General features: G+C 57.5%; 89 protein-coding genes (1 of these 89 only partly in view). 59 read left to right on the top strand and 30 right to left on the bottom strand.

Features of this window, described 5'->3' with window-relative positions; translation table 11 throughout:
• Both G6041_RS20215 and G6041_RS20210 read left to right on the top strand, forming a co-directional pair.
• Window positions 1–548, top strand: a 548-nt coding sequence (locus tag G6041_RS20215; RefSeq protein ID WP_166501291.1) for an HAD-IC family P-type ATPase, incomplete at its 5' end; no start/stop codon positions are given.
• A 40-nt stretch (window positions 549–588) separates the two neighbouring features.
• Window positions 589–786: a DUF2933 domain-containing protein gene (locus G6041_RS20210; RefSeq protein WP_000843494.1), complete on the top strand. Its 198-nt coding sequence runs from the start codon at window positions 589–591 to the stop codon at window positions 784–786.
• Between the two features lie 33 nt (window positions 787–819).
• Here G6041_RS20210 and G6041_RS20205 read toward each other — a convergent pair whose 3' ends face one another.
• Window positions 820–1,557 (bottom strand): peptidoglycan DD-metalloendopeptidase family protein, encoded by a 738-nt coding sequence (locus G6041_RS20205; protein WP_041460665.1) that lies wholly within the window; start codon window positions 1,555–1,557, stop codon window positions 820–822.
• 288 nt (window positions 1,558–1,845) lie between these two features.
• A complete protein-coding gene (locus tag G6041_RS20200) occupies window positions 1,846–2,295 on the bottom strand; it encodes a copper resistance protein (RefSeq protein WP_001023257.1) in 450 nt (149 codons plus the stop codon).
• A 234-nt stretch (window positions 2,296–2,529) separates the two neighbouring features.
• Between G6041_RS20200 and pcoA the strand changes: the two genes are divergently transcribed.
• The 7 genes from pcoA to pcoE all read left to right on the top strand — a co-directional run bounded on the left by pcoA (window position 2,530) and on the right by pcoE (window position 9,381).
• Window positions 2,530–4,347, top strand: a complete 1,818-nt coding sequence (gene pcoA, locus G6041_RS20195) for a multicopper oxidase PcoA (RefSeq protein WP_000925240.1) — start codon at window positions 2,530–2,532, stop codon at window positions 4,345–4,347.
• 5 nt (window positions 4,348–4,352) lie between these two features.
• A complete protein-coding gene (gene pcoB, locus G6041_RS20190) occupies window positions 4,353–5,243 on the top strand; it encodes a copper resistance outer membrane transporter PcoB (protein WP_001378118.1) in 891 nt (296 codons plus the stop codon).
• Window positions 5,244–5,282: 39 nt separating this feature from the next.
• On the top strand, window positions 5,283–5,663 hold the full coding sequence (gene pcoC / locus G6041_RS20185) for a copper resistance system metallochaperone PcoC (RefSeq protein ID WP_000025662.1): 381 nt from the start codon (window positions 5,283–5,285) through the stop codon (window positions 5,661–5,663).
• A gap of 55 nt (window positions 5,664–5,718) precedes the next feature.
• Window positions 5,719–6,597 (top strand): copper resistance inner membrane protein PcoD, encoded by an 879-nt coding sequence (gene pcoD, locus G6041_RS20180; RefSeq protein WP_306460292.1) that lies wholly within the window; start codon window positions 5,719–5,721, stop codon window positions 6,595–6,597.
• Between the two features lie 54 nt (window positions 6,598–6,651).
• Window positions 6,652–7,332, top strand: coding sequence for a copper response regulator transcription factor PcoR (gene pcoR / locus G6041_RS20175; protein ID WP_001188930.1), 681 nt, complete (start codon window positions 6,652–6,654; stop codon window positions 7,330–7,332).
• On the top strand, window positions 7,329–8,729 hold the full coding sequence (gene pcoS, locus G6041_RS20170; protein ID WP_001211180.1) for a copper resistance membrane spanning protein PcoS: 1,401 nt from the start codon (window positions 7,329–7,331) through the stop codon (window positions 8,727–8,729). Before pcoR ends, pcoS begins: the two co-directional genes overlap by 4 nt.
• A 217-nt stretch (window positions 8,730–8,946) precedes the next feature.
• Entirely contained in the window at window positions 8,947–9,381 is a 435-nt protein-coding gene (pcoE, locus tag G6041_RS20165; RefSeq protein WP_000723069.1) for a copper resistance system metallochaperone PcoE, read from the top strand.
• A 469-nt stretch (window positions 9,382–9,850) separates the two neighbouring features.
• On the opposite strand, the gene G6041_RS20160 is transcribed toward pcoE, so the two are convergent.
• Entirely contained in the window at window positions 9,851–11,266 is a 1,416-nt protein-coding gene (locus G6041_RS20160; RefSeq protein ID WP_012126340.1) for a glutamine synthetase family protein, read from the bottom strand.
• A gap of 294 nt (window positions 11,267–11,560) precedes the next feature.
• Between G6041_RS20160 and G6041_RS20155 the strand changes: the two genes are divergently transcribed.
• Window positions 11,561–12,073: an NlpC/P60 family protein gene (locus G6041_RS20155; RefSeq protein WP_012126341.1), complete on the top strand. Its 513-nt coding sequence runs from the start codon at window positions 11,561–11,563 to the stop codon at window positions 12,071–12,073.
• A gap of 4 nt (window positions 12,074–12,077) precedes the next feature.
• Here G6041_RS20155 and G6041_RS20150 read toward each other — a convergent pair whose 3' ends face one another.
• Entirely contained in the window at window positions 12,078–13,142 is a 1,065-nt protein-coding gene (locus G6041_RS20150) for an AI-2E family transporter (RefSeq protein WP_014727870.1), read from the bottom strand.
• 147 nt (window positions 13,143–13,289) lie between these two features.
• Here G6041_RS20150 and G6041_RS20145 point away from each other — a divergent pair, with 147 nt between their 5' ends.
• Window positions 13,290–14,480, top strand: a complete 1,191-nt coding sequence (locus G6041_RS20145; RefSeq protein ID WP_012126342.1) for an MFS transporter — start codon at window positions 13,290–13,292, stop codon at window positions 14,478–14,480.
• A 38-nt stretch (window positions 14,481–14,518) separates the two neighbouring features.
• Here G6041_RS20145 and G6041_RS20140 read toward each other — a convergent pair whose 3' ends face one another.
• On the bottom strand, window positions 14,519–15,076 hold the full coding sequence (locus G6041_RS20140; protein ID WP_004386825.1) for a DcrB family lipoprotein: 558 nt from the start codon (window positions 15,074–15,076) through the stop codon (window positions 14,519–14,521).
• 73 nt (window positions 15,077–15,149) lie between these two features.
• Window positions 15,150–15,803, bottom strand: a complete 654-nt coding sequence (locus tag G6041_RS20135; RefSeq protein ID WP_166491681.1) for a 7-cyano-7-deazaguanine/7-aminomethyl-7-deazaguanine transporter — start codon at window positions 15,801–15,803, stop codon at window positions 15,150–15,152.
• A 205-nt stretch (window positions 15,804–16,008) separates the two neighbouring features.
• Here G6041_RS20135 and tusA point away from each other — a divergent pair, with 205 nt between their 5' ends.
• The 4 genes from tusA to G6041_RS20115 all read left to right on the top strand — a co-directional run bounded on the left by tusA (window position 16,009) and on the right by G6041_RS20115 (window position 19,281).
• Window positions 16,009–16,254 carry a sulfurtransferase TusA gene (tusA, locus tag G6041_RS20130; RefSeq protein WP_004386827.1) on the top strand — a complete coding sequence of 82 codons (246 nt, stop codon included), beginning with the start codon at window positions 16,009–16,011 and terminating at the stop codon, window positions 16,252–16,254.
• Window positions 16,255–16,441: 187 nt separating this feature from the next.
• A complete protein-coding gene (locus tag G6041_RS20125; protein ID WP_007871738.1) occupies window positions 16,442–17,425 on the top strand; it encodes a TRAP transporter substrate-binding protein in 984 nt (327 codons plus the stop codon).
• A gap of 48 nt (window positions 17,426–17,473) precedes the next feature.
• A complete protein-coding gene (locus G6041_RS20120) occupies window positions 17,474–17,983 on the top strand; it encodes a TRAP transporter small permease (RefSeq protein WP_007899938.1) in 510 nt (169 codons plus the stop codon).
• An 11-nt stretch (window positions 17,984–17,994) separates the two neighbouring features.
• Window positions 17,995–19,281 carry a TRAP transporter large permease gene (locus G6041_RS20115; RefSeq protein ID WP_012126345.1) on the top strand — a complete coding sequence of 429 codons (1,287 nt, stop codon included), beginning with the start codon at window positions 17,995–17,997 and terminating at the stop codon, window positions 19,279–19,281.
• Between the two features lie 266 nt (window positions 19,282–19,547).
• On the opposite strand, the gene zntA is transcribed toward G6041_RS20115, so the two are convergent.
• Together zntA and G6041_RS20105 are read right to left on the bottom strand one after the other, a co-directional pair.
• Window positions 19,548–21,764, bottom strand: coding sequence for a Zn(II)/Cd(II)/Pb(II) translocating P-type ATPase ZntA (gene zntA, locus G6041_RS20110; protein WP_041460666.1), 2,217 nt, complete (start codon window positions 21,762–21,764; stop codon window positions 19,548–19,550).
• A gap of 107 nt (window positions 21,765–21,871) precedes the next feature.
• On the bottom strand, window positions 21,872–22,498 hold the full coding sequence (locus G6041_RS20105) for a lysoplasmalogenase (protein ID WP_004384836.1): 627 nt from the start codon (window positions 22,496–22,498) through the stop codon (window positions 21,872–21,874).
• A 140-nt stretch (window positions 22,499–22,638) separates the two neighbouring features.
• On the opposite strand from G6041_RS20105, the gene G6041_RS20100 reads away from it, so the two are divergent.
• The gene (locus tag G6041_RS20100; RefSeq protein WP_007871728.1) at window positions 22,639–23,004 is read left to right on the top strand and encodes a DUF2500 domain-containing protein; all 366 of its coding nucleotides are present in this window, start codon (window positions 22,639–22,641) and stop codon (window positions 23,002–23,004) included.
• Between the two features lie 299 nt (window positions 23,005–23,303).
• Here G6041_RS20100 and G6041_RS20095 read toward each other — a convergent pair whose 3' ends face one another.
• Entirely contained in the window at window positions 23,304–23,573 is a 270-nt protein-coding gene (locus G6041_RS20095; RefSeq protein ID WP_007871727.1) for a DUF1145 family protein, read from the bottom strand.
• The gene (rsmD, locus tag G6041_RS20090) at window positions 23,563–24,159 is read right to left on the bottom strand and encodes a 16S rRNA (guanine(966)-N(2))-methyltransferase (RefSeq protein WP_007899901.1); all 597 of its coding nucleotides are present in this window, start codon (window positions 24,157–24,159) and stop codon (window positions 23,563–23,565) included. The genes G6041_RS20095 and rsmD overlap by 11 nt, the downstream gene beginning before the upstream one ends.
• A gap of 189 nt (window positions 24,160–24,348) precedes the next feature.
• On the opposite strand from rsmD, the gene ftsY reads away from it, so the two are divergent.
• From ftsY to rpoH, 4 genes are all read left to right on the top strand, one after another.
• Complete coding sequence (gene ftsY / locus G6041_RS20085) at window positions 24,349–25,902, top strand: signal recognition particle-docking protein FtsY (RefSeq protein WP_012126348.1); 1,554 nt, start codon at window positions 24,349–24,351, stop codon at window positions 25,900–25,902.
• Window positions 25,903–25,904: 2 nt separating this feature from the next.
• On the top strand, window positions 25,905–26,573 hold the full coding sequence (ftsE, locus tag G6041_RS20080) for a cell division ATP-binding protein FtsE (RefSeq protein WP_004384842.1): 669 nt from the start codon (window positions 25,905–25,907) through the stop codon (window positions 26,571–26,573).
• Window positions 26,566–27,621: a permease-like cell division protein FtsX gene (gene ftsX / locus G6041_RS20075; RefSeq protein ID WP_004384843.1), complete on the top strand. Its 1,056-nt coding sequence runs from the start codon at window positions 26,566–26,568 to the stop codon at window positions 27,619–27,621. Before ftsE ends, ftsX begins: the two co-directional genes overlap by 8 nt.
• 261 nt (window positions 27,622–27,882) lie before the next feature.
• A complete protein-coding gene (gene rpoH, locus G6041_RS20070) occupies window positions 27,883–28,740 on the top strand; it encodes an RNA polymerase sigma factor RpoH (RefSeq protein ID WP_004384844.1) in 858 nt (285 codons plus the stop codon).
• A 48-nt stretch (window positions 28,741–28,788) separates the two neighbouring features.
• On the opposite strand, the gene pdxR is transcribed toward rpoH, so the two are convergent.
• The gene (pdxR, locus tag G6041_RS20065; RefSeq protein ID WP_071818040.1) at window positions 28,789–30,282 is read right to left on the bottom strand and encodes a MocR-like pyridoxine biosynthesis transcription factor PdxR; all 1,494 of its coding nucleotides are present in this window, start codon (window positions 30,280–30,282) and stop codon (window positions 28,789–28,791) included.
• 118 nt (window positions 30,283–30,400) lie between these two features.
• Between pdxR and G6041_RS20060 the strand changes: the two genes are divergently transcribed.
• From G6041_RS20060 to livJ, 3 genes are all read left to right on the top strand, one after another.
• Entirely contained in the window at window positions 30,401–31,666 is a 1,266-nt protein-coding gene (locus G6041_RS20060) for a 4-aminobutyrate--2-oxoglutarate transaminase (protein WP_015387162.1), read from the top strand.
• 433 nt (window positions 31,667–32,099) lie between these two features.
• Window positions 32,100–33,341, top strand: a complete 1,242-nt coding sequence (locus G6041_RS20055) for an aromatic amino acid transport family protein (RefSeq protein WP_012126351.1) — start codon at window positions 32,100–32,102, stop codon at window positions 33,339–33,341.
• A 250-nt stretch (window positions 33,342–33,591) separates the two neighbouring features.
• Complete coding sequence (gene livJ, locus G6041_RS20050; protein ID WP_004384848.1) at window positions 33,592–34,695, top strand: branched chain amino acid ABC transporter substrate-binding protein LivJ; 1,104 nt, start codon at window positions 33,592–33,594, stop codon at window positions 34,693–34,695.
• 279 nt (window positions 34,696–34,974) lie between these two features.
• On the opposite strand, the gene panM is transcribed toward livJ, so the two are convergent.
• Entirely contained in the window at window positions 34,975–35,367 is a 393-nt protein-coding gene (panM, locus tag G6041_RS20045; RefSeq protein WP_004384849.1) for an aspartate 1-decarboxylase autocleavage activator PanM, read from the bottom strand.
• 422 nt (window positions 35,368–35,789) lie between these two features.
• Between panM and G6041_RS20040 the strand changes: the two genes are divergently transcribed.
• The 12 genes from G6041_RS20040 to ugpQ all read left to right on the top strand — a co-directional run bounded on the left by G6041_RS20040 (window position 35,790) and on the right by ugpQ (window position 45,705).
• A complete protein-coding gene (locus tag G6041_RS20040) occupies window positions 35,790–36,059 on the top strand; it encodes a hypothetical protein (RefSeq protein ID WP_012126353.1) in 270 nt (89 codons plus the stop codon).
• Window positions 36,060–36,126: 67 nt separating this feature from the next.
• A complete protein-coding gene (gene livH, locus G6041_RS20035; protein ID WP_004384851.1) occupies window positions 36,127–37,053 on the top strand; it encodes a high-affinity branched-chain amino acid ABC transporter permease LivH in 927 nt (308 codons plus the stop codon).
• The gene (locus G6041_RS20030; protein WP_004384852.1) at window positions 37,050–38,330 is read left to right on the top strand and encodes a high-affinity branched-chain amino acid ABC transporter permease LivM; all 1,281 of its coding nucleotides are present in this window, start codon (window positions 37,050–37,052) and stop codon (window positions 38,328–38,330) included. The genes livH and G6041_RS20030 overlap by 4 nt, the downstream gene beginning before the upstream one ends.
• Window positions 38,327–39,094: a high-affinity branched-chain amino acid ABC transporter ATP-binding protein LivG gene (gene livG / locus G6041_RS20025; protein ID WP_007778908.1), complete on the top strand. Its 768-nt coding sequence runs from the start codon at window positions 38,327–38,329 to the stop codon at window positions 39,092–39,094. Before G6041_RS20030 ends, livG begins: the two co-directional genes overlap by 4 nt.
• 1 nt (window position 39,095) lies before the next feature.
• Complete coding sequence (livF, locus tag G6041_RS20020) at window positions 39,096–39,809, top strand: high-affinity branched-chain amino acid ABC transporter ATP-binding protein LivF (protein WP_012126354.1); 714 nt, start codon at window positions 39,096–39,098, stop codon at window positions 39,807–39,809.
• A gap of 138 nt (window positions 39,810–39,947) precedes the next feature.
• Window positions 39,948–40,169, top strand: coding sequence for a type II toxin-antitoxin system Phd/YefM family antitoxin (locus G6041_RS20015; protein WP_012126355.1), 222 nt, complete (start codon window positions 39,948–39,950; stop codon window positions 40,167–40,169).
• The gene (locus G6041_RS20010) at window positions 40,169–40,537 is read left to right on the top strand and encodes a type II toxin-antitoxin system death-on-curing family toxin (protein ID WP_012126356.1); all 369 of its coding nucleotides are present in this window, start codon (window positions 40,169–40,171) and stop codon (window positions 40,535–40,537) included. Before G6041_RS20015 ends, G6041_RS20010 begins: the two co-directional genes overlap by 1 nt.
• Before the next feature lie 170 nt (window positions 40,538–40,707).
• Window positions 40,708–42,027, top strand: a complete 1,320-nt coding sequence (gene ugpB, locus G6041_RS20005) for a sn-glycerol-3-phosphate ABC transporter substrate-binding protein UgpB (RefSeq protein ID WP_041460667.1) — start codon at window positions 40,708–40,710, stop codon at window positions 42,025–42,027.
• Window positions 42,028–42,163: 136 nt separating this feature from the next.
• Window positions 42,164–43,051: a sn-glycerol-3-phosphate ABC transporter permease UgpA gene (gene ugpA, locus G6041_RS20000; RefSeq protein WP_041460668.1), complete on the top strand. Its 888-nt coding sequence runs from the start codon at window positions 42,164–42,166 to the stop codon at window positions 43,049–43,051.
• Window positions 43,048–43,893 carry a sn-glycerol-3-phosphate ABC transporter permease UgpE gene (gene ugpE, locus G6041_RS19995; RefSeq protein WP_012126359.1) on the top strand — a complete coding sequence of 282 codons (846 nt, stop codon included), beginning with the start codon at window positions 43,048–43,050 and terminating at the stop codon, window positions 43,891–43,893. Before ugpA ends, ugpE begins: the two co-directional genes overlap by 4 nt.
• 1 nt (window position 43,894) lies before the next feature.
• On the top strand, window positions 43,895–44,968 hold the full coding sequence (locus tag G6041_RS19990; RefSeq protein WP_012126360.1) for a sn-glycerol-3-phosphate import ATP-binding protein UgpC: 1,074 nt from the start codon (window positions 43,895–43,897) through the stop codon (window positions 44,966–44,968).
• Entirely contained in the window at window positions 44,965–45,705 is a 741-nt protein-coding gene (ugpQ, locus tag G6041_RS19985) for a glycerophosphodiester phosphodiesterase (protein ID WP_012126361.1), read from the top strand. Before G6041_RS19990 ends, ugpQ begins: the two co-directional genes overlap by 4 nt.
• Here ugpQ and G6041_RS19980 read toward each other — a convergent pair.
• Window positions 45,702–46,169: a DUF2756 family protein gene (locus G6041_RS19980; RefSeq protein WP_012126362.1), complete on the bottom strand. Its 468-nt coding sequence runs from the start codon at window positions 46,167–46,169 to the stop codon at window positions 45,702–45,704. The two genes, ugpQ and G6041_RS19980, sit on opposite strands and share 4 nt — an antisense overlap.
• A gap of 125 nt (window positions 46,170–46,294) precedes the next feature.
• On the opposite strand from G6041_RS19980, the gene ggt reads away from it, so the two are divergent.
• Window positions 46,295–48,061: a gamma-glutamyltransferase gene (gene ggt, locus G6041_RS19975; RefSeq protein ID WP_012126363.1), complete on the top strand. Its 1,767-nt coding sequence runs from the start codon at window positions 46,295–46,297 to the stop codon at window positions 48,059–48,061.
• Between the two features lie 238 nt (window positions 48,062–48,299).
• Here ggt and yhhY read toward each other — a convergent pair whose 3' ends face one another.
• Window positions 48,300–48,797 (bottom strand): N-acetyltransferase, encoded by a 498-nt coding sequence (gene yhhY, locus G6041_RS19970; RefSeq protein ID WP_012126364.1) that lies wholly within the window; start codon window positions 48,795–48,797, stop codon window positions 48,300–48,302.
• A 309-nt stretch (window positions 48,798–49,106) separates the two neighbouring features.
• Between yhhY and G6041_RS19965 the strand changes: the two genes are divergently transcribed.
• The 5 genes from G6041_RS19965 to gntU all read left to right on the top strand — a co-directional run bounded on the left by G6041_RS19965 (window position 49,107) and on the right by gntU (window position 54,077).
• Window positions 49,107–50,147, top strand: coding sequence for an oxidoreductase (locus G6041_RS19965; protein WP_012126365.1), 1,041 nt, complete (start codon window positions 49,107–49,109; stop codon window positions 50,145–50,147).
• A gap of 121 nt (window positions 50,148–50,268) precedes the next feature.
• On the top strand, window positions 50,269–50,964 hold the full coding sequence (locus G6041_RS19960) for a pirin family protein (protein ID WP_004388011.1): 696 nt from the start codon (window positions 50,269–50,271) through the stop codon (window positions 50,962–50,964).
• Window positions 50,965–51,068: 104 nt separating this feature from the next.
• Window positions 51,069–52,064, top strand: coding sequence for a gluconate operon transcriptional repressor GntR (gene gntR / locus G6041_RS19955; protein ID WP_007765042.1), 996 nt, complete (start codon window positions 51,069–51,071; stop codon window positions 52,062–52,064).
• Between the two features lie 141 nt (window positions 52,065–52,205).
• Window positions 52,206–52,733, top strand: coding sequence for a gluconokinase (gntK, locus tag G6041_RS19950; protein WP_004388013.1), 528 nt, complete (start codon window positions 52,206–52,208; stop codon window positions 52,731–52,733).
• 3 nt (window positions 52,734–52,736) lie between these two features.
• Window positions 52,737–54,077: a gluconate transporter gene (gntU, locus tag G6041_RS19945; RefSeq protein ID WP_041460669.1), complete on the top strand. Its 1,341-nt coding sequence runs from the start codon at window positions 52,737–52,739 to the stop codon at window positions 54,075–54,077.
• Between the two features lie 38 nt (window positions 54,078–54,115).
• Here the strand turns inward: gntU and G6041_RS19940 are convergent, their stop codons facing one another.
• The 3 genes from G6041_RS19940 to G6041_RS19930 are packed head-to-tail and all read right to left on the bottom strand — an operon-like array spanning window position 54,116 to window position 55,770.
• Entirely contained in the window at window positions 54,116–54,865 is a 750-nt protein-coding gene (locus G6041_RS19940) for a Fic/DOC family protein (protein WP_007852738.1), read from the bottom strand.
• On the bottom strand, window positions 54,862–55,125 hold the full coding sequence (locus tag G6041_RS19935; RefSeq protein ID WP_029464281.1) for a hypothetical protein: 264 nt from the start codon (window positions 55,123–55,125) through the stop codon (window positions 54,862–54,864). Before G6041_RS19935 ends, G6041_RS19940 begins: the two co-directional genes overlap by 4 nt.
• Window positions 55,126–55,176: 51 nt before the next feature.
• Entirely contained in the window at window positions 55,177–55,770 is a 594-nt protein-coding gene (locus G6041_RS19930) for a YhgN family NAAT transporter (RefSeq protein ID WP_004388017.1), read from the bottom strand.
• Between the two features lie 168 nt (window positions 55,771–55,938).
• Between G6041_RS19930 and asd the strand changes: the two genes are divergently transcribed.
• The 7 genes from asd (at window position 55,939) to G6041_RS19895 (ending at window position 67,296) form a co-directional block, all read left to right on the top strand.
• Window positions 55,939–57,045, top strand: a complete 1,107-nt coding sequence (gene asd / locus G6041_RS19925) for an aspartate-semialdehyde dehydrogenase (RefSeq protein WP_012126368.1) — start codon at window positions 55,939–55,941, stop codon at window positions 57,043–57,045.
• A gap of 267 nt (window positions 57,046–57,312) precedes the next feature.
• Complete coding sequence (gene glgB / locus G6041_RS19920; protein ID WP_004388018.1) at window positions 57,313–59,508, top strand: 1,4-alpha-glucan branching enzyme; 2,196 nt, start codon at window positions 57,313–57,315, stop codon at window positions 59,506–59,508.
• A complete protein-coding gene (gene glgX, locus G6041_RS19915) occupies window positions 59,495–61,477 on the top strand; it encodes a glycogen debranching protein GlgX (RefSeq protein ID WP_012126370.1) in 1,983 nt (660 codons plus the stop codon). The genes glgB and glgX overlap by 14 nt, the downstream gene beginning before the upstream one ends.
• 13 nt (window positions 61,478–61,490) lie before the next feature.
• Window positions 61,491–62,774 (top strand): glucose-1-phosphate adenylyltransferase, encoded by a 1,284-nt coding sequence (gene glgC, locus G6041_RS19910; RefSeq protein WP_054628535.1) that lies wholly within the window; start codon window positions 61,491–61,493, stop codon window positions 62,772–62,774.
• A 98-nt stretch (window positions 62,775–62,872) separates the two neighbouring features.
• Window positions 62,873–64,306 (top strand): glycogen synthase GlgA, encoded by a 1,434-nt coding sequence (gene glgA, locus G6041_RS19905; RefSeq protein ID WP_004388021.1) that lies wholly within the window; start codon window positions 62,873–62,875, stop codon window positions 64,304–64,306.
• Between the two features lie 12 nt (window positions 64,307–64,318).
• Window positions 64,319–66,766 (top strand): glycogen phosphorylase, encoded by a 2,448-nt coding sequence (gene glgP / locus G6041_RS19900; RefSeq protein ID WP_012126372.1) that lies wholly within the window; start codon window positions 64,319–64,321, stop codon window positions 66,764–66,766.
• A gap of 68 nt (window positions 66,767–66,834) precedes the next feature.
• The gene (locus tag G6041_RS19895) at window positions 66,835–67,296 is read left to right on the top strand and encodes a hypothetical protein (RefSeq protein WP_012126373.1); all 462 of its coding nucleotides are present in this window, start codon (window positions 66,835–66,837) and stop codon (window positions 67,294–67,296) included.
• Here G6041_RS19895 and G6041_RS19890 read toward each other — a convergent pair.
• Together G6041_RS19890 and glpD are read right to left on the bottom strand one after the other, a co-directional pair.
• The gene (locus tag G6041_RS19890) at window positions 67,287–68,846 is read right to left on the bottom strand and encodes a sensor domain-containing diguanylate cyclase (protein WP_041460670.1); all 1,560 of its coding nucleotides are present in this window, start codon (window positions 68,844–68,846) and stop codon (window positions 67,287–67,289) included. The two genes, G6041_RS19895 and G6041_RS19890, sit on opposite strands and share 10 nt — an antisense overlap.
• 147 nt (window positions 68,847–68,993) lie before the next feature.
• On the bottom strand, window positions 68,994–70,511 hold the full coding sequence (gene glpD / locus G6041_RS19885; RefSeq protein WP_004388025.1) for a glycerol-3-phosphate dehydrogenase: 1,518 nt from the start codon (window positions 70,509–70,511) through the stop codon (window positions 68,994–68,996).
• A 221-nt stretch (window positions 70,512–70,732) separates the two neighbouring features.
• Here glpD and glpE point away from each other — a divergent pair, with 221 nt between their 5' ends.
• From glpE to G6041_RS19870, 3 genes are all read left to right on the top strand, one after another.
• Entirely contained in the window at window positions 70,733–71,062 is a 330-nt protein-coding gene (gene glpE, locus G6041_RS19880; protein ID WP_004388026.1) for a thiosulfate sulfurtransferase GlpE, read from the top strand.
• 75 nt (window positions 71,063–71,137) lie between these two features.
• A complete protein-coding gene (gene glpG / locus G6041_RS19875) occupies window positions 71,138–71,968 on the top strand; it encodes a rhomboid family intramembrane serine protease GlpG (RefSeq protein ID WP_007899829.1) in 831 nt (276 codons plus the stop codon).
• 25 nt (window positions 71,969–71,993) lie between these two features.
• Complete coding sequence (locus tag G6041_RS19870; RefSeq protein ID WP_004388028.1) at window positions 71,994–72,752, top strand: DeoR/GlpR family transcriptional regulator; 759 nt, start codon at window positions 71,994–71,996, stop codon at window positions 72,750–72,752.
• A 204-nt stretch (window positions 72,753–72,956) separates the two neighbouring features.
• On the opposite strand, the gene malT is transcribed toward G6041_RS19870, so the two are convergent.
• Window positions 72,957–75,662: an HTH-type transcriptional regulator MalT gene (gene malT, locus G6041_RS19865; RefSeq protein ID WP_012126376.1), complete on the bottom strand. Its 2,706-nt coding sequence runs from the start codon at window positions 75,660–75,662 to the stop codon at window positions 72,957–72,959.
• A 598-nt stretch (window positions 75,663–76,260) separates the two neighbouring features.
• On the opposite strand from malT, the gene malP reads away from it, so the two are divergent.
• The 3 genes from malP to cspE all read left to right on the top strand — a co-directional run bounded on the left by malP (window position 76,261) and on the right by cspE (window position 81,265).
• Window positions 76,261–78,663: a maltodextrin phosphorylase gene (gene malP, locus G6041_RS19860; protein ID WP_012126377.1), complete on the top strand. Its 2,403-nt coding sequence runs from the start codon at window positions 76,261–76,263 to the stop codon at window positions 78,661–78,663.
• An 11-nt stretch (window positions 78,664–78,674) separates the two neighbouring features.
• Entirely contained in the window at window positions 78,675–80,783 is a 2,109-nt protein-coding gene (gene malQ, locus G6041_RS19855; protein ID WP_012126378.1) for a 4-alpha-glucanotransferase, read from the top strand.
• 269 nt (window positions 80,784–81,052) lie between these two features.
• Window positions 81,053–81,265 (top strand): transcription antiterminator/RNA stability regulator CspE, encoded by a 213-nt coding sequence (cspE, locus tag G6041_RS19850; RefSeq protein WP_004386389.1) that lies wholly within the window; start codon window positions 81,053–81,055, stop codon window positions 81,263–81,265.
• A gap of 158 nt (window positions 81,266–81,423) precedes the next feature.
• Here the strand turns inward: cspE and nfuA are convergent, their stop codons facing one another.
• Window positions 81,424–81,999, bottom strand: a complete 576-nt coding sequence (nfuA, locus tag G6041_RS19845; protein WP_004386390.1) for a Fe-S biogenesis protein NfuA — start codon at window positions 81,997–81,999, stop codon at window positions 81,424–81,426.
• Between the two features lie 58 nt (window positions 82,000–82,057).
• Window positions 82,058–82,735: a DNA utilization protein GntX gene (gene gntX, locus G6041_RS19840; RefSeq protein WP_029464283.1), complete on the bottom strand. Its 678-nt coding sequence runs from the start codon at window positions 82,733–82,735 to the stop codon at window positions 82,058–82,060.
• Window positions 82,736–82,774: 39 nt separating this feature from the next.
• Here gntX and bioH point away from each other — a divergent pair, with 39 nt between their 5' ends.
• Both bioH and G6041_RS19830 read left to right on the top strand, forming a co-directional pair.
• Window positions 82,775–83,554 carry a pimeloyl-ACP methyl ester esterase BioH gene (gene bioH, locus G6041_RS19835; protein WP_012126379.1) on the top strand — a complete coding sequence of 260 codons (780 nt, stop codon included), beginning with the start codon at window positions 82,775–82,777 and terminating at the stop codon, window positions 83,552–83,554.
• 81 nt (window positions 83,555–83,635) lie between these two features.
• Entirely contained in the window at window positions 83,636–83,905 is a 270-nt protein-coding gene (locus tag G6041_RS19830) for a YdgH/BhsA/McbA-like domain containing protein (protein WP_004386392.1), read from the top strand.
• A gap of 45 nt (window positions 83,906–83,950) precedes the next feature.
• On the opposite strand, the gene feoC is transcribed toward G6041_RS19830, so the two are convergent.
• From feoC to greB, 5 genes are all read right to left on the bottom strand, one after another.
• Window positions 83,951–84,187, bottom strand: coding sequence for a [Fe-S]-dependent transcriptional repressor FeoC (feoC, locus tag G6041_RS19825; RefSeq protein ID WP_012126380.1), 237 nt, complete (start codon window positions 84,185–84,187; stop codon window positions 83,951–83,953).
• Window positions 84,187–86,502: a Fe(2+) transporter permease subunit FeoB gene (gene feoB, locus G6041_RS19820; protein WP_012126381.1), complete on the bottom strand. Its 2,316-nt coding sequence runs from the start codon at window positions 86,500–86,502 to the stop codon at window positions 84,187–84,189. Before feoB ends, feoC begins: the two co-directional genes overlap by 1 nt.
• 26 nt (window positions 86,503–86,528) lie before the next feature.
• On the bottom strand, window positions 86,529–86,753 hold the full coding sequence (gene feoA / locus G6041_RS19815; RefSeq protein ID WP_004386395.1) for a ferrous iron transporter A: 225 nt from the start codon (window positions 86,751–86,753) through the stop codon (window positions 86,529–86,531).
• 669 nt (window positions 86,754–87,422) lie between these two features.
• Window positions 87,423–89,750, bottom strand: coding sequence for a Tex family protein (locus G6041_RS19810; RefSeq protein WP_012126383.1), 2,328 nt, complete (start codon window positions 89,748–89,750; stop codon window positions 87,423–87,425).
• A gap of 113 nt (window positions 89,751–89,863) precedes the next feature.
• Window positions 89,864–90,337, bottom strand: coding sequence for a transcription elongation factor GreB (greB, locus tag G6041_RS19805; RefSeq protein WP_004385524.1), 474 nt, complete (start codon window positions 90,335–90,337; stop codon window positions 89,864–89,866).
• Between the two features lie 341 nt (window positions 90,338–90,678).
• Here greB and ompR point away from each other — a divergent pair, with 341 nt between their 5' ends.
• Together ompR and envZ are read left to right on the top strand one after the other, a co-directional pair.
• Complete coding sequence (ompR, locus tag G6041_RS19800; protein WP_004385525.1) at window positions 90,679–91,398, top strand: osmolarity response regulator transcription factor OmpR; 720 nt, start codon at window positions 90,679–90,681, stop codon at window positions 91,396–91,398.
• Window positions 91,395–92,741, top strand: a complete 1,347-nt coding sequence (envZ, locus tag G6041_RS19795) for a two-component system sensor histidine kinase EnvZ (RefSeq protein WP_004385526.1) — start codon at window positions 91,395–91,397, stop codon at window positions 92,739–92,741. Before ompR ends, envZ begins: the two co-directional genes overlap by 4 nt.
• A 60-nt stretch (window positions 92,742–92,801) precedes the next feature.
• On the opposite strand, the gene pckA is transcribed toward envZ, so the two are convergent.
• A complete protein-coding gene (pckA, locus tag G6041_RS19790; protein ID WP_012126385.1) occupies window positions 92,802–94,421 on the bottom strand; it encodes a phosphoenolpyruvate carboxykinase (ATP) in 1,620 nt (539 codons plus the stop codon).
• Window positions 94,422–94,849: 428 nt separating this feature from the next.
• Between pckA and G6041_RS19785 the strand changes: the two genes are divergently transcribed.
• The gene (locus G6041_RS19785; RefSeq protein ID WP_041460671.1) at window positions 94,850–96,538 is read left to right on the top strand and encodes a DUF4153 domain-containing protein; all 1,689 of its coding nucleotides are present in this window, start codon (window positions 94,850–94,852) and stop codon (window positions 96,536–96,538) included.
• A 48-nt stretch (window positions 96,539–96,586) separates the two neighbouring features.
• Here G6041_RS19785 and hslO read toward each other — a convergent pair whose 3' ends face one another.
• The gene (gene hslO, locus G6041_RS19780; RefSeq protein ID WP_007778775.1) at window positions 96,587–97,465 is read right to left on the bottom strand and encodes an Hsp33 family molecular chaperone HslO; all 879 of its coding nucleotides are present in this window, start codon (window positions 97,463–97,465) and stop codon (window positions 96,587–96,589) included.
• A gap of 23 nt (window positions 97,466–97,488) precedes the next feature.
• Window positions 97,489–97,686, bottom strand: the 3' end of a protein-coding gene (gene hslR, locus G6041_RS19775) for a ribosome-associated heat shock protein Hsp15 (RefSeq protein WP_004385531.1). It continues 204 nt past the right edge of the window; 198 of the gene's 402 nt are visible here — the last part of the coding sequence; the start codon falls outside the window, past its right edge — the gene reads right to left on this strand; it ends in the stop codon at window positions 97,489–97,491.

Genomic DNA, 97,686 nt, shown 5'->3' with positions numbered 1-97,686 from the left:
CAACCACGCCGGATGCGCTTAAAGCTTTGCGTCAGGCGGGGATCCGCATCGTTATGCTCACCGGGGATAACCAGCTTACTGCTGAAGCAGTCGCACGGAAACTGGGAATAGATGAGGTTGAAGCCGGAATTCTGCCGGATGGCAAAAAAGCAGTGATAACCCGACTGAAAGAGTCTGGCCATGTGGTTGCGATGGCCGGAGACGGTGTGAATGATGCCCCGGCGCTGGCAGCGGCTGACGTGGGTATAGCCATGGGAACGGGTACAGATGTGGCAATTGAAAGTGCCGGAGTCACCCTTCTCAAAGGCGACTTGATGATACTGAACAGGGCCCGTCATCTGTCAGAGATCACCATGAAAAATATCCGTCAGAATCTGTTTTTTGCATTTATCTACAACGCACTTGGCGTGCCTGTGGCTGCAGGTCTGCTTTATCCTGTGTATGGAATACTGCTGTCGCCAGTTATTGCGGCGGCGGCCATGGCTCTTTCCTCCGTCAGCGTCATTGTGAATGCGTTGCGTCTGAAAAGTGTCAGGCTCGGGAAATAACACTGAGTGAAGGGTCAGTTACGAACAGAAGGAGTCCAGTATGAAAAGTACCACCTATGCGCTTATTGCTGTCGCCGCGATCGCGGCATTTGCCCTCCTGCGCGAACACTGGTCACATGTGGCAGGTTACTGGCCATATCTGTTATTGCTGGTCTGCCCGCTAATGCATCTTTTCCACGGCCACGGAGGGCATGGAGATCATCAACATCACGGAAGTGAAAACGATAAAAAAAATTAATCCGGCAGACGGGGCCGCGTCGCGGTCCCGTTATCAGTCCAGGTATCGTTCGTAGTCTCTGGCATGCGCAAAGGCATGCTGTTCGAGTTTGTTATCAGCGGGTGCCGCTGCCCGGAACGCCAGAGAGTTAACAGGGTTGTTATTGATGACCAGCTCGTAATGCAGATGAGGACCGGATGAACGTCCGCTGTTACCGGATAACGCAATAGCACCTCCCCGTGTAACCCTGGCCCCTTTAGTAACGAGTATTTTATTGAGGTGGAGATAGCGAGTTTTAACACCGGCTTTTCCCGTTACTTCAACAAAATATCCCATGGTACTGTTGTATTCGGCCCGGGTGATTTTTCCGTCGATGACGCTGACTATTTTCGTGTTCATGGGCATGGAATAATCAATGCCATTATGGGGACTCACTTTTCCCGATACCGGGTTAAGTCTTGCAGGATTGAAAGGCGAACTGAGTCTTGCTGTGGCCGGTAACGGATAATCGAGACTGCCTTTCCCGGAAGTATCGGAAAGGTTATAGAACTTTTTATCTGATATACGATACGCCGTGTAATTAAATGAACCGGACGTAAATTTATAGGCCACGACACGTGATTTTCCCGCTTTCTTTTGCAGTACGAGTTTTAATGATTCATTTTTTTCCAAATGCCGCAGATTAAACCGGGAAGGCAAGGAGCGCTGAAGAGTAGCGATCTCGTTCGATTCCAGCCCCGAGCGGGTGGCTGAAAGGTAGGCATTTTCTTTTACGACATCGGTAGAATACATTTACTGGAATTCGCCGTTAGCATGAACACTGCGGCGTATGCTAGGGGTTTTCAGGAGGCGTGTCATCTGTCAGTTAATCGGGAGCACCGTTGATGGTCGTCATTTTTGTAACATATCTTGTTTCCCGTTTGCTCCTGAAGCTCTGGGAACTGTATGACCAGCCCGACGGTGATGATTAACGGGACTGAAACAGGTTACGGCAGAGCAATATGGGGCTCATGTCCTGCTACGTAACCCGTCAGTAAAGCCCTGCTGCGCACCTGACGCTAAGCACTAACCCGCCTGCAGTTACCTGGTCGAATACAGCCCGCGAAGCTTTCTTGCCTGCGTCTGATGTGCTTCCGCACCGGCATTATTGACCTGCTCATGCACGAGAGCGGCTTTTTCTCCGGCATTCAGTTCGTTAAAAGAAGAAGACGAGGTCTTTGAATTTGCATCACTGCCGGACAGCATTTTTTTATGTTCCTCAATCATTTTCTGATGCGCATAGGACGCGCTGTTGTTCATAAATGAATGAGCAACAATGGCCCTTTCATGTTCATTCATTTCAGAGAATGAGGGTGTGTTGTTTTTATTAACCCTGTCCGGTAAGTTTTCATGCGTCGAGGAATTCACATGACTGACGGCTGAGGCATTATTAACAAATCGATGTGCTTCATGGGCAATATCACTGGACTGAGCAAAAGCTGCCCCACAAAATAAAGCTGTAAACGCAGTGGTCGTGATTAATATATTCATGTGTAATTACCTTCTGAGGTACATAAAAGATGTCCTTATGATCATATATAAAAATAATCAACCTGTGGGGAAGATGACGTAAATGTAATACAGCTATGTACATTACACGATTGTAATGAATTTGTTTCTTAAGGTGTGCTAGATTCATTTCATTGTAAGTGGATGAACCAGTAATTTAATTTAAATCGGTTCTCGAATTCTGTCAGTAACCATACTTTAAATAAGGGAATGCGCATGCTGTTGAAAACGTCTCGACGAACTTTCCTGAAGGGGTTAACCCTCTCTGGCGTAGCCGGAAGTCTTGGCGTATGGAGTTTCAATGCGCGTTCCAGTCTGAGCCTGCCAGTTGCCGCATCCCTGCAGGGTACTCAGTTTGACCTGACCATTGGTGAAACGGCCGTCAATATCACGGGCAGTGAGCGTCAGGCCAAAACAATCAATGGAGGCCTGCCGGGGCCCGTTCTTCGCTGGAAAGAAGGTGACACCATTACCCTGAAGGTCAAAAACCGTCTTAATGAACAGACGTCCATTCACTGGCACGGCATTATTCTTCCGGCCAATATGGATGGTGTTCCGGGGCTGAGTTTTATGGGCATAGAGCCTGATGATACCTACGTTTACACCTTTAAGGTTAAGCAGAACGGGACTTACTGGTACCACAGCCATTCCGGTCTGCAGGAACAGGAGGGGGTATACGGTGCCATTATCATCGATGCCGGGGAGCCAGAACCGTTTACTTACGATCGTGAGCATGTGGTCATGTTGTCTGACTGGACCGATGAAAATCCTCACAGCCTGCTGAAAAAATTAAAAAAACAGTCGGATTACTACAATTTCAATAAACCAACCGTTGGCTCTTTTTTCCGCGACGTGAATACCAGGGGGCTGTCAGCCACCATTGCCGATCGGAAAATGTGGGCTGAAATGAAAATGAATCCGACTGACCTCGCGGATGTCAGTGGCTACACCTACACCTATCTCATGAACGGGCAGGCCCCGCTGAAAAACTGGACCGGACTGTTCCGTCCCGGTGAAAAGATACGCTTACGGTTTATCAACGGCTCGGCAATGACCTATTTCGATATCCGTATCCCCGGGCTGAAAATGACGGTCGTGGCTGCAGATGGCCAGTATGTAAACCCGGTTACCGTTGACGAATTCAGGATTGCCGTTGCCGAAACCTATGATGTCATTGTGGAGCCTCAGGGTGAGGCCTATACCATCTTCGCACAATCCATGGACAGGACCGGTTACGCTCGAGGGACACTGGCCACGAGAGAGGGGTTAAGTGCTGCCGTTCCCCCCCTCGATCCCCGTCCTCTGTTGACCATGGAAGATATGGGTATGGGGGGAATGGGACATGATATGGCAGGAATGGACCACAGCCAGATGGGAGGCATGGATAACAGCGGAGAGATGATGTCTATGGACGGTGCTGACCTTCCGGATAGCGGGACATCCTCCGCGCCCATGGATCACAGCAGCATGGCCGGTATGGATCATTCCCGGATGGCCGGAATGCCGGGTATGCAAAGTCATCCTGCGTCAGAAACGGATAACCCACTGGTTGATATGCAGGCGATGAGCGTCTCTCCGAAATTAAATGATCCGGGTATTGGTCTTCGAAATAACGGAAGAAAGGTTCTCACGTACGCGGATTTGAAAAGCCGCTTTGAGGATCCTGACGGACGTGAACCTGGCCGTACCATAGAACTGCATTTAACCGGCCACATGGAAAAGTTTGCCTGGTCATTTAACGGAATCAAGTTTTCAGATGCCGCACCGGTGCTGCTGAAATACGGTGAGCGGCTCAGGATCACGCTGATCAACGATACCATGATGACTCACCCCATTCACCTGCATGGTATGTGGAGCGATCTGGAAGATGAAAACGGTAATTTCATGGTTCGTAAACACACAATAGATGTTCCCCCTGGTACAAAACGCAGTTACAGAGTGACAGCAGATGCGCTTGGCCGCTGGGCGTATCACTGCCATTTGCTCTATCACATGGAAATGGGAATGTTTCGTGAAGTCCGGGTGGAGGAATGATGCGAATGAAGAGAAATTTGAAGGCCATACCTGTTCTGGTCGCCGGTTTGTTTACCTCACAGCTTTCTATTGCGGCGGGCTCCGTCTCTGCAGATCCCCACGCCGGGCACGACATGTCTGCCATGCAGATGCCAGCAGATGAGAATTTCACTGAGATGACGTCAATGGAGCCCATTGTAACTGAGAGCAGAACGCCAATTCCGCCTGTTACCGATGCCGACCGGAAGGCTGCATTCGGCAATTTACAGGGGCATGCGATTCACGACAGTGCGATTAATTATCTGGTTCTGCTGGATCAACTGGAATGGCAACGGTCGGATAACACCAACAATTTCAGCTGGAGTGTTAACAGCTGGATTGGAGGCGACACAGATCGGATTTGGCTAAAGAGTGAAGGTGAACGAAGCAATGGGGAAACGGAGGCGGCTGAAGCGCAGTTACTCTGGGGACATGCGGTTGGCCCATGGTGGGATTTGGTTGCGGGTGTCAGGCAGGATTTCAGACCTGCTTCTGCCCGGACCTGGGCTGCTGTCGGTTTTCAGGGGCTGGCACTCTATAATTTTGAGTCTGAAATTACGGGTTTTGTCAGTAATGGCGGAAAAGCAGCCCTTCGTCTGGGAGGAGAATACGACGTTTTACTGACTAACCGGCTCATACTCCAGCCATCCTATGAGGTGAATTTCTACAGTCAGGATGATGAATCGCGGGGTCGCGGCAGGGGACTGACTGACACAGAGCTGGGGCTCCGGCTGCGCTATGAAATACGCCGTGAGTTTGCACCCTATATAGGCGTTTCCTGGAATCAACTTTACGGGAAAACATCCGATATGGCGAAAAGAGAAGGTGAGAAAGACCATCAGGTAGTATTCCTGGCGGGAGCCAGAATCTGGTTTTAACGCACTGATATAAAACACTCAACTAAACAGGTAAATAAAATGTCGATTTTAAATAAAGCCATTCTTACAGGTGGCCTCGTTATGGGCGTTGCTTTCTCTGCTATGGCCCATCCGGAATTAAAAAGCTCTGTGCCACAGGCTGATTCAGCCGTAGCGGCCCCGGAAAAGATTCAGCTTAATTTCTCGGAAAATCTGACCGTGAAATTCTCAGGTGCAAAATTAACGATGACGGGTATGAAAGGCATGTCATCACATTCTCCGATGCCGGTCGCGGCAAAAGTGGCGCCAGGCGCTGACCCTAAATCGATGGTCATTATTCCGCGAGAGCCTTTACCCGCTGGCACTTATCGTGTTGACTGGCGCGCGGTTTCTTCAGATACGCACCCTATTACCGGTAATTACACCTTTACAGTGAAGTAATATTATGAACGACCTGATTATGATTGTTATTCGTTTTCTTCTTTATCTGGATTTGATGGTAATATTTGGATTGCCATTTTTTCAGATATATGGAATAAGCGGTGTCAGACATGAAACCTATAACCTGACTAATTTCAGGTCGTTTATAACTTTTGCTGTTGTTACAGGCATCATTCTTACTGGCATTAATATGCTCCTGGTATCTAATGCCATGAGTGGAGTAACTGACCTCAGAGAATTATCCATCCATGTTATCGAGATGGTGATAGAAGAAACTGATGTGGGTATTAGCTGGATTGTCAGGCTCTGTGCCCTGTTTACCACACTCGGTGCTTTGTTCCTTTACACTAATAAGAGAGTATTGTCCTGCCTGCTGATGACGATGAGTGGGGGCGTGGCGCTGGCTACACTTGCCTGGGGAGGACACGCCGTTATGCATGACGGTCTGCATTACTATCTCCATTTACTGAGCGATCTGACCCATCTCGGCGCTGCAGGTGCCTGGACAGGTGCTCTGGTTGCATTTGCTATCCTGCTGATGCGCAGAAACGAGCATAATGCACAGAGCGTCATTGTGATATCTGACTCCCTGGCAAAATTTGCCACGGCAGGAACGGTGATTGTTGTAGCCCTGATCCTGAGTGCGCTGGTCAACTATCTGTATATTGCTGAGGGTAACTTAACTCCCTTATTCAACAGTTCCTGGGGGAGGATATTGCTTGCCAAGACGGCTCTGTTTGTTCTGATGCTTCTTCTGGCTGCAGCAAACCGGTTTCACCTGGGTCGCCGGCTTGAAGTTATGGTCAGGGAAGGGAATTATGATCGCAGCGTTGCCCTGATGCGAAACAGCATCCTGACAGAATTCGTTGTTGCGATTATCATTCTGGGCGCCGTAGCGTGGCTCGGAATGCTTGCTCCGTCTCAGGTCAGCTAGGGGACAGCCAAAGCTCATGCGTGAGATTTTTACTTTCATATCAGCGAGTTGACCATGCAGCGTATTTTAATCGTTGAAGACGAACAAAAAACAGGTCGTTACCTGCAGCAGGGACTGGTTGAGGAAGGCTATCAGGCCGATCTCTTTAATAATGGCCGCGATGGTCTCGGGGCCGCGTCGAAGGGACAGTATGATTTGATAATACTGGACGTGATGCTGCCTTTCCTCGACGGGTGGCAAATCATCAGCGCACTGAGGGAGTCCGGGCACGAAGAACCGGTCCTGTTTTTAACCGCAAAGGACAACGTGCGGGACAAAGTGAAAGGACTGGAGCTTGGCGCAGATGACTACCTGATTAAGCCCTTTGATTTTACGGAGCTGGTTGCACGTGTAAGAACCCTACTGCGCCGGGCACGCTCGCAGGCCGCAACAGTCTGCACCATCGCCGATATGACCGTTGATATGGTGCGCCGGACCGTGATCCGTTCGGGGAAGAAGATCCATCTCACCGGTAAAGAATACGTTCTGCTTGAGTTGCTGCTGCAACGCACCGGAGAAGTGTTACCCAGGAGTCTTATCTCGTCCCTGGTCTGGAACATGAATTTTGACAGTGATACGAATGTGATTGATGTCGCCGTGAGACGTCTGAGAAGTAAAATTGATGATGACTTTGAGCCAAAACTGATCCATACCGTTCGCGGTGCCGGATATGTCCTGGAGATCAGAGAAGAGTGAGGTTCAAAATTTCCCTGACCACACGCCTGAGCCTGATTTTTTCTGCGGTGATGCTTACGGTATGGTGGTTATCAAGTTTTATCCTGATTAGCACCCTTAATGGCTATTTCGATAATCAGGACCGCGATTTTCTGACAGGTAAACTTCAGCTCACCGAAGAGTTTCTTAAAACAGAGACGTTCAGGAACAAAACGGATATTAAGTCATTATCAGAAAAAATAAACGATGCGATGGTGGGGCACAATGGCTTATTCATTTCTATAAAAAACATGGAAAATGAAAAAATTGTTGAACTCTATGCCAAAAATTCTGTTGTTCCAGCGGTCCTGCTTAATAAGTCGGGTGATATTCTCGACTATATGATCCAGACGGAAGAAAATAACACCGTGTACCGCAGTATCTCGCGGCGGGTTGCCGTGACGCCGGAACAGGGTAAAAGCAAACATGTCATCATTACGGTTGCCACGGATACTGGGTATCACACCCTGTTTATGGACAAACTCAGTACCTGGCTGTTCTGGTTCAATATCGGTCTGGTCTTTATTTCTGTTTTTCTGGGCTGGCTGACCACACGTATTGGTCTGAAACCGCTACGGGAAATGACCAGTCTGGCTTCCTCCATGACCGTACACAGCCTGGATCAGCGTCTAAATCCCGATCTGGCTCCGCCGGAAATCTCTGAGACCATGCAGGAGTTCAATAATATGTTTGATCGCCTGGAGGGGGCATTCCGGAAACTGTCAGATTTCTCGTCTGACATCGCGCATGAGCTGCGCACACCAGTCAGTAATCTGATGATGCAGACGCAGTTTGCACTGGCTAAGGAAAGGGATGTTTCGCATTACCGCGAAATTTTATTCGCTAACCTGGAAGAACTGAAAAGGTTGTCACGAATGACCAGTGACATGCTTTTTCTGGCACGTTCAGAGCATGGTCTGCTGCGGCTGGATAAACATGATGTGGATCTGGCAGCCGAACTGAATGAATTACGTGAGTTGTTCGAGCCCCTGGCAGACGAAACAGGAAAGACAATCACGGTTGAAGGAGAGGGCGTTGTTGCCGGAGACAGCGATATGCTCCGACGTGCTTTCAGTAACCTGCTTTCCAATGCAATCAAGTATTCTCCCGATAACACCTGTACAGCGATACACCTTGAGCGTGACAGTGACTGTGTGAACGTGATGATTACGAATACGATGTCCGGCCAGGTTCCCGCTAATCTGGAACGTTTGTTTGACCGGTTCTATCGCGCAGACTCATCAAGGTTCTACAACACGGAAGGCGCGGGGCTGGGATTATCAATTACAAGGTCGATCATTCATGCTCACGGCGGCGAGCTGTCAGCAGAACAGCAGGGGCGTGAAATTGTGTTCAAAGTGCGCCTGTTAATGGATTAATCCCGTTGTTCAGGAGAAACCTGGAAGGTGACAAAATTGTCATCATTCAGTCACGCGATAAACAGAGGCGGTTTTTTATAATTATTCATAAATCAGGAGCAGCGTGATAACACAATCACCTGGTTCCTGGAGTGATGATTAACCCGCCCTGAGATCAACTGCTTTCTCTGTTATAAGCCATTGATTGTTTGGGTATGTAAACACCGGAGACCCAACCATGAAAAAGATTCTCGTATCATTTGTTGCCATTATGGCTGCCGCTTCATCTGCCATGGCTGCAGAGACAATGAACATGCATGACCAGGTAAATAATGCACAGGCACCTGCCCACCAGATGCAGTCATCTGCTGAAAAAAGTGCAATTCAGGGAGACAGCATGACAATGATGGATATGAGCAGTCACGATCAGGCCGCAATGTCCCATGACATGATGCAAAACAGCAATTCTGCTGCCCACCAGGACATGGCTGAAATGCATAAAAAAATGATGAAAGCTAAACCCGGAGCTACCAACGAAACAGCAAAGTCATTTTCTGAAATGAGCGAGCATGAGAAGGCCGCAGCTGTACATGAGAAGGCGAATAATGGTCAGTCTTCCGTTGTTCACCAGCAGCAGGCTGATAAGCATCGCAGTCAGATCACCCAGAATTAACCCGCAGCTCCACTTGTTAGACCCTCATTTGACGCCGAAGTCACTGGCTTACGCTCCCGTCCGGGAGCGTTTTTTTTCCCATATATCAAACTTTAACTCTGAAGAGGTGGAAGTATCTGACCAACACTGTCACGTAACGCCAGATAACTACAAAAACACCTTTTTCCTCCTGTAAATTGCAGTTCCTGCAAGAACATCAAGGCATAATGTTGGAACAGCGTGTGATACACACTTAGCATCATGTTTTGTATGTGTTTTTTTAAAACTTTACAACTTTAAAGTCTTTTTCAGGTTAAAGGATACAACTTTAATGTCTCTACACAGCTGAATAACGCCTCAGCAGAGAGTCCGGGGCGTGAAAACCCCGGATGTCGCGCAGGGCTTGCGCCTGCGCATCGGCACCGTGCGGTACGCCGCGGGGGCTGAATATCATGACGAAGCGAGACAGGATTCGCCTCTTTTCACGTGACTAGTGGGGATGGGCGCGTTTTTCCGCGTCGGTGACTTCACTTTCAAACCGGGCCAGCTCCTGGCGTTTACAGGCAAGCCAGGCGTCGCTGAACGGCGCGCCCAGTTGTTCCTGTAACCACTTCGCCTCCTGAAAACGCGCCAGCGCGTCCGGCCAGAAGAGCGGCAGGGCGGGCAGCTCCGCGCTTGCGCCTGGTTCGGGCAGCGTTAACGGACGATCAAGGCCATAGAGAATGCCTGCGAGCGCCGCTGCCGCCACGAGATACGGGTTGGCGTCGGCGCTCGCGAGCCGGTATTCGATGCGCTGACGCGCGGGATCCGCGCAGGGCAGGCGCAGTGCCGCCGAGCGATCGTTGTAACCCCACGATGAAAACAGCGGTTCGTTCAGGCTCTTTCGCAGCCGCCGGAAGGCGTTGGCGCCAGGCGTGACCAGCGCGACGCTTGCGGGCATCAGCGCCAGCAGGCCGCTCAGACTGCGGCGCATCATCACGTTCGGGTTTCCCGCGTCACTGGCGAACAGATTATTGCCCTGCGCGTCGTTCAGGCTGATATGAATGTGCAGGCCGCTGCCGGCCAGTGCTGCTCGCGGTTTGGCCATAAAGCTTGCCCGGTAGCCCTGTTTTTCCGCCACCTGATGCACCAGCCGTCGCGCCGCCAGCACCCGATCGCACATCTCCACCACGCGCGGGGTGTGCGGAAAATTGAGTTCGAACTGGCCCGCTTGCGCTTCCGCCACGATACCGCAAAGCGGTAATCCCTGACGCCGCGCCTCGGTTTCCATCGCCTCCAGCAGCGCGCTGTCGCGCTCTGGCATGTCAATATCAAAGCAGCGTGATGACGGCGGCGCGCCGTCTACGGCCTGCAAATAAAACTCCACTTCCGGGGCTATTACCGGGTAGAGGCCGCGCGCGTGAAACTGCGCCAGAAGGCGCTCCAGCACAACGCGCGGCTCCAGCGCGCAGCCTGCGCCGTCCGGCTCCTGCATGGCGAGCAGCAACTGGGCGTGATGCGCTGGATCGCTTGCACAAGGGCGCAGCGTGCCGCTGACCGGCAGGCAGAGCCTGTCCGGCTCGCGCTGCGCGAGGGCGCTTTCAACAACGTGCCCTTCCATATCCATGGCGTAGACCGACAGCGGAAAATAGCAGCCCTGGGCGAGCGAGCGCAGGCTCTCAGCGCTGATGCGCTTGCCGCGCCGACAGCCGTTCAGATCGTGCAGATAAATATCGACATGGCGGGTATGCGGATATTCCCGCAGGTAAGCATCGGCTTCCTGGCGAAAGGACATAAGTGCGCCCTGCGACGTGCCCGCCAGCATCCAGGTATTCAGCAATGTAGAAAACATAATCGGTTCCTGACCAGAAGGCGCTGCGGTCGGGCTCGGGGTTTTAAACCAGGGAGTGAGTGCAAAGGAGAACATAGGTCACGCTTCTTGTGGGCCGCTCGGGCGATGGTCAAAGGCTAGCGCTTTACGGCTGTCGCCGGCGTAAAAATCCCGTAAAAAGAAAGGGCTGGCGTATAAAAATGGCGTTTATTCGGTGTGGGATGAAGGGGTTATGACGGTCAATGAAAGAGGAGTAACAAACGAATGTAGTGAGAGTCGATAGTCTGTTTTATCGCCAGTCGTTAACGTTGCGGCCTGTCAGAGGAAGCACATACGGAGCGCACTTCCTGACCGGGTAAGGAGTCACAACACGAGACGGTAACGATCGCGATGCGTTTTTTATTAATGATACTTTTTTATTGTACCTCACTGCTTGCAGCCCCGGCGTTCAGCGCCGTACTGCCTGCGTCCTGGCATTATCACGATGATGATAATGACTATTCCTGGCACCTCACAGAGACGGCACCGCCGCACCCGCTGCTTAAACGCGCGTTGTTAAATCGCTATATCAGCTGGAAAGGCACCCGCTATCACTTTGGCGGTACGACGCGCCACGGCGTTGATTGCTCAGCGCTGATGCAGCATCTTTTTGCCGAATCGGTGAGCGTGTCGCTGCCGCGCACCACCTTGCAGCAACTTAAAAAGGGCACAGCGGTAAGAAAAACGGCGCTGCAACCGGGCGATCTGGTGTTTTTCAGCACCGGCCCGCAACAGCGCCATGTGGGAGTGTATATCGGCGATAATCAGTTTATTCACGCCTCGAAAGAGAAAGGCGTGACCATCTCCAGCCTCACTAACGAATACTGGCGCGCGCGTTATCTCGCCGCGCGCCGCGTAGTGTAATGGCCTACCCCGGCAGCCGGGTTTTCGGACGGCCCGGGCCAAGCAGCACGGCGAGCTTACTGCCGCCGTGCGTGGTTTCCATCCAGATCTTACAGACGCTGGTGAGCGGCACCGACAACAGCATGCCGACCGGCCCAAGTAACCACCCCCAGAACAGCAGCGAGAGGAACACCACCATCGTGGACATCCCGAGGCGGTGGCCCATCATACGTGGCTCGACGATATTGCCCAGAATCATATGCACCAGCGAGAACAGCACCCCCACCATCACCACTTCATACACGCCATTAAACAGCAGTGCCTGGATCATGGGCGGGATTGCCGAGAGCACCGCGCCGATATTGGGAATGTAGTTGAGCAGAAATCCGAGCACGCCCCACATCAGCGCGAACTGGATATCGAGCAGCGTCAGGCCGAGCCAGATGATCACGCCGGTCCACAGGCTGATGAGCGTTTTCAGCGCCAGATAGTGGCTGACGCCTTTTAACGCGCGGTGCAGCCCGGCGATATGCAGTTGGGGATTTGAGAGCGCAAAGCGCAGCTTATAAGGCACGTGTCGCACTTCGAACAGCATAAAAACGACTGTCATCACCAGCAGCACGACGCTTGCCATCGCGCCGGAAAGCTGCGTCATCAGCGTCGTGGCGAAGGTCATCATTTTGTCGGAATCCATGCGTTGCAGCATACGCTCCGGCGAAAGATGCAGGTGCATAAACGGCACCATTTCCTGAAGATGCAGCAGTTTTCGCGTCAGTTCCTTATTATATTTTGGCATTAACGCGACAAATTCATTAAACGACGCCGCCAGCACGCCCAGCAGCAGCGTCAGGCCTATCAGCATCACAAACACGACGATAGTAATCGCGACAGGGCGGCGAAAACCGCGGCGCATAAACCAGGTCACCAGCGGGTTGAGCACAATCGCCAGAAACAGCGCCAGCAGAAGCGGAACAATCATATCCGCGGCGGCGTGAATACCGGCCAGAATAATCACCAGCGCCGCCAGCTTTTGCAGCATATGCAGGCCGACTTTATCTTGTTGGGGTTGGGGTCGTTGTGGACCAATCATAACCAATTCCTTTGATGAGGGCTTTCTTAGTGTAGTGTGCAATGGGCATTGCGCCGCAGGGAGGAAGTCTGAAACGCGGGCGTTTCCGTTGAAGGAAATTTCAGGTTTATACTGACGCTACCGCTGTTGCCAAAAAAGTGAAATGTCATGCCGGATGTAAGCGCCGAACCCGCATTAAGCGGCTTACGGCTGAACCTGAAAATCGTCTCCATCGTTATCTTCAATTTCGCTACCTTTCTGACCATCGGCCTGCCGCTCGCGGTACTGCCGGGCTATGTTCATGATGTGATGGGGTTTAGCCCGTTCTGGGCGGGGCTGGTTATCAGCCTTCAGTATATCGCCACGCTGATAAGCCGTCCTCATGCGGGGCGCTATGCCGATCTCTGGGGGCCGAAAACCGTGGTGATCGTCGGGATGTCCGGCTGTCTGCTGAGCGGCGCGAGCTATTTTCTGGCGTGGTGGGGGGCCGGCGCGCCGCTGGTGTCGCTGGCGCTGCTGTGTCTCGGGCGCGTAGTGCTGGGCTTTGGGCAAAGCTGTGCGGGAACCGGCTCGACGCTCTGGGGCGTCGGCGTGGTCGGCTCGACGCACATCGGTAAAGTGATCTCCTGGAACGGCGTGGTCACCTACGGCGCGATGGCCGTGGGCGCGCCGCTCGGTGCGCTGCTGTACCGCCAGGGCGGCCTGCCGCTGGTGGCGGGCGTCATTATGGGCGTTGCGCTGCTTGGCATTGTGTTAGCGCTGCCGCGCCCGGCCGTGAAGGCGAGCAAGGGAAAACCGCTGCCGTTTCGCGCGGTGCTCGGCAAGGTCTGGCCGTTCGGCATGGCGCTGGCGCTCACCACTTCCGGCTTTGGGGTGATCGCCACGTTTATTACGCTGTTCTATCAGGCGAAAGGCTGGGACGGCGCGGCGTTCGCTCTGACGCTCTTCAGCGGCGCGTTTGTCGGCACACGCTTGTTATTCCCTAACGCGATTAACCGGCTGGGCGGGATTAACGTGACGCTTATCTGCGGCGTGGTGGAAACGGTCGGGTTGCTGATGGTTGGGCTGGCGGTGGAGCCGTGGATGGCGAAAGCGGGGACGTTTCTTGCAGGCGCAGGGTTCTCGCTGGTTTTCCCGGCGCTTGGCGTCGTGGCGGTGAAAGCGGTGCCCCAGAGCAATCAGGGCGCGGCGCTCGCCACTTATACGCTGTTTATGGATCTGTCTCTTGGGATAACCGGCCCGGCGGCGGGCGTGCTGATGGCCTGGGCGGGCGTACCGGCGATTTATCTGGCGGCGGCGGGGCTGGTGCTGCTCGCCATTCTCTTAAGCGTACAGCTAAAAAAACGGCCCGCCCCGTAAAGGGCAGGCCGCGTTTTAAGCGTCATTTTTACTGCGGATTACTTCACCACGATGGTGTTGATGATGTTCTCTGCGGTGCTCTGCGCCTGCTGCTGGTTATCGGCAGGCAGCGTGATTTGCAGGGTCAGCAGTTTGTCATCGACATTGCCCAGCACCACGGAGGAGTAAGCGGTCTGGCCTTTGGCAGAGATGACGGTGTCGAGCTGCTGCATCTTCTGGCCTTTGATTTCAATCGCTTTATTGGTCACGACCTGCAGTTGCGGGTCGCGGGCGCGCTGCTGATCTTCCAGACGCTTCGCCAGCACTTCCAGCGATTCCTGGCTTTTCTCGCCGACGATAACGATCACGGCTTTCTGGCCGGTCTGGTCAGAGTAGACGTGCATATTGTTCGCCTGGGTGCCTACTTTACCGCTCTGATCGGTCATATCCGACGGCAGGGAGAAGCTGAGTTTACCGTCCAGCAGGCTGACCGGCTGGCCGGAAGCTTCGCTCTGTGAGGCACCGGCGCTGGCCGGCGCGTTGCTGTCTTTGTTATCGCAGGCGGCAAGCCCCATCACCAGCAGGCCAATACCGACATATTTCACCAGATTGCGCATTCACTTATTCCTTTACAAGAGACGGTCAACACGACCCATCCCTGCATCTTAACACAAGAAATTCCGTGAACCTTTAACCGCGCTGCAGCACGTGGAAATCGGATTTATCCGCCAGCTTTTTCAACAGCACGCCATACATCGGCAGGAAGAACACCAGGCTGATAAGCACCTTGAAGGTGTAGTCCACCAGCGCGATTTCCATCCAGTGTTCGGCCATGAACGGGTCCGGGCTGCGCCAGAAGGCGATAAAGAAGAACGACAGCGTATCGCTGACGTTGCCGAGCAGCAGCGACGCGCCCGGCGCCAGCCACCAGTGCGGGCTTTGGCGCAGGCGGTTAAACACATGCACGTCGAGGATCTGCCCGAGCGCATAGGCCATAAAGCTGGCGGTCGCGATGCGCGCGACGAACAGATTGAAGTGCGACAGCGCGTCAAACCCCTGCCAGCTCCCCATATAAAACAGCGAGGAGATCACGTAGGAGACCAGCAGCGCAGGCACCATCACGGCGAAAATAATGCGACGAGCCAGCGGCGCGCCAAAAATGCGCACGGTCAGATCGGTGGCAAGGAAAATAAACGGAAAGCTAAACGCGCCCCAGGTGGTATGAAAACCAAAAATGGAGACGGGCAGCTGCACCAGATAGTTGCTGGAGGTGATCACCAGCAAATGAAACAACGAAAGCCAGACGAGCGCGTTGCGGCGCTGGCCAGGAGTAAAGGGCGTCATATTGTGACCTTTTTGTTAGTTGGGGTGAGGGAACCCAGTTCATCTTCATGCTAAGGCAGACGCAGCGCGTTTGCGCAAAAGCCGCCGCATAATACTGCTTTGTCTCGCCAATGCAATGGTTAATTTTAACGCAATCGTTCACATGAGTTGCGTCACAAAAAACGGGGGGTAAACTAGGGCGGTTTTTGACAACGCCGAGAGAAGCATGACCGATCTGTTCGCCAACCCTGACCACACCCTGGACGCCCTCGGGCTGCGCTGCCCTGAGCCGGTGATGATGGTGCGTAAAACCGTGCGTAATATGCAGCCCGGCGAAACGCTGCTGATTGTTGCCGATGATCCGGCGACGACGCGCGATATTCCTGGATTCTGCCGCTTTATGGAGCACGAGCTGGTGGCCTCGCAAACCGAAACGCTGCCGTATCGTTATCTGCTGCGTAAAAATCAATAATCCCTGCCGTAAGCCGCGCGCATGCGGCTTTCTGAACTCACGTCACATTCTTTTTAAACCCTTGTTTCAAAGTTGTTGCTTTTGTGAGGCGCTTCACCCTGCCTTTACAGGACGTCGTCTAGTTTATAACCGACAAATCAAAACACCGTTTTATAACTAGCCTGTCCTTATCCTCTGGAGCGACCCGATGAAAAAGCGATTTATCCCGGCGCTGGCCGGTCTTTGCCTCTCCACCGCGTCACTGCTGTTTGCGCCCGCTCTCCATGCGCAAGTGATTAAAGCGGCCGATGTTCACCCGCAGGGCTACCCGAACGTCGTCGCCGTGCAAAACATGGGTGAAAAGTTAAAACAACAAACCAACGGCGAGCTGGAAATTAAAACCTTTCCGGGCGGCGTGCTGGGCGATGAAAAGCAGATGATAGAGCAGGCGCAGATGGGTGCTATTGACATGATCCGCGTTTCAATGGCACCGGTTGCCGCGATTTTGCCGGAGATCGAAGTGTTTACGCTGCCGTATGTGTTTCGTGACGAAGACCATATGCACAAAGTCATCGATGGCGATATCGGCAAGCAAATCGGTGACAAACTCACCAGTAACCCGAAATCGCGGCTGGTCTTTTTAGGCTGGATGGACTCCGGCACCCGCAACTTAATCACCAAAAATCCGGTCGTGAAGCCGGACGATCTCAAGGGCATGAAAATTCGCGTACAGGGTAGCCCGGTCGCTATCGGCACGCTGAAAGCGATGGGCGCGAACGCCGTGGCGATGGGCGTGAGTGAAGTTTACAGCGGCCTGCAAACCGGCGTTATCGACGGCGCGGAAAATAACCCGCCGACCTATATCGCGCATAACTACCTGCCGGTCGCGAAGCACTACACCCTGAGCGGCCACTTCATCATCCCCGAAATGCTGCTCTACTCGAAAGTGAAATGGGACAAGCTCAAGCCCGAGCAGCAACAGAAAATCCTGACGCTCGCCCGCGAGGCGCAAATGGAACAGCGTGAGCTGTGGAATGCCTATAACAAACAGGCGCTCGACAAAATGAAAGCGGGCGGCGTGCAGTTCCACGACATCGATAAAGCGTTTTTCGTTAACGCGACCGCGCCGGTGCGCGACCAGTATGGCGCGAAGCATCAGGATCTGATGAAAGCCATCGCCGACGTCAAATAATGTCTAACGCCGGGCTGGCCCCGGCACCTCATCCGCTGCGGAGTGTTTATGTCCCGATTCTTTCTGGTCTGGATGGATCGCCTGTATCTGCTCGCCATGATGGTGGCCGGGTTCGCGCTGTTGATTATGACGGTCGTGATCCCGATAGGGATTTTCTCGCGTTACGTGCTCAACCGGGGTGAGTCCTGGCCTGAGCCCGTCGCCATTATCTGTATGGTGACGTTTACCTTTATCGGCGCGGCGGTGGGCTACCGCGCAGGCTCGCATATTGCGGTGAACATGCTGACCGATCGCCTGCCGCCGTTTGCGCAGCGGGTCTGCGCGCGCGTGGTCGATCTGCTGATGCTCATCATCTCCGTGGTGATGTTTTACTACAGCGCCCTGTTGTGTATGGAGCTGTGGGAACAGCCCGTCGCGGAATTTCCGGTGCTTACATCAGGAGAAAGTTATCTGCCGCTGCCCATCGGCTCGGCGGTGATGATTCTGTTCGTCATCGAGCGGCTGCTGTGGGGCTCTCAGGAGAACCGCCCGGTCGTGCTCATTGGCAACCATAGCTAGCGGGGAACGTTATGGACGCATTTATCTTACTGGCCACGCTGGCGGTGCTGCTGGCGCTCGGGATGCCGGTCGCTTTCGCGGTGGGCCTGAGCGCCATCGTGGGCGCGCTCTGGATAGATCTGCCGCTGGAGGCGCTGATGATCCAGATAACCAGCGGCGTTAACAAATTCACGCTGCTGGCGATCCCGTTTTTTATCCTGGCGGGCGCGATTATGGCCGAAGGCGGCATCGCCCGACGGCTGGTGAACTTCGCCTATCTGTTTGTGGGGTTTATCCGCGGCGGGCTGTCGCTGGTAAATATTGTCGCCTCGACGTTTTTCGGCGCGATTTCCGGCTCGTCGGTGGCGGATACCGCATCTATCGGCAGCGTGATGATCCCGGAGATGGAAAAGAAAGGCTACCCGCGCGAATACGCCGCGGCGGTCACGGCGAGTGGCTCGGTGCAGGCGATTCTTATTCCGCCCAGCCATAATTCGGTTATCTATTCGCTGGCGGCGGGCGGCACCGTGTCTATCGCGACGCTGTTTATCGCGGGCGTATTACCGGGGTTGCTGCTGGGGCTGAGCCTGATGGTGCTCTGCATCGCCTTCGCCCGGCGGCGCGGCTACCCGAAAGGCGAGCGGATCCCGCTCAGGCAGGCGCTGAAAATTTTCATTGATGCGCTGTGGGGGCTGATGACGGTCGTGATTATCCTGGGCGGCATTCTGACCGGCGTGTTTACCGCGACGGAATCGGCGGCGGTGGCGTGCCTGTGGGCGTTTTTCGTGACGATGTTTATCTATCGCGATTACCAATGGAGCGAACTACCGAAGCTGATGTTCCGCACCGTGAAAACGGTGACGATCGTGATGATCTTAATCGGCTTTGCGGCAGCGTTCGGCGCGGTGATGACGTATATGCAATTGCCGATGCGCATTACAGAATTCTTCACGACGCTGTCGGATAACAAATATGTCATCCTGATGTACCTCAACATTATGCTGTTGTTGATTGGCACGCTGATGGACATGGCGCCGATCATTTTGATCCTGACGCCGGTGCTGTTGCCGGTCACCAACCAGCTCGGCATTGATCCGGTGCATTTCGGGATGATCATGATGGTGAATCTTGGGATCGGGCTGATTACGCCGCCGGTGGGTTCGGTGCTGTTTGTGGCGAGCGCCGTCAGTAAGAAGAATATCGAAACCGTGGTGCGCGCCATGCTGCCGTTTTATGGGGTGCTGCTTATTGTGCTGGCGATGGTGACTTACATTCCGGCCATTTCGCTCTGGCTGCCGCGAGTGTTAGGGATGATGTAAGGGCGGTGGCGGGTGTTCAGGTTGAGGTGGCGGGTGTTGAGGTGGCGGGTGCACTTCGTTTACCCGCCCTACGAATATTCCGGCCGCTGTAATGTAGGGTGGGTAAGCGCCGTTGAGATGGCGGGTGCACGTTGTTTACCCGCCCTACGAGTATTCGGGCCGCTGTAATGTAGGGTGGGTAAGCGAAGCGCACCCACCGTATCAACCTTCCGCCCTGAACGTAGGGTAGGTAAGCGAAGCGCACCCACCGTGTTCCATGTTCCCCGTCAGCCGCGTTTACGCAACAGCCTTAACGCATTGGCGGTCACCAGCACCGTCGCACCCGTATCGGCCAGCACGGCCAGCCACAGGCCGGTCAACCCGAGCAGCGTCGTCACCAGGAAAACGGCCTTTAACCCCAGCGCAATCGCGATGTTCTGACGAATATTACGGTGCGTGGCGCGGGCAAGCGCGATCATCTCCGGCAGCGCCGCCAGCCGGTTGTGCGTCAGCGCCGCGTCGGCGGCCTCCAGCGCCACATCGGTGCCGCTGCCCATCGCAATGCCGATGGTCGCGGCTTTCATCGCAGGCGCGTCGTTAATACCGTCGCCGACCACCGCCAGCGGCGCGCGGGCTTTAAGCGCATTGACCGCTGTCACCTTATCCGCAGGCAGCAGCCCGGCGCGATATTCCATACCTAACTCTGCGGCAATTGCCGCCGCCGCGCGCGGGTTATCGCCGGTCAGCATCACACTCCCCACGCCGAGCGCCCGGAGTTTCTCCACCGCGTCGCGGGCGTCGGCGCGCTGCGTATCGCGAAGCGCCAGCGTGCCGAGAAGCCGATCGCTTGCGGTCACCACGATCACCGTCTGGCCCTGCGCCTCCTGCGCTCGGATACGCGCCTGCCAGTCCTCCGGAAGCGCAATGCTCACTTTATCCGGCGCGCTGATGCGAAGCAGGCGGCCCTCCACCTGCGCTTCAACACCCGCTCCCGCCAGCGTGCGCTGCGCACCGGCGCGAAGCGTCGCCACGCCGCGCGTGGTCGCCTCGCGCACCACCGCCTGCGCCAGCGGATGCGTGCTGCCCTGCTCAACGGCTGCGGCGTAAGCCAGCAGCGCTTCCGCTTCCAGTCCGTCGACCGGATCGATTGCCGTGACTTGCGGCGTGCCCGCCGTCAGCGTGCCGGTTTTATCAAAAGCAATTTGCTCAACGCGCCCCAGCGCTTCCAGCGCGGCACCGCCTTTAATCAGCGCGCCAAAGCGCGTGGCGGCTGCAAGGCCTGATGTGATCGCCGCAGGCGTCGAGATCACCAGCGCGCACGGGCAACCAATCAGCAGCAGCGCCAGCGCTTTGTAAATCCACGGCAGCCAGGGCGCGGCAAACAGCAATGGCGGAATAAGCGCCGTCAGCAGCGCCGCCGCCATAATGACCGGGGTATAGATGCGGCTGAAGCGATCGATAAAGCGCTCAATCGGCGCGCGTTTCGATTCCGCCTCTTCAATGAGATGCAGAATGCGGTCAATGGCGCTGTCGCCGGGGCGTGAAGTGACTTCAAGCGACACCAGACGATCGACGCTGGTCGCGCCGGCAGGGACTTTTTCGCCTGGCTGGCGCTCAACCGGCAGCGATTCGCCGGTCAGCGCGCTCTCATCGAAACTCGCCGCCGCGGCGAGCAGTTTGCCGTCTGCCGGAAGCCTGCCGCCTGCGGCCACTTCAATCACATCGCCGGGCTGAAGCTCGCTTATCGCTACGGTTTCGCGCGCCTCGCCGCGCAGGCGCACCGCCGTTTCCGGGCGTAACGCCACCAGCGCGCTGACGCCGCTGCGCGCACGATTCGCCGCCCATCCTTCCAGCCGCTCGCCGACTAAAAAGAGCAGCAGCACCATTGCCGCTTCTTCACTGGCCCCGATAATCAGCGCGCCGGTGGCAGCCACGCTCATCAGCGTTTCGATGGCGAACGGATTGCCGCTGCGGATAAGACGCCATGCCTGACGCGCGACCGGGAACAGCCCGACCAGCGTGGTAATGGTGAACGCGATGCGTCCCGCCAGCGGATGCAACTGCTCCAGCGCCCAGCTTAGCGCCATAAAAGCCGCGATAACGAGAATCGGCAGGTTTTCACGTAAGCCGGAAGGCGTCGCGGGCGCGGCGGCATTTGCCTCGCGCAGCGTATAACCGGCGGCGCGTACCGCCTGTTCAATGGCCTCGCGTTGTGATGCGGGGGCGTCCACCACCAGTTTTTCGGTCGCGAATAATACCTGAACCTGACGCACCTCCGGCACCTGACGCACGGCGTTCTCCACTTTGCGGGCGCAGGCGGCGCAGTCCATACCGGCGACCTGCCAGCGTAGCGCGCCTGCGGCTTCCTGCACCGGTTGCGGGTTTTCGCAAGAGTCGCTTTCGCAACAGGCTGCTTTGCTGATGGCCGGTTTTTGCGGTGCTGAAATCGGCGTCATTTTCGCGAACTGCGGCGTCGCGCGAGGCTTTTCAGAAGGGGTGCGCATGGCGTCCTCCGGTAATGATAATTTTCTCATTACCAGAGCTTACACTCTGGAGTCGACTCCAGAGTCAAGGAGATTGTGGGCGGCATTTCACCGCCCGTCGTGGTTGTTTACAGATACAGCGAGCGGACAATCATAAAGTGGCCCGCGAAATAGCAGGCGGCGGCGATGGCGCTGTCGGCAGTAAAGCGCTTACGGTAGTGGCTGCCGAGCCAGACGACCGCGTTCAGCAGCAGCAGCACCGCGCCGACGAAGCCGGAGAAGCTGGTGTCGGTCGGGCGGAAGAAATAGAGCTCGCCCGCAAGCCACACCATTACCAGCGTCATGCCGATATAGGTACAAATCGGCCAGCGGAGATCGCCAAGGCGCGTCCAGATAGTCGCGATCAGCGCCGCGCCTATCACCAGCAACGCCAGCGGCAACGGCCAGAAAAAGGAGAGCGTCATCTGGCTCGCGAACCAGACGGTATAGAGCAGGTGCGACAGGAAAAACGCCCCGAAGGCGTACAGCAACTGCTGGCGCGGCAGCAGCGTCAACGCATCACCCGCGAGCGTCGCCACCAGGCCTGCCAGCACCAGATAGCCTGTCGGGCTGGCGAGCGGCGCCTGCCAGCCGAGCAGCAGTAACAGCAGCAGCGTTAAAGGTTTAAAGATCCAGCGTTGCCAGGTGGCACCGCGGTAAGATGCATCGACATACAGCCAACCGGATAAAAAGACAGCAATAAACGACCAAAGCATGATAAGTCCCTGATTCAGTTATTGTAACGTGCGCATACCGCGCACGGCCCTTGATTTCAGTCTAGTGGTCAGACGGGCGAGATGACAACGCCTGGCGCTGCGGGGTATTCTTAAAAAGAGTTAAGCCGCCGGGACCTGTCATGAGTAAGCCACCGCTTTTTTTCATTATTATCATCGCGTTAATCGTCGCGGCCGCTTCATTTCGCTATGTGCAGCAGCGGCGCGAGAAAACAGAAAATGACGCGGCCCCGGTCACGCAGCAAGACGTAGTAGTGGCCAGCAAGCGGGAAAAACCCGTAAACGGGCGGCGTTCGCGCGAACAGCAGGTCGCGCCGCCTGCGCAAACCGTGCGGTACGAAGCGACGTTTCGCCCGCAGGAAGGCGGGGCGGAGATGCGGTTTCGGCTGGATGAGGCCCATTACCACCAGTTGACGGTGGGCGATGAGGGCCAGCTGGTGTATCAGGGAACGCGTTTTCTGGAGTTTGTTCCTGCGCCCGCGCGTTAAGGCGGCACGGCGGGTGCGCTTCGCTTACCCGCCCTACAAAAATGACTTGCCGCGCGTTAACCTGGCATGGCGGGTGCGCGTTGCTTACCCGCCCTACAAAAATGACTTGCCGCGCGTTAACCTGGCACGGCGGGTGCGCGTCGCTTACCCGCCCTACAAAAATGACTTGCCCGTGCGTTAACGTGGCACGGCGGGTGCGCGTTGCTTACCCGCCCTGGGGAAATGATGCGCCTGCGCGTTAACGTGGCATGGCGGGTGCGCGTCGCTTACCCGCCCTGGGAAACTACCTGCCGCGTTTGTTAGCGCGGCTTCTTCTGATTTTTCTGCCAGGCGATCAGCTCAAACACACCGAAGATAAAAATCCGCGCCTGCTGGAAACGGCTTAACGGCGGGGCGTCTTTCGGCTGCGTGGCGCGCAGCAGCGATAATTGCAGAATATGCATGATTATCATGAAAAATAGCGCCACGTTGACGAAAATATTCAGCGGGCGCGGGAACGGCTGGATCACGTTCAGCAGCAGAAAGCCCCACACGCCCAGCATCAGCAGGCGTCCCAGATTAATCAGCATTTTGCTCTCCTTGTGATTCGCGCAGATAAAGCCGGTACGCCACCTGGCCCGCCACTTTCTCGCGATGCAGTTGCCAGCTTGCAGGCACCGGCGGCAGGCCGTTTTCTACTTCGCTTTCAACGTAAATCAGCGCCTGAGGCGCCAGCCAGCCGCGCGTCTCCAGCAGGTTCAGCGTCTCTTCCAGCAGCCCTTTACGAAACGGCGGATCGACAAACACGATGTCGTGCGGCTCGCCGGTCTGGTTCAGAAAATTAAGTGTGTTAGTGTTCACTACCTTTGCTGCGCTGGATTTGAGCGTAGCAAGGTTTTTCTGAAGCTGCTGCGCGACGCCGCGTTCCATCTCTAAAAGCGTGGCGTCGGCGGCGTAGCGGGAGAGCGCCTCCAGGCCCAGCGCGCCGCTGCCGGCGAAGCAGTCCAGACAGCGCGCGCCCACCAGATACGGCGCCAGCCAGTTAAATAAGGTTTCGCGCACGCGGTCGGTGGTGGGGCGCAGACCGGGGCTGTCAGGCACCGGCAGTTTTCTGCCGCGCCACTGTCCGCCAATAATGCGGATCTGGCCGCTACCCGAGGAGGTTGGTTTCTTCATTATGCTCACACGCTTTTCTGTTCAGGCTGCTATTCTAGCGGCGCAAACGGGCGGGCGAAACCTCCGTGCGGCGGTATGCCGCCCCGGCGGGAAAGTGGTAGACTCACTTATTCATTCGCAATTTTTTCAGTACCCTGAGCCAGACGACGGGACTGCGCCATGTATTAACCGCGAGGAGTGCATTCGCCAATGGCAAAAGAGAAGAAACGTGGCTTTTTTTCCTGGCTGGGTTTTGGCCAGAAAGAGCAGGCAGAAACGGAAGCCGAACAACAAGAACAACACGTAACAGAACAACCCGCGGCGACAGAAGCGCGAGTTGAGCCTGACTCGCAGACGCAAACGACCGCGCAGGAGACCACGCACTCCCTGGCCGAGTCTGAAAAATTCGCCGATGACGTCGTGGCCGTCAGCGAAAGCGTGATTCATGAAGAAAAAGAGAGCGCACAGCCGGAAACTGTCGAGACGTCGGTTGAGGCAGAGCCGGAAGCCGTAAAACCAACGGCTGCGCAAGCGGAAGAGTGGCTGCCGGAGCAGGAAGAAAACCGCGCGCCGGTAGCGCTTGCGCCTGAAGTTGTCGCTGAACCACAGCCAGAAGCGTCCCCGGAAACGATCGTTGAAGAAGACGTCATTGAAGAAGCGGCTGTTGAAGAAAAAGCCGTCGAGCCTGCGGTGGAAACGCCGCACGATGCAGACGAGATTGCTGAAGACGCGCCGATTAGCGAAGAAGAATTAGTCGCGCTGGCGGCTGACCCGGAAGCCGCGCTGGAAACCGAGCCGGAAGAGGAAGAAACCGCGCCGGTTGCAGAGCAGGAAAAACCCACCAAAGAGGGTTTCTTCGCGCGACTTAAACGCAGCCTGCTGAAAACCAAAGAAAATCTCGGTTCCGGATTTATCAGTCTGTTCCGCGGCAAAAAAATCGACGACGATCTGTTCGAGGAGCTCGAAGAGCAGTTGCTGATTGCCGATGTGGGCGTGGACACCACGCGTAAAATTATCGCCAATCTCACCGAAGGCGCGAGCCGCAAGCAGTTGCGCGATGCCGAGGCGCTCTACGGCCTGCTGAAAGAAGAGATGGGCGAGATCCTGGCGAAAGTGGACGAGCCGCTGAATGTCGAAGGCAAAACGCCGTTTGTTATCCTGATGGTTGGCGTCAACGGCGTGGGTAAAACCACCACTATCGGTAAACTGGCGCGTCAGTTTGAGCAACAGGGCAAATCGGTGATGCTGGCGGCGGGTGATACCTTCCGCGCCGCCGCGGTGGAGCAGCTCCAGGTCTGGGGGCAGCGCAATAACATTCCGGTTATCGCGCAGCATACCGGCGCGGATTCCGCCTCCGTGATTTTCGACGCCATCCAGGCGGCGAAAGCGCGCGGCGTAGATGTGCTGATTGCCGATACCGCCGGGCGTTTGCAGAATAAATCGCACCTGATGGAAGAGCTGAAAAAAATCGTCCGCGTGATGAAAAAGCTCGACGAGAACGCGCCGCATGAAGTGATGCTGACTATCGACGCCAGCACCGGGCAGAACGCCGTCAGCCAGGCGAAGCTGTTCCACGAGGCGGTAGGGCTGACCGGCATTACGCTCACTAAGCTTGACGGCACCGCCAAAGGCGGCGTGATCTTCTCAGTGGCCGATCAGTTTGGTATTCCGATTCGCTACATTGGTGTGGGCGAACGTATTGAAGATTTGCGTCCGTTTAACGCGGGCGACTTTATTGAGGCACTTTTTGCCCGAGAGGATTAACCATGATTCGCTTTGAACATGTCAGCAAAGCCTATCTCGGTGGGAGACAAGCGCTGCAGGGGGTGACGTTCCACCTGCGGCCAGGCGAGATGTCATTTCTTACCGGCCACTCCGGCGCCGGTAAGAGTACGCTGCTGAAGCTGATTTGCGGTATCGAACGGCCGAGCGCCGGGAAAATCTGGTTTGGCGGCCATGAGATAAGCCGCCTGAAAAACCGTGAAGTGCCGTTCCTGCGTCGTCAGATCGGCATGATTTTCCAGGATCACCATCTGCTGATGGACAGAACGGTCTACGATAATGTGGCGATCCCGCTGATTATCGCGGGTGCCAGCGGCGAAGATATTCGCCGTCGCGTATCGGCGGCGCTGGATAAGGTCGGTCTGCTGGACAAAGCGAAAAACTTCCCGATTCAGCTCTCCGGCGGCGAACAGCAGCGCGTGGGCATCGCCCGCGCCGTGGTCAATAAACCGGCTGTGCTGCTGGCGGATGAACCGACGGGCAACCTGGATGACGCCCTCTCGGAAGGCATTCTGCGTCTTTTCGAAGAATTTAACCGCGTCGGGGTGACGGTATTAATGGCGACGCACGACACCGGGCTTATCTCACGGCGCAGCTACCCGGTGCTCACCCTGAGCGAAGGGCATTTGCATGGAGGCCGTGTTGGTGAATAAACGTGACGCGCTGAATGAAATCCGGCGCTTTAGCAACAAACTGGATAATTTCCGTAAACAGCGTTCTTCCGGTGAAACAGGACGGCCTGTGCAGAAGCGAAATAAAGGCTCCAACACCAAAGGCAAATCGCGTCAGGGCGGCATCAATGAACAGGTGCGTTACGCCTGGCAGGGCGCGCTTGCCGATCTGAAAAGCAAACCGCTCGCCACGTTTTTAACGGTGATGGTAATTGCTATTTCGCTGACGCTGCCGAGCGTCTGCTACATGGTTTATAAGAATGTCAGCGAGGCGGCGACCCAGTATTACCCGTCGCCGCAGATTACGGTCTATCTCGATAAAACGCTCGACGATAACGCCGCGCAGCAGGTGGTGGGGCAGCTCCAGGCCGAGCCGGGCGTGGCGAAGGTCAATTACCTCTCGCGTGACGAGGCGCTTGGCGAATTCCGCAACTGGTCGGGCTTTGGCGGCGCGCTGGATATGCTGGAAGAAAACCCGCTGCCCGCCGTGGTGGTGGTCGAACCGAAGCTCGATTTCCAGAGCAGCGAAGCGCTCAACACGCTGCGTGACCGCGTGGCGAAGCTTCAGGGCGTAGACGAAGTGCGCATGGATGACAGCTGGTTTGCGCGGCTGTCGGCGCTCACCGGGCTGGTCGGGCGCGTCGCGGCGATGATAGGTGTACTGATGGTCGCGGCCGTGTTCCTGGTTATCGGCAACAGCGTGCGCCTGAGCATTTTCGCGCGCCGTGACACCATCAACGTGCAGAAACTCATTGGCGCGACGGATGGTTTTATCCTGCGTCCATTCCTGTACGGCGGCGCGCTGCTCGGGTTTACCGGCGCATTACTTTCATTGATTCTGTCAGAAATCCTGGTGATGCGGTTATCCGCCGCCGTGACGGATGTGGCGAAAGTTTTCGGCACCACCTTTGAAATCAGCGGGTTATCCTTCGATGAGTGTCTGCTGCTGCTGCTGGTCTGTTCGATGATCGGCTGGGCGGCCGCCTGGCTTGCCACGGTGCAACATTTACGTCACTTTACCCCCGAGTAAAAAATATTTGTTATAATCATCCCCTGCTACGAGTTCCCGTCAGCAGGGGATGCGTACCGTGAACTTCCGCTTCTCCTGCCCACGCTTTTTCATAGCAATGTCACATTTTGTGCGTAATTTATTCACAAGCCTTACGTGAACTTGTGGATAAATTCACGGTCTGATAAAAGAGTGGCTGATATTCTCGTTGCTCAAACATGCTGGCCCGTTTGTTGCCTGATGGGGACGAACGCCAGTCCGATGTCGATTGAGAGGATTTGAATGACCAAAGAAATGCAAACTTTAGCTTTAGCCCCGGTCGGTAACCTGGATTCCTATATCCGGGCGGCCAACGCCTGGCCGATGTTGTCGGCAGACGAAGAGCGGGCACTGGCTGAAAAGCTGCATTACCAGGGCGATCTGGAAGCAGCGAAAAAGCTGATCCTGTCTCACCTGCGTTTTGTTGTTCATATCGCTCGTAACTACGCGGGCTATGGCCTGCCGCAGGCGGACCTGATCCAGGAAGGCAACATCGGCCTGATGAAAGCGGTGCGTCGCTTCAATCCGGAAGTGGGCGTGCGTCTGGTCTCTTTCGCCGTGCACTGGATCAAAGCTGAAATTCACGAATATGTGCTGCGTAACTGGCGCATCGTGAAAGTCGCCACCACCAAAGCGCAGCGTAAGCTGTTCTTTAACCTGCGTAAAACCAAGCAGCGTCTGGGCTGGTTTAACCAGGACGAAGTGGAAATGGTGGCCCGCGAGCTGGGCGTTTCCAGCAAAGACGTGCGTGAAATGGAATCGCGTATGGCCGCGCAGGACATGACCTTTGACATGTCCCCGGACGATGACGCGGGTGACAGCCAGCCGATGGCTCCGGTGCTGTTCCTTCAGGATAAGTCTTCTAACTTTGCCGACGGCATTGAGGATGACAACTGGGAAGAACACGCCGCCGACAAACTGACCGATGCCATGCAGGGTCTCGACGAGCGCAGCCAGCAGATCATTCGCGCGCGCTGGCTGGATGAAGACAACAAAAGCACGTTGCAGGAACTGGCCAACCGCTACGGCGTCTCAGCCGAACGCGTGCGTCAGCTTGAAAAAAATGCGATGAAAAAGCTGCGTGCCGCGATAGAAGCGTAAGCCGCGTCAGCCTGATGACACACCCCGCCTTAAGCGGGGTGTTTTGTTTTATGCGCGGCGTAAAAGCGCCGGGTAAGCCGCTTCAATACATGCCAGCAGCGCTTTAAACGCGCCCTCCATTTTCTCCTCCGCCACGCAGGCGAATCCCATCAGCAGGCCGCGACGCCGGTTTTCCGTCAGGTAATAGCGCGACAGCGGGCGCACCAGAATATCGCGCGCGTTGGCAAGACGGGCTATCTCCACATCGTCCGCGTCATCCGGCAGATTCAGCACCAGATGCAGCCCGGCGTTATCGCTGAAATCCGACAGCGCCTCCGGCCCCAGATAGCGCGTAATCAGCGTTGTCAGACACGCCCTGCGGCGGCCATACAACAGGCGCATCCGCCGGATGTGGGCACTGTAATGCCCGGCCTCGATAAACTCCGCCAGCGCCGCCTGGATAATCGAATGGCCGCCGCGATAAAGCTCGGCATGCGCGGTTTTCATCTCGTGCGCCAGCGCGCGGGGCAGCACTACATAGCCGATGCGCAGGCCCGGATAGAGCGTTTTGCTGAAAGTGCCGATGTAGATCACCGGCGGGTCCGCCACCAGCCCCTGCAACGCCGGGATCGGCTGGCCGGAAAAGCGAAATTCGCTGTCGTAGTCGTCTTCCACGATCCAGCTGCCGGTCTGGCGCGCCAGCGTTAACAGGCGCTGGCGCCGCTCAAGGCTCATGACCGCGCCCAGCGGATACTGGTGCGACGGCGTGACGAAAATCAGCCGCGGCGGTGTCCCGGCGCTCTCCGGCGGCACCATGCCCGCGCGGTCCACCGTCACCGGTGTAATGTTTACCTCATTCATCTGCAACACATGGCGGATGCCCCAGTACGAGGGCTCTTCCACCCACGCCGTATCACCGCCGTCGCACAGCATACGCGCCACCAGGTCGATAGCCTGATGAATCCCTTCGGTGATCAACACCTGATCCGCCGTGCAGTGAACCGATCGCGATACGCGCAGATAATCCACCAGCGCGCGCTGTAGCTCCGGCGTGCCGCCCTGACAGCTATAGGTGAGGCGCTGCGGGCTGGGACGGCGGCTGATCCGCGCCTGAATTTTGCTAAAGAGCTGATGCGGAAAGGCGTGTACGTCCGGCACGCCGGGGATAAACGCGCCCCACTGTTTCGGGCTGGCGCTGACCTGCCCAAGCAGCGTTTTCCCGCGTGAGGAGAACCCCGCATGCGCAACGCGATCGTGCTGCCCCTGGGCCACCGGCGGCGCAGATAACAGGCTGTCCGGCAGCATTCCGGCGACGAACGTGCCACTACCGGCGCGAGAGGTCACATATCCTTCTGCCAGTAATTGTTCATAAACTGTTAACACAGTGTTGCGAGAAAGGCCGAGCTGCTGGGCGAGATCCCGCGAGGCGGGCAGGCGGCTTTGCGCAGGCAGGCTACCGTCAAGAATAGTCAGGCGCAGCGCGTTATAAAGCCGCTTATGCAGACGTTCATCGCGCTGTTCGCCGAGGCGAAGCAATAAGAGATCGGACACTAAAGAATGCAATTGGATCCCTCATTTATTCGAAACTGGTACTCGATTATAGGGCCATAGCCTGGGTAAATAAACGTCACTGTTTCAGGTTTGTTGCTAAAAAGTGACGTTTATCAGCAGGAGAATGCGGGTGAAAAATTCAGAATTGAACCAACGTCGTCAGAGCGCCACCCCACGTGGCGTCGGCGTCATGTGCGGCTTCTATGCCGAAAAAGCCGACAACGCCACCCTGTGGGACGTGGAAGGCAACGAGATTATCGACTTCGCAGCGGGGATTGCGGTGCTGAACACCGGCCATCGCCATCCGCGCGTGGTGGAGGCCATCGAAAACCAGCTGCGCGCCTTTACGCACACGGCGTACCAGATAGTCCCTTACGAAAGCTATGTGGCGCTTGCGGAGCGCATCAACGCCTGCGCGCCGATTGACGGCCCGGCGAAAACCGCGTTCTTCACCACCGGCGCGGAAGCGGTGGAAAACGCCGTGAAAATCGCGCGCGCGTATACCCGTCGCCCTGGCTTAATCACCTTCGGCGGCGGCTTTCACGGGCGCACGTTTATGACGATGGCGCTCACCGGCAAAGTGGCACCGTACAAAATCGGCTTCGGCCCGTTCCCGGGCTCGGTGTTCCACGCGCAATACCCGAACGCCCTGCACGGCGTGTCGGTGGATGACGCGATGGCAAGCCTGGAGCGTATTTTCAAAGCCGATATCGCGCCGGATCAGGTGGCCGCCATCGTGCTGGAGCCGGTACAGGGCGAAGGCGGTTTCAACGTCGCGCCGCCGGCGTTTATGGAGGCCCTGCGCGCGCTGTGCGACGAGCACGGCATTCTGCTGATTGCCGATGAAGTACAGAGCGGCTTTGCGCGCACCGGCAAACTGTTCGCGATGGAGCATTACGGCGTGAAGCCGGATCTGCTGACGATGGCGAAAAGCCTTGCGGGCGGGATGCCGCTCTCGGGCGTGGTCGGGCGCGCGGAAGTAATGGACGCGCCTGCGCCGGGCGGCCTTGGCGGCACCTACGCCGGTAACCCGCTGGCGGTCGCGGCAGCGCACGCGGTGCTGGATGTGATTGAGCAGGAAAATCTCTGCCAGCGCGCGAACGAGCTGGGCCAGCATCTGCAGGAGGTGCTCAACCAGGCGCGGACGTACTGCCCGGCGATTGCCGAAGTTCGCGGGCAGGGCTCGATGGTGGCGGTAGAGTTTAACGATCCGCAGACCGGCAAGCCGTCGCCTGAGTTTACGCAGCAGGTGCTGACGCGCGCCCGTGAAGAGGGGCTGCTGCTGCTGAGCTGTGGCGTTTACGGCAACGTTATCCGTTTCCTTTATCCGCTGACCATTCCGGATGCGCAGTTCAGCAAAGCGCTGGAGATCCTCTCCCGCGCGCTGGGGCGCTAACGGCGAGGGCAGCTTAAACGGCGGGTGCGCACGGCTTACCCGCCCTACATAAAAGCGCAGCCTCTGGCCGTAGGGTGGGTAAGCGCAGCGCACCCGCCATGTGAGGCAAAAAAAAACAGCCCGTAGGGTGGGTAAGCGTAGCGCACTCCCCGAAACAGACCGTAGGGTGGGTAAGCGTAGCGCACCCACCGTGCAAGGCAGACCAAACCCTGCCGTAAAACGAACAGGAATTACCCCGAGGGCGCCCGCTTTATGGCCTGGCCGCCGCGCAGCAGCGGGCCATAACGGCGCGTCTTTGGGGTGACCTGCGAAGGAGCACGCTTCGGGAGGCTGACAGGCCCGAAGCTTAAATATCTCACTTGCTAACACAACAACACACCGTGAACACAACCGCTTCCGGTGGTGATAGCCGCCGGATATTTAAGGAAGAACTATGTCTGAGAACACCACTTCCGCCTCACTGTGGGCGTCCCGAGAGCGGGCAGCGTCATCCCCTAAATCCCTGAGCTTCGTTGAAGGCGTCGCGATGATCGTCGGCACCAACATCGGCGCGGGCGTACTCTCCATCGCCTATGCCTCCAGCAAAGCGGGCTTTATGCCGCTTCTCTTCTGGCTCGCCCTTGTCGGCGTATTGACCACTATCACCATGCTGTATGTCGCGGAAGCGACGCTACGCACCCGCGCGCATTTGCAGTTAAGCGGCCTCGCCGGGCGCTATGTCGGGCGCATCGGCGCCTGGCTGATGTTCGCGTCGGTGTGCGTTAACAGCGTCGGCGCGCTCACCGCCTACATGACCGGCAGCGGCAAACTGTTAAGCTCGCTTATCGGCGTCTCGCCCGCCATTGGCAGCCTGATTTTCTTTATTCCGGCGGCGGGCATTCTCTGGCTCGGGCTGAAGGCTATCGGGCGCGGCGAGAAATTTATCAGTATCGGCATGGTGGTGATGATTGCGGTGCTGGTGGTCGCCACGCTTTTGCATGAATCGACACAGATGCGCTGGCTGCTGGATGGCGACTGGCGCTACATGGTGCCGGTATTTAACGTCACCGCCTTCTGCTTCGCGGCGCAGTACATTGTGCCGGAGATGGCGCGCGGGTTTGCTGATAAACCCGAAAAGCTGCCGAAAGCGATTATCGTCGGGATGGTGATTACCTTTACGCTGCTGGCGCTGGTACCGCTGTCGGTTATCGCGCTGAGCGGGCTTGATAACATCTCTGAAGTGGCGACCATCTCCTGGGGCCGGGCGCTCGGCGAGTGGGCGTTCTTTTCCGCCAATATTTTCGCACTATGCGCGATGCTCACTTCTTACTGGGGGCTTGGTGGCAGTTTCCTGACCAATATCTTCGACAAATTCCGTCTCGGCGACGACGCGCAGCCGCTTAAACGCCTCGGCGTGCTGGCGGTCGTGGCGCTGCCGCCGTTCGCGCTGGCCTACAGCGGGCTGGTCTCTTTTGTGAACGCGCTCTACTTTGCGGGCGTCTTCAGCGGCGTAATCCTCTCCATTATGCCTATTCTTATTTTGCGCGGCGCGCGCCGTCGCGGGGAGATAACGCCCCGCTGGCAGTGTAGCTGGAGCACGCACCCGCTCATCCAGGGGCTGATTGTCCTGCTCTATGTCGCCAGCGCGATTTACGCGGTGCTCTCCGCCTTCGGTTATCTGCCCGCAGGCTGGTAAAACCCGATAACCCGCCGCGTGGCAGGCGCGGCGGACGTTTTTTCGCCACTTCCCACCATAATTGACGTGAAAAATAGTGATTCCAAATTCATAAAAATGGGGTATGTTTTTAGCAGAGTATGCTGCTTTTTGCCGGGCGGCAGGGCTTAAAACTAATATTAAATGCTGCGCTGATAAGCGAAGCGGAAATAAAGTAGCGAAAAACAACAACATCACAACTGCAATAACCACAAGAATGGGGAACCTCAGGATGAAAATGAAGGGCAAAGCGTTACTGGCAGGCGCAATTGCGCTGGCGATGAGCAGCATGGCGATGGCGGAAGATATTAAAATTGCCGTAGTGGGCGCCATGTCTGGCCCGGTAGCGCAGTATGGCGATCAGGAGTTCACCGGCGCCGAGCAGGCGGTGGCGGATATCAACGCCAAAGGCGGCATCAAAGGCAACAAGCTGGTTATCACCAAATATGACGACGCCTGCGACCCGAAACAAGCGGTGGCGGTCGCGAACAAAGTGGTGAATGACGGCGTGAAATATGTCATCGGCCACCTGTGCTCCTCTTCCACCCAGCCGGCGTCTGATATTTATGAAGACGAAGGCATTCTGATGATCACGCCAGCGGCGACGGCACCGGAGCTGACCGCGCGCGGCTATCAGTTGATCCTGCGCACCACCGGTCTCGATTCCGACCAGGGCCCGACCGCAGCGAAATACATTCTTGATAAAGTGAAGCCGAAGCGCATCGCTATCATTCATGACAAACAGCAGTACGGCGAAGGCCTGGCCCGCGCGGTGCAGGACGGCCTGAAAAAAGGCGGCGCGAACGTGGTCTTCTTTGACGGTATCACTGCGGGCGAAAAAGATTTCTCCACGCTGGTGGCGCGTCTGAAGAAAGAAAACATCGATTTCGTTTACTACGGCGGTTATCACCCGGAAATGGGCCAGATCCTGCGCCAGGCGCGTTCCGCTGGCCTGAAAACCCAGTTTATGGGGCCGGAAGGCGTGGCGAACGTGTCGCTGTCTAATATCGCGGGCGATTCCGCCGAAGGCATGTTAGTCACCAAGCCGAAGAATTACGATCAGGTGCCGGCGAACAAACCGATTGTGGACGCTATCAAGGCGAAGAAACAGGATCCGAGCGGCGCGTTCGTGTGGACCACCTATGCCGCGCTGCAGTCGCTGGCCGCGGGCCTGAATCAGAGCGACGATCCGGCGGCCATCGCCAAATACCTGAAAGCGAACTCTGTCGATACCGTGATGGGTCCGCTCTCCTGGGATTCAAAAGGCGATCTGAAAGGGTTTGAGTTCGGCGTGTTTACCTGGCATGCCAATGGTACAGCGACCGACGCCAAATAATTTCCCCGGCCTCTTTCGCACTACAGTTTTGTAGGGCAGGTAAGCGCAGCGCACCTGCCTTTCAGGTAAACCCGGCGGGTGCGCAGGCTTACCCGCCCTACAGCCGGAGATTGAAGGGGTAGTAGGGCAGGTAAGCGCAGCGCACCTGCCTTAATATGTAAACCCGTCGGGTGCGCGGGTTTAACCGCCCTACAACGGGGGCCTGAAGGAAATGTAGGGTGGGTAAGCGAAGCGCCCCCACCTTATTACGCCACACCTTCTAACAACAGCAACCCGGCCTCACGGCTCCAGCCGCTTCACCCAGCCATCCTGCTGCGCCGCAAATCCCAGCGTCTGCATAAACGCGTTCATCACGTTGTAATCTTCCACGCCAATATCCATCACCCACCACTCCGTCATCGACGGGTTATCGCGGATCGTCTCTTCAATCAGGTAATGCCCGACGCCGCGCCGGCGCGTCACTTCGCGCACCCGCAGAGAATCCATCGCGCCTTCAGTGCCGCGCAGCGTCACGCGCACCGCGCCCAGCAGCCTGTCGTTAAAACGCGCGGCGTAAATTCGGTGGTTCTCATCAAGACGTAACGATTCAGAAGGATATTCCGGCCAGATTTTCGCGAGGTCGATTTTGTCCTGTTCGCTCAGGGTATGCAGACGAAGAATGGTGAGTTTCATAATAGCCTTTCCGCCAGGGATGAATCTCTGAGTTTACCCGATTTTTCAGGGCCGCTGGACGCTCCGGTGAGATCTATTCGGTAGCTGATTAGTTTTTGTCTTATTCATTAGGTAGCGTGAAAGCGCGGGGAATGAAATTTAACCAGCAGATAACGCTGAATGGCAGCGTTTTATCTGGCTAATAATGTCGATATTTTATGCTGACCGCTGCGCTTTTTTTTGTTTATCTCGGGTATATTTCAGAATATTATCTTTGCTTAATAGACTGAAAAATAGATGTTTTAATTATAGTTTCGCTAAAAGCCACGCTAACTCATTAAAGAGACAGGTAAAAGTAGCGTTGTCTATTAAAACGACAGAATATTTTTTAACCATAATAAAACTAATCAGCAACACACACATCACGAACGGGGATTCTGAGAATGAACAGCAACGCAAAGCGCTGGCTTGCGGGGATGGTTGCGCTGGCGCTATCTCAGGCAGTCAATGCGATGACCGTCAATACGGCGGTGGGAAGTGGCGTTAGCAGTGCCGCGCCTGCCGCACTAACAGGTAACCGACACGCTTTCAGCGCGAATGTCGTAAACGGGCCGCTGAACTGGGATGAAAAAAGCGATCTGAAAGGATTTGTCTCTGTGGTTTTTGAGCGGCAGACCAACGGGTCGTTAACCGTTCTGCGTAACGAGTCGTAGTCAAGCACACCCGATATTCATCCCGCCTGCTGGCGCGTTGTCCGGCAGGATTTAATAAGGTTACGTTATGTCCGAGCAGTTTCTCTATTTTCTGCAGCAGATGTTTAACGGCGTCACGCTGGGCAGTACTTACGCGCTGATCGCCATCGGCTACACCATGGTTTACGGCATTATCGGCATGATCAACTTCGCCCACGGCGAGGTGTATATGATTGGCAGCTATGTGTCATTCATGATCATCGCCGCGCTGATGATGATGGGCATTGATGCCAGCTGGCTGCTGGTCGGCGCCGCGTTTATCGGCGCGATTGTCGTCTCCAGCGCCTACGGCTGGAGCATCGAGCGCGTGGCGTATCGCCCCGTGCGCAGCTCCAAGCGTCTGATTGCGCTAATCTCCGCCATCGGGATGTCTATCTTCCTGCAAAACTACGTCAGCCTGACGCAGGGCTCGCGCGACGTCGCGCTCCCGAGCCTCTTTAACGGCCAGTGGACCATCGGCAGCAGCGAAAACTTCGCGGCCAGCATCACCACCATGCAGCTGGTTATCTGGGTCGTGACCTTTATCGCGATGCTCGCGCTCACGCTGTTTATCCGTTACTCCCGCATGGGCCGCGCCTGCCGCGCCTGCGCTGAAGATCTGAAAATGGCGAGCCTGCTTGGCATCAACACCGACCGCGTTATCGCGCTGACCTTTGTGATTGGCGCGGCGATGGCGGCGGTGGCGGGCGTGCTGCTCGGCCAGTTCTATGGCGTGATTAACCCCTACATCGGCTTTATGGCCGGGATGAAAGCCTTCACCGCGGCGGTGCTGGGCGGCATCGGCAGTATTCCGGGCGCGATGATTGGCGGCCTGATTCTGGGCGTCACCGAATCGCTCTGCTCGGCGTATCTGAGCACGGAATATAAAGATGTGGTGTCGTTTGCCCTGTTGATCGGCGTCTTGCTGGTGATGCCGACCGGTATTCTGGGTCGCCCGGAGGTAGAAAAAGTATGAAACCGATGCATTTTGTGGCGGCGCTGCTGGCCGCCGCCATGTTCTTCCTGCTGGCCGGGATTTTTATGGGCGTTCAGCTGGAGCTGGACGGTACGCGTCTTGTGGTCGATACCGCCGACAGCATTCGCTGGGAGTGGATTGCCATCGGCACCGGCGTGGTCTTTTTATTCCAGCTTTTACGTCCGCTGTTCCAGAAGGGCCTGAAAAACGTCTCCGGGCCGAAGTTTATTCTGCCGGCGATTGACGGCTCGACGGTAAAACAGAAGCTGTTCCTGCTGGCGCTGCTCGTTGTTGCCGTGGCGTGGCCGTTTATGGTGTCGCGCGGAACGGTGGATATCGCCACGCTGACCATGATTTACGTGATTCTGGGCCTTGGCCTGAATGTGGTGGTGGGGCTTTCCGGCCTGCTGGTGCTCGGCTACGGCGGTTTCTACGCCATCGGCGCTTATACCTTCGCACTGCTGAACCACTACTACGGGCTGGGCTTCTGGACCTGTCTGCCGCTGGCGGGCCTGGTGGCTGCCGCCGCCGGTTTCCTGCTCGGCTTCCCGGTGCTGCGCCTGCGCGGTGACTATCTGGCGATCGTGACCTTAGGCTTTGGCGAAATCGTGCGTATTCTGCTGCTGAATAACACGGAGATTACCGGCGGCCCGAACGGCATCAGCCAGATCCCGAAACCGACCTTCTTCGGCCTGGAATTCAGCCGCACCGCGCGCGAAGGCGGCTGGGATACCTTCAGCAACTTCTTTGGCGTGAAATATGACCCGAGCGACCGCGTGATTTGGCTCTATCTGGTGGCGTTGCTGCTGGTGGTGTTCTCGCTGTTTGTCATTAACCGCCTGCTGCGTATGCCGCTCGGCCGCGCCTGGGAAGCGCTACGTGAAGATGAGATCGCCTGCCGTTCGCTCGGCCTGAACCCGACGCGCATCAAGCTGACCGCGTTTACCATCAGCGCCGCGTTCGCGGGTTTCGCCGGAACGCTGTTCGCGGCGCGCCAGGGCTTTGTCAGCCCGGAATCGTTCACCTTCGCGGAATCGGCATTCGTGCTGGCGATTGTGGTGCTGGGCGGCATGGGCTCGCAGTTCGCGGTGATCCTGGCGGCTATCCTGCTGGTGGTCTCGCGCGAGCTGATGCGTGATTTGAACGAATACAGCATGCTGGTGCTGGGCGGCCTGATGGTGCTGATGATGATCTGGCGTCCGCAGGGATTACTGCCCATGACGCGCCCGCAGTTGAAACTGAAAAATGGTGTGAGCAGTAAAGGAGAGCAGGCATGAGTCAGCCTTTATTATCCGTCAGCGGCCTGATGATGCGCTTTGGCGGCCTGCTTGCCGTCAACAATGTCTCTCTTGAGCTGCGCGAGCGTGAAATCGTCTCGCTGATTGGCCCGAACGGGGCCGGTAAAACCACGGTGTTCAACTGCCTGACCGGTTTTTATAAACCGACGGGCGGCACCATTATGCTGCGCGACCAGCATCTCGAAGGCCTGCCGGGCCAGCAGATCGCCCGGATGGGCGTGGTGCGCACCTTCCAGCACGTGCGTCTGTTCCGTGAAATGACGGTGATTGAAAACCTGCTGGTGGCGCAACATCAGCAGCTAAAATCCGGGCTGTTTTCGGGCCTGCTCAAAACCCCGGCGTTTCGCCGAGCGCACAGCGAAGCGCTCGATCGCGCCGCCACCTGGCTTGAGCGTATCAATCTGTTACAGCACGCCAACCGCCAGGCGGGCAACCTGGCGTATGGCGACCAGCGCCGTCTGGAGATCGCCCGCTGCATGGTGACGCAGCCTGCGATCCTGATGCTCGACGAACCGGCGGCGGGCCTGAACCCGAAAGAGACCAAAGAGCTGGACGAGCTGATTGTCGAGCTGCGCAACCATCACAACACGACCATTCTGCTGATTGAGCACGACATGAAACTGGTGATGGGCATTTCAGACCGTATTTACGTGGTAAACCAGGGGACGCCGCTTGCCAACGGCACGCCGGAACAGATCCGCAATAACCCTGACGTGATTCGCGCATACCTGGGTGAGGCATAAGATGGAAAACGTGATGTTATCTTTTGACAGGGTGAGCGCGCACTACGGCAAAATCCAGGCGCTGCATGAGGTCAGCCTGCATATCCGCCAGGGCGAAATCGTCACCCTGATCGGCGCGAACGGCGCCGGAAAAACCACGCTGCTCGGCACGCTGTGCGGCGACCCGCGCGCGAGCACCGGGAAAATCGTCTTTGATGGTAAAGACATTACCGACTGGCAGACCGCGAAAATTATGCGCGAGGCGGTGGCGATTGTGCCGGAAGGCCGCCGCGTCTTCTCCCGCATGACGGTGGAGGAGAACCTGGCGATGGGCGGCTTCTTCGCCGATCGCCCGCAGTATCAGGAGCGCATTCAGCGCGTGTACGATCTCTTTCCGCGCCTGCACGAGCGCCGCATCCAGCGCGCCGGTACGATGTCCGGCGGCGAACAGCAGATGCTGGCGATTGGTCGCGCGCTGATGAGCCAGCCGCGCCTGCTGCTGCTGGACGAACCGTCGCTTGGCCTGGCGCCCATCATCATCCAGCAGATTTTCGACACCATCGAACAGCTGCGCAAAGAAGGGATGACGATTTTCCTGGTCGAGCAGAACGCCAACCAGGCGCTGAAGCTCGCCGATCGCGGCTATGTGCTGGAGAATGGTCACGTGGTGCTGGAAGACACCGGCGAAGCGCTGCTTGCCAACGAAGCGGTGCGCAGCGCGTATCTGGGCGGTTGATTCACCCGTACGGCCCGGCGGCGTAATGCATGCCGGGCACACGCCATATTTAAGCCGGGCAAGGCATTTTTCGCCGCCCGGCTTTTGTTTTACGTACATCTTAGTTGTACAATTAACTTGTACCTTAAAGGAGGGCGTATGCGTACCATGAACTATAGCGAGGCGAGACAACAGCTGGCTTCTGCACTGGAATCGGCGGCGGCCGGTAGGCCGGTGACCATTACCCGCCGTGGCCATAAATCAGCGGTGATCATTAGCGCAGAAGAATTCGAGCGTTATCAGGCCGCAAAGCTGGACGCGGAATTTGCGGAGATCATGGCTGTGCACGGTAATGAAATCAGGGAGCTTGCGGATAAATAATGACGATTCATTTTATCTCAGCGGAAGAGATAGTCCGTTTCCATGACCGTCTGTTGCAGGTCACGCCGGGCATTACCGGTATGCCTGATCCAGGGCGGGCCGAAGCGCTGATGTACCGCGTGCTCAATAAATATGAGTATGAGGGCGTTAACGATATCTGGCTGCTGGCGGCCATGCATTTGCTGGCGATTGCGCGCGGCCATATTTTTAACGACGGTAACAAACGTACGGCGCTATTCATTACACTGTTGTTTCTTAAGCGAAACGGTATTGATGTGGCGGCAAATCCGGCTTTTGTTGAGATGACCGTCAACGCGGCGGCAGGGCGTTTGACGCTGGAAGAGATTGCTGCCCAGCTTCGCGCTTAACTCACGTCATCAGACCATCACCGGCGCGTCATTTCTCTGCCGCTCTTGCGTCACCATCTTGTCATTATCCAGTTATTTTTCTGTCATACGCGCATGTCATGTTAGCTCGCGAGCATAAAACGCGTGATTTCGCGCATCTCAAACGACGCATAATCAGAGAGATAACAGACATGACAGCTTCGTTACGACGTACAGCAATTTGTGTGGCTCTGGGATGGGCGCTGAGCAGCCAGGCGATGGCCGCCACTACCATTCCGTTCTGGCATTCGATGGAAGGCGAACTGGGTAAAGAGGTGAATTCACTGGCGCAGCGGTTTAACGAGGCGCACCCGGAGTACAAAATCGAGCCGGTCTACAAAGGTAACTACGAGCAGAGCCTCGCGGCCGGGATCGCCGCTTTCCGTACCGGCAACGCGCCCGCGATTTTGCAGGTTTACGAAGTAGGTACCGCCACCATGATGGCGTCCAAAGCCATTAAGCCTGTGTACGAAGTGTTCAACGATGCTGGCATTAAATTCGATGAGTCGCAGTTTGTGCCGACGGTTGCCGGTTACTACACCGACGCGAAAAGCGGCCATCTGCTCTCCCAGCCGTTCAATAGCTCCACGCCTGTGCTCTATTACAACAAAGACGCGTTCAAAAAAGCGGGCTTAGACCCTGAGCAGCCGCCGAAAACCTGGCAGGATCTCGCGGCGTATACCGCGAAGCTGAAAGCCGCCGGGATGAAGTGCGGCTACGCCAGCGGCTGGCAGGGCTGGATCCAGATTGAAAACTTCAGCGCCTGGCACGGTCTGCCGGTCGCCACCAAAAACAACGGCTTTGACGGCGCTGACGCGGTGCTGGAATTCAACAAGCCGGAGCAGGTGAAGCATATCGCCCTGCTTGAAGAACTGAACAAGAAGGGCGATTTCAGCTACTTCGGGCGCAAGGATGAGTCCACCGAGAAGTTCTATAACGGCGATTGCGCTATCACCACCGCCTCTTCCGGTTCGCTCGCGGATATCCGCCACTACGCCAAATTCAACTACGGCGTGGGTATGATGCCCTACGACGCCGACGTGAAAGGCGCGCCGCAGAACGCCATTATCGGCGGGGCGAGCCTGTGGGTGATGCAGGGCAAAGACAAGGAGATGTACAAAGGCGTGGCGGAGTTTCTGAACTTCCTCGCGCAGCCGGAGATCGCGGCCGAATGGCACCAGAAAACCGGTTATCTGCCTATCACCAAAGCTGCTTACGACCTGACCCGCCAGCAGGGCTTCTATGAGAAGAACCCGGGCGCGGATATCGCGACGCGTCAGATGCTGAACAAGCCGCCGTTGCCGTTCACCAAAGGGCTGCGTCTGGGCAATATGCCGCAGATCCGCACCGTGGTTGACGAAGAGCTGGAAAGCGTCTGGACCGGCAAGAAAACCCCGCAGCAGGCGCTGGATTCCGCCGTTGAGCGTGGTAATCAGCTGTTGCGCCGTTTCGAGCAGTCAACGAAATCGTAACGCCTGTAGCGGGCTGGCGCGGCGTGTGTTGTTGCTAACGGCGGGTGCGCTGCGCTTACCCGCTCTACACAGCACCAGATTAGTAGGCCGGGTAAGGCGCAGCCGCACCCGGCATTTTTCAGGAAAGCGTTTCTTTATGTCATCATCCCGTCCGGTGTTTCGTTCAGGCTGGCTGCCGTATGCATTACTGGCGCCGCAGCTGATTATCACCGTCATCTTTTTTATCTGGCCTACGGGCGAGGCGCTCTGGTACTCCGTACAGAGCATCGATCCGTTCGGGCTCTCCAGCCAGTTTGTCGGGCTCGCGAATTTTACCCAGCTTTTTCACGACAGCTACTACCTGGATTCCTTCTGGACCACCATAAAATTCAGCGCGCTGGTGACCATCAGCGGCCTGCTGATATCGCTGTTTTTCGCGGCTCTTGTGGATTACGTGGTGCGCGGCAGCCGTTTTTACCAGACGCTGATGCTGCTGCCTTACGCCGTCGCGCCCGCCATCGCCGCCGTGCTGTGGATTTTCCTCTTTAACCCCGGACGCGGGCTTATTACCCATGTGCTTGAGCAGATGGGTTACTACTGGAACCACTCGCAAAACAGCGGCCAGGCGATGTTCCTTGTGGTGTTTGCCTCGGTCTGGAAGCAGATCAGCTACAACTTTCTGTTTTTCTTCGCCGCGTTGCAGTCGATCCCGCGCTCGCTGGTGGAGGCCGCCGCCATCGACGGCGCAGGCCCGGTGCGCCGCTTCTTTAAGCTGTCGCTGCCGCTTATCGCGCCGGTGAGCTTTTTCCTGCTGGTGGTAAATCTGGTCTATGCCTTTTTCGACACCTTCCCGGTTATCGACGCCGCCACCGCGGGCGGGCCGGTGCAGGCCACCACTACGCTGATTTACAAGATTTACCGCGAAGGGTTCGCCGGGCTCGATCTCTCCACCTCCGCCGCGCAGTCGGTGGTGCTGATGGTGCTGGTGATCATCCTCACCGTGGTGCAGTTCCGCTATGTGGAAAGTAAGGTGCGTTACCAATGATTGAAAACCGCCCTGGGCTGACGATTTTCAGCCATACCCTTTTGATCCTCGGCATCGCCGCCATTCTTTTTCCGCTCTATGTGGCGTTTGTCGCGGCGACGCTCGATAACCAGGCCGTGTTCGCCACGCCGATGACGCTTATCCCCGGCACGCACCTGTGGGAAAACCTGAAAGATATTTGGGTGAACGGCGTCGGGGCCAACAGCGCGCCGTTCTGGCTGATGCTGCTGAACAGTTTCATCATGGCGTTCAGCATTACCGTCGGGAAAATCGCGGTATCGATGCTCTCGGCGTTCGCCATCGTCTGGTTTCGCTTTCCGCTGCGTAACCTCTTCTTCTGGATGATTTTTATTACGCTGATGCTGCCGGTGGAAGTGCGCATTTTCCCGACGGTGGAAGTGATAGCCAACCTGAAGATGATGGACAGTTACACCGGCCTGACGCTGCCGCTGATGGCGTCCGCCACCGCCACCTTTCTGTTCCGCCAGTTCTTTATGACGCTGCCTGACGAGCTGATGGAAGCGGCGCGTATCGACGGCGCATCGCCGATGCGATTTTTCCGCGACATCGTGCTGCCGCTCTCGAAAACCAACCTCGCGGCGCTGTTCGTCATTACGTTTATCTACGGCTGGAACCAGTATCTCTGGCCGCTGCTGATTATCAGCGATCCGTCGCTCGGCACGGCGGTGGCGGGCATTAAAGGCATGATTTCGGTGGGCGAGGGCAGCACGCAGTGGAATCAGGTGATGGCGGCGATGCTGCTGACGCTTATCCCGCCGGTGGTTATTGTTTTAGTGATGCAGCGCGCGTTTGTTCGCGGGCTGGTGGATAGCGAGAAATAAGATGGCAGGACTCAAATTACAGGCGGTCACCAAAAGTTGGGACAACGGCAAAACGCAGGTTATTCAGCCGCTGACGGTGGATGTCGCGGATGGCGAATTTATCGTGATGGTCGGTCCGTCCGGCTGCGGCAAATCGACGCTGCTGCGTATGGTGGCCGGGCTTGAGCGCGTGAGTAGCGGCGATATCTGGATAGACCGCCAGCGCGTCACCGAGATGGAGCCGAAAGAGCGCGGCATTGCGATGGTGTTCCAGAACTACGCGCTCTACCCGCATATGAATGTCGAAGAGAACATGGCCTGGGGCCTGAAAATTCGCGGCATGGGCAAAGCGCACATCGCCGAGCGCGTGAAAGAAGCGGCGCGGATTCTGGAGCTCGACGGGCTGTTAAAGCGCCGCCCGCGTGAGCTCTCCGGCGGCCAGCGCCAGCGCGTGGCGATGGGACGCGCGATTGTGCGCGATCCGGCGGTGTTCCTCTTCGATGAGCCGCTCTCAAACCTTGACGCCAAACTGCGCGTGCAGATGCGCCTTGAGCTGCAACAGCTTCACCGCCGCCTGCGCACCACCTCGCTGTATGTGACGCACGATCAGGTCGAAGCGATGACGCTCGCCCAGCGCGTGATGGTGATGAACAAAGGCGTGGCGGAGCAGATAGGCACGCCGGTGGACGTCTACGAAAAACCCGCCAGCCGCTTTGTGGCGAGCTTTATCGGCAGTCCGGCGATGAACCTGCTGGAAGGGCGAGTGAATGCCGATGGCACCCATTTCGACGTTGACGGCGGGCTTTCCCTGCCGCTCGGGCGGCTGCATAAAACGCTCGCGGGGCGCAAGGTGACGCTGGGTATCCGCCCGGAACATATTGCGCTAAGCTCACAGGCCGCAGGCGGCGTGCCGCTGCCGCTCGATACGCTGGAGATGCTGGGCGCGGATAACCTCGCGCATGGCCGCTGGGGCAGCCAGAAAGTGGTGGCGCGCCTGGCGCATCAGGAGCGTCCGCAGCCGGGCAGCCAGCTGTGGCTGCACCTGCCGGAAAATCATCTGCACTTTTTTGACGGTGAAACAGGACAACGTTTATGAGCAACTGGCCATATCCTCCCATCGTCGCCCACCGCGGCGGCGGCCGACTGGCGCCGGAAAACACGCTGGCGGCGATTGAAACCGGCGCGCGCCTGGGCCACGCCATGATTGAATTTGACGTCAAGCTCACGAAAGACGGCCAGATTTTCCTGCTGCATGACGACACGCTGGAGCGCACCAGCAACGGCTGGGGTGTGGCGGGCGAACTGAACTGGGATGAGCTGCTGAAAGTGGACGCCGGTAGCTGGTTTAGCGGCGCGTTTAAAGGCGAGAAACTGGCGCTGCTGAGCGACGTGGCGCAGCGCTGCCGCGAGCACCGCATGATGGCGAATATCGAAATCAAACCGACGACCGGCACCGATGCCGACACCGGGCGCGTGGTGGCGCTGGCCGCGCGCGCGCTCTGGCGCGACATGACCGCGCCGCTGCTCTCGTCGTTTTCCATCGAGGCGCTGGAGGCGGCGCAACAGGCCGCGCCGGAACTGCCGCGCGGGCTGCTGCTGGATGAGTGGCGCGACGACTGGCAGGCGCTGACCACGCGTCTTGGCTGCGTCTCCATTCACCTGAACCATAAGCTTTTGGATCAGGCGCGCGTTATGCAACTGAAAGACGCCGGTTTGCGTATTCTGGTTTATACCGTGAATTCGCCCCGGCGCGCGCTGGAGTTGCTCGCCTGGGGCGTGGACTGCATCTGTACCGATGCGATTGATGAGATCGGGCCGGATTTTCGCGCTTAAGGCGCGACGCTACCCTGCGTATTCAGCGTGGTGCCGTTCTGGCGCAGCATATCGCCATTCTGACGTTGTTCAATCATGTGCGTCTGCTGTGTGCTGTTCAGCGTCGCGCCGTTGCTGTTGAGCATGTGCTGCGAACTTCCGCTGCTGCTGTTGAGCATGCCGCCATTGGTGTTCGGCAGCACCTGTTCTCTCTGCGGGTTCAGCATTCCCGGCTGGTTCTGCTGAATACGCTCGACGTTGTTGTTCATCTGGGTCTGCAACTGCTGCTGTTGCAGGCGGCTTTGCGTCTGGATCTGCTGATTGAGCATCCCCTTCTGCTGAAGCTGCTGGCTTTGCATTTGCGTCTGCAAACGCTGCTGGCTGGGGTTCACATACCCCGGCTGGTTTGGGTTGTTGATGACGTTAAGCGGTTGGGCAAGCGCCGCCAGCGGAAGCGCTGCGGCAATCAGTAAATAGCGTTTCATGGTGTTTCCCTCCCCTGTGGAAGATCTTTTCAGTTTACCTCCTCTGTGCCGGCACGATGATCTTTTAAGAGTTGTGAACCAGACTTATTGCGGGGAGCGTCCCGGATAATAAGCGGAGAACAATAATGATGATGCAGTGGAAAACCGTACGCCAGAGCGTGATAGCGGCGCTGGTGGTCACTTTTTGTTTAACGGCGGGGGCTGCGCCGCCGCCGGTTTCAGCCCCTGCGCCAGCGCCGGTCTCTTATGGCGTGGAAGAAGATGTCTTCCATCCGGTGCGGGCCGAACACGGCATGGTCGCCTCGGTGGACGCGGCGGCGACGCAGGTGGGCGTTGATGTGCTAAAGCAGGGCGGTAACGCGGTGGATGCGGCGGTCGCGGTGGGGTTCGCGCTGGCGGTGACGCATCCGCAGGCCGGTAATCTTGGCGGCGGCGGCTTTATGATGCTGCGCACCAAAGACGGCAAAGTGACGGCGATCGATTTTCGCGAAATGGCGCCGGAGAAAGCCACGCGCGATATGTTCCTCGACGCGCAGGGCAACGCCGACAGCAAAAAATCGCTCACGTCGCACCTCGCCTCCGGTACGCCGGGCAGCGTCGCGGGCTTTGCGCTGGCGCTGCAAAAATATGGCACGATGCCGCTCGATAAAGTCATTCAGCCCGCCATTGCACTTGCGCGCGACGGCTTTACGGTCAACGACGCGCTCGCCATCGATTTAAAAACTTACGGCGTGGAGACGCTCCCGAACCACCCGGCCAGCAAGGCGATTTTCTGGAAACAGGACGGTAATCCCTACCAGAAGGGCGACAAGCTGGTGCAGGCGAATCTTGCAAAAAGCCTGGAGCTTATCGCCAAAGATGGCCCGGACGCCTTCTATAAGGGCCCGATTGCCGACCAGATAGCCGATGAGATGGCCAAAAACGGCGGGCTTATCACCAAAGCCGATCTGGCGAATTACAAAGCGGTGGAGCGCACGCCCGTGAGCGGCGACTACCGCGGTTATCAGGTCTATTCGATGCCGCCGCCGTCGTCGGGCGGGATCCACATCGTGCAGATCCTGAATATTCTTGAGAATTTCGACCTGCATAAATATGGCTTCGGCAGCGCCGACGCGATGCAGATTATGGCCGAGGCGGAAAAATACGCCTACGCCGACCGCTCCGAGTATCTGGGCGACCCGGATTTCGTGAAGGTGCCGTGGCAGGCGCTGACCAGCAAGGCCTACGCGAAATCGCTGGCGCAGCAAATTGATATCAATAAAGCGCGGCCGTCGAAGGAGATTAAACCGGGCAACCTCGCGCCTTATGAGAGCAACCAGACCACGCATTTTTCGGTCGTCGACAAAGACGGCAATGCGGTGGCGGTGACCTATACGCTTAACACGACCTTCGGCAGCGGCATTGTGGCGGGCGATACCGGGATTCTGATGAATAATCAGATGGATGATTTCTCCGCCAAACCGGGCACGCCGAACGTCTACGGACTGGTAGGCGGCGATGCCAACGCGGTCGGGCCGAAGAAACGCCCGCTGTCGTCGATGTCGCCGACGATTGTCGTCAAGGACGGTAAGACATGGCTGGTGACCGGCAGCCCTGGCGGCAGCCGCATTATCACCACCGTGTTGCAGATGGTGGTGAACACGATTGATTACGGCATGAACGTGGCGGAGGCCACCAACGCGCCGCGATTCCATCACCAGTGGCTGCCGGATGAGTTGCGGGTGGAGAAGGGCTTTAGCCCGGATACGCTGAAGCTGTTGCATGAGAAAGGGCAGAACGTGGCGGTGAAAGAGGCGATGGGCAGCACCCAGAGCATTATGATTGGCCCGGACGGGGCGCTTTACGGCGCGTCCGACCCGCGCAGCGTCGATGATTTAACGGCGGGGTATTAAGGTAGCGCCGTGTCGCGCCCTGTAAATGGTGAGGGCGTCATGTAAACGGTGGGTGCGCTACGCTTACCCACCCTACAAATTTGCATATCCCGGTGTAGGGCGGGTAAGCCACGCGCACCCGCCGTGCCGCGTTCTGTAAACGGTGGGTGACCCACCCTACAGATTTGCATATCCCCGTGTAGGGCGGGTAAGCCATGCGCACCCGCCGTGTTGTGTCCTGTAAACGGTGCCGGAACCGTTAACCCGCCTTCATCCGCGCCATAAAATACGCGTCCACATACTCGCCGTTGCGCAGGCCGTAACGCTTGCCGGTGCCCTCTGTCTCAAACCCGAATTTACGGTACACCGCCAGCGCCGGCGCATTATCGACAAACACCGTCAGTTCGATTCGCTCGATGCGCAGCCAGTTATCGCACAGATTAACCATTTCACCCATCAGCGCGGACGCCACGCCGCGGTTACGCCAGCCAGGGTGAACACTCATCCCGAAGGTCGCCACATGGCTGCGGCGCGGGTTTTGCTCCACCGTTAAGGCCAGATGCCCGACGACCTCGCCATCCATACACGCCACCAACTGACGACGCCCCGGCTGCGGCGCGCTGAGCCGCTCACGCCACATCGCGAGCGACGGATGCGGAATTTGCAGCGTGTTGTAGATGACTTCCGACATCGTGTGGATCTGCTGCAACGCCTGCGCATCTTCTGCTTCCGCATGTCTTACGACGATTTCATTCATGACGTGCTCCCTGTGGTCGACGGTTGAAAGGCGAGGGCGCGTGGTTTACCCGCCCTATGAAATAATCTTCAACATCAAGGGTTTTTTGGTGTGGGTCAATTCCCAAATTTTTTTCAAAAAAGGCTGGACACATGCGAATGATAATGATTATTATTGTCATGCGTTCAGGGGGAACCCCAACGGATCATCCTGAAAGCACGACATTGCTCACATTGCTTCCAGTATTTCTTAGCCAGCCGGGTGCTGGCTTTTTTTTTGCCTGGTAATCTATGGTTAATGCCATCTGTTACTCTTAAAAAGGACCGGGCAATGACGATAAATTGCGCTTTTATTGGTTTTGGCAAAAGCACCACCCGCTACCATCTTCCCTACGTTTTACACCGCAAAGCGACTTTTCACGTCGCGCATATCTTCCGACGTCACCCTAAACCGGAGCTGGAAAGCCACCCGCGTTATCAGCACATTCACTTTACGAGCGATCTGGATGACATCCTGAACGACGACTCGGTAAAACTGGTGGTGATCTGCACGCATGCCGACAGCCACTTTGACTATGCGAAGCGTGCGCTGGAAGCCGGGAAAAACGTGCTGGTGGAGAAACCATTCACGACAAGCGTCGCGGATGCGCGTCTGCTGCTGGATCTGGCGAGGAGCAAAGGGCTTGTGGTCACGCCGTATCAGAACCGCCGCTTTGATTCGTGTTTTCTGACCACGCGTAAAGTGATTGAGAGCGGCAAGCTGGGCGAGATTGTCGAAATTGAAAGCCATTTCGACTACTACCGGCCTGAAGCGGAAACCAAACCGGGACTGCCGGAAGACGGCATGTTTTTCGGGCTCGGCGTGCATACGATGGATCAGATTATCTCGCTGTTTGGCCGCCCCGATCACGTCAGCTATGACATCCGCAGCCTGCGCAACAAAGCGAACCCGGACGATACCTTCGAGGCGCAGTTGTTTTATGGCGATCTGAAAGCCATCGTCAAAACCAGCCACTACGTCAAAATCGACTACCCGAAATTTATCGTTCACGGCAAAAAGGGCTCGTTTATTAAATATGGTATCGACCAGCAGGAGACCAGCCTGAAAGCCGGGATTATGCCGGGCGAACCGGGCTTTGCGGCGGATGAGAGCATCGGGCATCTGGAGTATGTCAACGCGCAGGGCGAAACGGTGCGCGAAGAGATTAAACCGGAGGAGGGCGACTATGGCCGCGTCTATGACGCGCTCTATGATACGCTCGTCAACGGCGCGCCAAATTACGTCAGAGAATCTGATGTGCTCACGAACCTTGAGATCCTCGAACGCGGTTTCGAGCAGGCGTCTCCCGCTACCGTAACCCTTGCGAAATAAGGCCTGTCGGCTCCTCTGTTCTTGTTCACAAAATTTGAACAGAGGAGTCAATTTTCACCCTCTATGATCGCGGACGTAACAGGTCCACACTTACCCCATCAAATCGCTAAGGGGGTACACGATGATCTATTTACGCAAAGCACAAGACCGCGGCCACGCCAACCACGGCTGGCTGGATTCCTGGCACACCTTCTCGTTCGCTAACTATTACGACCCGAATTTCATGGGCTTTTCCGCCCTGCGGGTGATTAACGACGACGTGATCGACGCAGGCCAGGGGTTCGGTACGCACCCGCATAAAGACATGGAAATCCTGACCTACGTGCTGGAAGGTGCGGTGGAGCATCAGGACAGCATGGGCAACAAAGAGCAGGTGCCTGCCGGGGAATTCCAGATAATGAGCGCCGGGACCGGCGTGCGCCACTCGGAGTACAACCCGAGCGCCACCGAACGTCTGCGCCTGTACCAGATCTGGATTATTCCGTCTGAAAACGGCATTGAGCCGCGCTACGAGCAGCGCCGCTTCGACGCCGCCCAGGGCCGCCAGCTGGTGCTGTCGCCGGATGCCCGCGACGGCTCGCTGAAAGTGCATCAGGATATGGAACTGTCGCGCTGGGCATTACTGAATGGCGAAGACGGTGAGTATGCGCCCGCCGCTGGCCGCCGCGTCTGGATCCAGGTCGTGAAGGGCGATGTGACCATCAACGGCACCCGCGCGACCACCAGCGACGGCCTGGCCATCTGGGATGAAGCGACGCTTGCAATCCACGCCGACAGCGACAGCGAAATCCTGCTGTTCGATCTGCCGCCGGTCTGATAAATCCTGAACCTCTCTCGCAACCTTCCTCTAAACAGGGGAAGGTTGTTGCGCGTCCGTGATAAACTGGTTATTACCCATGACCTTATCCCCCCTTCAGGACGATGAAAAAGAGAAGACCGGTACTTCAGGATGTGGCCGATCGCGTCGGCGTGACCAAAATGACCATCAGCCGCTACCTGCGCAACCCCGAGCAAGTCTCGCTGGCGCTGCGCAGTAAAATCGCGGCGGCGCTGGATGAGCTTGGCTACATTCCCAACCGCGCGCCGGATATTCTCTCTAACGCGACCAGCCGCGCCATCGGCGTGCTGCTGCCTTCTCTGACTAACCAGGTTTTCGCCGAAGTCTTACGCGGTATCGAAAGCGTCATTGACGCGCACGGCTACCAGACCATGCTCGCCCACTACGGCTACAAGCCGGAGCTGGAAGAGGAGCGCCTGGAATCGATGCTCTCCTGGAATATCGACGGCCTGATTTTAACCGAGCGCAACCACACGCCGCGCACCCTCAAGATGATTGAAGTGGCGGGCATTCCGGTGGTGGAGCTGATGGATAGCGTCTCGCCGTGTCTGGATATCGCCGTGGGGTTTGATAACTTCGACGCCGCCCGCCAGATGACGGCGGCCATCATCGCGCGCGGCCATCGCCACGTGGCGTATCTCGGCGCACGTCTTGACGAGCGCACCATCATGAAACAGAAAGGCTACGAGCAGGCGATGCTCGACGCGGGCCTGACGCCCTACAGCGTGATGGTAGAACACTCTTCATCTTTCTCGACCGGCAGCGAACTGCTGCGCCAGGCGCGCCGGGAGTATCCGCAGCTCGACAGTATCTTCTGCACGAATGACGATCTCGCGATTGGCGCCGCGTTCGAGTGCCAGCGTCTGGGGTTGCGCATTCCTGACGATATGGCGATTGCCGGTTTTCACGGCCACGATATCGGCCAGGTGATGGAGCCGCAGCTCGCCAGCGTGCTCACGCCGCGCGAGCGTATGGGACGCATCGGCGCGGAGCGTTTGCTGGCGCGCATTCGTGGCGAAACCGTTACGCCGCAAATGCTCGATCTCGGTTTTACCCTCTCGCCAGGCGGCTCGATTTAATCCCACAAATTTGAACTGGCTCACACTTATTCATGCTGAGCACCTGCGGAAATTGCTAATTTTCAGTGTGAGCCAGACAATGTTACCGTTAACAGTTACCCGTAACATTATCCGTAATGCCTTTGCCAGGGGAGTACTGCAATGAGCACGACCAATCATGATCACCATATTTATATCCTGATGGGCGTTTCCGGCAGCGGGAAATCCGTTGTCGCCAGCGAAGTCGCGCATCGTCTGAAAGCCGCGTTTCTCGATGGCGACTTTCTGCATCCGCGCCGCAATATTATGAAAATGGCGGCGGGCGATCCGCTTAACGATGACGACCGTACGCCATGGTTGCAGGCGCTTAACGACGCCGCTTTCGCCATGCAGCGCACCAACAAAGTGTCGCTCATCGTCTGCTCGGCGCTGAAAAAACGCTATCGCGATATTCTGCGCAGCGGCAACCCGAACCTCTCTTTCATCTGGCTGAAAGGCGATTTTGAAGTGATCGAAAGCCGCCTGCGCGCGCGCAAAGGGCACTTCTTCAAGCCGCAAATGCTGGTGACGCAGTTCGAGGCGCTGGAAGCCCCGCAGGAAGACGAAAAAGATGTGCTGATTGTGGATATCAACCCGTCGCTCGACGACGTTATCGACAGCACGATCGCGCTTATCAACAAAGGCGAGTAAGTCGTGAATACATTAACCCTCGTTTTAACGGCAGTAGGGTCCGTTTTGCTTCTGCTGTTCCTGGTGATGAAGGCGCGCATGCACGCCTTTGTCGCGCTGATGGTGGTTTCCATCGGGGCCGGGCTTTTCTCCGGCATGCCGCTCGATAAAATCGCCGCCACGATGGAAAAAGGCATGGGCGGCACGCTCGGCTTTCTGGCGGTGGTAGTGGCGCTGGGCGCAATGTTCGGCAAAATTCTGCATGAAACCGGCGCGGTCGATCAGATTGCCGTCAAAATGCTGAAATCTTTTGGCCACAGCCGCGCGCATTACGCCATTGGGCTCGCGGGCCTGATTTGCGCGCTGCCGCTGTTTTTCGAAGTGGCGATTGTGCTCTTGATTAGCGTTGCGTTCTCTATGGCGCGCCACACCGGCACCAATCTTGTGAAGCTTGTGATCCCGCTGTTTGCGGGCGTCGCGGCCGCCGCGGCGTTTCTGCTGCCGGGGCCTGCGCCAATGCTGCTCGCCTCGCAGATGCATGCCGATTTCGGCTGGATGATTTTAATTGGTCTGTGCGCGGCCATCCCCGGCATGCTGATCGCCGGGCCGCTTTTCGGTAATTTCATCAGCCGTTATGTCGAGCTCTATACGCCTGACGACATCAGCGAGCCGCACCTCGGCGAAGGCAAGCTGCCGTCTTACGGCTTCAGCCTCTCGCTGATTCTGCTGCCGCTGGTGCTGGTGGGCCTGAAAACCATCGCCGCGCGTTTTACCGAGCAAGGTTCGACGCTCTACGAATGGCTGCAGTTTATCGGCCATCCGTTTACCGCGATCCTGGTCGCCTGTCTGGTGGCGATTTACGGCCTGGCGCGCCGTCAGGGCATGGAAAAAGAGAAAGTCATGGCGATCTGCGGCCAGGCGCTGCAACCGGCGGGCATTATTCTGCTGGTGATTGGCGCAGGCGGCGTGTTCAAACAGGTGCTGGTGGATTCTGGCGTTGGCCCGGCGCTCGGCGGCGCGCTGACCGGCATGGGCCTGCCGATTGCGCTGACCTGCTTTGTGCTGGCTGCCGCGGTGCGCATTATCCAGGGCTCCGCGACCGTCGCCTGCCTGACGGCGGTAGGCCTGGTGATGCCGGTTATCGAACAACTGCACTTCTCCGGGGCGCAGCTTGCCGCGCTGTCTATCTGCATCGCAGGCGGCTCGATTGTGGTAAGCCACGTCAACGACGCCGGTTTCTGGCTGTTCGGTAAGTTCACCGGTGCCACCGAAGCGCAAACGCTCAAGACCTGGACGATGATGGAAACGCTGCTCGGCACCACCGGCGCGATTGTCGGGATGATTGCATTTACGCTGCTTTCCTGAATCATCAACAAAAAGGGCTTCCCGACGGAAGCCCTTTTTTATTTTTCGCTGTTTTCGGAAAAGTAGTACTTTCTCGTCAGATAGAGATTTTGAATGTCAGGATTGTCCAGACTCTGATAGGTAATATTTTCTTTATCCAGACCGTCCAGTCCTTTAATGCCGCCAATCATTTCAGGCCATTCATCGCGGCTGGAAATATCCACGACAAAGGGTTGTAAATAGCCATCAAGACAGCCTTTGCTCGGGTCGTCAATTTCAGCACTCAGCGCGCTCAGGTAATCATCTTTGTGGGTTCTGGACCAGTCTATAGAAAAACCCGCACGGTAAGAGAGTTCCATATAGAACAGCAAAAGCGTTCTGCCATTACCGTCAAGAAAAGGATGCGCCAGCGCCAGGACGCCCATCACTTCCCCCGGCCGTTTCCTGAACCGCTTACTGTCAGAGGCTAATTGCAATGCATAATCGACGGCACGTTTAATCTCTTTCGGATGCGCAAAAACCGTATGGCGGGGATTTTCCGCGCTTCCTTTAAATATGGCGAGATCGGGGGCAAGCTCATGGCGATCGTGACCTGCCCAGGGATAGAAGCCTGAAAAAAGGATCTCGTGAACTTTTAAAATAGCAGCGTAATCAAGGGTGGCTTGCTCAGCCAGAAACTGGAGCGCTTCTTCGATTCCCAGTTCAAAAACGAAATGCTCGGATTGCTTAACGTCAGCAGGGTTTTTCAACCCTAAGGTATTTTGTAAGTAACCCGCCGTTTCGAAGTCACCAAAAGGATCGAAGATCACGCACGCACTTTCCTTGTAGACTGACGCTTTTCTTCCAGATAATCCGCCTGCAGTGACAGGCTTTCGGCTTTAGTCAGCACGCCTTTTCTTTTGAGATTAACAAGCAGTTGCTCGACGTTATCAAGAACCACCGTATCGCCAGCGAGACGGGTAATCGCCGTCGCCATACGGCTCGTACTGTCACAACTGGCTGAAATATTATGAACAGCAGCAAGGTGGCGAACCTTGCTGGCAACGCTGGGAGACGCATTTTTCGGCATAAAAATTACCTCCGGTATTGTACAAATTTTAGCACATCGCGTTTGGGGTTCCTAACCCTTCATCCATGCCCGGATGCCGTCGAGGAACATCTGGGTGGCGAGCATCACCAGCACCAGCCCCATCAGGCGCTCCAGCGCGTTGACGCCTTTCTCGCCGAGCAGCCGTAAAAAGAGCGAAGACTGCAGCAAGATAACAAACGTGCCGCCCCAGGCGAGCAGCAGCGCGATGACTAAATGCCCCATCTGGTTCGGGTACTGGTGCGACAGCAGCATCAGCGTCGCGAGCAGCGTCGGGCCTGCGACCAGCGGGATCGCCAGCGGCACGATAAACGGCTCTTCACCGGCGGGCAGGCCAGTGCTGTTGCCTTCGTGGCTCGGGAAAATCATCTTGATGGCGATAAGGAACAGAATAATGCCGCCGGAAATAGAAACGGTTTCGGCGCGCAGATTCAGGAACGCCAGGATCTTCTCGCCCGCGAACAGGAAGATAAGCATCAGCAGCAGCGCGATAAACAGCTCGCGTACCATAATCGCCCGACGGCGTTTCGGCTCGGTATGCTTGAGCACCGACATGAAAATCGGCAGGTTGCCCAGCGGATCCATAATCAGGATCAGCAGGACGGCGGCGGAGAGAATGTCATTCATAAAAGCGTCCTGATAACGGTAAACGTGACGCCTGATTAGCTCTGTTTCTGATGTTCAGGCGATCATTGATTAATTTCACTTGCCACTTTAGCTGCATTTTGTATGGTGAAAGTATCTCCGGGGCTCTCCCGACACGCACACAAAGCACATCTCGCAGGAACACGGGTTATGAAAAATGTTGGTTTTATCGGCTGGCGCGGTATGGTCGGCTCTGTACTCATGCAACGCATGGTGGAAGAGCGCGATTTTGACGCCATTCGTCCTGTCTTTTTCTCTACTTCCCAGCTTGGCCAGCCCGCGCCCACCTTTGGCGCGCAGGGCGGCGGCACGCTTCAGGATGCTTACAATCTGGAAGCGCTGAAGGCGCTGGACATTATCGTGACCTGCCAGGGCGGCGATTATACCAACGAAATCTATCCAAAGCTTCGTGAAAGCGGCTGGCAGGGCTACTGGATTGACGCGGCGTCTTCGCTGCGTATGAAAGATGACGCCATTATCATTCTCGACCCGGTTAACCAGCATGTGATCACCGACGGGCTGAATAAAGGCGTGAAAACCTTTGTTGGCGGCAACTGCACCGTCAGCCTGATGCTGATGTCGCTGGGCGGCCTGTTTGCGGAAAACCTGGTGGAGTGGGCGTCTGTCGCCACATACCAGGCGGCGTCCGGCGGCGGCGCGCGCCATATGCGCGAACTGCTAACCCAGATGGGCCTGCTGCAACAGCACGTGGCGGCGGAACTCGCCGACCCGGCTTCCGCCATTCTCGATATCGAACGCAAAGTCACGCAGCTCACCCGCAGCGGCGAACTGCCGGTGGATAATTTCGGCGTACCGCTGGCGGGCGGCCTTATCCCGTGGATCGACAAACAGCTCGATAACGGCCAGAGCCGCGAAGAGTGGAAAGGCCAGGCGGAGACCAACAAAATCCTCGGCACGTCATCAACCATTCCTGTAGACGGCCTGTGCGTGCGTATCGGCGCGCTGCGCTGCCACAGTCAGGCGTTTACGCTGAAGCTGAAAAAAGATGTCTCGATTGCCACCATTGAATCGCTGCTGGCGGGCCATAACGACTGGGTGAAAGTGGTGCCAAACGACCGCGATATTACCGTACGTGAATTAACGCCTGCGGCGGTTACCGGCACGCTCAGCACGCCGGTCGGACGCCTGCGTAAGCTCAACATGGGGCCTGAGTATCTCTCGGCGTTTACCGTCGGCGACCAGCTTCTCTGGGGCGCTGCCGAGCCGCTGCGGCGTATGCTGCGTCAGCTGGCGTAAATAACCTTAATAAAAGAGCGCTCCGGCGCTCTTTTTTAATGTCCGTCAATTAAAGAAAAGACGAATGTTTCATATTTTCTGAGGGGGAACAGAATCCCCTGGCTATGCTTAGCATAAGACGGGTCTTACTCGTCATACTTCCAGGTGGAACGGCACAGCCGCAGGAATGCTTCAGGCTCTGCCCGTTCAGGTCATTAAGAGTGTCGCTACCGGACGCGAAGGCGTAAGGCTGGAATGGGGCGACACCAAATAAACAGGATGATAACCATGTCTGATCGTGTCTCAAGAGACGTGATTAATGCGCTGATTGCGGGCCATTTTTCGGATCCTTTCTCCGTTCTGGGCATGCACACCACCGACGCCGGGATCGAAGTCCGTGCGCTGCTTCCCGACGCTACTGAAGTCTGGGTCATCGAACCCAAGACCGGGCGTAAAGTGGGCAAGCTTGAGTGTCTGGATTCTCGCGGTTTTTTCAGCGGCGTGATGCCGCGTCGTAAAAATCCTTTTCGCTATCAACTGGCCGTGGTCTGGCACGGACAGCAAAATCTGATTGATGACCCGTATCGCTTCGGGCCGCTGCTTCAGGAGCTGGATGTCTGGCTGCTTTCCGAAGGCACGCATTTACGTCCTTATGAAACGCTCGGCGCGCACCCGGATACGATGGACGGCGTCACCGGCACGCGCTTTTCCGTCTGGGCGCCGAACGCGCAGCGCGTCTCCGTGGTGGGGCAGTTCAACTACTGGGATGGCCGCCGCCACCCGATGCGTCTGCGTAAAGAGAGCGGCATCTGGGAACTCTTCATCCCCGGCGCGCACAACGGCCAGCTCTATAAATATGAAATGATCGACGCGAACGGCCATTTGCGCATGAAATCCGACCCGTATGCGTTTGAGGCGCAGATGCGCCCGGATACCGCGTCGCTTATCTGCGGCCTGCCGGAAAAAGTCGAGCCGAACACGGCGCGCCAGGACGCTAACCGCTTCGATGCGCCGATCTCGATTTACGAAGTGCATCTGGGTTCATGGCGTCGCCATACCGACAACAATTTCTGGCTGAGCTACCGCGAGCTGGCTGACCAGCTGATCCCGTATGTTAAGTGGATGGGCTTTACCCATATCGAACTGTTGCCAGTTAACGAACACCCGTTCGACGGCAGCTGGGGCTATCAGCCGACCGGGCTGTACGCGCCGACGCGCCGTTTCGGCACGCGCGAAGAGTTTCGCTATTTCATCAACGCCGCGCACGCCGCGGGGCTGAACGTTATTCTCGACTGGGTGCCGGGCCACTTCCCGTCCGATGATTTCGCGCTGGCGAATTTTGACGGCACGGCGCTCTATGAGCACAGCGACCCGCGCGAAGGCTATCACCAGGACTGGAACACGCTTATCTACAACTATGGCCGCCGCGAAGTGAGCAACTTCCTGGTGGGCAACGCGCTCTACTGGACGGAGCGTTTTGGCATCGACGCGCTGCGTGTGGACGCCGTCGCCTCAATGATTTATCGCGACTACAGCCGCAAAGAAGGCGAGTGGATCCCGAACCAGTACGGCGGGCGCGAAAACCTGGAGGCGATGGAGTTTCTGCGCAACACCAACCGCATTATCGGCGAGCAGGTCAACGGCGCGGTGACAATGGCGGAAGAGTCCACCGATTTCCCTGGCGTCTCACGGCCGCCGGAATCGGGCGGGCTTGGCTTCTGGTACAAGTGGAACCTGGGCTGGATGCACGACACGCTCGACTACATGAAGCTCGATCCGGTCTATCGCCAGTACCATCACCACAAAATGACCTTCGGGATGATTTACAACTACACCGAAAACTTTGTCCTGCCGCTGTCGCATGACGAAGTGGTGCATGGCAAAAAATCGATTCTCGATCGTATGCCTGGCGACGCCTGGCAGAAATTCGCCAACCTGCGCGCCTACTACGCGTGGATGTGGGGCTTCCCGGGTAAAAAACTGCTGTTCATGGGCAACGAGTTTGCGCAGGGGCGCGAGTGGAACCACGACGCCAGCCTCGACTGGCATCTGCTGGAAGGCGACGACAACTGGCACCACGGCGTGCAAAGACTGGTGCGCGATCTCAATTCCACATATCGCCACCACAAAGCGCTGCATGAACTTGATTTCGATCCTTATGGCTTCGAATGGTTAGTGGTAGAGGATAACCAGAACTCGGTATTTATCTTCGTGCGCCGCGATTCGCAGGGCAATGAAATCATCGTCGCCAGTAACTTCACGCCGGTGGTGCGCCATAACTATCGCTTTGGCATTAACCAGCCGGGCGAGTGGCGCGAAATCCTGAATACGGATTCGCAGCACTATCATGGCAGCAACGCCGGGAACGGCGGCAAGGTGCGCAGCGAGGCCATCGCCAGCCACGGGCGTGACAATTCGCTCTCCCTGACGCTGCCGCCGCTTGCCACTATCTGGCTGGTCAGAGAGGCAGATGATGCAGCTTAACGCAGGCCATTCCGCTCCGCCTGGCGCCTGGTTTGACGGCGCGGGCGTGAATTTCACGCTGTTTTCCGCGCATGCGGAAAAGGTGGAGCTGTGCCTGTTTGATGAAAGCGGCAACGAAACGCGCTACGCGCTGCCTGCGCGTAGCGGCGACGTCTGGCACGGTTATCTGCCGGGCGCGCGTCCTGGCCTGCGCTATGGCTACCGCGTGCATGGCCCGTGGAACCCGGCGCAGGGCCACCGCTTTAACCCGGCGAAACTGCTGCTCGATCCATGCGCTCGCGGCGTGGAGGGCGATGTTATCGACGATCCGCGCCTGTACGGCGGCATCGACACGCCGGACCCGCGCGACAACCGCGACGCGATGCCGAAATCGGTCGTGATGGATGACCGCTACGACTGGGAAGACGACGCGCCGCCCAACATCGCCTGGGGCGAGACGGTGATTTACGAGGCGCACGTGCGCGGTTTGACGCGCCTGCACCCGGACATTCCGCCTGCCCTACGCGGTACCTACGCGGCGCTCGGCCACCCGGCGATGATCGCCTGGTTCCAGCGGCTCGGCATTACGGCGCTGGAGTTACAACCTGTTGCGAAATTCTGTAGCGAGCCGCGGCTGCAACGTCTCGGCCTCGCTAACTACTGGGGCTACAACCCGCTGGCGCTGTGGGCCATCGAGACGCGTTACGCCTCGCAGCCCGCGCCGCAGGCGGCGCTCAATGAATTTCGCGACGCCGTCAAAGCGCTGCATAAAGCGGGCATTGAGGTCATTCTCGATGTGGTGCTTAACCACAGCGCCGAACTGGATCTCGAAGGACCGACCTTCTCCCTGCGCGGAATTGATAACCGTAGCTATTATTGGATACAGGACGACGGCGATTATCACAACTGGACCGGTTGCGGTAACACGCTGAACCTGAGCCATCCGGCCGTGGTGGATTATGCCATCGGCTGCCTGAAGTTCTGGGTGGAGCAGTGCCACGTTGACGGTTTCCGGTTCGATCTGGCGACGGTCATGGGCCGCACGCCGGAATTTCGTCAGGATGCGCCGCTTTTTGAGGCGATGCGCCGCGACCGGTCGCTGTCCGCGGTGAAGCTTATCGTTGAGCCGTGGGATATCGGCCCCGGCGGCTATCAGGTGGGCAACTATCCGCCGCCGTTCGCCGAGTGGAACGACCGCTTTCGCGACGATATGCGCCGCTTCTGGCTGCGAAGCGAGCTGGATGTGGGCGAAGTCGCTACGCGCGTCGCCGCGTCGGCGGATGTATACCGCAGAAACGGCCGTGAGCCGTGGGCGTGCGTCAATCTGGTGACGGCGCATGACGGTTTTACGCTGCGCGACTGCGTGTCGTTTAACGGCAAGCATAACGAAGCGAACGGTGAAGATAACCGCGACGGCGCGTGGGAAAACCACAGCAATAATCACGGTTATGAGGGCCTGGGCGGCGGGCAGAGCGTTCAGGACGCGCGGCGTGCGAGCACGCATGCGCTGCTGGCGTCGCTGCTGCTGTCGCAGGGCACGCCGATGCTGCTGGCGGGCGATGAACAGGGCCACAGCCAGCATGGCAATAACAATGCGTATTGCCAGGATAACGAACTGACCTGGTTTGACTGGTCGCAGGCGGACGAAGGGCTTGTCGCGTATACCGCGGCGCTGATTCGCCTGCGCCGGCAGATCCCGGCGCTCACCGCGTCACGGTGGTGGGAAGAGAACGACGGCAACGTCCGCTGGCTGAACGCCGCAGGCGCGCCGATGCGACCCGAGGAGTGGCACAGCGGCACACGCCAGCTGCAAATCCTCTTGTCCGATCGCTGGCTTGTTACCCTTAACGGCCGCGATGAAGTAAGCGAGATCGTATTACCTGAAGGGGAATGGCGCGCCGTTCCTCCATTTGCCGGAGAGGATAATCCGGTTGTCATGGCTGTATGGCATGGGCCTGCGCACGGTGTGTGCGTCTTCCGGAAGTCATAAACAGGAGTTCGTCATGGTCAGGCTTGAAAAGAAAGATCCGTTGATGCTGGCAAGGCAGTTGCCGTTGAAATCCGTGGCGCTGATTCTGGCTGGGGGCCGCGGCACGCGGTTGAAAGACTTGACCGCGACCCGCGCCAAGCCCGCCGTTCATTTCGGCGGTAAATTCCGCATTATCGACTTCGCGCTGTCGAACTGCATTAACTCGGGCATTCGGCGCATCGGGGTTATCACGCAGTATCAGTCGCACACGCTGGTGCAGCACATCCAGCGCGGCTGGTCGTTCTTCAGCGAAGAGATGAATGAATTCGTCGATCTTCTGCCCGCCCAGCAGCGCGTACACGGCGAAACCTGGTATCGCGGCACCGCAGACGCGGTCACTCAGAACCTCGACATCATTCGTCGCTACAAAGCGGAGTATGTGGTCATCCTCGCGGGCGATCACATCTACAAGCAGGACTACTCGCGCATGCTTATCGACCATGTCGAAAAAGGCGCGCGCTGCACCGTGGCCTGCCTGCCGGTACCGGTGGCGGAAGCACGTGCATTTGGGGTGATGGCGGTGGATGAAAACAGCAAAGTCATCGACTTCGTGGAAAAACCCGCCAACCCGCCTTCAATGCCAGGCGACGATACTAAAGCGCTCGCCAGTATGGGCATCTATATTTTTGATGCCGACTATCTTTATGAGTTGCTGGAAGAGGATGACGAAAACGAATCCTCCAGCCATGACTTCGGGAAAGACATTATCCCGAAAGTGACGTACAGCGGCGAAGCCTACGCGCATCCGTTCCCGCTTTCATGCGTGCAGTCCGACCCGAACGCCGAGCCGTACTGGCGCGACGTGGGAACGCTTGAGGCGTACTGGAAGGCGAATCTCGATCTCGCCTCGGTGACGCCGGAGCTGGATATGTATGACCAGGACTGGCCGATTCGTACGCACATGGAGTCGTTGCCGCCTGCCAAGTTCGTGCAGGACCGCTCCGGCAGCCACGGCATGACGCTGAACTCGCTGGTCTCCGGTGGCTGCATAATTTCCGGATCGGTGGTGGTGCAGTCAGTGCTGTTCCCGCGCGTGCGCGTGAACTCGTTTTGCAATATTGATTCTGCGGTGCTGCTGCCTGATGTCTGGGTTGGCCGCTCCTGCCGCCTGCGTCGCTGCATCATCGACCGGGCCTGTGTTATCCCTGAAGGAATGGTGATTGGCGAAAACGCCGAAGAGGATGCTCGCCGTTTCTACCGCTCCGAAGAGGGAATTGTTTTGGTGACCCGCGACATGCTGGCGCGTTTGTCAGCCTGAGTCGCACAAGGATTATGTGCGCACGGACGAGAATTTCCGCGCGCGATGGTTTCGCGTTCGGCGCGCCTGTTGCGCTGTGACTTTCAACGGGAGAGATAATGCAGGTCTTACATGTATGTTCTGAACTTTTTCCGCTACTGAAAACGGGTGGTCTGGCGGATGTCCTTGGCGCGTTGCCTGCTGCGCAGATTGCCGAAGGTGTGGATACGCGCGTGCTGCTGCCAGGCTTCCCCGATCTCCGTCGCGGGGTCGCGGATGCCAAAGTGATTACGCGTCGTGACACCTTTGCCGGGCGTATCTCTTTGTTATACGGACACTTCAACGGCGTCGGCATCTATCTTATCGATGCGCCGCATCTCTATGATCGTCCGGGCAGCCCTTATCACGACACCAACCTTTACGCCTACGCCGACAACGTGATTCGTTTCGCCCTGCTGGGCTGGGTGGGCAGCGAGATGGCGGCCGGGCTCGATCCGTTCTGGCGGCCTGACATCGTTCACGCGCATGACTGGCATGCGGGCCTGACGCCTGCGTATCTGGCAGCGCGCGGGCGTCCGGCGAAATCCGTGTTTACGGTGCATAACCTCGCCTATAAAGGCATGTTTTATGCGCATCACATGGATGAAATCGGATTGCCATGGTCGATGTTTAATATGAATGGGCTGGAGTTCAACGGCGAGATTTCGTTCCTCAAGGCGGGCCTCTACTATGCCGATCATATTACGGCGGTGAGCCCGACCTACGCGCGCGAAATCACCGAGCCGCAGTTCGCCTATGGCCTGGAAGGGCTGCTGAAACAGCGCCACAGTGAAGGGCGGCTGTCGGGCATCCTGAACGGCGTGGATGAAAACATCTGGAACCCGGCGCACGACTTATTGCTGGCCTCGCGCTATACCCGCGATACGCTGGAAGAGAAAGCGGAAAACAAACGCCAGTTGCAGATTGCGATGGGCCTGAAGGTGAATGACAAAGTGCCGTTGTTTGCGGTGGTCAGCCGCCTCACCAGCCAGAAAGGGCTGGATCTGGTGCTGGAGGCGCTGCCGGGCCTGCTGGAGCAGGGCGGACAACTGGCGCTGCTGGGCGCAGGCGATCCGGTGCTTCAGGAAGGCTTCCTCGCCGCGGCGGCGGAACATCCGGGCCAGGTCGGCGTGCAGATTGGCTATCACGAGGCGTTCTCGCACCGCATTATGGGCGGGGCGGATGTGATTTTAGTGCCGAGCCGCTTTGAGCCGTGCGGGTTAACGCAGCTCTACGGCCTGAAATATGGCACGCTGCCGCTGGTGCGTCGCACCGGTGGGCTTGCTGATACCGTTTCCGACAGCTCGCTGGAGAACCTGGCGGACGGCATCGCCAGCGGCTTTGTCTTTGAAGACAGCAACGCCTGGTCGCTGCTGCGGGCTATCCGGCGCGCTTTCGTATTGTGGTCCCGTCCGTCCCTCTGGCGTTTTGTACAACGTCAGGCGATGGGGATGGACTTTAGCTGGCAGGTCGCGGCGAAATCCTACCGCGAACTTTATCAACGCTTGTTGTAAAGGAACACGTCGATGAATGAACCCTTTAGCTATGCGTCGCCAACCCTGAGCGTGGAGGCGTTAAAGCACTCTATCGCTTACAAGCTGATGTTCACCATCGGTAAAGATCCGGCCATCGCTAACAAACATGAGTGGCTGAACGCCACGCTGTTTGCGGTGCGCGATCGCATGGTGGAGCGCTGGCTGCGCTCTACTCGCGCGCAACTCTCACAGGAAGTGCGACAGGTTTACTATCTGTCGATGGAGTTTCTGATTGGCCGCACGCTCTCAAACGCCCTGTTGTCGCTTGGCATCTATGAAGATGTGCGGGACGCGCTGGAGGGGATGGGCCTGAGCCTGGAAGAACTCATCGACGAAGAAAACGACCCCGGTCTTGGCAACGGCGGCCTCGGGCGCCTTGCGGCCTGTTTCCTGGATTCGCTGGCGACGCTCGGCCTGCCGGGCCGCGGCTATGGCATTCGCTACGACTACGGGATGTTTAAGCAAAACATCGTTGATGGTCGCCAGAAAGAATCGCCGGATTACTGGCTGGAATATGGCAACCCGTGGGAGTTCCAGCGCCACAACACGCGTTATAAAGTGCGTTTCGGCGGGCGTATTCAGCAGGAAGGCAAAAAGACCCGCTGGGTGGAAACTGAAGAAATTATCGCGGTTGCCTCTGACCAGATTGTTCCCGGCTACGACACCGATGCCACTAACACGCTGCGGCTCTGGAGTGCTCAGGCCAGTAGCGCGATTAACCTCGGTAAGTTCAACCAGGGCGATTACTTTGCGGCGGTGGAAGATAAAAACCACTCCGAGAACGTGTCGCGCGTGCTTTATCCGGACGATTCCACCTATTCCGGGCGCGAGCTTCGTCTGCGTCAGGAGTATTTCCTGGTCTCGGCGACGGTGCAGGACATTTTAAACCGCCACTACATGCTGCATAAAACCTACGCCAACCTGGCGCAGAAAGTGGCGATTCACCTGAACGACACCCACCCGGTATTGTCGATTCCGGAGCTGATGCGCCTGCTTATCGACGAGCATAAGTTTAGCTGGGACGAAGCGTTCGAAGTAACCTGTCAGGTGTTCTCCTACACCAACCATACGCTGATGAGCGAGGCGCTGGAGACCTGGCCTGTGGATATGCTCGGCAAGATCCTGCCGCGCCATCTGCAGATTATTTTTGAAATTAATGATTACTTCCTGCGTACCATTCAGGAGCAATACCCGAACGATACCGGGCTCTTAAGCCGCGTGTCGATTATCGACGAGTCGGGCGGGCGTCGCGTGCGTATGGCCTGGCTTGCGGTCATTATCAGCCACAAAGTAAATGGCGTGTCTGAACTGCACTCGAACCTGATGGTCCAGTCGCTGTTTGCCGATTTCGCCAACATCTTCCCGATGCGCTTTTTGAACGTCACCAACGGCGTGACGCCGCGCCGCTGGCTGGCGCTGGCGAACCCGTCGCTCTCCGACGTGCTGGATGAGAATATCGGGCGCACCTGGCGCACCGATCTCAGCCAGTTGAGTGAACTGGAGCAGCACATCGACTACCCGACGGTGAACCAGCAGGTGCGCGAAGCCAAGCTTGAGAATAAAAAGCGCCTGGCGATTTACATCGCACAGCATCTCAATGTCGTGGTCAACCCGAAAGCGCTCTTTGACGTGCAGATCAAGCGTATTCACGAGTACAAGCGTCAGCTCATGAACGTGCTGCACGTCATTACGCGCTATAACCGCATCAAAGCCGATCCGGATCTGGAGTGGGTGCCGCGCGTGAATATTTTCGCCGGTAAAGCGGCTTCGGCGTATTACATGGCGAAGCACATTATTCACCTGATCAACGATGTGGCAAAAGTCATCAACAACGACGCGGACGTGAAGGATCGCCTGAAAGTGGTGTTTATTCCGAACTACAGCGTCAGCCTTGCGCAGCTCATCATTCCGGCAGCCGATCTCTCGGAGCAGATTTCTCTCGCGGGTACTGAGGCGTCCGGCACCAGTAACATGAAGTTTGCGCTCAACGGCGCGCTGACCATCGGCACGCTCGATGGCGCGAACGTAGAGATGCAGGAGCATGTCGGCGAAGAGAACATTTTCATCTTCGGTAACACGGCGGATGAAGTGGAAGCGCTGCGTCGCGCAGGCTATAACCCGCGCGATTACTACGAGAAGGATGAAGAGTTACGCCAGGTACTGACCCAGATAGCGACCGGCGTGTTCAGCCCTGAAGAGCCGGGCCGCTACCGCGATCTGGTGGATTCCCTGATTAACTTTGGCGATCACTATCAGGTGCTGGCGGATTACCGCAGCTACGTGGATTGTCAGGAGAAGGTGGACGAGCTTTATCTGCAGCCGGAAGTGTGGACCACGCGCGCGATGCATAACATCGCGAACATGGGCTACTTCTCCTCAGACCGCACCATTCAGGAGTACGCGGAAAATATCTGGCACATCACGCCTGTACGCCTGTAAGATCGACGCGTTATCAACACAACCAGAGTGGCGACGCTCTGGTTTTTTTATGGGTGCGAAAGGCAAGGATGACGAAGAAAACAACATGGGCGGGCGCGCTGCTCGTCTCGCTGGCAGGCGCGCCATTACTGGCTCAGGTATACGGCGCGGTGGCGGATTTCGCGCTTTCAGGCGTGATGCGCACATATGCCTCAGCGAACATCGGTATCGCCGTACTGCTGATGCTGCAAGGCGTGTCGCTGGCGCTGCTTGGCAAACACCAGGCGACACGACGCCCCGACAGCGCGCGGGTGTTCTGGGCGGTGCTTGTCTGGTATCTGCTGTGTGCCGCCGTGTTCAGTACCAGGGCGGGGTTTTTGCCAGACGCGCCGCGGGGGGCGCTATTCTTTGCCGGCTGGCTCCCGAGCGCATACGTCTGGCTGCTCGCGAAGGACGTTTTCTTTGTATGGCCGCTGTGGCTGCCCGCCGCCGCACAGGCATCCTTACTTGCCGGATTTTATTACGGACGCCGCCGCGCCCGTCACGCGTGATAGGGTGTGGCCAGCGGCGTGTGGCTTACGCCTGTGGCACCCACCACGCAGTTGCGGCCCGCGCGTTTGGCCTGATAAAGCGCCTCGTCGGCCTGGTTTTTCAGCGTCTCTCCACTGGCGTCGTCACCTGTCATCGTGGCGGTGCCAGCGCTAATCGTCAGTACTTTCTCCACCATCGGCGTCGCCGGATGCGCCAGCCGGGCCTGCTGAATCGCCTGAAGCGCGCGCATCGCCACCTGTTCAGCAGCATGTGCGTTCGCACCCGGCAGAATAATGGCAAACTCTTCGCCGCCGTAGCGCGCCACTCTGTCAGATTTGTGCAGCGGCAGATGATGCAGAATTTCACCCACCGCTTTCAGGCACTCATCGCCCGCCACATGGCCCAGCGTGTCGTTGTAGCTTTTAAAATAGTCGATATCGCACATCACCAGTGACACCGGCGCGCCGGTTGCCTGCGCGCGCGTCATACATTGTTCCAGATAGATATCGAACTGGCGACGATTAGGCAGCCCGGTTAAGCCATCCAGCAGCGCCAGATCCTGAAGAATATGATTAGAGCGCGTGAGATCGTCACGCAGCACAATAAGCTCGCGCTGATAGCGCAGGCTGGCGCGGATCTGGCGCAAAACCAGCACGCCGAATACCAACACCACACCAAGCAGCACGGCGTTAAGCGCCAGTGTCGGAATATTGTTACGCCACCAGGCGGCGCGAAGCTCATCGACGTCATAACCGGCCGACACCACCAGCGGATAACGCGCAAGCGTGGCGTAACCGAAAATGCGCGGCACGCCGTCGATCGCCGATTTCCAGGCGCCGCCACCGGTCGGGGCGATTTTCAGCATCCGCGTAAACAGCGGGCTGGAGGAGAGGGTGCGGTTAATATAGGAATCGGGGAAAGGGCGCACATACAGCACTGTGCTGTCGGTGAAGGTGATCCCCAACGTGTCGCCTGGCCCCATTTCGTAATAGCCATAAAACTGGCGGAAATAGTCGAGTTTCACCGTTGCCAGTAACACGCCGCGAAAGCGGCCTTCCGGGGTATTCAGCCGCATCGAAACGGGCACCACCAGTTCCCCCGTAGCACGGCTGCGGATCACATGGCCGATGCGTATGCCGGTGTCGCTGTGCTGGCTGTGCCAGATGAAATAGTCGCGGTCGGCGCTGTTCGCCTGCGCCGGAAAGCCGCTCGCCGAGGTGGCGAGCCAGTCGCCGCGGGTGTCGTAGACAAACAACCCCTGCAGTTGCGTCAGCTGGCGCTGTTGTTGGGCGAGCAGGCCGCGCGGGCCGTTCCATTCGGCAGGCTGCAGGAAAATATCGTCCGCACGCCGCGAGAGATCATCCAGCGTCAACTGAACCTGGAAAAACGTATCCTCTGCCTGCCGCGCCAGCGAAATCGCCTGGTTACGCGCCTGACGCTCTGTCTCCTCGACACTGTGCCGCCACGATTGCCACAGCGATCCGCCGCTGACCGCCATCACCAGCAGCGAAATCAGCAGTAAAAAAGCCAGCATTACGGCATCCGGCGAACGGGATGTTGCCTTGCGCAAGCGGCGCTCTCCTGAGAGGGGGTTTAATAACCCATAGTAATACGATGTTATTAATTGTAGCGACAGAAATACACGTTAATGCGGGGAGTTAGCAGATAAAAAGACGCGGCCGCGCAGGAGAAGACACGGCCGCGAAAGGGGAAGGGGTTACGACGCCAGCGACAGCTTCACATTGGCTTTTTTGCCGACGTTTTCAGTGAGCCACTGCGCCACGCGCGACTGTTCTTCACCGTTGAGCCACATGCCGAGTTTGGTACGACGCCAGATGGCGTCATCCAGACGGCGCACCCATTCGTGCTCGACCAGATAGCGCAGTTCCGCTTCGTAAAACTCGTGGCCGAAGTGTTCGCCAAGCGCGTGGATATCTGCAGCATCGCCCAGAATCAGCTCGCTGTTACTGCCGTAGGTACGCGCGTAGTGGCGCGCCAGCGTTTCACTGATGAACGGGTAACGACGACGCAGTTGTGCGGCGTAGTCGTCGCGCTCGCCCTGGAAAGCGCCACCCGGCAGCACGGCGTTGCGGGTCCACGCCGGGCCGATATTGCTGTAATAGGACGACAGTTTTTCCATCGCGTGTTCGGCAAGCTTACGGTACGTCGTGAGTTTACCGCCGAAGACCGACAGCAGCGGCGCTTTGCCGTTCTCATCGTGAATATCGAGCGTGTAATCACGCGTGATCGCCTGCGGCGAATCCGATTCGTCATCGCACAGTGGACGCACGCCGGAGTAAGTCCAGACCACGTCATCACGGGCAAGCTGTTTTTTGAAGTGCGCGTTATAGACTTTGAGCAGATAGCTGATTTCGGATTCGTCGATCGCCACTTCTTTCGGGTCGCCTTTATATTCGACGTCGGTAGTGCCGATTATCGAGAACTCATCCATCCACGGGATAACAAACACGATACGCTTATCTTCGTTTTGCAGGATGTAAGCCTGTTTCTGGTTATGCACGCGCGGCACCACGATATGGCTGCCTTTGATCAGGCGGATACCGTAAGGCGATTTCAGTTTCAGGCCGTCATCGAAGAAGTTTTTCACCCACGGGCCGGTGGCGTTCACTAAGCCGCGCGCCTGCCAGGTATAGGTTTCGCCAGTATCGATATCTTCCGCTTCCACGATCCACATGCCGTTTTCGCGACGCGCGGAGGTGGCGCGGGTGCGGGTCAGCACTTCGCCGCCTTTTTTAACGACCATCTGGGCGTTCGCCAGCACCAGACGCGCGTCGTCGACCCAGCAGTCGGAATATTCGAAACCGCGCACAATTTCCGGCTTCAGCACGGAATCCGAACCAAAACGCAAACCGGTGGAACCCGGCAGACTGGTGCGTTTGCCGAGGTGATCGTACATAAACAGACCGGTGCGGATCATCCACGCCGGGCGAAGATGCGGGCGGTGCGGCAGACGAAAGCGCATCGGGAACGCGATGTGCGGCGCCATTTTCAGCAGCACTTCACGTTCTGCCAGCGCTTCGCTGACCAGACGGAACTCGTAATGTTCCAGGTAGCGCAGCCCGCCGTGGATCAACTTGGAGCTGGCGGAAGAAGTGGCGCACGCCAGATCCTGCGCTTCCAGCATCAGCACAGAGAGTCCACGCCCTGCGGCGTCTGCCGCGATACCGGCACCGTTGATGCCCCCACCTATCACAATCAGATCTTTGGTTTCCATGCTGCTGCCCTCACGCACTTTCGTTAAAGCTCATAAATGTTCGTTATCGCTCATAATAGCAAACAAACGCGCTTTTGATAACAACAAAAAAACATTTCCGTGTGATGTGAATAACATTATGGCGTTACAGACGGAGGAAGCCTTACACTTACGTTATTATCGGCATAGCGCCTCGCGCGGTTGGCCGGTCTTACGCCCCTTTAAAGATGAAAGAGATCACCATGGATCAGTTTGAATGTATTAATGTCGAAGAAGCGCACCAGAAACTGCAGCAGGGGAACGCCGTACTGGTGGATATTCGCGATCCGCAAAGTTATGCGATGGGCCACACGCCTGGCGCGTTTCATTTAACCAACGCCACGCTGCCCGCCTTTATGCAGCAGACCGATTTCGACGTGCCGGTGCTGGTGATGTGCTATCACGGCAACAGCAGCAAAGGAGCGGCGCAGTATCTGCTTCACCAGGGCTATGACCAGGTCTACAGCGTGGACGGCGGTTTCGACGCCTGGCATCGCCATTTCCCGGCGGAAGTGGCGCACGGCGAGAGTTAAGCATCGTCTGCGCGTCGTTCGCAGGTATACTGTTTGCCTCATGTGGAGATACCTTTCTGAAAAGAACGACTTGCTATGTTGATGATTAACTCGTTTGACAACCCGCGTCTTGCACAGGCGTTTGTTGACTATATGGCCACCCAGGGCGTGATACTGGAAATCCAGCGGCATGACACCTGGGATATCTGGCTTGCCGATGAGGCGCAGGCGGAAAGGGTCAAAGCGGAGCTGAGCTATTTTCTCGCGCATCCGGGCGATCCGCGCTATCTCTCCGCGAGCTGGCAGACGGGGCAACTGAACGCCGGTTTGCGCTATCGCTCGTATCCGTTTATGGCGAGCGTGCGCGCCCACGCAGGCCCGCTGACGCTTGGCATGATGGCGCTGTGCGTCGTGGCGTATCTCGCGATGAGCATCATTGGTTCTCCGCAAGTGGCCGTCTGGCTTGCATGGCCGTTCGATCCCTCTCTCAAATTTCAACTCTGGCGCTATGTCAGCCCGCTGCTGTTGCACTTTTCCCTGCTGAGCCTGATCTTCAATCTGCTATGGTGGTGGTATCTTGCCGGTCCGCTGGAGCGTAGCGTCGGCAGCGGTAAACTGCTGACGCTAACGCTGGTGACGGCGCTGGTGGGCGGCGTTATTCAGTATCAAATTGCCGGCCCGTGGTTCGGCGGCCTCGGCGGCGTGGTCTATGCGCTGGTGGGCTATGTCTGGCTGCGCGGCGAACGCGAGCCGGAAAGCGGGCTTTATCTGCCTCGCGGCATTCTGGTGTTTATGCTGCTGTGGCTCGCTATCGGCGGCCTGGGGCTGTTTGGCAACAAGACGGCGAATGCCGATCTGGTGGCGGGGATGCTGATTGGCCTGGCGATGGCCATGACAGATACCCTGCATGCGCGAAAACGAAAATAATACGGCAACACGTCAGGAGAAGGGTGTGAAGCAAACACAACGTCACGATGCCATTATTGAACTGGTCAAAAAACAGGGCTATGTGAGTACCGAAGAGCTGGTGGAGCAGTTTGCCGTCAGCCCGCAAACCATCCGTCGCGACCTTAACGATCTCGCAGAACAAAATATGATCCTGCGCCACCACGGCGGCGCGGCGTTACCGTCAAGCTCGGTCAATACCTCCTGGCATGACCGCAAGGCGACGCAGACGGCGGAAAAAGAGCGTATCGCCTATAAAGTGGCAAGCCAGATCCCCAACGGCGCGACGCTGTTTATCGATATCGGCACCACGCCGGAAGCTGTGGCGCACGCGCTGTTGAATCATGAGAATCTGCGCATCGTGACCAATAACCTGAACGTGGCGAATACGCTGATGGTGAAGGACGATTTCCGTATCATTCTGGCTGGCGGCGAGCTGCGCAGCCGCGACGGCGGGATTATCGGCGAGGCGACGCTCGATTTTATCTCTCAGTTCCGGCTCGATTTCGGCATTCTGGGTATCAGCGGCATCGACAGCGACGGCTCGCTGCTGGAGTTCGATTATCACGAAGTGCGCACCAAGCGCGCGATTATCGAGAACTCGCGCCACGTGATGCTGGTGGTGGATCACTCCAAGTTTGGCCGCAACGCGATGGTGAATTTAGGCAGCATCAGCCTTGTTGACGCGGTTTATACCGACACCATGCCGCCCGCGGGCGTGATGCAGGTGATTACCGCCAATAAGGTGCAGTTAGAGTTGTGTTAATGCCTTTGCGGTGACGTGGGGTTTGCGGTGTAGTTGTTGATGGAATGGCGGGTGCGCTGCGCTTACCCGCCCTACGGTGTAGCTCACCGCGGGGCTTGTGAGGCGGGTGCGCTACGCTTGCCCGCCCTACGGTGTAGCTCATGCCGATTTTTGTAGGGTGGGTAAGCGCAGCGCACCCACCATTAACGTGGATTACTGCTCACCCTAAACCCCATACCCCATCATCTTCAACAACTGCTGGGCGTGCTGAACGGCGTCCTGACGGTGCGCCACACCAAGCTTCTGATACAAATTGCGGATATGCGTTTTAATCGTGGTCGCCGCCACATCAAGCTCACCGGCAATCTGATCGTTGCTGTAACCGGAGTAGATAAGCCCCAGCACCTGCCATTCGCGTTGGGTCAGCGGGCTGGTGCGGATCAACTCCGGCACTTCCGGATGATTCAACAGCTTATTGACGAAGTTCTCGTCGAAGTGCGCGAATTTATGGCGATGATGCTGGTTAATGTCGCGCAGAATGCGCTGCGCGCGATGCTGTTCAATCTCTGGCAGCGTATTGAGCTGCAACAGCTGACGCAACTGCTGCGCCATCGCTTCGCCTTCAATCACGAAATGGCTGATAAACCCGGTGCGGTTGGCGAGCGTTAACGCCTCCATCAGCACGCGCTGGGCGTCGCTTTTGCGACCGGCATTCCAGTAAAGCTGATTCAGCAACAGCAGGTTGCGGTTGATATCGCTCATCAGACGCAGGCTGCGGGCGTTTTCGTTAAGCTCTTCCAGCACCATCTCTGCAGGCTCGTAATCGCCAAGCAGGATCTGAACGCGGGCGATATTGCGCCACTGGCTTTGCAGGAAGTGGTTATTGGCGAAGGCGGGTTTCGGCGTCTGGCGCAGCCAGGCCGCGGCGGCGGCTTTATCGCCGGTCATCTGCCAGTAGATCACCCGCACTTTGTCGGCGTTAGAGACCCAGTCGCTGTGGTAATGCCCGTTACCGAGCAGATTTTCGAGACGGTTGAGGTGACTGCGGGCGTTGTCGAGATCGCCGCGCGCCAGCGAGCACTGCACCAGCAGCGCCAGGCACTGCAACTGCTGCTGCGGCTGGTAGTTCGCCAGCACGGTCATTCCGGTGCGCGCGCAGGCTTCCGCTTCATCCAGCCGCGCCCAGGCCCACAGCAGCTGCGCGCGAATACGCAGCAGGAATTCATGCAGGGGCAACTGTTCGAGATGCTGCTCCTGGATAAGCGTAAAGGCTTTTTCCTGCGTCTCCCAGGCCGCCTGCAAAAAGCCCTGGGCGAAGAGAATTTCGCTCTGCTGGATAAGGCTCCAGAGCGCGTAGTGCCAGACATCGTGACGGCGCGCCATCAGCTCCGTCTGCTGCATCACCGACAGCGATTTCGTTAAATCGCCTTTGCAGTGCAGCACTTCGCCGTGGACGGATGTCGCCACGATGCGGCTGTAGAAATTCGCCAGCGGCAGCGTCTCCAGCGCGACCATCGCCAGCCGTTCGGCCTCGTCCGGGTCGCCGTCGTTAATCGCCACCTGCGCGCGCAGGGCGTTGAATTCGCCATGCAGCGTGTCGTCCATTTCGCCTTTCATCTCCTGCTCGGCGCGCGCCAGCAGGGTGTTGACTTCGCTGTAGCGGTGCTGGCTTTGCATCAGCCAGGCCTGCAACAGCACGAGGCGCGGGTTCGCCAGCAGGCTTTCCCAGGGCAGGGCTTTTAAAGACTGTTCCAGCAGAGTGAGTTCACTGTGGTTGAACAGCCCCCAGGCGTGATTAAGCAGGATGTCGCGCAGCATACTGGCGTCGCCCGCCGCGAGCGCGTGGTGAATCGCCTCGCTCGGGAACCCCTGCGCCATCCAGCTCTCCGCCGCGGCGCGGTGGATATCCGGCAGCTCGGTCGACAGCTCCCACTGGCAGCGCTGACGCAGAAAACTACCGAACAGCGGGTGATAGCTGAACCATTCACCGGAATCATCCATCCGTTGCAAAAACAGCCCCTGGCGTTCGATCTCTTCCAGCCGCATCTGGCCGTTTTCTTCGCCGGTCACGCGCGCAATCAGCGCGTCGTTCATTGAGCGCAGCAGGGCGCTTTTCAGTAAAAACTGTCGGGTGTCGTTATCGACGTTATTCAGCACTTCATCGACCAGGTAATCGGACAGGTGGCTGGCGTTAATGCCTGCCAGCCGGCGCGCCGACTGATGCACCGCGCCGGTATTCTGACGTGCCGAAAGCGCAATGAGTTGCAGCGCGGTGGCCCAGCCTGCGACGTCGTCGCAAAGACGGTTGCTTTGCGCCGGTTCGATGGGCTGGCTCAGGCGGCAGTCGAAAAACTGGCGCGCTTCCTGGTGCGTAAAGGCGAGCTGCTGGCTGCCGATTTCGAGCAACTGCTCGCGCACGCGCAGGTTAGCGATACCCAGTTGCGGCAGGTTGCGCGAAAGCACCACCAGCGTCAGATGATCGGGCTGATGACGCAGGAAGAAGCGCATCGCCTCATGAATAACCGGATTGGTGATGAGATGGTAATCATCAATCACCAGAAAGAGCGGGCGCGGCCAGGCCGCCAGCTCGATGAAAAGCTGCGCAAAAAGGGAAGAGAGGCTCGCGTACTGGCGTTTCTGGGCCATCACTTCGCTACTGGCGCAGTGCCCGCCGGTCGCCTGCTGAATAGCAGCGATAAGATAGCTGGCGAAGCGCTCCGGTTGGTTATCGCCTTCGTCAAGCGAATACCAGCCCAGCTCCGTCTTACCTGCGGCCCACTGGGAAATTAACGTCGTTTTTCCGTAGCCGGCGGGGCTGGTGATTAGCGCCAGCCGGTAGTTGCTAGCGCCGGATAATTTAGCCAGCAGACGTTCACGAACCACAGTGTGTTCAAGACGAACCGGGCGACTTAACTTAGACGGTATCAACATAGGATCACTTCACTGTGCAGGAGGCAAAGAGATGACGATTTTTTTTGAGCTTCGTAATTAATACTAAATTAAGGTCGGACAGAATCAGCATGAATGCAAGTTATGTCCTTTTTTGGGCACGTTAAAGTTGCACTCTGTCACATTTCCATTTTTTCTGTGAATATTTCGCCCCCGTTCGCCTGCAAAGGCCGTTGGCTCTGGCTTTGCGTTAAGGCGTGGATGAGTTTTATTTCGCCACTGGCACAGTAAACCTTGCAAACCTGCCATATTTTCAGTGGGTTTTGTGCGCAGAATCACCGTAAAAATGCGCCGGAAGGGAGCTGAAGCGTTATTTTTAGTGAGAATTCGTTTCCGCTGTAACAGCGCTTCCGCTTTCGCGTGCTCTCAAGGGGAATATGTCGAATGAAGCGGTACGTTTTGCAGATGTTTCCGCAGGGTTTACCGCTTTTTGTGGGGGTTTTAGTGCCGTAGATCACAGTTTTTGCTACTCCCCGTTTCTCCTCCCTGGCTAATCCTGCGCAGGAGGAGGAATTCACTCAGGGGGCGGGGCAAACTAGCGAAAATTCTCCTTATTTTTGCTACAGGACTCCGATTTACTATGTCACAGCCCACCTTTAATCCGACCGAATTCGAGGCTGCGCTGACCCGTCAGTGGCAGCGTTTTGGTTTACATAGCGCCAAAGAAATGACGCAGCGCCAGTGGTGGCAGGCGGTCAGCGGCGCGCTCTCAGACATGCTTGTCGCGATCCCGGCGCATCAGCCGCAGGCGAAACAGCGCCACGTCAACTACATCTCGATGGAATTCCTGATTGGCCGTCTGACCGGCAACAATCTGCTCAATCTCGGCTGGCACGATGAGGTGAGCCGGATTCTGGAAAGCCACAATATCCATCTGGGCGATCTGCTGGAGCAGGAAACGGATCCGGCGCTTGGCAACGGTGGTCTGGGGCGTCTGGCGGCCTGCTTCCTGGATTCGATGGCGACCGTAGGACAGTCCGCGACCGGTTATGGACTGAACTACCAGTACGGTCTGTTCCGTCAGTCTTTTGAAGACGGCAAGCAGATGGAAGCGCCGGACGACTGGCACCGCCGCAGCTATCCATGGTTTACCCATAACGAGGCGCTGGATGTGCAGGTCGGCATCGGCGGGAAAGTGGTCAAAGAGGGAAAAACCGCGCGCTGGGTGCCAGGGTTTATCATCACCGGCGAAGCGTGGGATCTGCCGGTGGTGGGCTATCGTAACAGCGTGGCGCAGCCGCTGCGTCTGTGGCAGGCGACGCACGCCCATCCGTTTGATCTGACCAAATTTAACGACGGCGATTTCCTGCGTGCCGAGCAGCAGGGCATCGACGCGGAAAAACTGACTAAAGTTCTCTACCCGAACGACAACCATCAGGCGGGTAAAAAGCTGCGCCTGATGCAGCAATATTTCCAGTGCGCCTGTTCCGTTGCCGATATTCTGCGCCGTCATCATCTGGCGGGCCGCAAGCTGGCCGAGCTGCCGGATCACGAAGTCATCCAGCTCAACGACACGCACCCGACCATCGCCATCCCGGAACTGCTGCGCGTGCTGATCGACGAGCATCAGCTGAGCTGGGACGACGCCTGGGCGATCACCAGCCGCACCTTCGCCTACACCAACCACACCCTGATGCCGGAAGCGCTGGAGTGCTGGGACGAGCGTCTGATCCGCACGCTGTTGCCGCGTCATATGCAGATAATCAAAGAGATCAACACGCGCTTTAAAAAACTGGTGACGAAAACCTGGCCTGGCGACGAGGCGGTCTGGGCGAAACTCGCAGTAGTACACAACGGCCAGGTGCGTATGGCGAATCTCTGCGTGGTAAGTGGTTTTGCGGTGAACGGCGTAGCGGCGCTGCACTCCGATCTGGTCGTTAAAGACCTGTTCCCGGAATACCATCAGCTCTGGCCGAATAAATTCCACAACGTGACCAACGGCATCACGCCACGTCGCTGGATCAAACAGTGCAACCCGGCGCTGGCCGCGCTTATCGACAAAACGCTGAAAAAAGAATGGGTAAACGATCTCGATGCGCTGGCCGGCCTTGAGAAATATGCCGACGACGCGGCATTCCGCAAGGCTTACCGCACCATCAAGCAGGAAAATAAACAGCGTCTGGCGGCGTATATTCACGCCCGCACCGGCATTGAAATCAACCCGAACGCGCTGTTTGACGTGCAGATCAAACGCCTTCACGAGTACAAACGCCAGCATCTCAACCTGCTGCACATCCTGGCGCTGTACAAAGAAATTCGCGAAAACCCGAACGCGAACCGCGTGCCGCGCGTCTTCCTGTTCGGTGCAAAAGCCGCGCCGGGTTACTACCTCGCGAAAAATATCATCTACGCTATCAACAAAGTCGCGCAGGCGGTGAATAACGATCCGCAGGTCGGCGATAAGCTGAAAGTGGTCTTCCTGCCGGATTACAACGTCTCGGTCGCCGAGATGATGATCCCGGCAGCGGATATCTCCGAGCAGATCTCGACTGCCGGCAAAGAGGCATCCGGCACCGGCAACATGAAGCTGGCGCTTAACGGCGCGCTCACCGTTGGCACGCTGGATGGCGCGAACGTCGAGATTGCTGAGCAGGTGGGCGAAGAGAATATCTTTATCTTCGGCCACACGGTTGAAGAAGTGAAAGCGCTGAAAGCCAAAGGGTATGACCCGGTGAAATGGCGCAAGAAAGACAAACTGCTGGATGAAGTGCTCAAAGAGCTGGAAAAAGGCGTCTACGCAAACGGCGACAAACACGCTTTCGATCAGATGCTGCATAGCCTCGGGAAACAGGGCGGCGACCCGTACCTGGTGATGGCGGACTTCGCGGCCTATGTTGAAGCCCAGAAGCAGGTGGATGTGCTCTACCGCGACCAGGAAGCCTGGACTCGTGCGGCAATCCTCAACACCGCGCGCTGCGGCATGTTCAGCTCTGACCGCTCCATCCGCGATTATCAGCAACGTATCTGGCAGGCAAAACGCTAAAAGGAGCCGCCATGGAAAGCAAACGCCTTGACTCCTCCGCCCTTGCGGCGGGGATTAGCCCTAACTACATCAATGCGCACGGCAAACCGCAGGCGATTGGCGCTGAGACCAAACGGCGTTTGCTGGAAGCGATGAACCCGGAGGCCGCGCCGAAAGCGGCCGATAAATCGCCGCTGCCGCCGGTAAAAGTGGTGGCGAAGAGCCGCCGTATGCAGTTAACGCCGCAGGGCCGCGGCGATTACCACTGGTTGCTCACCAGCGAAACCGGCGAGCAGTTTAGCGGCAACGCGCGCGGCGGCGAGGCACTGACGCTGCCGACGAAGCTTGACGAGGGGTATCACACGCTGACGCTCACGCGTGACGACAGCCGCTGGCACTGTCGGCTTATTGTCGCGCCGAAGCGCTGCTATGAGCCGCAGGCGCTGCGTGAGGGTAAAAAACTCTGGGGCGCGTGCGTCCAGCTTTATACGCTGCGCTCGCAAAATAACTGGGGCATCGGGGATTTCGGCGATCTGCAAGCGATGCTGAATGAAGTGGGCCCGCGCGGCGGCGCGTTTATCGGTTTAAACCCGATCCACGCGCTTTATCCGGCGAACCCGGAGAGCGCAAGCCCGTACAGTCCGTCTTCTCGCCGCTGGCTTAACGTCATTTACATCGACGTGAACGCGGTGGAGGATTTCAGGCGCAGCGATGAGGCGCAGGCGTGGTGGAAGCTTAAATCCACGCAGCAGGCGCTGAAAGCCGCCCGGGAGTCGCAGTGGGTCGATTACTCCACCGTGACCATGCTCAAGCTCACCGCGCTGAAAATGGCCTGGGCGCGCTTCTCCACGCGCGGCCCGGATGATGACGATGTGGTGGCGTTTCGCGATTTCGTGGCGCGCGCGGGCGAAAGCCTCTACTGGCAGGCGGCGTTCGACGCCATTCACGCCTGGCAGGCGCAGGAAGATCCGATGCGCTGGGGCTGGCCCGCCTGGCCGAAAGCGTATCAGAACACCAGCAGCCCGGAAGTGCAGGCGTTTTGTAAAAACCGCGCTGATGAGGTCGATTTCTACCTCTGGCTGCAATGGCTCGCGTATGAGCAGTTTGCCCGCTGCTGGCAGACCAGTCAGTCGCACGGTATGCCGATCGGGCTGTATCGCGATCTGGCGGTCGGCGTGGCGGAAGGCGGCGCGGAAACCTGGTGCGACCGTGAGCTGTACTGTCTGAAAGCATCGGTTGGCGCGCCGCCGGATATTCTGGGGCCGCTCGGTCAGAACTGGGGCCTGCCGCCGATGGATCCGCACGTGATGCAGGCGCGCGCTTACGAGCCGTTTATCGAACTGCTGCGCGCCAACATGACGAATTGCGGCGCACTGCGCATCGACCATGTGATGTCGCTGCTGCGCCTGTGGTGGATCCCGTATGGCGAAACGGCGGATAAAGGCGCGTATGTGCAGTATCCGGTCGACGATCTTCTGGCGATCCTCGCACTCGAAAGCCAGCGCCACCGCTGCATGGTGATCGGCGAAGATCTCGGTACGGTTCCGGCGGAAATTGTCGGCAAGCTGCGCGACAGCGGCGTCTATTCGTACAAAGTGCTCTACTTTGAAAACGAAGGCGGCAGCCGCTTCCGCGCGCCAAAGCGCTGGACGTCGCAGGCGATGGCGGTCGCGACCACTCACGATCTGCCGACGCTGCGCGGCTACTGGGAAAGCGGCGATTTAACGCTTGGGAAAACGCTCGGGCTCTATCCCGACGAAGAGGTGTTAAAGGGGCTGTACGCCGATCGCGAGCGGGCCAAACAGGGTTTGCTGGAGAGCCTGCACCAGCATGGCTGCCTGCCGAAACGCGCAGGGCATCACGCCGCGCGCATGAAAATGGGCGCCACGCTGAACCGCGCGCTCCAGCGCTATATCGCCGACAGCAACAGCGCGCTGCTCGGTCTGCAGCCGGAAGACTGGCTGGATATGGCGCAGCCGGTCAACGTGCCGGGCACCAGCGATCAGTATAAAAACTGGCGGCGCAAGCTCACTGTCGGGCTGGAAGCGATGTTTGCTGATGACACCGTGAACCGGTTGATTAAAGATCTGGATAAACGTCGCCGCGCCGCGTCGGCGGGGAAGCCAGCAAAACGTAAGTAATCGCTCGCCCCTGCGTCGTGCACATGCGCAGGGGCGACTATTTTTCACAGATGCAATAAAAAGCTTGCGTTGTGTGAGCCATCATGCGTTAATGCACTCCTCGGTTTGCGAGACAGACCCGTCGAAAAGCAGTTTAGTAAAGCAGTTCTCATTTCAAGTGTTATCCCAAGATATCCCTTCTTTTTGAGTCTCCTCCATAAGCGCTAAGTAAATTCTGTTATGCAGGCCACGCAACGCCGTAAGGCTCAATGATTTTTTAAGGTGATAACATGTCTGACAAAATGACTGGTTTAGTAAAATGGTTTAACGCGGAAAAAGGTTTCGGCTTCATCACTCCGGACAACGGCAGCAAGGACGTTTTCGTTCACTTCTCCGCTATCCAGAACAACGGCTTCAAAACCCTGGAAGAAGGCCAGAAGGTCTCTTTCTCCGTTGAAAGCGGCGCGAAAGGCCCGGCAGCTGCGAACGTAACTGCCATCTAATCGCTCGCTCTGCGCGGTTTCCGACAGCGATGACGGGTCAGCCCTGAGCAGTGAAATCGACGCAAAAAAAACCCGCCTTGTGCGGGTTTTTTTATTCCGAGGATACGCGAAAAAAAAGCCCGCTGAAAGCGGGCTTTTTTAATGGCGGGCGATAGCGCTTAGTAGTAAGAGTGCTCGCCGCGCTGGTGTTCGGTGAGATCGCGCACGCCTTTGAGTTCCGGGAACTCGTTCAGCAGTTGCTTCTCGATACCTTCTTTCAGGGTCACGTCCACCATAGAACAGCCGTTACAGCCGCCGCCGAATTGCAAAATGGCGTAGCCTTCGTCGGTGATTTCCATCAGCGTGACACGACCGCCGTGGCCTGCCAGCTGCGGGTTAATCTGCGACTGCAGCATATACTCCACGCGCTCCATCAGCGGCGCGTCATCCGCCACTTTACGCATTTTCGCGTTAGGCGCTTTCAGCGTGAGCTGCGAGCCCAGCTGATCGGTCACGAAATCGATTTCCGCATCTTCCAGATACGGCGCGCTCAGTTCGTCGACATACGCGGTGAGCAGGTCGAATTTCAGTGCGGTATCCGTAGCTTCCACGGCGTCGGGCGGGCAGTAGGACACGCCGCATTCAGCATTCGGGGTGCCTGGATTGATAACGAATACGCGGATCTGCGTCCCTTCTTCCTGGCTTGCCAGTAGCTTGGCAAAGTGTGCCTGGGCGGCATCGGAAATACGGATCATAGCAATGGCCTAATAGTTGACTATTTTAGTTGGTTATAATACGCCCATCATCGAGGCTCTACAAGGTTCGACACAGGCACCATACCTGGACAGTCGCCGCGCCGTTGCGCTTAAGCAGGCGCGCGATTTGGGCAACAGTACTCCCTGTTGTGACGACATCATCCACAATAACGATATGGAGACCCGCCACCGGTAATTCAACCCGGAAGGCGTTTTTCAGGTTGCTGCGCCGCTGGCGGGCGCTGAGCTGCCGTTGGGGCGGAGCCGCTTTGATTCGCGCTACCGCGTCCGGCGCGTAGCGTATCCCAAGCCAGCGTGACAGCGCCCTGGCGATAAGTGCGCTTTGGTTAAAACCACGCCGCCAGGCGCGTGTGCGGTGTAGCGGCACGCTGATGATAAGATCCGCTTTGGGAAGGGCGTCTGCGCGTTTCGCCGCCAGGATTTTTAACAGCAACAAACGGGCGAGTGCCGGCGCAAGCGCGGTACGTCCCTGAAATTTCAACTGATGCACCAGCCCGCTTACCGGCGGCGCGTAATCGCTCGCGGCGAGCAGCCGTTGCCAGACGGGGGGCTTTTGCAGGCAGCGGCCGCATGGTTGCGTCTCAAGCGCGGCAGGCATGCCGCACTGTGGGCACACCGCCACCTGCCGCCGCCGCTGGCAGCGCGAACAAATTCCCCATCCCGGCACGCGCAGCGGCATCCGGCATAGCCAACACATCCCCGGTATTGTTAGCATGACGACCTCCTTGTACATCAATCATGAGAAGAGTAACGGATGAACGACATCTGGTGGCAGACCACGGGCGAAGGAAATTGTCATCTTGTGCTGCTGCACGGGTGGGGGCTGAATGCCGAAGTGTGGCGTTGCATTTCGCAGGAATTAAGCTCGCACTTTACGCTGCACCTGGTGGATCTGCCGGGTTACGGGCGCAGCCAGGGCTATGGCGCGCTGACGCTCGACGAGATGGCGCGCCTGGTGGCGAGCCGCGCGCCCGAATGCGCCATCTGGCTCGGCTGGAGCCTCGGCGGGCTGGTGGCAAGCCAGGTCGCGCTCAGTGAACCGTCGCGGGTTGACGCGCTGGTGACGGTCGCTTCATCCCCCTGTTTTCAGGCGGGTGCCGACTGGCCCGGCATCAAGCCGGAAGTTTTAAGCGGTTTTCAGCGTCAGCTGAGTGAGGATTTTCAGCGTACGGTCGAGCGTTTTCTCGCGCTGCAAACGCTCGGCACCGAGACGGCGCGCCAGGACGCGCGCGTGCTGAAATCCATCGTGCTGGCGCAGCCGATGCCTGGTGCTGACGTATTAAACGGCGGGCTGGAGATCCTGAAAACCGCCGATCTGCGCGAGGCGCTTACCGCCTGGCAGGGACCGTTTTTACGCCTCTACGGGCGTCTCGACGGGCTGGTGCTGCGCAAGGTCGCTGCGCTGCTTGATGCACGTTTTCCTGACAGCGAATCGCAGGTATTTGAGAAAGCGGCTCATGCGCCGTTCATCTCTCACCCGCGCGAATTCTGCGATGCGCTGCTGGCGCTGAAGGCTCGCCTGGCAAACCGGTAAAAGCGCGCCATACTTTACATGTCATTGTTATCGGGCGTTTTTATCCCGCCCTTCACATCATCTGAGCAGGGAGTCATTCATATGAAATTACGCACCGGTATGCTGTTGTCTGTGGTTGTGGGGTCGCTCTCTTTTGGCGCGATGGCGGCACAGGAGCTGCAAAAAGATAAAGTCAAAGAGATGAATCTCACCAAAATCGGCACTATCGTCTCTGACAAAGGCACCGCGCCGATGGATGCGAAAGCCGAACTGGTTAAGAAAGCCGATGAAATGGGTGGCAAATATTATGTCATCACCAGCGGCGAGAAAACCGGCAAAGACATTCACGCCACGGCGGATGTGTATAAATAACGCGTTTATCAATAAAAAGGGCGGGCATCAGGCCCGCCCTGTCTGTTAGCGCAATTGCCACACCTCTTTACGGCACGCCTTGCCTTCCGGGCAGTGGCGACAGCTACCGCTCAGGCAGCCCGACAGCCACTCCTCCTGACGTTCCGCTTTTCCCATCGCTTCCAGGCGACTGAGCATCGCGTTGACCAGCGGCATCGGCGTCGCGAGCTGTTCGCTGATACGCTGCGCGTCCATTCTTCCCGAGAGCGCCAGCAGATCGCGCACTTCGATTAGCGTTGCCATCAGTGACACTCTCCGGCGGTGGTTTCGCAGCAGCGCGCCTCGCGGCGTGGCGCCAGCAGGCTGACATCGACCCGGCTACGCGCCCGGCGCAGCGCGGTCAGCAGCGCGATGTTAAACAATACCACCGCCAGCATCGCCGTCAGGCTAAAGAGCGGATGCGTCTGAAAGGTCGCGCCCTGGTAGAACAGTGTCGCCAGCGAATACGCGATATTCAGCCCCCAGAGAATCGAAAAGCCCATCCAGCCGCGGCTCGATTCACGAGCGATAGCGCCCATCACCGAAATGCAGGGAATGTAGAGCAGCACGAAGATCAGATAACTATAAGCGGCGGCTTCGCTGCCAAATTTCGCGCTCATCACGCCCATCGCGCCCGTTGCCATTTCGCCGTCGCCTTTGCTTGCCTCAATCGGGTTCGCCAGCACGCTCAGGCTAAAGGTATCTTTCAGGCTCTGCCAGGTTTCCGCCAGCGCGGCGGTCAGTTCGTCCTTCAGACTGAAACTGGCCGCGTCAAATGGCGCTTCATGAATATTCTCGGCGGTATAAAGCGTGTTCAGCGTGCCGACGACCACTTCTTTCGCCATCGCGCCAGTGAATAACCCAACGGTGGCCTGCCAGTTATCTTCATGAACGCCGATCGGCGTTAAAAGCGGCGTCAGTACACGGCTGACGGAGGCCAGCGCGGAGTCGTTAATGTTGTCTACGGTCTTGCCGCTGAACGAAAAGCTGTTCAGCGCGCCAATGAACACACTGACAATGACGATGACTTTCCCGGCGCGCAGTACAAAGCCTTTCAGACGCTGCCAGGTTTGCAGCAGCAGGCTTTTCAGGTGCGGCACGTGGTATACCGGCAGCTCCATCACGAACGGCGTGGCTTCGCCGCGCATGATCGTATATTTCAGCATCAGGCCGGTCAGGATGGCCATCACAATGCCGAGCAGATAGAGCGAGAAGACCACCAGCGCACCCTGCTGGCCAAAAAAGGCAGCGGCAAACACGGCGAAAATCGCCAGACGCGCGCCGCAGGACATAAACGGCGCCATCATAATCGTCATCAGCCGTTCGCGCGGCGCATCGAGCGTACGGGCACCCATGACTGACGGCACGTTGCAGCCAAAGCCGACGATCAGCGGAACGAACGATTTACCCGGCAGGCCCAGCGCCTGCATCAGGCGATCCATCACAAACGCCGCGCGGGCCATATAACCCGAATCTTCAAGAAATGACAGAAACAGGTACATCATGCCGATCTGCGGCACGAGCGGCAGCACGGTATTAATACCGCCACCAATCCCCTGGGCCAGGAACAGCGTCAGCCAGGCGGGAAAATGCAGCGTATAGCCGACCCATTGCAGCCCGTGAATGAACACGGCTACAGAACCCGCGTCGAAAATTGGTTGCAACGCGCCGCCGATGTTAATGGCGAGCAGAAACATCAGATACATCACGCCAAGAAAAATGGGCAGGCCCAGAAAGCGGTTGAGAATGATGTTATCCAGCGCGGCCGTGAGGCGGTGCGGTTCGGCGGTGAGGCTGTTGCTGACCGCATCGCAAATCGTCGAAATACTCTGATAACGGGCGTCAACGATGTGCAGCGCCGGGTCGTCAAGCTCGCTTTCAAGCTGCGCCTGGATTTGCGGGAGCCGTGCGGCGGCATCGCCCGCGATGCCGCGGCTGTAAATATCGCCTTCAAGCATTTGCAGGGCGAGCCAGCGGCGCTGCTGGAGGGTGAGTTCGTGAGGCATCACCGCCGCCAGCGTTTCGGCCGCGTCAACGAGCGGGGCGGGGTAATGCACACGCTCGATAGTCTCGTTGCGCGTGTGACGGTCAAGCGTGAGCTTCAGGCTGTCTATCCCGCGTGCGCGGGTGGAGACCAGCGGCACCACCGGACAGCCGAGGCGTTTCGCCAGCGCGTCGATATCAATGCGAATATTTTGCTTTTCAGCGATATCGAGCATGTTGAGCGCGACCACGCACGGGATGCCGAGCTCCAGCAGTTGCAGCGTCAGGTAGAGGTTGCGCTCAAGGTTGGAGGCGTCCACCACGTTTATCAGCATGTCCGCCTCGCCGCTAAGGATGTAGTGGCAGGCGATCTGTTCATCGAGCGACGTTTGTGAGGAGATGGTGGTCAGAGAGTAGGTGCCAGGCAAATCGACCAGCGTTACCTGATGATCGGTCGTCGCGAAGCTGCCTTCCTTGCGTTCGACCGTCACGCCGGCCCAGTTGCCCACGCGCTGCCGCGCCCCCGTAAGCTGGTTAAACAGCGTAGTTTTGCCGGAGTTCGGATTGCCGATTAAGCCGATGGTTAATTTTTTCATTTGCGTTAACTCAACACAGAAATAGTTCAGCGGGCTGCTTCAACCTGCAAAAGCGCCAGATCTTTTTTTCGCAGCACCAGGCTTACGCGTCGGGTTTCGATATGAATCGGGTCACCCAGCGGAGCCACGCGTTTTACCTCAAACGATGAGCCTGGCAGCATGCCGAGAGACAATAGTTTTTGGCGATAGGCCGGGCTAATTTCCCGGGCGAAACCCGTAATTTTCCAGCTGCTATTAGGTGTGAATTGCATAGGACCTGCTTATTCCGAATGCGCTCAGCGGCGGTGAACCGTGGCGATACAACGGCCGGGAGCCGATTATTGCGCGGGAAGGCGTTGTTTATCTGCTTAAGATGGTAATGAGAATGGTTTTTATCTTCAATAGAATATTGCAGCGCGGCGAGACTTTCTGAGGTTTATTTGTTCTGGCGCAAAAAATGCGGCATGGGGTATTTGCAATAAAAGTTTTCAATTTATTTATGCTTTATTTTTCATTTAATTAAATTTAAACGTACAGACAATTTATTCCTGTGCGCGTTCGGCATGTTATTTATTAGTGCCTGTTGTTATTAAAATGAAAAATGTAACCGCGCACATGTTGGCGTTTATTTCCGGATGTGAGGTTTTTTAAGGCGGCGAGGTGTTTTACCTGTCGAAGAAAGGCGGGTGCGCTGCGCTTACCCACCCTACAAATACGCAAACTGCCCTTTATGATGTGGCGGGTGCGCTGCGCTTACCCACCCTACAAATACGCAAAATGCCTTTTATGGTGTGGCGGGTGCGCTGCGCTTACCCACCTTACTGAACCAAAACGTCTGTCAAAACGTAGGGCGGGTAAGCGAAGCGCACCCGCCAATGGGACCCTCCAAAAAATAATAAAAAAGGCCGGTTTCCCGGCCTTTCTTGTTCCACGACTGCGGATTACCGCTTTTTACCGAACGCGGCGGCGAGCGCGTCGCTCATCGCGCTGTTGCCGCCTGCGTTGCTGTCGCGCGCCGGTTTACGGTTATTCTGCGCCGGACGCTTCTGCGCCTCGCGGCTACTTCCGCCGCCGCGCCGCGCGTTGCCTTCGCCGGGTTGCTCGTCAAGACGCATGGTTAGCGCGATACGCTTACGCGGCAAATCGACTTCCAGCACCTTCACCTTCACGATATCGCCCGCTTTCACCACGGTGTGCGGATCCTCAACGAATTTGTCGGAGAGCGACGAGATATGCACCAGACCATCCTGATGCACGCCGATATCCACAAACGCGCCGAAATTGGTCACGTTGGTCACCGCGCCTTCCAGCACCATGCCCGGCTGCAGATCGTTCATCGTCTCCACGCCCTCGGCGAACTGAGCGGTTTTGAACTCCGGGCGCGGGTCGCGGCCGGGTTTTTCCAGTTCTTTGATAATGTCGGTCACGGTCGGCACGCCGAAACGCTCATCGGTAAAATCTACCGCCTTCACGTTACGCAACGCGCTGCTGTTGCCCATCAGATCACGCAGCGACTGCTCCGTCGCCGCCAGAATGCGCTCCACCACCGGATAGGCTTCCGGGTGAACCGTTGAGGCGTCGAGTGGGTTATCGCCGTGGTTAATACGCAGGAAGCCCGCGCACTGCTCAAATGCTTTCGGCCCCAGGCGGCTGACTTTCAGCAACTGCTGGCGGTTGCGGAACTGACCGTTCTCATCGCGCCAGGCCACAATATTTTGCGCCATCATGCGCGTCAGGCCTGCCACGCGGGTCAGCAGCGGCACCGACGCGGTGTTGAGATCGACGCCCACGGCGTTCACGCAGTCTTCCACTACCGCATCGAGTTTGCGCGCCAACTGGCTCTGGCTGACGTCATGCTGATACTGGCCCACGCCGATAGATTTCGGGTCGATTTTCACCAGTTCCGCCAGAGGATCCTGCAGACGACGCGCGATAGAGACCGCGCCGCGCAGCGACACATCGAGATCCGGGAACTCCTGCGCCGCCAGCTCAGAGGCGGAATACACCGACGCGCCCGCTTCGCTGACAATCACTTTCTGCGCCGTCACTTTCGGGAATTGCTTCTGCACGTCGAGGAAGAAACGCTCGGTTTCGCGGGAGGCGGTGCCGTTGCCGATAGCGACCAGCTCCACATTGTGCTTCTCACACAGCGCGGCGATGACGACCGCCGCTTTCGCCGCCTGGCCGGTGTGCGGATAGACGGTATCGGTCGCGACCAGTTTGCCGGTGGCGTCAACCACCGCCACTTTAACGCCGGTACGCAGGCCCGGATCGAGGCCCATTGTGGCGCGCAGCCCGGCAGGCGCGGCCATCAGCAGGTCATGCAGGTTACGGGCGAACACGTTAATCGCCTCGTCTTCGGCGCGCTCGCGCAGCGTGCTCATCAGCTCGGTTTCCAGATGCATCAGCACTTTGATGCGCCAGGTCCAGCTCACCACGCCTTTACGCCAGCTGTCGGCCGGGGCGTTATTCAGGCGCAGCCCTAAATGATCGGTAATAATCTGTTCGCAGTAGCTTTCGCGCGGCGGCTCGTCGAATTGCGGGTCAGCGTTCAGCGAGAGCTGCAATACGCCCTCGTTGCGACCACGGAACATGGCCAGCGCGCGGTGCGACGGCACCGTGGCGATCGGTTCGTGGTGGGCGAAATAGTCGCGGAATTTCGCGCCTTCTTCCTCTTTGCCTGGCACCACGGTAGAAACCAGATGCGCGTTTTTCCACAGGTAGTCGCGCACTTTGGCGAGCAGCGCCGCGTCTTCGGCAAAGCGCTCCATCAGGATATAACGCGCGCCGTCGAGCGCGGCTTTGGTGTCGGCCACGCCGTTATCGGCGTTGATAAATTTTGCGGCTTCCGCTTCCGGGTCGTGAGACGGCTCGTTCCACAACAGGTCAGCGAGCGGCTCAAGGCCCGCTTCAATCGCTATCTGCCCGCGGGTACGGCGCTTCGGCTTGTAAGGCAGATAGAGGTCTTCAAGCTCGGTCTTGCTCTGGGTGCCGGTAATGGCCGCCTGAAGTTCATCGGTCAGTTTGCCCTGATCGGCAATCGATTTGAGGATAGCCGCACGGCGCTCTTCGAGTTCGCGCAGATAACCCAGACGCGTCTCCAGCTGGCGCAACTGGGTGTCGTCCAGACCGCCGGTGACCTCCTTACGATAGCGTGCGATAAACGGCACGGTGTTCCCTTCATCAAGCAGGCGAATGGCAGCGTCTACCTGTTCAGCCCTGGCCTGAAGCTCACTGGCGATAATACGACTGAGCGAATCATTCATCATGGCAATATCATCTGTTATGTACAAAAAGTCAGGGCACAGTTATACGGACTGAAGGGTAAAAATGCCAGCCGTAGCCGCGCCCGCGGCGGGTTTCGGAGCTATCCGCAAAGGGCTTACTTCACATACTCAATGGCGTTCACATACCAGGTGGCTTCGCCGCCCGGCGTCTGGACGGTCGCCACGTCGCCTTCCTCTTTTTTGAGCAGCGCGCGGGCCATAGGGGAGTCGATGGAGATGTAATCTTTGCGCCCGAAAATCTCGTCATAGCCGACGATACGAAAACGCTTCACGTCGCCGTCGTCATTTTCCACCTCAACCCAGGCGCCGAAAAAGACTTTGCCTTCCTGCTGCGGCGAGTAATCGACGATTTTCAGGTTCTCAAGGCATTTGGTGAGATAGCGCACGCGGCGGTCGATTTCGCGCAGGCGCTTTTTGTTGTACTGGTAATCGGCGTTTTCACTGCGATCGCCAAGACTTGCCGCCCAGGTCACTTTTTTGGTGACTTCGGGCCGCTCCTCGCGCCACAGATAATCGAGCTCTTTTTTCAGTTTTTCGTAGCCTTCGCGGGTTATTAACGGCGTTTTCATCGGCTGGCCTTCGCTGAGAATTTTAACGTCCGTACCTTAGCGGGCGCGGTAGCGAATGTGAAGCGCCTGGCGCGCGAAAACGCGCTTGTCCCATATGCCAGAAACAACCCGGCCAGCATACGAAACGCGCCAGTTCGTTTATGATGAAAGCTGAGGTTGGCAGCGTCGTCATATCGCCCCCTGGGGATACGTCGGTTTTGTGATGAAAAGTGAAGATAAGCTGCTGTTAAATATGCTTTGTAACAATTTCGACTACAATATATACCAGATTTAACTCACCGGCTGACGCACACTTTTTTAGAATGGCGTTACAACTGTTTGAGCCTTTGGGAGTAAACACAATGCAGGAAAATTACAAGATTCTGGTGGTGGATGACGATATGCGCCTGCGCGCGCTGCTTGAGCGTTACCTCACCGAGCAGGGCTTCCAGGTGCGCAGCGTGGCAAACGCCGAACAGATGGACCGCCTGCTGACCCGCGAGTCCTTCCACCTGATGGTGCTTGATCTGATGCTTCCTGGTGAAGACGGGCTTTCTATCTGCCGCCGTCTGCGCAGCCAGAGCAACCCGATGCCTATCATCATGGTCACCGCGAAAGGCGAAGAGGTCGATCGTATCGTGGGGCTGGAGATTGGTGCCGACGACTATATTCCTAAACCGTTCAACCCGCGTGAGCTGCTGGCCCGCATCCGCGCGGTTCTGCGCCGTCAGGCCAACGAACTGCCGGGCGCGCCGTCGCAGGAAGAAGCGATTATCGCCTTCGGGAAATTCAAGCTCAATCTGGGAACGCGCGAGATGTTCCGCGAAGATGAGCCGATGCCGCTCACCAGCGGTGAATTCGCCGTCCTGAAAGCGCTGGTCAGCCACCCGCGCGAGCCGCTGTCGCGCGATAAGCTGATGAACCTGGCGCGCGGGCGTGAATACTCCGCGATGGAACGCTCCATCGACGTGCAGATCTCCCGTCTGCGCCGCATGGTGGAAGAAGATCCGGCGCATCCGCGCTATATCCAGACCGTCTGGGGCCTGGGCTACGTCTTTGTGCCGGACGGCGCTAAAGCATGAGGAAGCTGCGCTTCTCGCCTCGCAGTTCTTTTGCCCGCACGCTGCTTCTTATCGTCACCCTGCTGTTCGCAAGCCTGGTGACGACATACCTGGTGGTGCTTAACTTCGCCATCCTGCCGAGCCTCCAGCAGTTTAACAAAGTCCTGGCCTACGAAGTGCGTATGCTGATGACCGATAAACTGCAGCTGGAGGACGGGACGCAGCTGGTGGTGCCGCCGGCGTTTCGTCGGGAGATCTACCGCGAGCTGGGGATTTCGCTTTACGCCAACGAGGCGGCGGAAGAGGCGGGTTTGCGCTGGGCGCAGCATTATGAGTTCTTAAGCCAGCAGATGGCACAGCAGCTTGGCGGCCCGACGGAAGTGCGTGTCGAGGTCAATAAAAGCTCGCCGGTGGTGTGGCTGAAAACCTGGCTGTCGCCCAACATCTGGGTGCGCGTGCCGCTCACCGAAATCCATCAGGGCGATTTCTCCCCGCTGTTTCGCTATACGCTCGCGATCATGCTGCTGGCGATTGGCGGCGCCTGGCTGTTTATCCGCATTCAGAACCGGCCGTTGGTGGAGCTGGAGCACGCCGCGCTGCAGGTCGGTAAAGGCATTATTCCGCCGCCGCTGCGCGAATATGGCGCTTCCGAAGTGCGTTCGGTGACGCGCGCGTTTAACCATATGGCGGCAGGCGTGAAGCAACTGGCGGACGACCGCACGCTGCTGATGGCGGGCGTCAGTCACGATTTACGCACGCCGCTGACGCGAATTCGCCTCGCCACCGAAATGATGAGCGAAGGCGACGGCTATCTGGCGGAATCTATCAATAAAGATATCGAAGAGTGCAACGACATCATCGAGCAGTTTATTGACTACCTGCGCACCGGGCAGGAGATGCCGCTGGAAACCGCCGATCTTAACGCGGTGCTGGGCGAGGTGATCGCCTCGGAAAGCGGCTATGAGCGTGAGATAGAAACAGCGCTGCAAAGCGGCGAGATCCCGCTGCGCATTCATCCGCTCTCCATCAAGCGCGCCGTGGCGAATATGGTGGTCAACGCCGCGCGCTACGGTAACGGCTGGATCAAAGTGAGTAGCGGCACGGAACTTAACCGCGCCTGGTTTCAGGTGGAAGATGACGGGCCGGGCATTGAGCCTGCCCAGCTCAAACACCTGCTGCAGCCGTTTGTGCGCGGCGACAGCGCCCGTAGCACCAGCGGCACCGGGCTGGGGCTCGCGATTGTGCAGCGTATTATCGACAATCACCATGGCCTGCTGGATATCGGCAAGAGCGAGCGCGGTGGGTTACGCATTCGCGCCTGGCTGCCGGTGCCGGTAGGCACGACGGTAGTTAAAAACAGCTAGTTTTCTGTTCACGCCATCAAAAAACGGCTCCTTTACGGAGCCGTTTTTACATTTAACCCGTTAGCGCTGTGGGCCTGCGCTCACCAGCGCGGCACCGGCAGGCGTGTCGGTGTATTTCTCAAAGTTGCTGATAAAGAGCTGCGCCAGCTGCTGCGCTTTCTCCTGCCACTGTTCCGGCGAGGCGTAGGTATTGCGTGGGTCGAGAATGCGTTCATCGACGCCCGGCAGGCTGGTCGGAATCGCCAGATTAAACAGCGGCAGCGTAAAGGTTTCCGCGTCGTCCAGCGAACCATTGAGGATGGCGTCGATAATCGCGCGGGTATCCTTAATGGAGATGCGTTTGCCGGTGCCGTTCCAGCCGGTATTGACCAGATACGCCTGCGCGCCCGCCGCCTGCATACGTTTTACCAGCACTTCAGAGTACTGCGTCGGGTGAAGCATCAGGAACGCCGCGCCGAAACAGGCCGAGAAGGTCGGCGTCGGCTCGGTCACGCCGCGCTCGGTGCCCGCCAGTTTCGCCGTAAAGCCGGAGAGAAAGTGATACTGCGTCTGGCTGGCCGTCAGGCGCGATACCGGCGGCAGAACGCCGAACGCATCGGCGGTCAGGAAGATAACTTTCGTCGCGTGGCCCGCTTTCGACACCGGCTTCACGATGTTGTCGATGTGGTAAATCGGGTAGGAGACGCGGGTGTTTTCGGTTTTCGAGGCATCGTCAAAATCGATGCTGCCGTCGTCACGCACGGTGACGTTTTCCAGCAACGCGTCGCGGCGAATGGCATGATAGATATCCGGTTCGGCTTCTTCAGAGAGGCGAATGGTTTTGGCATAGCAGCCGCCTTCGAAGTTAAACACGCCGTCATCGTCCCAGCCGTGCTCGTCATCGCCGATAAGGCGGCGTTTCGGATCGGTTGAAAGCGTCGTTTTGCCGGTGCCGGAGAGGCCAAAGAATACCGCTACATCGCCTTTTTCACCGACGTTCGCCGAGCAGTGCATCGAGGCGATGCCTTTCAGCGGCAGCAGGTAGTTCATAATCGAGAACATGCCTTTTTTCATCTCGCCGCCATACCAGGTGCCGCCAATCAGCTGCATCCGTTCGGTCAGGTTAAAGGCTACAAAGTTCTCGGAATTCAGCCCCTGCGCCTGCCAGTCCGGGTTCGTGCACTTCGCGCCGTTCATCACGATGAAATCCGGCTCGAAGCCTTCCAGTTCATCGTCGGACGGGCGAATAAACATGTTTTTAACGAAATGCGCCTGCCAGGCCACTTCAGTAATAAAACGCACCGACAGACGGCTGTCCGGGTTAGCGCCGCAAAAGGCGTCAATGATGAAAAGACGTTTACCGGAGAGCTGCTGCGTCACCAGGCCTTTCAGATGCTGCCAGGTTTCTGGCGTCAGCGGTTTGTTGTCGTTTTTGCCTTTGCCGTTATCGGACCACCACAGCGTATCGCGCGTGGTGTCGTCGCGAACGATGTATTTATCCTTCGGCGAACGGCCGGTAAAAATGCCCGTGTCGACGGCGACCGCACCCAGATCCGTCAGTACCCCGCGCTCGTAACCCTCAAGCGACGGGTCGAGCTCTTCGCGATAAAGGGTGTCGTAATCGGGGTTATAAACCACCTCCTGGATGTCGTTAATACCGTAAGCCTTGAGATCCTGCGGGGTTATGCCTGTAACTCGCATTTCACTGCTCCTTAGCCAATTTATACTATCTGAAAGTGTAGGGTCATTCCGGGGACGTTAACCGCGACAGGCTTCATAGATTTACGTTACTAATGGGTTGCCAGGCGCGCCATAGTGGAAAATTCTGTGAGACCGGTCACGACGGGTCTCAGAGTATGGCAACATTTTATCTGTGTACGCGTTAATTGTTCCGAATATGTTATAAAAGCCACCCGTTAAACCCGCACTTTGTGACTGTAAGCGCTTTCCTGAAGAAAATTATCTTTTCTGTGAAAACCAAAACCGGCGGGGGATCGCACAGGATAAACAGACTTTTGCGAATACGCGTCCGGCTCTGGCTGGCGAAACGCCTCTTTTCCCACTTCACGCTCACTTCACGCAAAGGCGTTATCTTCACCGCGTGAATGCATTTTTAAAGGATTATGGTCATGTCTGAACTTCATCCCCTGGCGCCCGCGACGCGCTGGGGCATCGTGATAATTGCCGCGCTCTGCGGCCTGCTGATGTTTTTAACCGGTCCGCACAGCCTGATAGCGATGAGCCAGGGATCGGCGCTGGTGCTGCACTCGCTGGCCATCACACTCTGCGCGAGTGTGGCGCTGGCGGCGACTCGCCTGCGCGCGCTGCGTTTCTGGTGGATGACGGGCGCGCTGCTGGTGCTGGTAGGCGTGATGTCGGGCTGGATGCGCTGGTCTGTTTCGGGCGTTGATGAGCTGGACGCGGGTGAAATGATCGCCACCTGGTATTTCCACCTGGCGGCCACGCTCTTTATGGCGCTCCCCTGGCTGCAGCGTGACAGTACGTCCGGCGCGCCTGTTTCACGCCGCCTGGCGCTGTGGAATAACGGCGTCGCGCTGCTGATGGCGCTGGCGCTCGCCGGTGTGTTCTGGGGCGTGCTGCTGCTGTGGGCGAAACTCTTTAACGCGGTGGATATCCGCTTCTTTGACATTCTGTTTTTCGACACGCCGCTCTTTGTTTATGTCATGGCGACGGTTTCCGGCGCGGTATGCTTGCTGCTGTGCCGCAGCCAGACGCGCATCACCGAGGCGCTGATGCGTTTTCTGACGCTGGCGGCATCCGGCCTGCTGACGCTCGCCGCGCTTATCGCGCTGCTGTTTCTCGCGACGCTGCCGTTTGTTGGCCTGAGCGGCCTTGCGGCGCGCACCTCCTGTAACGCGCTGCTGAATACGCTGGCGCTGGTCTTGCTCGCGCTTTCCGGGCTGGCCTGCGCGCCGTCGCCGCATAAAGCGCTGCGTCTGCTGAACAGCACCGGCGTTGTCGTCACACCGCTTTTCTCGGCGCTCGCCGGGTGGTCGCTGTGGCTGCGCGTACAGCAATATGGCTGGACGCCGTGGCGCGTTTACGCGGCGCTTATCACGGCGACGGTGCTGTGCTGGGCGGTGTGCGCCACGCTGCAGGCGATTAGCCGTATGAAGGGCAATGAACCGGCAGGCGATCGCGGCGGCCGTGTTGTCATGCTCTTCTCGCTCGCACTGCTGGTTTTAAGCCATACGCCAGTGCTCGACCCGTGGCGCATCAGCGTGGAGAGCCAGATGGCGCGTTATGAGAGCGGGGCGCAAAAGGCCGACCTGATGAGCCTCTATATGCTGCAACACGCCGGACGCCGCGGCCAGGCGGCACTGAATGAACTTCGCCATAACCCGGCTTTTATGGCCGATAAAGAGAATCGTCAGGCGCTGCGCGATCTGCTGGACAGCGACTCGACGGTGGCCGATGACGACCTGCGCGACGCCATTACGCTTGCCGCAGGGGCGCAGGCACCTGCAGAGAGCTGGTGGCAGTGGGTCAGCAAAGAAGACACCTACAGCGTGCGCGGCTGTTTATATGAGAAGGGCAGTTGCGTTGTGGCGGCGCTCGATTTGAACCATGACGGGCAAAATGAAGTGCTGCTGTGCAGTAGCGACACGCGAAGCTGTAGCGTCACGATGCGCGAGAACGGCCAGTGGCGGCAGGCGGGCTGGAGCCAGGAGATTCCCGGCAGTCTGACGCGCGAAAAATTCGACAAGGCGCTGCGCGAAAATCAGATCAAAGGAAAAGAGAAAACCTGGCAGGATGTGGAAATTGGCGGGGTGAGGATCCCGATAAACTATCAGTAAGCGTAAAAAAAGCGCTTCCCGCCAGGCGGCGGGAAGCGTCAGCAGACTTTAGTGTACCTGCGGATCGGCCGGGGAGGCGTTTTTACGGATCCCGGCGATATCCATCGCGTCGAACACATAGTGGGTGCCGCAGTAGTCGCAGTGCATATCCACTTCGCCGTCTTCTTCCAGAATCTGCGCGACTTCTTCATCCGGCAGCGTGCGCAGCGCATCGGCGCATCGCTCGCGCGAGCAGGTGCATTTGAACTCCACCGCCTGCGGATCGTAAACGGTCACTTCTTCTTCGTGGTAGAGACGCCACAGCACATCGTTGGCAGGCAGCGTGAACAGCTCGTCCGCCTTGATGGTTTCGGTCAGCGTCGCCAGATGGTTGAAATCATCCGTCTGGGCGTCCTGCGCCGGCAGGACCTGCAACAGCATGCCGCCAGCGGCAGGCTGGCCCTGCGCTTCACCGGTACGGATAAACAGGCGGGTCGGCAGCTGTTCGGAGCGCATGAAGTAATCTTCCAGGCACGCGGCCAGCGTATCGCCTTCCAGACCGACGACACCCTGATAACGCTCGCCTTCTTCCGGCGTAATGGTAATGACCAGATAGCCGTTGCCCACCAGCGTTTTCAGGTCGGCATCCGCCGGAACATCGCCCTGCACGCGCGCGACGCCGCGCATCTGCTGGCGGTTGTTGCCGTTAATCACGGCAAGCGTCATCGGGCCGTCGCCCTGCAACTGAACGGTGATATCTCCCGCGAATTTCAGCGTCGCGGTCAGCAGGCTGGTGGCGACCAGCAGCTCGCCGAGCAGGGTTTTAACCGGCATCGGGTAGTCATGGTTTTCAAGGATCTGTTTCCAGGTTTCTGAAACCGTCACCAGTTCGCCGCGCACGGCATAATTTTCAAAAAGATAGCGGTGTAGTTGGTCGTGTTGAGCCATTATTCTCTCTCCTGGCGTGACGGTTATTCGCTGTCGCCAAATTTAAATTTGATCAGATCGCGGCGCTCTTTTTTATCCGGGCGGCGATCCGGATGCGGCATGGAAAGGGCGTTGAGTTTACGCGCCAGCGCGAGTTTTTCGCGCTTTTCGATACTTTCTGCCGTCTCTTCGTACAGCAGTACCGCCTCGCTTGCCGGTCGTCGCTGATCGGTAATGCCTTT

Source organism: Cronobacter sp. HA18003 (genome assembly GCF_011605905.1).
Lineage (GTDB): Bacteria > Pseudomonadota > Gammaproteobacteria > Enterobacterales > Enterobacteriaceae > Cronobacter > Cronobacter sakazakii.
Note: the sequence above shows the minus strand (reverse complement) of the source record. Positions and strands in the feature narration are given on the sequence as shown.

Coding starts and splice junctions, on each gene's coding strand:
- G6041_RS20210 (WP_000843494.1), top strand. CDS start 589: ATGAAAAGTACCACCTATGCGCTTATTGCTGTCGCCGCGATCGCGGCA.
- G6041_RS20205 (WP_041460665.1), bottom strand. CDS start 1,557: ATGTATTCTACCGATGTCGTAAAAGAAAATGCCTACCTTTCAGCCACC.
- G6041_RS20200 (WP_001023257.1), bottom strand. CDS start 2,295: ATGAATATATTAATCACGACCACTGCGTTTACAGCTTTATTTTGTGGG.
- pcoA (WP_000925240.1), top strand. CDS start 2,530: ATGCTGTTGAAAACGTCTCGACGAACTTTCCTGAAGGGGTTAACCCTC.
- pcoB (WP_001378118.1), top strand. CDS start 4,353: ATGAAGAGAAATTTGAAGGCCATACCTGTTCTGGTCGCCGGTTTGTTT.
- pcoC (WP_000025662.1), top strand. CDS start 5,283: ATGTCGATTTTAAATAAAGCCATTCTTACAGGTGGCCTCGTTATGGGC.
- pcoD (WP_306460292.1), top strand. CDS start 5,719: ATGGTAATATTTGGATTGCCATTTTTTCAGATATATGGAATAAGCGGT.
- pcoR (WP_001188930.1), top strand. CDS start 6,652: ATGCAGCGTATTTTAATCGTTGAAGACGAACAAAAAACAGGTCGTTAC.
- pcoE (WP_000723069.1), top strand. CDS start 8,947: ATGAAAAAGATTCTCGTATCATTTGTTGCCATTATGGCTGCCGCTTCA.
- G6041_RS20160 (WP_012126340.1), bottom strand. CDS start 11,266: ATGTTCTCCTTTGCACTCACTCCCTGGTTTAAAACCCCGAGCCCGACC.
- G6041_RS20155 (WP_012126341.1), top strand. CDS start 11,561: ATGCGTTTTTTATTAATGATACTTTTTTATTGTACCTCACTGCTTGCA.
- G6041_RS20150 (WP_014727870.1), bottom strand. CDS start 13,142: ATGATTGGTCCACAACGACCCCAACCCCAACAAGATAAAGTCGGCCTG.
- G6041_RS20145 (WP_012126342.1), top strand. CDS start 13,290: ATGCCGGATGTAAGCGCCGAACCCGCATTAAGCGGCTTACGGCTGAAC.
- G6041_RS20140 (WP_004386825.1), bottom strand. CDS start 15,076: ATGCGCAATCTGGTGAAATATGTCGGTATTGGCCTGCTGGTGATGGGG.
- G6041_RS20135 (WP_166491681.1), bottom strand. CDS start 15,803: ATGACGCCCTTTACTCCTGGCCAGCGCCGCAACGCGCTCGTCTGGCTT.
- tusA (WP_004386827.1), top strand. CDS start 16,009: ATGACCGATCTGTTCGCCAACCCTGACCACACCCTGGACGCCCTCGGG.
- G6041_RS20125 (WP_007871738.1), top strand. CDS start 16,442: ATGAAAAAGCGATTTATCCCGGCGCTGGCCGGTCTTTGCCTCTCCACC.
- G6041_RS20120 (WP_007899938.1), top strand. CDS start 17,474: ATGTCCCGATTCTTTCTGGTCTGGATGGATCGCCTGTATCTGCTCGCC.
- G6041_RS20115 (WP_012126345.1), top strand. CDS start 17,995: ATGGACGCATTTATCTTACTGGCCACGCTGGCGGTGCTGCTGGCGCTC.
- zntA (WP_041460666.1), bottom strand. CDS start 21,764: ATGCGCACCCCTTCTGAAAAGCCTCGCGCGACGCCGCAGTTCGCGAAA.
- G6041_RS20105 (WP_004384836.1), bottom strand. CDS start 22,498: ATGCTTTGGTCGTTTATTGCTGTCTTTTTATCCGGTTGGCTGTATGTC.
- G6041_RS20100 (WP_007871728.1), top strand. CDS start 22,639: ATGAGTAAGCCACCGCTTTTTTTCATTATTATCATCGCGTTAATCGTC.
- G6041_RS20095 (WP_007871727.1), bottom strand. CDS start 23,573: ATGCTGATTAATCTGGGACGCCTGCTGATGCTGGGCGTGTGGGGCTTT.
- rsmD (WP_007899901.1), bottom strand. CDS start 24,159: ATGAAGAAACCAACCTCCTCGGGTAGCGGCCAGATCCGCATTATTGGC.
- ftsY (WP_012126348.1), top strand. CDS start 24,349: ATGGCAAAAGAGAAGAAACGTGGCTTTTTTTCCTGGCTGGGTTTTGGC.
- ftsE (WP_004384842.1), top strand. CDS start 25,905: ATGATTCGCTTTGAACATGTCAGCAAAGCCTATCTCGGTGGGAGACAA.
- rpoH (WP_004384844.1), top strand. CDS start 27,883: ATGACCAAAGAAATGCAAACTTTAGCTTTAGCCCCGGTCGGTAACCTG.
- G6041_RS20055 (WP_012126351.1), top strand. CDS start 32,100: ATGTCTGAGAACACCACTTCCGCCTCACTGTGGGCGTCCCGAGAGCGG.
- livJ (WP_004384848.1), top strand. CDS start 33,592: ATGAAAATGAAGGGCAAAGCGTTACTGGCAGGCGCAATTGCGCTGGCG.
- panM (WP_004384849.1), bottom strand. CDS start 35,367: ATGAAACTCACCATTCTTCGTCTGCATACCCTGAGCGAACAGGACAAA.
- G6041_RS20040 (WP_012126353.1), top strand. CDS start 35,790: ATGAACAGCAACGCAAAGCGCTGGCTTGCGGGGATGGTTGCGCTGGCG.
- livH (WP_004384851.1), top strand. CDS start 36,127: ATGTCCGAGCAGTTTCTCTATTTTCTGCAGCAGATGTTTAACGGCGTC.
- G6041_RS20030 (WP_004384852.1), top strand. CDS start 37,050: ATGAAACCGATGCATTTTGTGGCGGCGCTGCTGGCCGCCGCCATGTTC.
- livG (WP_007778908.1), top strand. CDS start 38,327: ATGAGTCAGCCTTTATTATCCGTCAGCGGCCTGATGATGCGCTTTGGC.
- livF (WP_012126354.1), top strand. CDS start 39,096: ATGGAAAACGTGATGTTATCTTTTGACAGGGTGAGCGCGCACTACGGC.
- G6041_RS20015 (WP_012126355.1), top strand. CDS start 39,948: ATGCGTACCATGAACTATAGCGAGGCGAGACAACAGCTGGCTTCTGCA.
- G6041_RS20010 (WP_012126356.1), top strand. CDS start 40,169: ATGACGATTCATTTTATCTCAGCGGAAGAGATAGTCCGTTTCCATGAC.
- ugpB (WP_041460667.1), top strand. CDS start 40,708: ATGACAGCTTCGTTACGACGTACAGCAATTTGTGTGGCTCTGGGATGG.
- ugpA (WP_041460668.1), top strand. CDS start 42,164: ATGTCATCATCCCGTCCGGTGTTTCGTTCAGGCTGGCTGCCGTATGCA.
- ugpE (WP_012126359.1), top strand. CDS start 43,048: ATGATTGAAAACCGCCCTGGGCTGACGATTTTCAGCCATACCCTTTTG.
- G6041_RS19990 (WP_012126360.1), top strand. CDS start 43,895: ATGGCAGGACTCAAATTACAGGCGGTCACCAAAAGTTGGGACAACGGC.
- ugpQ (WP_012126361.1), top strand. CDS start 44,965: ATGAGCAACTGGCCATATCCTCCCATCGTCGCCCACCGCGGCGGCGGC.
- G6041_RS19980 (WP_012126362.1), bottom strand. CDS start 46,169: ATGAAACGCTATTTACTGATTGCCGCAGCGCTTCCGCTGGCGGCGCTT.
- ggt (WP_012126363.1), top strand. CDS start 46,295: ATGATGATGCAGTGGAAAACCGTACGCCAGAGCGTGATAGCGGCGCTG.
- yhhY (WP_012126364.1), bottom strand. CDS start 48,797: ATGAATGAAATCGTCGTAAGACATGCGGAAGCAGAAGATGCGCAGGCG.
- G6041_RS19965 (WP_012126365.1), top strand. CDS start 49,107: ATGACGATAAATTGCGCTTTTATTGGTTTTGGCAAAAGCACCACCCGC.
- G6041_RS19960 (WP_004388011.1), top strand. CDS start 50,269: ATGATCTATTTACGCAAAGCACAAGACCGCGGCCACGCCAACCACGGC.
- gntR (WP_007765042.1), top strand. CDS start 51,069: ATGAAAAAGAGAAGACCGGTACTTCAGGATGTGGCCGATCGCGTCGGC.
- gntK (WP_004388013.1), top strand. CDS start 52,206: ATGAGCACGACCAATCATGATCACCATATTTATATCCTGATGGGCGTT.
- G6041_RS19935 (WP_029464281.1), bottom strand. CDS start 55,125: ATGCCGAAAAATGCGTCTCCCAGCGTTGCCAGCAAGGTTCGCCACCTT.
- G6041_RS19930 (WP_004388017.1), bottom strand. CDS start 55,770: ATGAATGACATTCTCTCCGCCGCCGTCCTGCTGATCCTGATTATGGAT.
- asd (WP_012126368.1), top strand. CDS start 55,939: ATGAAAAATGTTGGTTTTATCGGCTGGCGCGGTATGGTCGGCTCTGTA.
- glgB (WP_004388018.1), top strand. CDS start 57,313: ATGTCTGATCGTGTCTCAAGAGACGTGATTAATGCGCTGATTGCGGGC.
- glgX (WP_012126370.1), top strand. CDS start 59,495: ATGATGCAGCTTAACGCAGGCCATTCCGCTCCGCCTGGCGCCTGGTTT.
- glgC (WP_054628535.1), top strand. CDS start 61,491: ATGGTCAGGCTTGAAAAGAAAGATCCGTTGATGCTGGCAAGGCAGTTG.
- glgA (WP_004388021.1), top strand. CDS start 62,873: ATGCAGGTCTTACATGTATGTTCTGAACTTTTTCCGCTACTGAAAACG.
- glgP (WP_012126372.1), top strand. CDS start 64,319: ATGAATGAACCCTTTAGCTATGCGTCGCCAACCCTGAGCGTGGAGGCG.
- G6041_RS19895 (WP_012126373.1), top strand. CDS start 66,835: ATGACGAAGAAAACAACATGGGCGGGCGCGCTGCTCGTCTCGCTGGCA.
- glpD (WP_004388025.1), bottom strand. CDS start 70,511: ATGGAAACCAAAGATCTGATTGTGATAGGTGGGGGCATCAACGGTGCC.
- glpE (WP_004388026.1), top strand. CDS start 70,733: ATGGATCAGTTTGAATGTATTAATGTCGAAGAAGCGCACCAGAAACTG.
- glpG (WP_007899829.1), top strand. CDS start 71,138: ATGTTGATGATTAACTCGTTTGACAACCCGCGTCTTGCACAGGCGTTT.
- malT (WP_012126376.1), bottom strand. CDS start 75,662: ATGTTGATACCGTCTAAGTTAAGTCGCCCGGTTCGTCTTGAACACACT.
- malP (WP_012126377.1), top strand. CDS start 76,261: ATGTCACAGCCCACCTTTAATCCGACCGAATTCGAGGCTGCGCTGACC.
- malQ (WP_012126378.1), top strand. CDS start 78,675: ATGGAAAGCAAACGCCTTGACTCCTCCGCCCTTGCGGCGGGGATTAGC.
- cspE (WP_004386389.1), top strand. CDS start 81,053: ATGTCTGACAAAATGACTGGTTTAGTAAAATGGTTTAACGCGGAAAAA.
- nfuA (WP_004386390.1), bottom strand. CDS start 81,999: ATGATCCGTATTTCCGATGCCGCCCAGGCACACTTTGCCAAGCTACTG.
- gntX (WP_029464283.1), bottom strand. CDS start 82,735: ATGCTAACAATACCGGGGATGTGTTGGCTATGCCGGATGCCGCTGCGC.
- bioH (WP_012126379.1), top strand. CDS start 82,775: ATGAACGACATCTGGTGGCAGACCACGGGCGAAGGAAATTGTCATCTT.
- G6041_RS19830 (WP_004386392.1), top strand. CDS start 83,636: ATGAAATTACGCACCGGTATGCTGTTGTCTGTGGTTGTGGGGTCGCTC.
- feoC (WP_012126380.1), bottom strand. CDS start 84,187: ATGGCAACGCTAATCGAAGTGCGCGATCTGCTGGCGCTCTCGGGAAGA.
- feoB (WP_012126381.1), bottom strand. CDS start 86,502: ATGAAAAAATTAACCATCGGCTTAATCGGCAATCCGAACTCCGGCAAA.
- feoA (WP_004386395.1), bottom strand. CDS start 86,753: ATGCAATTCACACCTAATAGCAGCTGGAAAATTACGGGTTTCGCCCGG.
- G6041_RS19810 (WP_012126383.1), bottom strand. CDS start 89,750: ATGATGAATGATTCGCTCAGTCGTATTATCGCCAGTGAGCTTCAGGCC.
- greB (WP_004385524.1), bottom strand. CDS start 90,337: ATGAAAACGCCGTTAATAACCCGCGAAGGCTACGAAAAACTGAAAAAA.
- ompR (WP_004385525.1), top strand. CDS start 90,679: ATGCAGGAAAATTACAAGATTCTGGTGGTGGATGACGATATGCGCCTG.
- envZ (WP_004385526.1), top strand. CDS start 91,395: ATGAGGAAGCTGCGCTTCTCGCCTCGCAGTTCTTTTGCCCGCACGCTG.
- pckA (WP_012126385.1), bottom strand. CDS start 94,421: ATGCGAGTTACAGGCATAACCCCGCAGGATCTCAAGGCTTACGGTATT.
- G6041_RS19785 (WP_041460671.1), top strand. CDS start 94,850: ATGTCTGAACTTCATCCCCTGGCGCCCGCGACGCGCTGGGGCATCGTG.
- hslO (WP_007778775.1), bottom strand. CDS start 97,465: ATGGCTCAACACGACCAACTACACCGCTATCTTTTTGAAAATTATGCC.